This is a genomic window from Pseudomonas sp. UBA3153, assembly GCF_002364635.1.
Classification (GTDB): domain Bacteria; phylum Pseudomonadota; class Gammaproteobacteria; order Pseudomonadales; family Pseudomonadaceae; genus Pseudomonas_O; species Pseudomonas_O kuykendallii.
In genome coordinates, this window is the sequence record NZ_DEYR01000035.1 from 57,672 (window position 1) to 171,674 (window position 114,003).

Here is a 114,003-nt window from a genome sequence, read left to right on the forward strand (position 1 = left end):
TTTTACTGGGCGCGGACACGAAGGGTACCCCGATGACGAGTGAAGACGCCCGCGGATTCGGGGCTACCCGTTATCGGCCGATTTCAGCGTTCCTTGATGACCAGCGACAGCGCCTGTTCCGCCAGTTGATCCAGGCTCATCGGACCCTCGGGACGGAACCAGGTGTTCGTCCAGCTCAGCGCGCCGGTCAGGAAGCGCCGCAGGATGAAGCTGTCGCCGCTGAAATAGCCCGCCGCGCGGGCTTCATCGAGCACGTCGAGCCAGAGCTGCTCGTAGGTATCGCGCAGACCGAGGATGTAGCGCTGGCTGTCCTCGGACAGCGAACGCCATTCGTAGACGAGCACGGCCATCGCCTCCCCGGTTCCGCCCATGATCGACTGCAGCTCGCAGCGGATCAGCGCCAGCACGCGCCCGCGCAGATCCTCGGCCTGAGTCAGCGCGGCGTGCATCAGCGCGGTGTTATAGCGGATGGTTTCCTCCATCACCGAACGAAGGATCTCGTCCTTGCTCTTGAAGTGATGAAAGATGCTGCCTGACTGGATGCCCACCGCGCTGGCCAGGTCGCGCACGGTGGTGCGCTCGTAACCTTTGCTGCGGAACAGGTGCGCCGCCGTTTGCAGCAGCTTGCCGCGGGCGCTGTCAGGATCGGTGATCTGTCCACTGGCGAGCAATTCCGCCATCACTGCCTGGGCCTGCCGATCGTCCACGCTGAGTTCCCCGATGCTGTCTGATGCGCCCCGGAAAACGTCCGATGCACGCAAGTCGTTGTGTATGCGGGGGAATTTATGCTGCGCGAGGTTGCCAAGCAAGCGCTTGGGCAAGAAAGCGTTGATCTGGGCTTTTAAACCAAGCGCTTGCTTGGTAGGCTTCACTGCAATCGAATCGGGCTGCAGGAATACTCCATGACCAAGACCGTTCGCATCGGCTGCGCCTCGGCCTTCTGGGGCGACACGTCGACGGCCGCCGCACAGCTGGTCCAGGGGGCCGAGCTGGACTACCTGGTATTCGACTACCTCGCGGAAATCACCCTGTCGATCATGGCCGGCGCCCGCATGAAGAACCCCGAGGCCGGCTACGCGACAGATTTCGTCGAGGTGCTGGCGCCGCTGCTGGAGGATATTTCCAGCAAGCGCGTCCGCGTGATCAGCAACGCTGGCGGGGTCAACCCGAAGGCCTGCGCCCAGGCCCTCGCCAGCGCCTGCGCTGAGGCCGGCGTCGACCTGAAGATCGCCGTCCTGCACGGCGACGACCTGCAGCCGAGCTTCGCCGAGCTGCGCAAGGCCGGCATCCAGGAGATGTTCAGCGGCGACCCGCTGCCGCCGATGTGCGTGTCGATCAATGCCTACCTCGGCGCGCCAGGCATCGTCGCGGCGCTGCAACAGGGCGCGGACATCGTCATCACCGGCCGGGTGGTCGACAGCGCGGTGGTCAGCGCCGCACTGGTGCATGAGTTCGGCTGGGCCTGGGACGACTACGACCGGCTGGCCCAGGCCGCGCTGGCCGGCCACATCATCGAGTGCGGCGCGCAGTGCACCGGCGGCAATTTCACCGACTGGGAAAGCGTGCCGGACTACGAGCACATCGGTTTCCCTCTCGTCGAGGTCGCCGCCGACGGCCGCTTCGTGGTCGGCAAACCGCCGGGAACTGGCGGCCTGGTCAGCCCGTTCAGCGTCGGCGAGCAACTGCTCTACGAGATCGGCGACCCACGCGCCTACCTGCTGCCAGACGTGATCTGCGACTTCACCCAGGTGACGCTCGAGCAGGTCGGCGAAGACCGCGTCGCCGTGCAGGGCGCCCGTGGCCTGCCGCCCACCGAACGCTACAAGGTCAGCGCCACCTGGCCGGACGGCTTCCGCTGCGTCGCCAGTTTCCTGATCGCCGGGATCGATGCGGTGCGCAAGGCGGAACGGGTCAGCCGGGCAATAGTCGCGCGCTGCGAGGAAATGTTCGCCCAGCGCCGCTGGCCGCCTTTCGCCCAGGTCGACATCGAGCTGCTCGGCGCCGAAGCCACCTACGGCGCACGGGCCGAACGCCGCGACGCCCGCGAGGTGGTGGTGAAGATCGGCGTGCGCCATCCGAGGAAGGAAGCCCTGCTGCTGTTCTCCCGCGAGATTGCCCAGGCCGCGACCGGCATGGCGCCGGGGTTGACCGGCATCGTCGGCGGTCGGCCAACGGTGTACCCGGTGATCCGCCTGTTCTCCTTCCTGATCGACAAGGGCGCCTGCGCGCTGAGCGTCGAGCTGAACGGTGATCGCCTGCCCGTGGCCCTGCCGCCCCGCCCGGCGCTGGATACCCGGGAACTGCCCGAGGACCTGCAACCGCCGCGCCCCGAGGGCGAAGCGGACACCAGCGTGCCGCTGATCCGCCTCGCCGTGGCCCGTTCCGGCGACAAGGGCGACCACAGCAACATCGGGGTGATGGCGCGGCGCCCCGAGTACCTGCCGTGGATCGCCGAAGCGCTGACCTGCGATGCCGTGGTGGAGTGGATGCGCCACGTGCTCGACCCGGTCACCGGGCGCGTCGCCCGCTGGTACCTGCCCGGTACGCACAGCCTGAATTTCCTGTTGGAGAACGCCCTGGGCGGAGGCGGCGTGGCCAGCCTGCGCATCGATCCGCAAGGCAAGGCGTTCGCCCAGCAACTGCTGGAATTTCCGGTGCCGGTGCCTTGCGCGCTGGCGGAGACGCTGCCGGTGGACCACGAGGTGTAGCCGGGCGAATCAGCGGGGTGGACAACGCGACGCAGTTGTCCGCCCTACGCGACAGACAAGGCACCACCTTGACAGGGTGGTGCCCGAAACGAGCCGAAGGACAACAACAATGACATACGACTCGATCTTCAAACCCGGCCTGTTCAGCGGCCGGATCGTGCTGGTCACCGGCGGCGGCAGCGGCATCGGCCGTTGCACCGCGCACGAACTGGCGGCCCTGGGCGCCCACGTGGTGCTGGTCGGACGCAAGCAGGACAAGCTGGAAAGCACCGCCGGCGAGATAGTCGAGGACGGCGGCAGCGCCAGCTTTCAGGTCTGCGACATCCGCGAGGAAGACGCGGTGAAGGCCATGGTCTCGGCGGTGATCGCCGAGCACGGGCCGATCCATCACCTGGTCAACAACGCCGGCGGGCAGTACCCCGCCCCGCTCGCCTCGATCAACCAGAAAGGCTTCGAGACCGTGGTGCGCACCAACCTGGTGGGCGGCTTCCTGGTCGCCCGCGAAGTCTTCAACCAGAGCATGAGCCGGACCGGCGGCAGCATCGTCAACATGCTCGCGGACATGTGGGGCGGCATGCCCGGCATGGGCCACTCCGGCGCGGCACGGGCGGGCATGGAGAACTTCACCAAGACCGCCGCCGTCGAGTGGGGTCACGCCGGGGTGCGGGTGAACGCGGTGGCGCCGGGGTGGATCGCCTCCAGCGGCATGGACACCTACCCGGAGGCGATGAAGAAGATGATCCGCTCGCTCAAGGACCACGTGCCGGTGCAACGCATCGGCAGCGAGTCGGAAGTCTCCGCCGCCATCGTGTTCCTGCTGTCTCCGGCGGCGGCCTTCATCAGCGGCAACAGTATCCGCATCGACGGCGCGGCGAGCCTCGGCAGCCGGGCCTGGCCGCTTGGCGCCGCGAAGAACGCCGAGGGCTACAACGGCTTCCACCGGGCCTACCTGCCGGACGTGCTGAAGGGAGAATGACGCGATGCCGGTGATCCAGTCCGAAATCGACGTACACGGCGACACCTTCGCCGCCAACCGCGAAGCCATGCTGGCGGCCCTCGAGAGTTTTCGCAGCGTCGAACGGCAATGCCTGGAGAAGGCTGCCCAGGCCAGGGATAAGTTCGACCGCCGGGGCCAGCTGCTGCCGCGCGAACGGCTCGACCTGCTGCTGGATGCCGGCAGCCCGTTCCTCGAACTCTGCGCGCTGGCCGGCTACAAGCTGCACGACGACAAGGACGGCACCCAGGCCGGCGGCGGGATCATCTCCGGCATCGGCTACGTCGCCGGGGTGCGCTGCCTGATCAACGCCAGCAACAGCGCGATCAAGGGCGGCACCATCTCGCCCAGCGGACTGAAGAAGACCCTGCGCCTGCAGCAGATCGCCATGGAGAACAAGTTGCCGCTGGTGACCCTGGCCGAAAGCGGCGGCGCCAACCTCAACTACGCGGCGGAAATTTTCGTCGAGGGGGCGCGCGGCTTCGCCAACCAGGCACGGATTTCCGCCATGGGCCTGCCGCAGATCACCGTGGTGCACGGTTCGTCCACCGCTGGCGGCGCCTACCAGCCGGGGCTCTCGGATTACGTGGTGGTGGTGCGCGGCAAGGCCAAGATGTTCCTCGCCGGCCCGCCGCTGCTCAAGGCCGCCACCGGCGAGATCGCCACCGACGAGGAGCTGGGCGGCGCGCTGATGCACGCCCAGGTCGCAGGCACCGCCGAGTACCTGGCAGAGAACGACGCCGACGGCGTGCGCATCGCCCGCGAGATCATTGCCCAACTGCCGTGGAACGCGCAGTTGCCCCTGCGCGAGCACCCCCCGTATGCCGAGCCGCTGTACCCGGCCGAGGAACTGCTCGGCGTGGTTCCGGCCGACCCCAGGAAGCCCTACGACGTGCGCGAGATCATCGCGCGGATCGCCGACGGCTCGGAGTTTCTCGCCTTCAAGCAGGAATTCGACGCGCAGACCGTCTGCGGCCACCTGCGCATCGAGGGCCGGCCGTGCGGACTGATCGGCAACAACGGCCCGATCACCCCGCAGGGAGCGGCCAAGGCGGCGCAGTTCATCCAGCTCTGCGAACAGAGCAACACTCCGCTGCTGTTCCTGCACAACACCACCGGCTTCATGGTCGGCACCGAGTCCGAACGCCAGGGTGTGATCAAGCACGGCTCGAAGATGATTCAGGCGGTGGCCAACGCCACGGTACCCAAGCTGACGCTGGTCGTCGGCGGCTCTTACGGCGCCGGCAACTACGCGATGTGCGGCCGCGGCCTCGACCCGCGCTTCATCTTCGCCTGGCCGAACAGCCGTACCGCGGTGATGGGCGGCGCGCAGGCCGGCAAGGTGCTGCGTATCGTCACCGAGGAAAAGCACGCCAAGGACGGCAAGGTCGCCGACCCGAAGATGCTCGACATGCTGGAAAGCGTCACCGCGCAGAAACTCGACAGCCAGTCCACCGCGCTCTACGGCACCGCCAACCTGTGGGACGACGGACTGATCGACCCGCGCGACACGCGGACGCTGTTGGGCTATCTGCTGGACATCTGCGCCGAGGCGGAACGGCGGCCGTTGAAGAAGAGCAGCTTCGGCGTGGCGCGTTTCTGACCCCAATACGTGAATCGGTGCGCATAGCGCACCCTACGGAGAACTGCGCAGGAACCGACCGTAGGGTGCGCCGTGCGCACCAACCAAGTCTCGGTGCACACAGCCCAGGCGGCCCGCACCCCCTACTGGAGAACAACAACAATGATCTTCACCCAGGAACACGAGGAGCTGCGCCGCACGGTGCGCAATTTCGTCGACAAGGAAATCAACCCGCACGTCGACGCGTGGGAGAAGGACGGCCGCTTCCCGATCCACGACATCTTCAAGAAGGCCGGCGAACTGGGCCTGCTGGGCATCTCCAAGCCGGAGAAATTCGGCGGCATGGGCCTGGACTACAGCTACTCGATCGTCGCCGCCGAAGAGTTCGGCACCGTCCATTGCGGCGGCATCCCGATGTCCATCGGCGTGCAGACCGACATGTGTACCCCGGCCCTGGCGCGCTTCGGCTCCGACGAGCTGCGCGAAGAGTTCCTGCGCCCGGCCATCAGCGGCGAAATGGTCGGCTGCATCGGCGTATCCGAAGTCGGCGCCGGCTCCGACGTCGCGGGCCTGAAGACCACCGCGCGCAAGGACGGCGACGACTACCTGATCAACGGCAGCAAGATGTGGATCACCAACTCGCCGTCGGCCGATTTCATCTGCCTGCTGGCCAACACCAGCGACGACAAGCCGCACGTCAACAAGTCGCTGATCGTGGTGCCGATGAAGACGCCCGGCATCAGCGTCAGCCCGCACCTGGACAAGCTCGGCATGCGCAGCTCGGAGACCGCCCAGGTGTTCTTCGACAACGTGCGCGTGCCGCAGCGCAACCGCATCGGCCACGAAGGCGCGGGCTTCATGATGCAGATGCTGCAGTTCCAGGAAGAGCGGCTGTTCGGCGCCGCCAACATGATCAAGGGCCTCGAGCACTGCGTCGACGCCACCATCGATTACTGCAAGCAGCGCCACACCTTCGGCCTGCCGCTGATCGACAACCAGGTCATCCACTTCCGCATGGCCGAACTGCAGACCGAGATCGAGGCGCTGCGCGCGCTGGTCTACCAGGCTACCGAGATGTACGTGAAAGGCCGCGACGTGACCAAGCTGGCGTCGATGGCCAAGCTCAAGGCCGGCCGCCTCGGCCGCGAGGTATCCGACGCCTGCCTGCAGTACTGGGGCGGCATGGGCTTCATGTGGGACAACCCGGTAGCGCGCGCCTACCGCGACGTGCGGCTGGTCTCCATCGGCGGCGGCGCCGACGAAATCATGCTCGGCATCATCTGCAAGCTTATGGGCATCCTGCCGGGCAAGAAAAAATAGTCGGGAACGATTTTTAACGTCGCGCAGCGACGGCCCGAAGGGTGGCTGCCAGGGACGGCAGGCCATAAGAACGTTTGATCGTAGGGTGGATCACGCCTTATCGATCCACCATGACGGTGGACGTAAAAGGCGACGTCCACCCTACGCACTGATGGGCCTTCTGCCTGGGAAGAAAAAATAGCCGGGGACGATTTTTTAACGTCGCGTAGCGACGGCCCGAAGGTGGTCGCCCAGGGATGGCAGGCCATGAATGAAGACCGAGCGTCGGGTGGACGTCGCGTCTCACGCCCATCACCACGGTGGATCGATGAGACGTGATCCACCCTACGCGCTGTAGCGGCCTGCACCGCGAAACACTGGACTCGAAGGTATTCCCATGAGCGATCTGCCCGACTGCGAAACCCTGCTGCTGAAGCTCGACGCCGGCGCGTTGCACGTCACCCTCAACCGCCCGGACAGCCGCAACGCCATGAGCCTGGCAATGGTCGGGGAGCTACGTGCCGTAATCGCCAGCGCGAAACAGGACCGCAACGTCCGCGCACTGGTGCTGCGCGGCGCGGGCGGGCACTTCTGCGCAGGCGGCGACATCAAGGACATGGCCGGGGCGCGGGCCAGGGGCGGCGATGCCTACCGCGAACTGAACCGCGCGTTCGGCGCCCTGCTGGAAGAGGCGCAACAGGCCTCGCAGGTGCTGATCGCCGTTCTCGAAGGCGCGGTGCTCGGCGGCGGCTTCGGCCTGGCCTGCGTGTCCGACATCGCCATCGCCTCGACGACGGCCAGGTTCGGCCTGCCGGAGACCAGCTTGGGCATCATCCCTGCGCAGATCGCACCCTTCGTCGTGCGCCGCATCGGCCTGACCCAGGCCCGGCGCCTCGCGCTGACCGCCGCGCGCTTCGACGGTGCCGAGGCCTTGCGTCTGGGTCTGGTGCATTTCAGCGCGCCTGACGCGGAGCTGCAGCTGCAGCAGGTGCTCGAACAGGTGCGCCAATGCGCGCCGGGCGCCAATGCGGCGACCAAGGCGCTGCTGCTGGCCAGCGAAGACGAACCACTGGACGCCCTGCTCGACCACGCCGCCGGCCTGTTCGCCGACGCGGTGCTGGGCAGCGAGGGCGCGGAAGGCACGATGGCCTTCGTGCAAAAGCGCACGCCGAAGTGGGCCCGGTAGTGGCTCTCCCCTCTCCCGCTTGCGGGAGGGAGGTCGGCGGAGAGGGAACAAACAGACCCAGCATTTGTAGGGTGGATGTCGCTCTCTACATCCACCAGAAACACTGCAAGGTGGATCGATAACGCGCGATCCACCCTACACAAACCACAGTGGTTTTAACGGCAGATCGTAGGGTGGATGTCGCTCTTCACACCACCAGAACACGCACGGTGGATCGATAAGCGCGATCCACCCTACGCAAACCCGAGTCGGGTTCGAACGGCAGGAGTAGGACAACAACATGGCTGCATTCGACAAGATCCTCATCGCCAACCGTGGCGAGATCGCCTGCCGGGTAATGCGCACCGCGCACGCGCTGGGCTATCGCACGGTTGCCGTGTACTCCGAAGCCGATTCCGGCGCGCGCCATGTGCAACTGGCCGACGAGGCCGTGTGCATCGGCCCGGCGCAGGTCAACCAGTCGTACCTGGTGATCGAAAACATCATCGCGGCGGCACAGAAAACCGGCGCCGACGCCATCCATCCCGGCTACGGCTTCCTCTCCGAGAATGCCGACTTCGCCCGCGCCTGCGAAGCGGCGGGCATCGTCTTCATCGGCCCGGGCATCGAGGCGATCCACCTGATGGGCAGCAAGCGCCTGTCGAAGATCGCCATGCTAGAAGCCGGCGTGCCCTGCATTCCGGGTTACGAAGGCACCGATCAGGACGAGGCGAGCCTGGCCGAACAGGCCGGGCGCATCGGCTACCCGCTGATGATCAAGGCCAGCGCCGGCGGTGGCGGCCGGGGCATGCGCCTGGTGCAGGACAGCGGCGAGCTGATCGCCGGGTTGCGCACCGCACGATCGGAGGCGCAGAACGCGTTCGGCAACGGCGAACTGATCCTCGAGCGCGCGCTGGTCCAGCCGCGCCACGTGGAGATCCAGGTTTTCGGCGATCGACACGGTAACGTCGTGCATCTCGGCGAGCGCGACTGCTCGGTGCAGCGTCGCCACCAGAAGGTCGTCGAGGAATCGCCCTGCCCGGTGATGACACCCGCGCTGCGCCAGGCGATGGGCGATGCGGCGGTCAAGGCCGCGGCGTCGGTCAGCTACGTCGGCGCCGGCACCGTGGAATTTCTGCTGGACGCAAATGGCGAATTCTTCTTCCTGGAGATGAACACGCGGCTGCAGGTCGAGCACCCGGTCACCGAACTGGTCACCGGCCAGGACCTGGTGGCCTGGCAGATCAAGGTCGCCGAGGACCAGCCGCTGCCGCTGCGCCAGGAGCAGATCCAGCTCACCGGCCACGCCATGGAGGTGCGCCTGTATGCCGAGGACCCGGCGCACGGTTTCCTGCCGCAGACCGGCGAGGTGCTGCGCTGGGAGCCGGCCGAGCGGGAAGGCATCCGCATCGACCACGGCCTGCGCGAAGGCCAGCGCATCAGCCCGTTCTACGACCCGATGCTGGCCAAGGTGATCGCCTACGGCGCGACCCGCGACGAGGCGCGGCGCAAGCTGATCCGCGCGGTCGAGGACTGCGTGCTGCTGGGCGTGAACGGCAACCAGCGCTTCCTCGCCAATCTGCTCAGGCACCCGCAGTTCGCCGCCGGACGCGCCACCACCGCCTTCATCGCCGAGCATTTCGCCGACGATGCCAGCCTGTTTCCGCAACGCCCCACTGCCGGCGAGCTGGCCTGCGCCGCCGCCCTGCTCTACCAGTCCCACGCGCAGGCGAACCGCCAGCGCGCCGGCTGGCGCAATGCGGCGCAGGCGACGGCCTGCTTCCAGCTCGGGCAGGCCGAGCAGCGTCATCGGGTGGAGCTGCGGGTGATCGAGTCCGGCGCGCAGCCGCAGCTTCTCGCCCGGGTTGGCGACGCGCGTATCGCACTGCGTCTGCTCGATGGCGACGGCCGCTGGGCGACCCTGGAAATCGACGGAGTCCGCCGGCGCCAGGCCTACCACCTGGCCGGCGACAAACTCTGGCTGTACGGCGCATTCGGCAATCTGGAACTGGTCGACCTGACCCAGGCCGCGGCCGACCCTTCACAGGCGGAAGGCTCGACCACGCTCAAGGCGCCCATGGACGGCGCCATCGTCGAGGTACTGGTAAGCGAGGGTGAGCGCGTCGCCAAGGGGCAACTGCTCGTCGTGCTGGAAGCCATGAAGATGGAGCACTCGCTCAAGGCCGGCCTCGACGGCATCGTCGTCCGGGTCCAGGCGAACAAGGGCGAGCAGGTGAAGAATCGCCAGATGCTGGTGGAAATCGAGCCATCCGAAGCCTGACAAGGGTTTGCATAACAACAACGAGCGGAGAGCAACCATGTCCCTGTACGGCAAAACGCTATTCATCACTGGAGCCAGCCGCGGCATCGGCCGGGAGATCGCCCTGCGCGCGGCCCGTGACGGCGCCAACATCGTCGTCGCGGCGAAGAGCGCCGAGCCCCACGCCAAGCTGCCCGGCACCATCTTCAGCGTCGCCGAGGAAGTGGAGGAAGCCGGCGGCAGGGCCCTGCCGCTGCAACTCGACGTGCGTGACGAGAACGCGGTGTCAGCCGCCATGGCCCAGGCGGCCGAACACTTCGGCGGGCTGGATGCGCTGATCAACAATGCCGGCGCGATCAAGCTGCTCGGCGTCGAGAAGCTCGAGCCCAAACGCTTCGACCTGATGTTCCAGATAAACACCCGCGCGGTGATGGTCTGCAGCCAGGCGGCGCTGCCCTACCTGAAGCAAAGCGCCAACGGGCACATCCTCAGCCTCTGCCCCCCGCTGAACCTGGCGGGCAAGTGGTTCGCCCAGCACGGCCCCTACACGGTGACCAAGTACGGCATGAGCATGCTCAGCCTGGGGATGCACGAGGAGTTCGGCCGGTACGGCATCAGCGTCAACGCGCTCTGGCCGAAAACGATGATCGCCACCGCGGCGATCGAGTTCGAGCTGGGCAGCCGCGACGCCTTCCGGCGCGCCCGAACGCCGGCGATCATGGCCGACGCCGCCCACGCCATCCTCTGCACGGAAGGCCGGCAGCTCAGCGGGCGTTTGCTGATAGACGAGGAGATCCTGCGTGAACAGGGACAGAGCGAATTCGAGCAGTACCGCTTCGACCCCGAAGGCGGCAGCCTGATAAGCGATCTGTTTCTCGACTGATCGCAAGGCAGAACGGTCGGGGTGACGCGGCCGACTTACTGGCGGAAATGGAACTGCAGCTCGGCGCCTTCGATGCCGCTGTTGCGCTCCAGCTCATTGGAGATGACCCGCCCGCTGAGCTGGAACGGCTGCTGCACGTTCTCCTTCTCGGCGAACATCGGCGGCAGCAGGCCACTCTCCGACTTGGCGGTGGCCTTCTGCTTGGCTTCGGGCTCGAGGTTTTGCACCAGTTCGCGGGGCAGGCTCAGGTCCAGCTTGGGTTTGGCCAGCGTGACGTCCTCGACGGGCGTCTCCGCGGGCGTGCCCTTCGCCTTGCCTTTGGATTTGACCACCGGCGCGGCGGGAGCAGGTGCCTGCGGCGCTGGCTTGGCGGCGGAGCTGTCGGCCACCACGGGCTTGGTCGCCACCGGCGGCGGTAATTCCTTGCGCGGCGCGGCAGGTTCGACCTGGGTGACGGGCTTCGGCCTAGCGGGCTCGTTCGGCGGCCCGGCCGGCTTGTCGCCGCTGTCGCAGGCGGCGAGCAGAAGCGCCAGGCAAAGGGTGGTCATTCGCGAAATCATGGCATCTATTCTATAGCGCTGAGGCCAGCCCGGCGGTTGACCCGATGGGCGATTTCCTACAGCAGGCTCACGGCATCCTGGCACAGCTGAGTCGCTAGCAGGCCCAAGGTTATGAACGCCCGCTCGGCCTCGCGGTTCCACGGAATTCCGCAGTTCAGACGGACGCAATGGTTGAACTGCTCGGTGTTGCTGAAGATCAACCCGGGCGCGATGCTGATGCCCTGCTGCAACGCCCGGACCTGCAGCTCCTTGGTGTTCACCCGCGCCGGCAGACTGACCCAGAGGATGAAGCCGCCGTTGGGCCGGGTGATCTGCGTACCCTCCGGGAAATGCTGCTGCACGGCGAGTTGGAACGCACTGAGGTTTTTTCGGTATTCCTGGCGTATGTAACGCAGGTGCCGGTCATAGCCACCGTTTTCAAGGTAGGCGGCGACCGCCATCTGCGTGACGCTGCAGGCCGAATGGGTGGTGAACGTCTGCAGCCGCTGGATATCGTTCTGGTATTTGCCGGCGACGATCCAGCCGATCCGCACGCCCGGCGACAGCGTCTTGGAAAAGCTCGAACAGTAGATTACCCGCCCGTGCCGGTCATGGGCCTTGAGCGCCTTCACCCCGCCCTGCTCGAACATCAGCTCGCCGTAGATATCGTCTTCGATGATCTGAATATCGAACTCGTTGGCCAGCCGCAGCAGCTGCTTCTGACGGTCCTCCGGAATCGTTCCGCCCAGCGGATTGCTCAGCCGCGCGGTGAGCACCAGCGCCTTGATCGGCCACTGGTTGGCGGCCAGTTGCAGCGCCTCGAGACTGATCCCGGTGGTCGGATCGCTGGGGATCTCGATGACCTTGAGTCCGAGCAGGTCGGCCAGTTGCAGCAGGCCGTAATAGGTCGGCGACTCGGTGGCAATCAGGTCGCCCGGCTGGGTCAGCACGCGCAGCGACATCTGCAGGGCATCGACGCAGCCGTGGGTGATCACCACTTCCGACGGGTCGACCACCACGCCGGCATCGCGCATGCGAATCGCCACCTGCCGGCGCAGCGGCTCGAAGCCCGGGCTGAACATGTAGCTGAATGCCCGCGGACTCTGGAACCGGGTGACCTTGGCCAACTGCTGGTGCAACGCGCGCACGGGCAGGTAATCCACGTGCGGCACCGCCGCTCCGAATGGAAACACGCCTTCGCGACGCGACTCGGTGAGTACCTGGTTGATGATGCTCGCCCGCGTGACCAGCCCAGGCAACTCGACGCGGGCGATGTCCGGCGTCGGCGCGGTCAGCGCCGGTGTCTGGTGCACGTAGTACCCGGACTGTGGACGCGCGCGGATCAGTCCCTGGTCTTCCAGATTGGCATAGGCTTGCAGGACCGTCGCGTGGCTGACGCTGAGTTGCGAACTCATCTTGCGCACCGAGGGCACACGCTCGCCTGGCTGGTAGACACCACGACGGATGTCCTCGGCCAGTTGCTGGGCGATGCGCTGGTAAAGCAGGAGGTTGGTCATGGCGGCGGTCCGTAGCGTGCGTAACAGTGTCGTGATAGTTCGATGTGCACCGGCACAGTTACCTCATTCTGCTGTCCGTTTCACAATTGCGCCAGCCCGCTGGTTCGTTCGCGCATAAAAAACCCGGCGCTCGAGACGAACGCCGGGTTGGGTTCCGCGGTCCGTCAGCGTTCGTCGCTGAGGTGCCCCTGCTCGTCGGAAAAGACGATCTCCACACGGCGGTTCTGCGCGCGGCCGATGGAGGACGCATTCTCCGCGACCGGATACGCCTCGCCGAGCGCCTGCACCCGCATGCGCTTGGCGTCCACGCCGAGGTCTTCGAGCATGTCGGCCACCGACTGGGCCCGCGCGCGGGAAAGCTCCAGGTTCATCTTGGCGTCACCGCGGGCATCGCTGTAGCCCTCGATGCGCACGATCCGACGCGGGTTGAGTTGCAGGAACTGCGCGAGCTTGAGCACGGTGCGGTTGGCCGAAGCCTTCAGCTCGGAATGGCCGGTGTCGAACAGCACGTCGCCCAGCGTCATCACCAGCCCACGGTCGGTGTTGCTGGTCAGTACGCTGGCCATCTGCGCGTCGAGCAGTGCACCCTGCTGCTGCACGCTGAGCAACTTGGCCTCGCGCAGCGTCAGTTGCAGGCGTCGACGCTCGAGCTCCAGGGCGGCCAGGCGCTCGTTATTCTGGGTCAGCTTGCCGTGCTCGGTGGCGATCGCGCTGTAGCGCTGGCTCAGGTAGGCGAAGTGAACGACATCGTCGTCGCTCCCCGAATAGCTGGACAACCGGTCGGCACGCGCCAGCGACTCGCCTGCGCGAATCACATCCTTGGGCGCCGCGTGCAACACCTCGGCATTGTCCTTCACCGCATCGAACGCGGCATGCGCCTGCTCCAGGGCCTGCTGGGCTTGTGGCGAAGTGGCGCAACCGGCAAGGGCAAGAAGGCAGACGCCTCCCGCCGCGGCGAGAAAACGGCTCATTGCTGCTCTCCCAGTTGCTTGCGCAGGCGGTTCAATTTGCCGTGCAGGTCGGCCAACTGAGCCTCGCTCTTGCTGGTCAGTACCAGCGCCTCGGCGAGCCGTGCGTCCAGTTCGGCCTGCTCGGCCAGAACTCGCGCACGCTTGTAGTCCTGGTCGGCGATGGCGCCCTGGGCGGCGGCCAGCTTGGTCTCGGCAAGCATCAGCTCGTCCATCTGTTCGACGGCACCAACGGCCTTGGCCTGGGCCACGGCCTGTTCGGTCAGGCGAATCTGTTCGGCGGGGATGGGATCGGTGGCGCAACCGGCGAGAAACATGAACGCCACGCCGGCGGCGAATAAACGATTACTCAAAACGGATTCCTATGGAGTCGATTCACTGGCCGTCTGGGCGTTTTCCTGCTCCCAGCGCTCGAGATTGCTCTGCAGCAGAGTCTGCGGCAGACCGGCAGCGCTCAATTCTGTCATTTTCTTCGCCAGTTGTCCGCGCAACCAGGGCTCGTTGCAGGCCGAATCGTGGGACAGCGTGAGAAACAGCCCCTCGCTGGAAACCGGTGGAGAGAGCACTTCGAGCTGGTTGGCGATGTTCATCTTGCGCGCCAGCGCGAGCCCCGGGTACTGCTCGTAGATCACGTAATCGCTGCGCTCGAGCAGCAGCATCTGGAAGGCCTGGTTCAGGCTCGGCACCGTTTCCAGCTGCAGGTTTTCCTGGGCGAAGGTATCGAATGCCTGGCCGAAGCTGTTGTTCACCAGGGTTCGCCCGCTGTGGCCACGCAGGTCGTCCCAGGCGCTGTAGGGGAACGTCTCGCCCTGACGAATCCACACCACGCTGGGGGTCTCGTAAATGGCCGGATGGATGTAGTCCATGGTGTCCAGCCGCGCCGAAGTCAAGAAGGCCCCCGCGAGAAGATCGACGCGCCCGGTACGCACTTCATCCTGAGCACGTGACCAGGGGCCGGTGTAGATCACATCGATCGTGACCCCGAGTTCCTTGCCAAGGTGCTTGAGCAGATCGGCGTTGGCACCGACCAATTGTTTGGGGTTCTTCGGGTCGCGCCACAGGTAAGGCGGATATTCGGGGTTGCCGGTAGCGACCAGACGCTCGCATTTGCCGGCGGCCATGAGCCAATTTGGAACAAGAGCGAATCCCAACAGCAACGATGTAAACCAGGCGTATCTGCCCATGCTGGATCTCGGCCGATAGTCAAAAACGGTCTTTCGTAGCAGGACGCCCTACCGCCTGTCCGCCGCTACGCTATCCGTCCTTGTACAAAATCCACGGCCCCGTGAACAGGAAATAATGACAATTCGGTGATCTGGGCACATTCCGCGCCCACAAAAAAGCCCGCTCGAGAGCGGGCTTTTTCAGGTCGGGCGTCGGATCAGAGCTGCTTTTCCAGCTCCGGCACGGCCTCGAACAGATCCGCCACCAGGCCGTAATCGGCCACCTGGAAGATCGGTGCTTCTTCATCCTTATTGATCGCGACGATCACCTTGGAGTCCTTCATGCCGGCCAGGTGCTGGATCGCACCGGAGATACCGACGGCGATGTACAGCTGCGGCGCGACGATTTTGCCGGTCTGGCCGACCTGCATGTCGTTCGGCACGAAGCCGGCGTCGACCGCGGCGCGCGATGCACCCACGGCGGCGCCGAGCTTGTCGGCCAGCGAGTACAGGTGGCTGAAGTTGTCGCCGTTCTGCATGCCGCGACCGCCGGATACGACGATCTTCGCGGCCGTCAGCTCAGGACGGTCGGATTTGGCGAGTTCTTCGCCGACGAAGGACGAGACGCCCGCGTCATGCGCGGCGCCGACAGCCTCGACGCTGGCCGAACCGCCTTCTGCGGCGACAGCGTCGAAACCGGTGGCACGTACCGTGATGACCTTCACCGAGGCGCTCGATTGAACGGTGGCGATGGCGTTGCCGGCATAGATCGGGCGCTTGAAGGTGTCGGCCGACTCGACCGAGACGATCTCGGAGATCTGGTCGACATCCAGCTTGGCGGCGACGCGCGGCATGATGTTCTTGCCGTTGGCGGTGGCCGCGCTGAGCACATGGCTGTAGCCACTCGCCAGCTCGACGACCAGCGGGGCGACGTTTTCCGGCAGTTGATGCGCATAGGCCGCGTTGTCGGCAACCAGCACCTTGCTCACACCGGCGATCCTTGCGGCGGCAGCGGCCACATCGGCAACGGCCTGACCGGCGACCAGTACGTGGATATCGCCACCGATCTTGGCGGCGGCGGCAACGGTATTCAGGGTCGAGGGCGCAACGGCGGTGTTGGCCTGCCCGACGGTGACGTAGTCAGCGATTACCAGGATCGTCATTTAGATTACCTTCGCTTCGTTCTTCAGTTTTTCGACCAGTTCAGCCACCGACTTGACCTTGATACCGGCGCTGCGTACGGCCGGTGCTTCGACTTTCAGGGTCTTGTTGGTGGAAACCACGGATACACCCAGCGCATCGGGCGTCAGGGTTTCCAGTGGCTTCTTCTTGGCCTTCATGATGTTCGGCAACGAGGCGTAACGCGGCTCGTTGAGGCGAAGGTCGGTGGTGACGATCGCCGGCAGGTTCAGCGCGACGGTCTGCAGGCCGTCGTCGATCTCGCGGGTGACGTGGACCTTGTCGCCGGAAACTTCGACCTTGGAGGCGAAGGTGCCCTGACCGTAGCCGGTCAGCGCCGCCAGCATCTGGCCGGTCTGGTTGTTGTCGCTGTCGATCGCCTGCTTGCCGAGGATCACCAGTTGAGGCTGCTCCTTGTCGACCACGGCCTTGAGCAGCTTGGCTACGCCCAGCGAGGTCAGTTCTTCGCTCGACTCGACCAGCACGGCGCGGTCGGCACCCAGTGCCAGTGCGGTGCGCAACTGTTCCTGTGCGGCGCTCGGGCCGATGCTGACGACCACAATCTCGGTGGCCACGCCCTTCTCCTTCAGGCGAACCGCTTCTTCCACGGCAATTTCGCAGAAGGGGTTCATCGACATCTTCACGTTCGCAAGGTCAACGCCGGAGTTGTCCGCTTTGACGCGAACTTTGACGTTGTAGTCAACCACTCGTTTGACAGCTACAAGAACCTTCATGGATTCCTCGTTGTTCTCCGGTGAAAAAGAAACCCGTCAGACAGGCCTGATGGGCATTGCATGTCGGCCGGGACCGACCGTCGAACTGTACGTTAAGCGCAAAATGGCTCGTATCTTGACCGTATCGCCCAATCGGGTCAATACGAGGAAAAGATCCCAAAACAGCCGCCAAAGCCGATTCTATCAGGCTTTGCGCAGATTCAAACAAACGTTTGTATTGGACCCGCACGAGGGTGTGGATATAATGCACGCAGCTCTGGTCAGGGAAAGACCGGCACCATCATAAAACCGAAGAGCCTTGATTAGGAGATAGCTGTGGAACGCGAATACATGGAATTCGACGTCGTCATCGTAGGCGCCGGCCCTGCTGGTCTGTCCGCCGCCTGTCGATTGAAGCAAAAGGCCGCCGAAGCGGGCCAGGAAATCAGCGTCTGCGTGGTCGAGAAAGGTTCCGAGGTCGGCGCCCACATTCTATCTGGCGCCGTGTTCGAGCCGCGCGCCCTGAACGAACTCTTTCCCGACTGGAAAGCGCTCGGCGCCCCGCTCAACACGCCGGTGAAGCGCGACGACATCTATCTGCTGAATAGCGCAGACAAAGCCACCAAGGTCCCGAACTTCTTCGTGCCCAAGCCGATGCACAACGAAGGCAACTACATCATTTCCCTCGGCAACCTGTGCCGCTGGCTGGCCCAGCAGGCGGAGAACCTCGGCGTCGAAATCTATCCGGGCTTCGCCGCCCAGGAAGCGCTGATCGACGAGAGCGGCATCGTCCGCGGCATCGTCACCGGCGATCTCGGCGTCGATCGCGAAGGCCACCCGAAAGAAGGCGTGTTCACGCCCGGCATGGAGCTGCGCGGCAAGTACACGCTGTTCGCCGAGGGCTGCCGCGGTCATATCGGCAAACAGCTGGGCAAGCGCTACAACCTGGCCAAGGATGCCGACCCGCAGCACTACGGCATCGGCATCAAGGAACTCTGGGAAATCGACCCGGCCAAGCACGAGCAAGGCCTGGTGGTACACACCTCCGGCTGGCCGCTGAACAAGGAAAACCCGGGCGGTTCGTTCCTCTATCACCTGGAGAACAACCAGGTCGTCGTCGGGCTGATCGTCGACCTCGCCTACAGCAACCCGCACCTGTCGCCGTTCGACGAGTTCCAGCGCTACAAGCACCACCCGGTGATCAAGCAGTACCTGGAAGGCGGCAAGCGCATTTCCTACGGCGCACGCGCGCTGGTCAAGGGCGGCTACAACTCGCTGCCGAAGATGGTCTTCCCGGGCGGCGCGCTGATCGGCTGCGACCTCGGCACACTCAACGCGGCCAAGATCAAGGGCAGCCACACCGCGATGAAGTCCGGCATGCTCGCCGCCGAAGCCATCGCCGAGGCGCTGGCCGCCGGTCGCGAGGCCGATGAACTGAACAACTACGTGGACGGTTTCAAGGCCAGCTGGCTGCATGACGAGCTGTACCAGACCCGCAACTTCGGCCCGGCGATGCACAAGTTCGGCCCGCTGCTCGGCCCGGCGTTCAGCTTCGTCGAGTACAACCTGCTCGGTGGCAAGTTGCCGTTGACCCTGCACGACACGCGCATGGATCACACCTGCCTGAAGAAAGCCGCGGAAGCCGAGAAGATCAGCTACCCGAAACCGGACGGCAAGATCAGCTTCGACAAGCTCTCGTCGGTGTTCCTCTCCAGCACCAACCACGAAGAGGATCAGCCGATCCACCTGAAACTGACCGATCCGAGCATTCCGATCGGCCAGAACCTCCCGCTGTACGACGAACCGGCCCAGCGTTACTGCCCGGCAGGCGTCTATGAGGTGGTGACTCAGGAAGATGGCGAGAAGCGCTTCCAGATCAACGCGCAGAACTGCGTCCACTGCAAGACCTGCGATATCAAGGACCCGGCGCAGAACATCACCTGGGTCGCCCCGGAAGGCACCGGCGGGCCGAACTACCCCAACATGTGAGTAATGAAAAAGGCCCCTCGGGGCCTTTTTTTTGGTGGGGTGCGGAAAAGCGCGGGCATCAAGCCGGCAGCGGTCCGATGGGGAAGAAAACGCCGCTGCTCCAGACACCCAGCCAGCACTCGCCATCCTGATCGCGCGGCACCGCCAGCTCGACCATCTGGTAGAAGACATTGCGGTGAATCAGCGCATCGAGGTTGCCGCGCACCCGCAGATAAGGCGCAGGCTCCGCGGTGTCCTTGTCGAGCGTCACCCGGATCGGATGCTCTTCACCGGCTACGATTTCATCATCGACGTTGGTCATAAAGCGCAGCACCTGGCGCTCGCCCTCGCCTTCCACCTGCAACGTCAGCGCCACGAACGGCGCGTCGTCCACCGTGATGCCGACCTTTTCCACGGGCGTGATCAGAAAATAATCGTCGTCATCGCGCCGAATGATGGTTGAGAAGAGCTTGACCATCGGCTTTCGCCCGATCGGCGTTCCCAGGTAGTACCAGGTGCCGTCCCGGGCGATACGCATGTCGATGTCGCCGCAGAAGTCAGGGTTCCACAAGTGCACGGGCGGCAGGCCTTTCTTTTCCCCCTTGGGGATCTGCGCCAGAAGATCGTTGGCCTTACCTGATTCGCTCATGTTCACCTCGTGTTCAAGCCCAGCAGACGCTGGGCGTAGTCGCGCAGTGGCGGCGCCAGCAAATCCTCCGGGCGCTGATCGTAGAACGTCAGAAAACCGCCCCGGTTGCGGATGCGTGCAGTGTCCACCAGGAAATTGGTGCTGGTTTCTACCAGCATCAGCTGGATCACGCCGCGGTCGATGCCCAGGCGGTCCAGCGCTTCCTGGTCCTCCCACTCTTCCGCCGTGCCTATGCGGTCGTCGGCGCTGGCGAAGCGGGCGTACAGCAGGTAGTGCGCGCCGAAGCTGCGCGCCTCGGCCATCGCCTCGTCCAGCCCGAGCGGACCACGTGCGCGTCGAACCATCGGAAAATATTCGACGAAACCGTTGAAGGCTTCCTCCGCGACGACATTGGGTCGCGGGTAGGCGCTACCGGGCGGAATAAAATGCCCCTGGACGATGTAGATGAAGGAATCGGGCTGCAGGCGCCGGTTATTGGCTCGCTCGGTGGCACTGTGATCGAGAATGCCGGCGTCGGCCAACTGATAGCGGGTGCCTTCGGCCATGTCGCTGACCTTCATGCAGCCACTCAGGCAAAGCAGCACCAACCACGGAATCATGCGTCGCATCGAATCTTCTCCTGGCGCCGGCGACGGGAAACCGGCGGATGGACGGTCAATGCAGCTTCCGCGCCATCACTACAACGGACCGAACATGCGGGGAGAAATTCAGCGGGCGAGTGGCCGCGCCACCCGCAGGAACCGCCCGCAGCCCTCAGGCAGCGGGCGTATCGCCGTCGCGCTTGCGCTTGTTGCCCATGCGCACTCCGATGTCCATGAGGAACTGGAAGAAGCCTTCCTGATCCTCCAGCACATTGCTCCAGAACGGCGAGTGGTAGAGCGCGACGGCGCCGTGCACTAGCGCCCATGCGGCGCAATAGTGGAAGTACGGCGGCACGTTCTCCAGCTTTCCCTCGGCGATACGGCCTTCGATCAGGCGGGTCAGACGCTGGAAGTTCGAGGCTCGAATCTTGTGCAGCTCCTCAATCATTTCTGGCACCTGGTTGCCCTTGACGACCTTCTCCTCGAGCCGGTCGAACAGCCGGTAGCGCTGCGGATCGCGCATGCGGAACTCGAAGTAGGCGCGCGACAGCGCTTCCTTGTCGTTGTCGAGTTTGTCCGAGTGGAACAGCTCGTTGAGGTCGCGCTCATAGTCGAGCATCAGGCGCAGGTAAATCTCCGCCTTCGACTTGAAGTGCTTGTAGATCGTGCCTTTGCCGATACCGACTGCGTCGGCGATCATCTCGACAGTGACGCTGTCTTCACCTTGCTCGAGGAACAGCTTGAGCGCGGTGTCGAGGATCTCCTGCTCACGGCGGCGGAATTCTCGGACCTTACGGGGTTCTTTCTGCATAGGAAGACTAAGGTGAAAATCGAAGCGGGATATTATGCCCAACCGGCCGCAAATTGCACGGAACATCCATCATGTATGCCTTTCAAGACGAGTTCCCGCAGGCTTCCGGCCTGCGTTATCTGAATCACGCCGCCGTCGCCCCCTGGCCAAAACGCGCGAGCCTGGCGATAAGCGCCTTCGCCGAAGAGAACGCCACGCACGGTGCCCGTGACTACCCGCAATGGCTGGACGTGGAACACCGCCTGCGCGAACGCCTGCGACGCCTGCTCAACGCGCCCGGCATCGCGGATATCGCGCTGGTGAAGAACACTTCCGAGGCGCTGTCCTTCGTGGCCTTCGGCCTCGACTGGCGCAGCGGCGATCAGGTGATCATCAGCGACGAGGAATTCCCATCCAACCGTGTCGTCTGGGAAGCGCTCAAGCCGCAGGGTGTCGAGGTGATCCAGGTCAGACTGGCCGGCAAGGACCCCGAAGCCGCGCTGCTCGCCGCCTGCGGACCACGAACGCGACTGATGGCCATCAGCGCGGTGCAATACGCCAGCGGACTGCGCCTGGACCTGCCGCGTCTGGGCCAGGGCTGCCAGCAGAACGGCGTGCTCCTGTGCATCGACGCCATCCAGCAACTGGGCGCCCTGCCCTTCGATGTCCAGGCCAGCCACTGCGCCTTCGCCATGGCTGACGGACACAAGTGGATGCTCGGCCCGGAAGGCCTCGGCGTGTTCTATTGCCGCCGCGATCTGCGCGACCAGCTGAAGCTGCACGAATACGGCTGGCACATGCTGGAGCACGCCGGCGACTACGACCGCGCCGACTGGGAACCGGCACGCAGCGCTCGCCGCTTCGAATGCGGCAGCCCGAACATGCTCGGCGCCATGGGCCTGGAAGCCAGCCTGTCGCTGCTCGAAGAAATCGGCATGGAGGCGGTGGGCAAGGCGCTGGAAGAGCGGGTGCAATGGCTGCAGGAAGGGCTGCAGGCAATTCCCGGGGTCCGCCTGCACAGCCCGCTAAACCCGGCCCGCCGCGCCGGAATCCTGACCTTCAGCCTGAACGGCTGCGACAACGCCGCCCTGTTTGCGCATCTGAAGGCTCATCAGGTCGTCTGCGCCCAGCGAGGCGCCGGCATTCGCTTGTCGCCGCACTTCTACACCGAAACGCGGGTAATCGAGGAGACCCTGAACGTGCTGCGTCAGAAGGTAGAGGGGTGAGTGCTCAGCAAACGTAGCGGTATTCCAAATCTGTTTAAAAAACGACCAGCATTCGCTGGACGCCACGCCGGCCTGGTCAATAATCCAATCACCGGATGCAGCGTTTTCCCCCGAACGCCGCACGGGCAGGCGCCGTGGACCGCGCGTCCTGATGCAACTCCTAAATGGTCTTGACCCGGATTCACCCCCAGAACCCGGGTTTTTTTTGCCTGCTCAGAACCGCGCGAGCGGGAACAGCCGCTTAAAGTTGGCCGTGGTCTGCTCGGCCAGCGTGTCGAAGCCGACCCCGCGCAGCTCGGCGAGGAACTCCGCCACTTCACGTACGTATTGCGGCAGGTTGGGCTTGCCGCGATGGGGGATCGGTGCGAGGTAAGGCGAATCGGTTTCCACCAGCAGGCGATCTGCCGGCACCTGCCGCGCCACTTCGCGCAGTGCATCGGCGTTGCGGAAGGTGACGATGCCCGACAGCGAGATGTAGAACCCGATATCCAGCGCCGCCTTGGCCATTTCCCAGTCCTCGGTGAAGCAGTGCAGCACGCCGGCCTGGGGCAGCGCTGCCTCGCGCAGCAGCGCGAGGGTGTCAGCCCGCGCTTCGCGGGTATGCACGATGACCGGCTTGCCGGTGATCTGCGCCGCGTGCAGGTGCAGCCGGAATGCCTGCCGCTGCAGCTCGGCCGCCTCCGGCTCGTAGTGGTAGTCCAGGCCGGTCTCACCGATGGCAGCGACGCGCGGATGCTCGAGTTCGGCCAGCAGCCAGTCGAGAGCCGGCGCGGCGCCGGGCTGGATGTCCAGCGGATGCACACCGACCGAACAGTGCACATCGGCATAACGCTCGGCCAGCGCCTTCACGGCCGCGGCGTTGTCCGCGCTCACGCCGATGCAGAGGAAATGTCCGACGCCGCGCGCGCGCGCCGCCTCCAGCGCGGCATCGAGAGAGCCGCCGTGGGCAGCCAGATCGAGGCGGTCGAGGTGGCAATGGGAGTCGACGAGCATGGCAAATCTACGAGGATGAGGAAGGTATAGCGGGCGCCAGCGGGTTGGGTTACATCGTGTGGGTCGGGCGATCGGACTTCAACGCGCCGGCGAGGTAGGTCTCGATCTTGTTGCGGGCGGTGTTGTCACCCTCGTTGAACTGCACACCTACACCGGCGGCACGGTTGCCCTGGGCACCCTTCGGCGTGATCCAGACCACCTTGCCGGCCACCGGAATCTTCTCCGGCTCGTCCATCAGGTTCAGCAGCATGAACACTTCGTCACCGAGCTTGTAGCTCTTGTTGGTGGGGATGAACAGACCGCCGTTCCGGATGAAGGGCATGTAGGCGGCATACAGCACGGATTTGTCCTTGATGGTCAAGGACAGGATTCCGTTACGCGGACCCAGGTTCGGTGGCAGGCTCATGCGGTATTCCAATGCGGTAGTTGACGCGATTCTAGCCCGGCCCAGGCAGGCTTGCCCACTGCACGAGGAGAGCCTCGAGAAGCAGCACACGGTTCAGGTTGGCTTTGCCGAGAACCTTCTGCCGCTGCGCCAACAGCCAGTCCTGCATCGACAACAGTTTGGCCTGCGGAGTTTTGTCCGCCAGGTACTGGACGACCTTGCGCATGTCCGCCGGTCCGAGCCCGCCTTCATCACGGGTCAGTTGATAACGCAGCATCAGCTGCGCCCACTGGTGGAACCAGTCGAACAGCAGTTGCAGCGGTACGGCATTCCAACCCTCGGCCAACTGGCTGGCGCCCTGCTGCTGCTTGAGCAGCTTCTTCACCCCGTCGACGACCTGCGCGCGCAGCTCGAGCACACCCTGCCCATGCAGGCGCTTGGCCGCCAGCGGCGAGCCGCCGGCCAGCTCGAGCAGTTCGGTGAGCATCTCCGGCGTCGCCTCGGGGACGTTGGCGGAGAGCCAAGCCAGACTCTGCTCGGCACTCGGCAGCGGGCAGGCCTGCTGTACGCAGCGACTCCTGACCGTGGGCAGCAGGCGGCTGGGCTGATGGCTGATCAGCAGCAGCACGGTGTTTCCCGAGGGCTCCTCGAGGCTCTTGAGCAGCGCGTTGGCGGCGTTGAGGTTCATCGCCTCGACGGGCTCGACGAGGATCACCTTGCGCCCGCCGAGTTGCGCCGTCTGCACCACGAAGGACACCAGCTCGCGCACCTGGTCGACCTTGATCGGCTTGTCGGCCTCTTCGGGCTCCAGCACGAAATTGTCCGGGTGGGTGCCTGCCGCCAACAGATGGCAGGCCTTGCATTGACCACAGGCATCGGCGCCCTGCGGTTGCAGGCAGAGCAGCCGCGCCATCAGCCGTTCGGCGAAGGCACGCTTGCCGATTCCGGCCGGGCCATGCAGCAGATAGGCGTGCGCATGCTGGCTGCGCGTGGCCATCTGCTGCCACAACGCGGCCTGCCAGGGAAAGGCTTCAGCCACGGGCCAACTCCAGCAGCTCGGGCAGCAGCCCATCGAGCGCGCGCTGTACGGCGTCCAGCGGCTGCGCCGCGTCGACGATGCGGTAGCGCGCCGGCACGGCGGCGGCGCGGGTTAGATAGGCCTGGCGCACCGCCTCGAAGAAGCCACGGCCCTCCTGCTCGAAGCGATCGAGCCGGCCACGCGCGGCGGCACGCGAGAGGCCGATCTCCACCGGCAGGTCGAAGATCAGCGTCAGTTGCGGGCGCAACTCGCCCTGGACGAACGCCTCGAGCTCGGCAATACGCGCCGTGGACAAGCCGCGACCGCCGCCCTGGTAGGCGTAGGTGGCATCGGTGAATCGATCGCAGAGCACCACGCAACCGCGCGCCAGCGCCGGACGGATGGCCTCGGCCAGATGCTGCGCGCGAGCGGCGAACACCAGCAGCAGCTCGGTATCGGCCGCCATGGGCTCGTCGCTGGGTGCCAGCAACAGCTCGCGAATGCGCTCGGCCAGCGGTGTGCCGCCCGGCTCGCGGGTCAGCAGCACTTCGACGCCGTTCGCCCGCAGACGCTCGGCGAGGTACTCGCGATTGGTGCTCTTGCCGGCGCCTTCCGGCCCTTCCAGGGTGACGAACAGGCCGCTCACGGGGCTTCCTTCTGCTGGGATTGCGGGGGAACGGGAATCGGCGCCGGACTGGAACGGTAATCGGCGCGGCGCTTTAACTGATACTCGCGTACCGCACGGTTGTGCGACTCCAGGTCATCGGAGAACAGGTGGCTGCCATCGCCCCGCGCAACAAAGTACAGGCTGCTGCCGGGCTCCGGATGCAGGGCGGCGTGGATCGCCTCGCGGCCGACCAGAGAGATCGGCGTCGGCGGCAGCCCGGCGACCATGTAGGTGTTGTAGGGGTTGGCCTCGCGCAGATGGGCCCGCGTCAGCTTGCCGTTGTAGCGCTCGCCCAGGCCGTAGATCACGGTCGGATCGGTCTGCAGCAGCATGCCCAACCCCAGGCGGCGGATGAACACGCCGGCGATCTGCCCGCGTTCGGATGGCACGCCGGTTTCCTTCTCCACCAGCGAGGCCATGATCAGCGCCTGGTAGGCGTCGGCGTACGGCAAGCCTTCGGCGCGCTGCGCCCATTCCTCGTCGAGCACCTGTTGCAGGCGCTGCCTGGCCTGCTTCAGCAGGTCGATGTCCTTGGTGCCGCGCACGTAGCGATAGGTGTCCGGGAAGAAGCGCCCTTCAGGATGTGCGCCGGATTCGCCCAGGCGCGCCATCAGCTCGCGGTCGTCCACGCCGGCGAGGGTCTGCTCCAGCTTGGTCTGTTTTTCCAGCGCCTGGCGCACCTGATGGAAATTCCAGCCCTCCACCAACGTCAGGCTGTACTGAACGACCTCACCGTGCTGCCAAAGGCGAAGCAGATCCGCGGCGCTCATGCCCGGCGTGAGACGGTACTCGCCGCTGTGCAGGCTCTGTCCGGACAGATTGAAACGCCAGTAGAGGCGAAGCCAGAACGAATCGCGCAACACCGCTTCGCTCTCCAGCTCACCCAGCAGGCCACCTGGCGTGCTGCCGCTGGGCACCTCGAGCAGGTGCTCCTCGGCGAGGGCCAGCGGCTGCTGCAGCGCCTCGCGTTGCCGCCAGCCGCAGAAACCCAGCGCAAGACCGCCGAGCAATACGCCAACCTCGAGCAGAATCAACAATTTGCGTATCACGAATCAGAAATCCAGAAGCGTGCGGAGGATGCCCTGCAGTTTACGGGTGAGCGCTCCGGCGGGCCAGACATGTCCCTCCAGACGGCGCACGGGCCAGATCCCGTACAGGCTGTTGCAGAGAAACACTTCGTCGGCAGCGAGCAACTCGTCGTAATCGACATCCCGGATATCAACCACGATCTGCTGTTCCGCCGCCTGCTCCAGCAGCCAGGCGCGCATCACCCCGGCGACACCGCAGCGGCTCAGCTCGGCGGTAATCAATCGGCCCTCGCGGACCAGGAACAGGTTGCTGAAAACCCCCTCCACCACCCGTCCCGACATGTCCCGCATCAGCCCCTCGGCATAGCGCGGCTCCTGCCACTCGCCACGGGCGATGACCTGCTCGAGCCGGTTCAGGTGCTTCATACCGGCCAGCAACGGCTGCTCGGCGAGGCGCGTGCGACAGGGAAACAGCTCGACGCCCTGAGAGACGTTGGCTTGCGCATAGGATGGCCAGGGACTGCCGAACAACAACCGGCGCGGCGTGGGCGCGCCAGGCGGGGCATAACCGCGGGCACCATCGCCGCGGGTGACGACCAGTTTGGCGACGCCCTCGCCCAGCTGCGTGGCGAAAGCCAACAGCTCGGCGCGCAGCAGCGCCTGATCGAGGGGGATGGACAGCCGTCGGCAGCCGTCGGCCAGCCGCGCCAGATGATGCTCGAGCAGACGTGGGCGTGCGCTGCGCACGGCGATGGTCTCGAAGAGCCCATCACCGTAGGCGAGGCCGCGATCCAGGCTGGACAGCGTCTCGCTGGGTCGACCGTCGACCCAGCGGAGCATCAGTCGGCGAACCGGCTGAACACCAGCGAGCCGTTGGTGCCGCCAAAGCCGAAGGAGTTGGTCAGTACGACGTCGATCGGCCGTGCCTTGGCCTGGTTCGCCACGAAATCGAGGTCGCAGCCCTCGTCCGGTTCGTCCAGGTTGATGGTTGGCGGTGCGACCTGGTCGCGGATCGCCAGCACGCTGAAGATCGCCTCGACCGCGCCCGCCGCACCCAGCAGGTGACCGGTCATGGACTTGGTCGAACTGACCGACAGCGCGTAGGCGTGATCGCCGAAGACGCTCTTGATCGCCATCGCCTCGGCGAGATCACCAGCCGGCGTGGAAGTGCCGTGGGCATTGATGTACTGCACCTGCTCCGGATTCAGCGAAGCGTCGCGCAGCGCGTTGCGGATGCAGCGGGCCGCACCGGCGCCGTCGTCCGGAGGCGAAGTCATGTGGTAGGCGTCACCGCTCATGCCGAAGCCGACCAGCTCGGCATAGATGGTCGCGCCGCGCGCCTTGGCATGCTCGAGCTCTTCCAGCACCAGCGCGCCGGCACCGTCGGACAGCACGAAGCCGTCCCGGCCCTTGTCCCAGGGACGGCTGGCGCGCTGCGGATCGTCATTGCGCGTGGACAGCGCCCGCGCGGCGGCGAACCCGCCGATGCCCAGGCCACTGGCGGCCATTTCCGAGCCGCCGGCGATCATCACGTCGGCTTCGCCATAGGCGATGTTCCGCGCGGCCATGCCGATGCAATGGGTGCCGGTGGTACAAGCGGTGGCGATGGCGTAGTTCGGCCCCTGGATACCCAGATGGATGGACAGGAAGCCGGACACCATGTTGATGATCGACCCGGGCACGAAGAACGGCGAAATGCGCCGCGGCCCCTGTTCGATCAGCGATTTGCAATTGTTCTCGATGTTGGTCAGGCCGCCGATACCGGAGCCCATGGCCACGCCGATACGCTCACGATTGGCATCGGTGACCTCCAGCCCGGAATCGCGAACCGCCTGGAAGCTGGCGGCCAGTCCGTACTGGATGAACAGGTCGATCTTGCGAGCTTCCTTGGCCGAGAGGTATTCCTCGACATTGAAATTCCTCACCGAGCCCCCGAAACGGGTGCTGTAGGCGGAAAGGTCCATGTGCTCGATGGGAGCGATGCCACTGCGGCCGGCGAGAATTCCTTCCCAGCTGCTCGGCACATCGGTCCCCAGCGGTGACAACATGCCCACACCGGTGACCACGACGCGTCTGCGCGACACTGCTATATCCTCTTCTTATCGTGCGCCCTGGAATGGCGCTTAAAGAAAAGCCGCACGCCCCGAAAGGCAGTGCGGCTTTTCCCAGTCGGAAAGTCGACGATTACGAGATCACTGCGCGTGCGCGTTGATGTAATCGATGGCTTCCTGAACAGTGGTGATCTTCTCAGCTTGCTCGTCCGGGATCTCGGTCTCGAATTCCTCTTCCAGAGCCATCACCAGCTCGACGGTGTCAAGAGAGTCCGCGCCCAGGTCTTCGACGAAGGAAGCACTGTTGGTCACTTCCTCTTCTTTGACGCCGAGTTGCTCAGCGACGATTTTCTTGACGCGTTCTTCGATGGTGCTCATGTTTTGTTTTCACTCCTAGTGGACAAGTCCCGGCAGCTGGGCTGCGGGTAAGTGTATAGAAAGGGTTTTCCGCTTTTCAAGCTGAACGCCACCGACCTTCCCTGAGCCGCACGACGCCGCCTATTCTACCAGCGATAATTGGGAGCGGATTCTAGACCGTTCCTGTGACAGATTCCTTAAGGATTCCGTCACATTAGCTCATGTACATGCCGCCGTTGACCGGAATGGTCGCACCAGTGACATAGGACGCGCCATCCGACGCAAGGAAAGCCACGACCTTGGCGATTTCCTCGGCTTGCCCCAGACGGCCCAGCGGAATCTGCCCAAGCAACGCGTCACGTTGCGCTTCCGGCAGTTCACGGGTCATGTCGGTATCGATGAAACCCGGCGCTACCGCATTGACGGTAATCGCCCGCGAACCGACTTCACGCGCCAGCGCGCGACCAAATCCCTCGAGACCGGCTTTGGCTGCGGCATAGTTGGCCTGGCCACCGTTGCCCATGGCGCCGACGACCGAACCGATATTGATGATACGGCCCCAACGCGCCTTGGTCATACCGCGCAGAACGGCCTTGGAGAGACGGAACAGGCTGTTGAGGTTGGTATTGATGACCTCGAACCACTCATCGTCCTTCATGCGCAACATCAGATTATCACGCGTGATCCCTGCGTTATTGACGAGGATCGATGGCTGGCCGAGATGCTGCTGGATGTGTTCCAGGGTGCTCGAGACCGAGTCGCTGTCGGTTACGTCGAGGACCAGGCCAGCGCCTTCGATGCCGTTCTGCTTGAGCGTTTCGGCGATGCGTTCGGCGCCGGCGGGCGACGTCGCAGTGCCAATGACGATCGCACCCTGGCGACCCAACTCGAGGGCGATGGCCTGGCCGATACCGCGACTCGCGCCGGTAACCAGCGCGACCTTACCTTGCAAACTCATACTCTTCTCCATGCTCAGGCCAGCGCCGCGCGCGTCGCAGCGAAGGCTTCGGGGGTATCCAGGTTATGCGTGCGGAGGTCTTTCACGCAGCGCTTGTTCAGGCCGCTCAACACCTTGCCAGGACCACATTCGACAAGATCGGTCACGCCCTGTCCTCCCAATCGAACGATGGACTCGACCCAGCGGACCGGGCTGTACAGCTGCGCCAGCAAGTCCCGCTGAAGCGTTTCCAAATCGACAGGCACCGCCGCACTGACGTTCTGCACCAGCGGAATGCTCGGCGCCTGCCAGGCAATCGCCTGAACCGACTCGGCAAAGCGCTCGGCAGCCGGTCGCATCAGCTCGCAGTGCGACGGAACGCTCACCGGCAGCGGCAGCGCGCGCTTCGCGCCACGGGCCTTGCAGGCTTCCATGGCGCGCGCCACGGCAGCCGCACCGCCCGCGATCACGACCTGGCCGGGAGCATTGAAATTCACTGCGCTGACCACTTCGCCCTGTGCCGCTTCGGCACAGGCAGCCAGAACGTCGGCGTCGTCCAGACCGATGATCGCCGCCATCCCGCCCTGCCCGGCCGGCACTGCCTGCTGCATCAACTGTCCACGACGCTCGACCAGCTTCACCGCTGCGGCGAACGGCAGGCTACCGGCAGCCACCAGGGCGGAATACTCGCCGAGGCTGTGCCCGGCAACGAAGGCGGGCGTGGCGCCACCCTCGGCCAGCCAAAGGCGCCAGAGCGCGATCGATGCCGCGAGGATGGCCGGCTGGGTTTTGTCGGTTTCGTTGAGACGCTCCACAGGACCCTGCTGGATCAAGGCCCAGAGGTCATAGCCGAGGGCATCGGACGCTTCGGCGAAAGTCTGCAGAACGGTTCCCGGCTGTGCGCCGTGCTCAGCCAGCATGCCGAGCGACTGCGAGCCTTGACCGGGAAATACGAATGCGAGGGGTGCGGACATTGCAACGGGCCCTTTTGGAATCTCTTATCGGAAAAACGCCCGACATGCAGTCCGCTTGCCGGCGTCGCGAATCATCTTTGGATGTCAGAGGATCGGAAACGGTCACACATCCTACAGCAACAGATCTTCGAGGCGCCCATGCAGACGGCGAGGCAGGTTCTCCCGCACCTCCACGACCGCGCAGCGAATAGCGCTTTGGAAACCCTCCTGTGCGGCGGAGCCGTGACTTTTCACCACGATGCCCTGCAACCCGAGAAAGCTCGCGCCATTGTGCCGGGCGGGCGCCAGCTCGGCCTGCAGCCGGCGCAGGAGCGGCAAGGCGAGAACCCCCACCAGCCGTGAGGTGACGCCCGATCGAAACAGCGCTTCGAGCCGCGACGACACGAGCGAAACCAGGCCTTCGCTGGACTTGAGCAGGATATTGCCAACGAAACCGTCGCACACCACCACATCGGCTTCTCCACGATAGAGACCGTCACCCTCGACGTAACCGATGAAGTTGAGCCCTTCCTCTTTCTGTAACAGGCTGGCGGCCAGCTTGACCTGCTGGTTGCCCTTGATCTCTTCGGTACCGATGTTGAGCAGCGCAACACGCGGATGCGGAGTGCCCAGGGCCTCGGCGGCGACCACGCCCATCACGGCGAACTGATAGAGGTGCTCGGCCGAACAATCGACGTTCGCACCCAGGTCGAGCAGATGACAGCTTCCGGTGCGGGTAGGAATGGCGGTGACCATCGCCGGACGATCGATACCCGGAAGAGTCTTCAAGAGGTGACGCGACAGCGCCATCAGCGCACCGGTGTTGCCGGCGCTGACACAGGCCTGAGCGTATCCGTCGCGCACCAACTCCAGAGCGACGCGCATGGACGAATCAGGCTTGCCACGCAATGCCTGGGACGGGCGTTCGTTGGTACCGACAACTTCCCCGGCATGCTTTATGTGCAGACGCGAGCGATCGACACCCGGATGGCGTGCAATGATTTCTTCGAGGAGAGCGGTCTGGCCAACGAGGACCACGTGAAGCGAGGGGGATTCAACCAGGCAGGCGATGCTGGCTGGAACAATGAAGCGGGGACCGAAGTCCCCACCCATTGCATCAATTGCGATGATCGGAGCGGACAAGATTACTCGTCGGCGCCCTTGTCGATCACTTTGCGACCGCGGTATACACCTTCCGGGGAAACGTGGTGACGCAGGTGAACTTCACCGGTGGTCTTTTCCACGGACAGGGCGTTCGACTCGAGACCGTCGTGCGAACGACGCATGTCACGGGCGGAACGGGATTTTTTGTTCTGCTGAACAGCCATACTGATTTAACTCCTAAACGTTTGGGTCACGCTTCAACTGGGCCAGTACGCTGAACGGGTTGGACCGCGAAACCTCGTCCTCGCTCGGTTCAGGCTCATCGAGCCCCGCCGGCGGCTGGCAATCTTCATGGACCGGAACGATAGGCAAGGCGAGCAGCAACTCATCCTCAACCAGCGTCAGCAGATCCAGGGGCTCCTCCCCCACCTCCAGCGCGTCATAGCCTTTCGGCACTGACTGGTCGGAAGCCCCTTCCTTGACCACGGCGTAAATGTATTCGCCATGGATCGGCAGAGCGGAGATCTCCAGACAACGCTGGCAGATCATCTTTACCTCAGCGCTGAACTCGCTGCGAATGAACGCAGCGCGACGCTCGTTGCGATCAAACACCAGCTTGACATGCACCGTACCGGCGTTATCAGCGAGTTGAGCGCTCAGACGCGGCAAGCTTGCCTGCTGCAGATCACCCTCAAGGGTGGTACCGCGATCTGCAAGCTTGCGTGGATCAACCTGAGGTGGAATCGGCCCATTCAACATAGGCGCGAGATTCTAGGGATGTAGGTCGTCGCTGTCAAAGAAAATCCACCCTGTCCGCTCTCGGATGCGATCGTTAGAATCCCGGCGAACAACAGGAGAAACGCATGCTGCCCTTGGTTCTCGCATCCAGCTCCGCCTACCGCCGCGAATTGCTCGAACGTCTGCGCCTGCCATTCAGTTGGTCCGCGCCGGCGATCGACGAAACCCGGCGACCTAACGAGGAAGGCGAAGCCCTGGTACTGCGCCTTGCCGAGGAAAAAGCGCGCGCCCTCGCCCACCTGCACCCACAACACCTGATCATCGGCTCGGACCAAGTGGCCGTTTTGGACGGACAGATTCTTGGCAAACCGATGAGTTTCGCTCGCGCCCAGGCGCAACTGCGTGGCGCCAGCGGCAGCAGCGTGGTGTTTCTCACCGGGGTGGCCCTGCTCAACACCGCCACCGACGAATGCCAGGTGGATTGCGTGCCGTTCACCGTGCACTTTCGCGAACTCGACGACGAACGGATCGAGCGTTATCTGGAAGCCGAAAGGCCCCTTGACTGCGCCGGTAGCTTCAAATCGGAAGGATTGGGCGTCAGCCTGTTTCGGGCGACCGAAGGCAGCGACGCGACGAGCCTGGTCGGACTGCCACTGATTCGCCTGGTGGACATGCTGCTGACCGAAGGCGTTCGGATTCCGTGATCCGCACGCCCTAGCCATATAAAGAAGCAGCGATCAGCGCAGCGAAGGACCCTGGAAGCCCATCCACATCGCCAGATTGTCGGCGACGCTGGCACCGATCTTCTTGGCGAAACGGTCGAAAGGCGTTTCCTCGACGGTGTAATCCTTTATTTCCTTCTCGCCGATGACTTCGCGCGCAACGTAACTGGTGCTGCCAAGGCCATCGATCAGGCCCAGTTGCAGCGCCTGTTCTCCCGACCAGATCAGACCGGAAAACAGTTCCGGATGATCCTTGTCCTTCAAGCGGTCGCCACGCCCCTTCTTCACACTGTCGATGAACTGGCGATGGGTCGTCTGCAAAACGCCCTGCCAGAACTCGGTTTCATCCGCCTTGGGTGGCTGGAAGGGATCGAGAAACGCCTTGTGCTCGCCGGAGGTGTAGACGCGACGATCGACCCCCAGCTTCTCCATGGTTCCCACGAAACCGAAACCCGCGGCAGTGACACCGATGGAGCCTACCAGGCTGGATTTATCGGCGTAGATCTCGTCGGCCGCACTGGCGATGTAATAGGCACCGGAGGCGCCCAGGTCGGAAATTACCGCATAGACCTTGATCGCAGGCTTGTCGGCGCGCAGGCGACGGATTTCGTCATAGATATAGCCGGACTGCACCGGGCTGCCGCCTGGACTGTTGATGCGCAGGATCACACCCTTGGTGCTTTCGTCCTCGAAAGCGGCGCGCAGGCTGCCAATGATGTTGTCTGCGCTGGCGGCCTCCTTGTCGGCGATCATCCCGCGCACATCGACCACCGCGGTATAGCTGCCGCTGGACGATCCGGCCTTGCGCAAGTTGAGCATCGGCGAAAACAGCGCCAGCATGCCGAACAGGTAGACGAAGGTCAGCAGCTTGAAGAAGATGCCCCAGCGGCGCGAGCGGCGCTGCTCCTGGACACTGGCGAGCAGTGCCTTTTCCAGCAGCTTCCAGCTCTTTTCGTCGACCGTGGAAGCCGAAGCCTTCCAATCATCCGACATTCTCGTACTCCTTGATCAGTGAGCCATTGGCGACGCCGTCGAACCAGCGGCGCAGTTCGGAAAACTCGTTGATGGCGAGCTTGGGAGCAAATGCGAGCAGCTCGCTCAGCGATTGGGCACCGTAGCCGACCGCCACCGAATCGATGCCCGCGCGGCGCGCCATGTCCAGATCGAACGACGAATCGCCGACCATCAGCGCCTTTTCCGGCGGCACGCCGCAGTGGGCAAGGATCTCGTTTAGCATCAGCGGATCGGGCTTGCTGGCCGTTTCATCGGCGCAGCGGGTGATCTCGAAGTAATCCAGCCAGCCATGCCCCGCCAGCACCCGATCCAGCCCACGGCGGCTCTTGCCGGTGGCGACCGCCATGCGCAGGCCACGCCGGCGAAACGACTCCAGACACTCGACCACCCCAGAAAACAAAGGAGATGGACGCATGTCCAGCGCCATGTAGCGCTCGGCGTAACGCTGCCGGAACACTTCCACCCGGCCGACCTCGACCAGCTCCGGATAAAGCGTGGCAATAGCCTCCGGAAGACCGAGCCCGATTATGCCCTTGATCGCCTCGTCACTGCGTTCGCCCAACCCGTCAAGACTCGCCGCCGCGCGCATCGAATCGACGATACGACCGATGGAATCGCACAAGGTGCCGTCCCAGTCGAAGATCAGCAGTTCGTAATCAGGCACCCAGGAGCTCCAAGGTGCGCTCCCAGACTTCATCCACCTCGGCCTCGACCTTCAACTCGCCACCCTCGGGCAGCGGCACGGTCAGCGCATAGGCATGCAGGAACAGCCGCTTGCCGCCCATTTCGCGGATCTCGCGGGTGAACTCCTCATCGCCGTACTTGCTGTCGCCCGCGATCGAGTGCCCCGCGTGCTTGGCATGAACGCGAATCTGGTGAGTGCGACCGGTGATGGGGCTGGCCTCGACGAGGGTGGCGAACTCGCCGAAGCGACGCAGCACACGAAACACCGTGAGCGCTTCCTTCCCCTCGGGATTGACCTCGACCATGCGCTCGCCGGACCGCAGGTTGTTCTTCAGCAAGGGTGCGCTGATCTTCTTCTTCGCCGCCGGCCAGTTGCCGCGCACCAGCGCCATGTAGCGCTTGTCGACACCGTCGCCGCGCAACGCCTCGTGCAGGTGACGCAGCATGCTGCGCTTCTTGGCGATCATCAGAAGGCCGGAGGTATCGCGATCCAGCCGATGCACCAGCTCGATGTCCTTGGCGTCGGGACGCAACTGGCGGAATGCCTCGATCACGCCATAGCTCAATCCGCTGCCGCCGTGCACGGCGATGCCGGCCGGCTTGTTCAGCACGATCAGGGCCTTGTCTTCGTAGACGATGGCTTTTTCGAGACGCTCAAGCAAACCCAGCGCCAAAGGCGCGGGCTCGTCCCGCTCAGCCATGCGCAGGGGCGGCACGCGCACGACATCCCCGGCCTGCAGCTTGTATTCGGGCTTGATCCGCCCCTTGTTCACACGCACTTCGCCCTTGCGAAGAATGCGGTAAATCAGGGTCTTGGGAACGCCCTTGAGCTGAGTGCGAAGAAAGTTGTCTATACGTTGGCCGGCAAATTCCGGCGAGACCTCCAGCAGTTGAACGCCAGTGGTCGGTTGGGCGGGAGTCGTCATCGCGCAATGATAGCAATTTTTCATGGAATTGAAGCACTTAATGATTACTGCTATAGTCCCGAACGCCGCCAAAAGCGGCCACGGCCTGGTGGACACCCGCTGAATCGTTCGTCCACCGCCGCTAGCAACCCATGCCAGGACGTGAGGCCGTCCGACGAAGTTACCCGCCGTATTGTCGCGAGCAGCTCGAAACCCAGCCTTGAGCCCATACGCGCTGCCCCGTAGGAGCATCGCGATAAATGAAAACCCGCTGCGGATTCTGCGAGCGGCACCCGATTTTCAAGGGATACGTGTAGGGTGGAGATGCACAATCATCGGACTGCGTAGCTTCAGGCTTTATTCAAGACGCTTCATCTCGTCCGCTGTCGATGATTGATTCCTCCTCCTGACAAAGTGCTTTTGTTCCGACAGAAGCAGGAGACGTCGTCGCGAACCCGGCCCCATTGGCCTGGCATCGCTGGACACTACAGCGGTAAGCCGCTGTTGACGCGCACCTGACACCGACCGCGAGAGTCGTGTGTGCCGAACGCCGTTTCCGGCAGCCCGGAAACCGAACGGTATTACATGAAAAGAATGCTGATTAACGCGACTCAACCCGAAGAGTTGCGTGTCGCGCTGGTAGATGGCCAGAAACTCTACGACCTCGACATCGAATCGGGCGCCCGTGAGCAGAAGAAGGCGAACATCTACAAAGGCCGAATCACCCGCGTAGAACCCAGCCTGGAAGCCGCCTTCGTCGACTTCGGCGCCGATCGCCACGGCTTCCTGCCCCTCAAGGAAATTTCCCGCGAATACTTCAGCAAGGCCCCCGAAGGCCGCGTGAACATCAAGGAAGTCCTCAAGGAAGGCCAGGAAGTCATCGTCCAGGTCGAGAAAGAAGAACGCGGCAACAAGGGCGCTGCCCTGACCACCTTCATCAGCCTGGCCGGTCGTTATCTGGTGCTGATGCCGAACAACCCCCGTGCCGGCGGCATCTCCCGCCGCATCGAAGGCGAAGAGCGCAATGAACTGCGTGAAGCGCTGAACGGCCTCGACGCCCCCGCGGACATGGGCCTGATCGTACGCACCGCCGGCCTCGGCCGCTCCAGCGAAGAACTGCAATGGGACCTCGACTACCTGCTGCAACTCTGGACCGCGATCAAGGAAGCTTCTGTAGGCCGTAGCGCACCTTTCCTGATCTATCAGGAATCCAACGTCATCATCCGCGCCATTCGCGACTACCTGCGCCAGGACATCGGTGAAGTACTGGTCGACAGCGTCGAAGCCCAGAACGAAGCGCTGAGCTTCATCCAGCAGGTGATGCCGCAATACGCCAGCAAGATCAAGCTGTATGAAGACAGCGTTCCGCTGTTCAACCGCTTCCAGATCGAAAGCCAGATCGAAACCGCCTTCCAGCGCGAAGTGAAGCTGCCGTCCGGCGGTTCCATCGTCATCGACCCGACCGAAGCCCTGGTGTCCATCGACATCAACTCGGCGCGTGCGACCAAAGGCGGCGACATCGAAGAAACCGCCCTGCAGACCAACCTGGAAGCGGCCGAAGAGATTGCCCGCCAGTTGCGCCTGCGCGACATCGGCGGCCTGATCGTCATCGACTTCATCGACATGACCCCAGCGAAGAACCAGCGCGCCGTGGAAGAAAAAGTCCGCGAAGCCCTCGAAGCCGACCGCGCACGCATCCAGATCGGTCGCATCTCGCGTTTCGGCCTGCTGGAAATGTCGCGTCAGCGCCTGCGTCCGTCGCTGCGTGAAACCAGCGGCATCGTCTGCCCGCGCTGCAACGGCCAGGGCATCATTCGCGACGTCGAATCGCTGTCGCTGGCGATCCTGCGCCTGATCGAAGAAGAAGCCCTGAAGGACCGCACAGCTGAAGTCCGCGCCCGCGTTCCGTTCCAGGTAGCCGCTTTCCTGCTCAACGAGAAGCGCAACGCGATCACCAAGATCGAGCTGCGTACCCGTGCACGCATCTTCATTCTGCCGGACGACCACCTGGAAACCCCGCACTTCGAAGTGCAGCGCCTGCGCGACGACAGCCCCGAGCTGCTCGCCGGCCAGTCAAGCTACGAAATGGCCGCGGTTGAGGAAGAGGAAGTCCAGCCGGTCAGCGCCACGCGCACCCTGGTTCGCCAGGAAGCAGTGGTCAAGACCGTTTCCCCCGAGCGCCCTGCCCCGGCACCGAGCGCTCCGGTCGCTGCCGCACAACCGGTCGCCAGCGCGCCAGAACCGAGCCTGTTCAAGGGCCTGGTGAAGTCCCTGGTCAGCCTGTTCGCCGGCAAGGAAGAACCCGTCGCCCAGCCCACCGAGCAGAAGCCCGCTGCGCAGCGTCCGCAGCGCAGCGACGAACGCCGCAATGGTCGTCAGCAGAACCGTCGTCGCGACGGTGGCCGTGACAACCGCGAGCCGCGTGAAGCGCGCGCCAACAGCGAAGAGCGCAAACCGCGCGAAGAACGCCAGCCCCGCGAGGACCGCGCACCGCGCGAAGAGCGTGCCCCTCGTGAAGAACGCGCACCTCGTGAAGCCCGCGAGCCACGTGAGGGCCAGGAAACCCGCCGCGAGCGCACGCCGCGCGAGCCGCGTGAAGCCCGTGGTGGCGAAGAGCGTCCGACCCGCGAACTGCGTGAGCCACGCGAGCCGCGTGAAGCCCGCGAGCCGCGTGAACTGCGTGAGCCCCGCGAGCCGCGTGAAGCCCGTGAACCGCGTGAAGAGCGCCAGCCACGCGAGGCCGGCGAAGGCCGTCGTGAACGCACCGAGCGCGCCCCGCGTGAAGAGCGTCAACCGCGCGCCGAGCAGCCGGTGGTGGCCGACGAGGAGCTGCTGAACAGCGAAGAAGTGGTAGAGGAAAGCAACGAAGGCAGCGATGACGACCGTCCGCGTCGCCGTTCGCGTGGCCAGCGTCGCCGCAGCAACCGCCGTGAGCGTCAGCGTGACGCCAATGGCGAGATCATCGAGAACGCCGAGGAAGGTGAAAGCGCGGAAACGTCGAACAATGCGCCTGCCGCTGCCGACATTGCCGTCGCGGCTGCCGTGGCCAGCTCGCTGGCTGCAGCGCCTGCCGAAGGCGACGAGCCGGAAAGCACTCCGGCCCAGGTCGAGGCTGCGCCTGTCGCCGACGACGCACCGGTTGCCGAAACCACCTACGTCCAGCCCATCGCCGAAGTCAGCGAGCCTGTTGCCGTGGAAGCTGCCGAAGCATCGGCGCAGACCCAGGACAGCGAGCTGCCCGCTCCGGTCGAAGCAGAACCGCTGGCGAGCGAAGCACCCGCCGCCGTCGAGCAGATCGTCGAGCCGGTCAGCGAGCCCGTCGTCGAAGCCCAGGCGCAGAGCGAGGCGGCCACCGTCGAAGCGGTCGCGCCGGTCATCGAAGCCCCGCAGGCTGAAAGTATCGTGATCGAACAGGCGGCCGGCGGGCGCGCACCGAACGATCCGCGTGAAGTGCGTCGCCGTCGCCTGGAAGCCGAGCGTCTCGCGCGTGAAGCTGCCGAAGCCGCCACCGTCGGCGAAACCGCCTCGCAGGTCGAAGTGCCCTCGGTCGGCGAAGCACAGCCCGAGCCGGTCGCCGAGTACGCGTCCGAGCTGGGTCAGGCGCCGGTCGCTGCCGAGCCGATGATCGAGGCCGAAGAACCGGCCGCACCGGTCGAAGCCATCCAGCCGGTGGCCGAGACCGAGATCGAAGTCGCCCCGCAAACGTTGGAAGCGCAAGCCGAACAGGCCGCTACCCGTCCACCGGAGCCGACCGAGGTCGAAGCCCAGAACGAAGACGAGGACAAACCGAAGGTTTGATCGAGTCCGAGTAACGAAAAAGGGGATGCCATTGGCATCCCCTTTTTTATTTCTCCGGCGGACGGTGCGCCAGACGCCAGGAGGCATCGCGATGAACGGACGAAGTCAGAGCAGGTTCGGTTCCATTTCCAGCTCGACGCCGAAACGCTCGGCGATATCCGCCTGGATGCTTCGTGCCAGCGCCAGCAACTGATTGCCGCTGGCCGCGCCGTAGTTCACCAACACCAGGGCCTGCAGACGGTGCACACCGGCATCGCCCTCGCGGAAGCCTTTCCAGCCGGCGCGATCGATCAGCCAGCCGGCCGCCAACTTCACCTGGCCATCGGGCTGCGCGAACGCCACCAGATCGGCATGCTCGGCACGAAGGCGGGCGGCCTGCTCGGCGCTCACCAGCGGGTTCTTGAAGAAGCTGCCGGCGTTGCCAAGCACGGCGGGATCGGGCAGTTTCTCGCGGCGAATGGCGCAGACCGCGCGGCTGACGTCCGCCGGCGTCGGCGCACTGACGCCCTGCTCCGCCAGCTTCTGCCGCAACGGGCCGTAATCGAGGTGCAGGATTGCGGTACGACTCAGGGCGAAACGCACGCGCAGGATCAGCCAGCGCCCGCTTTCGCGCTTGAAGCGGCTGTCCCGGTAGCCGAAGGCGCACTCGTCCAGGCTGAATTCGCGCAGTTCGCCGGTCTGCCGATCCAGCGCGGTCAGGCCGGCGAACACGTCCTTGATCTCGACGCCGTAGGCGCCGATGTTCTGCATCGGCGCGGCGCCGACCGTGCCGGGAATCAGGCTGAGGTTTTCCACGCCGGCCAGGCCCATGTCCAGGGTGGCAAGGACGAAGTCGTGCCAGGGTTCGCCGGCCTCCGCCTCGACCAGCACGTGCTGGCCATCGTCGACCAGTACACGAATGCCCCGGCTGGCCAGGCGCAGCACCAGCGCATCGACATCGCCAGTCAGCAGCAGATTGCTGCCGCCTCCGATGGGCAGCAGAGGCAGCCCCTCGTGCGCGGCGATCCGCAACGCCTCGCGCACCTCGTCATCGTTTCGCGCGTCGGCGAACAGCCGCGCCCGCACGTCGACGCCAAAGGTATTGAAGGGTTTGAGCGAAACATCGTGCTGCAGCGACAGGCTCACAACTGTGCCCTCAGGTCGGCGAGCAAGGCGGCACCGGCGCACTCGATGGGGTCGAGCACATGGTCGAAACCCTCGGCGCCGCCGTAATAGGGATCGGGAACGTCCTGTTCGGCCTGGCCGCAACGGCGCAGGAAAAGATCGAGTTCCGCCCGCGACGTGGCGGGGCGCTGCGCCTGCAGGTCGCGCAGGTTGCTCCGGTCCATCGCCAGGATCAGGTCGAAACGCTGGAAGTCGGCGACCTCGAACTGGCGGGCGCGGAGATCGTCGAGCACATAGCCCCGCTGCCGGGCCGCACGCGCGGTACGGCTGTCGGGCGCCTTGCCGACGTGCCAGTCGCCGGTGCCGGCGGAGTCGACCACGATCTCGTCCTGCAGACCGGCAGCGCGCACCTGATGACGGAACACGCCCTCCGCGGTCGGGGAACGGCAGATGTTGCCGAGGCACACGAACAGCACCTTCACGGCTCAGCCTCCCAGCAGACGGCGAACCCGCTGCAGGTCTTCCGGCGTATCCACCCCGGTGGGCGGCGCCTCCAGCGCATCGCCGACATGGATACGCACCCCGTGCCAGAGCGCACGCAGCTGCTCCAGTGACTCGGCGCTTTCCAGCCAGCAAGGGCCCCAGGCGACGAAATCGAAGAGGAAACTGGCGCGATAGGCATAGATGCCGATGTGGCGGCGGTAGGGAATTCCTTCCGGCAGCTGTTCGCGGCTGGTGGCGAAGGCGTCTCGGGCCCACGGCAGCGGCGCGCGGCTGAAGGTCAGCGCGAGGCCGTCGAGGTCGCTGACGACCTTGACCACGTTGGCGTTAAACAGGGACGCGACGTCCAGAATAGGCTCGGCCAGGGTGGCGATTCCCGCCTCGGGATGCGCCGCGAGGTTGCTCGCGACCTGGTCGATGATCGCGGGCGGAATCAGCGGCTCGTCGCCCTGCACGTTGACCACGATGGCGTCGTCGGCCAGGCCGAGCTGCACCGCCACCTCGGCCAGGCGGTCGGTGCCGGAATTGTGGTCGGCGCGGGTCAGCAGCACCTCGGCGCCGAAGGCGCGACAGGCCGCGACGATGCGCTCGTCGTCGGTGGCGATCACCACTCGCCGGGCCGCGCTCTTGCGTGCCTGCTCCCAAACGTGACGGACCATCGGCTTGCCGGCGATCTCCTGCAGCGGCTTGCCAGGCAGGCGGCTGGAGGCATAGCGCGCCGGGATGACCACGGTGAAATCGGCAGTCATCTTACTTGTCCAGGCGCTCGTCGACGTTAAGGCTGCGCGCTTCGCTTTCCAGCATCACCGGGATGCCGTCGCGGATCGGATAGGCCAGGCCGGCGCCCTTGCTGATCAGCTCGGTCTTGTCCTCGCTGAGCTTCAGCGGGCCCTTGCAGACCGGGCAGGCCAGGATGTCGAGCAGTTTTAGGTCCATGGGAAGTTCCTCGGGAGTCAGAGACGTTCGGGTAGCAGGTGCGCCAGTCGGGAATCGAACCAGGCGATGAAGGCGCAGGAAGGCTGCGCCTCGACCGCCAGGTACCACCAGTCCTCGGCGGCGAAGTCACGGCATTTCACCGCGTCCTTCTCGGTCATCAGCAGTGGCAATGCGGGGCTGAACTGCAGTTGCTCCGCCGTGTAGCGGGCGTGGTCGGCGAAGGCGTGCTCGATGGGGCGCCAGTTTAGCGCCTCGAGGGTGGCGAAGAAACGCCGGGGGTTGCCGATGCCGGCCAGGGCATGCAGCGCCTGCCCCGGCGGAAAATGATCGAGCGGACGATGTTCGCCACTGCGCAGGTTGACCAACGCCGAAGGACGCAACTGCAGGGCGAAACCCTCGGCGGTGTCCTCGCCGGCACCGTTGAACAGCACCGCGTCGACCTCGGCGAGACGCTCGGCCGGCTCGCGCAGCGGACCGGCGGGCAGGCAGCGACGGTTGCCGAGACCACGCGCGGTGTCGATCAGCACCAGTTCGAGGTCGCGCGCCAGGCGGTAATGCTGCAGGCCATCGTCGCAGAGGATCAGGTCGGGCGCTTCGTCGTCCATCAGCGCGCGTACCGCGCGCGCGCGGTCGGGATCGATCACCAGTGCCACGCCGCTGCGCTGGACGATCATCAGCGGCTCGTCGCCGGCCTGCTCGGCGCTCTGCCCGGCACGCACGCGCCAGGGCAGATGCGGCGGACGGGCACCGTAACCGCGGCTGACCACGCCGACGCGCAGGCCGCGCGCGCGGCAGTGCTCGATCAGCCAGAGGATCATCGGCGTCTTGCCGGTGCCACCCACCGTGACGTTGCCGACCACGATCAAGGGTACCGGCGCCCGGTAGATCGAGCCCTCGCCGGCGAGAAAACGCGCGCGCTTACGCCGCACCACGCCCCGGTAGAGCGCCTCCAGCGGACGCAGCAGTGCCAGCGCCGGATGATCGCGATACCAGGCGTCGAGCAAAATATCGCGCAGGGCCATCAGGGTTTCGCCGTGGCCTCGACCGTGGTCAGGCGCAGATGGGAGAAGCCGAGCTTGCCGGCAGCATCCATCGCGGTGATGACTGCCTGGTGCGGTGTCTTGCCGTCGGCGCTGATGGTCAGCGGCAGGCTGTTGTCACCGGCGGATTCCTTCTGCAGCGCGGTCATCAGGCCGTCCAGGTCGTTCTTCAGCAACGCCTGGCCGTTCAGTGCATAGCTGCCTGAGGCGTCGATGAGGATTTCCATCTGCTTGAGCTCGGAGGGCGTGGTCTGCTCGCCACTGACCGCCTCGGGCAGATCGACCTTGAGGTTGGTCTCGCGGGTGAAGGTGGTGGTAACCACGAAGAACAGCAGTAGGATGAACACCACGTCGATCAGCGACGTCATGTTGATGTCGATGCTCTCCCGCCTGCGGAGTCTGCGAAACTTCACGCCTTGCCCTCGTTGAAGTCGACGTCGCGATCACCGTGCACCACCTCGACCAGCTTAATCGCCTCCTGCTCCATGCCGACTACCAGTTCGTCGACGCGACGCACCAGGAAGCGGTGGAAGAACAGCGCCGGGATGGCCACCATCAGGCCGGCCGCGGTGGTCACCAGCGCCTTGCCGATGCCGCCGGCGAGACCGGCGGCATTGGTCTGGCCGGCGGCATTGAAGGCGCTGAATATCTCGATCATGCCGAGCACGGTGCCCAGCAGGCCGAGCAACGGCGCCATGCCGGCGATGGTGCCGAGGGTGTTGAGGTAGCGTTCCAGCTCGTGGATCACCCGCGAGGCCGCCTCCTCGATGCTTTCCTTCATGATCTCGCGACCGTGCTTGGAATTGGCCAGGCCGGCGGCGAGCACTTCACCCAGCGGCGAAGAGGCGCGCAGCTCCTTGAGCCGCAGGCTGCCCAGTTGGCCTTCCTGGATCCAGCGCCAGACCTGACCGACCAGGTGAGGCGGCGAGACGCGGCTCGCCCGCAGGGTCCAGAGACGTTCGGCAGCGATGGCCAGCGCGACCACGGAGCTGAGGATGATGGGCAGCATAATCCAGCCGCCCGCTTTGACCAGTTCCCACACGGCAACGACCCCCTTCGCGAAAAATGGCGCCACTCTAGCATAGGGTTCCCAAGGCTTGAGCAACTGCGCAACGCGGCGTCTCAAGGCGCGTGTCCGGCGGGGCTTTGCGCGGCCTCGGGAGGAAGCGGGCCGCGCCAGAACCGACGCTGCGCGCGCAGCGGCCAGGCAGGCTCGAACGTACCCAGCTCAATGCGCAGAGCGCCCTCCTCGACGTTGTCGTGAAGCGCAATGGCGAGCGCCCGGTAACGCGCGACGACCGTTGGATGCGGATGGCCGAAGGCATTGTGCTGCCCGCGGGAGAACAGCACTGCGCGCGGCTGCACCGCCTGCAGGAAGGCCATTGACGAAGAACTGCGGCTACCGTGGTGCGGCGCCAGCAGCCACTCGGCACGCAGATCACGGCCGGCATCGATCAACGCGCGCTCGGCCTGGATATCGATGTCACCGGTGAGCAGCATGCGCTCGCCATTGGCCTCGACCTTCAACACGCAGGACGCCTGGTTGCCCGTCGTCGCCCCACTCCAGCGCCAGGTGCTGAAGCGCACGCCTTCCCACTGCCAACGGGCGCCGTCGACGCACGACCGGGCCTGGAGCGACGCGGGCAAGCGGTCCGGCTCGCCACTGATGACCTCCACCGGAGCCAGGTCACGCTGGATCGCCAGGGCGCCGCCGGCATGGTCAGAATCAGCATGGCTGAGCAGCAGCCGGTCGAGCCGGCGCACGCCCAGCTTGGCCAGCGATGGCAGCACCACCCGCTCGCCGAGGTCGAAATCGCCATAGCGCGGGCCGGCGTCGTAGAGCAAGGCGTGGCCACGCGTGCGGATCAGGACCGAAAGCCCCTGCCCCACGTCGAGCTGCCAGACCTCGGCCCGACCCTCAGGCGGCGCGCCGGACGGTGGAAACAGCATCGGCAACAGCAATGCCAGGCCGAATGCCCGCAACGGCACCCCGCTGGGCAGCAACAGCAGGAAGGCGCCGAACATGCCGAGCAGCCAGGCCCACAGCGGAACCGCCGTCGGCAGCCAGGCGGGCCACCAGTGCGCCATGGGCGCCAGGATCAGGAACAGCAACTCGAGCAGACCGCCCGCCAGTTGGAACAGCCCTTCGCCCAGCCAGGGAACCGGGAGCAGCAGCGTGCCCAGCAGCGCCGGCGGCAACACGACGAAGCTTACCCAGGGCACCGCGATCAGATTGGCCAGTGCGCCGCTGATGCTGATCGGCAGCCCGAGTGCCAGCAGGCCGGGCAGCAGGCCGATGGTCATCACCCACTGCGCCCGCCCCAGCGCGCGCCAAGCGCTCCAGGCACCGAGGCGGCCGGCGAAGGTCAGGGCGAGGATCGCCACCGCGCCGAAGGACAGCCAGAAACCGGCCTGCAGGCTGGCCAGCGGCTCGATCAGCAGCACCAGATCGAAAGCCAGCAGCAGCGCGGTCCACACGCCCAGGTGGCGAAAACGCAGGCGCCAGACCAGCACCACCGCGAGCATGATGCAGGCGCGGCGGATCGGCACCTCGAAGCCGGCCAGCAGCGAGTAGCCGAGCGCTGCGGCGAAACCCAGCGCGCAGGCCCAGGGTAGCCAGGGCAGACGCCGCGGCCACAGCCCGTGACGCGCCAGCTGGACGATCAGCCCGTAGACCAGCCCGGCCATCAGGCTGACGTGGCCGCCGGAGATCACCATCAGGTGAATCGTTCCGGTGTCCTGCAGCATTTGCCAGTCGGCGCTGGAAAGCCCGGAGTCGTCACCCAGCACCAGCGCCGTGAGCCCGCCCTGGCGACCGAACGCGGGCAACGCCAGCAGCCGTTGTCGCAGGCCATCGCGCCAGGCACCGATGCCTTGGGCCGGCGCCAGGCGCTCGCCGCTCTTCACCGTGCCGGTGGCGCCGATACGCTGGGCCAGCAGCCAGACCTCGTAATCGAAGGATTGCGGATTGACCAGACCGTGCGGTCGCTTCAGGTGTACCGCCAGGCGCCAGCGTTCACCCGCCCGCAGCGCCGGGCCGCCGTACCAGGCCAGGCGCATCCGCTGCGGCAGCCGCACGCGGCGCGATTCGGCTTCCGCCAGCTCGAAGCGCACCACCTCATCCGACACCGCCGGCAGGCCGACGACCTGTCCTTCCAGCCACATCGTACGGTCGTCCAGTTCCGGCGCGAGGCGATCATCCAGCGCCGATTGCGCGGACACGCAGGCCCAGGTCAGTCCGAGAAGCAGCATCGCCACCCGATAGCGGCGGCAGGCCAGCGACAGCAGGCCGACCAGGGCAAGGCCGCTCAGCCCTCGAGTGTCGGGCAAGGCGGGGAGAAAACGCAGGAGCAAAAGCCCCGCGGCGAGCGCAATCATCCCTGTGCGCATGCTGGATCGACTCCAAGATCCGGCCGTGGAATGCGGCCGGACGGGTGAAACGATCGGTGCAGACTAGCAGGCCTTTGAAAAATCTGACCGAGGCAGGCAAGACGAGACGAAAAGGGCCAAGAAAGCGGGGTTTACGTAGCTGTAAATGACTACTTCGAGGCCGTTTTCAACGCTGTATGCCAACGCAGGTAGTTTTTCAATCGCCTGCGGGCGGCGCCCCGGGGCCGGGGCGCTGCCTTGGGTCACTCGTAGCGCAGCGCTTCGGCAGGTTCCGTGCGCGAGGCGCGCCAGGCCGGATAGAGCGTGGCGAGGAAGCTGAGGATCAGCGCCACCGAGCAGATCAGCACCACGTCGGAGACTTCCAGCTTCGAGGGCAGCGAGCTGATGAAGTACAGGTCGGAGCTGAGGATGCGCATGCCGAGCGCACCTTCGACCCAGGCGATCAGGCTGCTGATGTTGATGGCCGCGAGCACGCCGAGCACGCCGCCGATCAGCGTGCCGATACAGCCGATCACGCTGCCCTGGACCATGAAGATCGCCATCACCTGGCGCGGCGTGGCACCGAGGGTGCGCAGGATGGCGATGTCGGCGCGCTTGTCGGCGACCACCATGATCAGCGTGGCGATGATGTTGAACGCCGCCACCGCGATGATCAGCATCAGCAGCAGGCCGATCATGGTCTTCTCCATCTTCATCGCGCTGAACAGGCTGCCCTGGGTGTGGGTCCAGTCGTCGGCGCGGTAGCCCTGGCCCAGGCCGCCGGCGATCGCCGCGGACACCTCGGGCGCGCGATAGAGGTCCTTCAGCGCCAGCCGCACGCTCTGCACCTGGCCCGGCTGCAAGCGCTGGATTTCTCCGGCATCGGCGATGTGCACCAGCGCCAGCGAGCCATCCAGCTCGGCGCCCACCTTGAACAGCCCGACCATGGTGAGCCGCTGCATGCGCGGGGTGATGCCGCCGGGCGCGCTGCTCAGCTCGGGGACGATCAGGGTGACCTTGTCGCCCAGGCGCAAGCCGAAACGCCGCGCGGTGATCTCCCCGAGCACCACGCCGAACTGCTCGGCCTTGAGGTCGTCGAGGCTGCCCTGGACCATGTGCTGGCCGATGATCGAGACCTTGGGTTCTTCCTGCGGATCGATGCCGTTGACCTGCAACGGCTGCATCGCCCCCTTGAAGGAAATCATCCCTTCGAGTTCGGCGAAGGGCACCGCGCCGGTGACTTCGGGGTTCTTCATCGCCGCGTCGGCAACGACCTTCCAGTCGTCCAGCGGCTTGTCGGCGGACAACGTGGCGTGGGACACCATGCCGAGAATCCGCGAGCTCATCTCCTGCTGGAAGCCATTCATCACCGAGAGCACCACGATCATCGCCAGCACGCCGAGCGCCAGGCCGATCATCGACGTCAAGGAGATGAACGAGATGAAGTGGTTGCGGCGCTTGGCCCGCGTGTAGCGGAGTCCGATGAAGATCGAGAGCGGGCGGAACATCAGGCGGCCACCAGCTTGCCGTCTTCCAGGCGCAGCACGCGGTCCATCTGCTGCGCCAGTTGCAGGTCGTGGGTAACGACCAGGAAGGCGGTCTGCGAGGAGCGGCTGAGCTCCAGCATCATGTCCTGGATGCCATGGGCGGTGTGGTTGTCGAGGTTGCCGGTGGGCTCGTCGAGCAGCACCAGCGCCGGATTGTTGACCAGCGCCCGGGCGATGGCCACGCGCTGGCGCTCGCCGCCGGACAGCTCGGCCGGCTTGTGCTCGAGTCGATGAGCGAGGCCGACGCGCTCAAGCAGCGCGGTGGAGCGCTGGCGCGCTTCGGCGATGGAGGTCTTGCCGATCAGCAGCGGCATGCAGACGTTCTCCAGCGCGGTGAACTCCGGCAGCAGGTGGTGGAATTGGTAGACGAAGCCCAGCGCGCGGTTGCGTAGCAGGCCGCGCGCTTTCTCGTTCAACGCGGACAGCTCCTCGCCAGCCAGCCAGACGCTGCCCTGGCTCGGCGTATCCAGCCCGCCGAGCAGGTTGAGCAGCGTGCTCTTGCCGGAACCAGAGGTGCCGACGATGGCGATGCGCTCGCCCGGATGCAGCTCCAGCTGCACGCCGGCCAGCACGTCGACCGCCACCGGGCCCTGTTCATAACGCTTGCCCAGGTTGCGGCAACTCAGGACTGCCTTATCACTCATAACGCAAAGCCTCCGCTGGTTGGGTGCGCGAGGCACGCCAGGCCGGATAAAGGGTGGCGAGAAAACTCAGGACCAGCGCGGCGGAACAGACCAGGACGACGTCCTCGGCCATCAGCCGCGAGGGCAGGTAATCGATGAAATACACCTCGGCGCTGAGGAATTTGTGCCCCAGCAGCCGCTCGAGGCCGGCGATCATCGCGCTGACGTTGAGCGCCGCGAGGATGCCGAGCGCCGCGCCGATCAACGTGCCGACAACGCCGATCACGGTGCCCTGGACCATGAAGATCGCCATGATCTGCCGCGGCGTGGCGCCCAGGGTGCGCAGGATGGCGATGTCCGACTTCTTGTCGGTCACCACCATCACCAGCGTGGAAATGATGTTGAACGCGGCGACCGCGACGATCAGCAGCAGCAACAGGCCGATCATCGCCTTCTCCATGCCGATGGCCTGGTAGAGGTTGCCGTGGGTGCGCGTCCAGTCGCGGGCGTAGTAATCCGGGCCGAGCCTGTTGGCGAGCTGATAGGCCACGCGCGGCGCCTGGAAAAGGTCGTGCAGCTTGAGGCGCACGCCCTGCACCTGGTCCGGTTTCCAGCGCTTGAGGCGCGCGGCATCGTCCAGGTGGGTCAGCGCCAGGTAGCCGTCCAGCTCGCCGGCGCCGACGTGGAAGATCCCGACCACGGTGAAGCGTTTCATCCGCGGGAACATCCCGGCCGGCGTCACCGCGACTTCCGGGGCGACGAAGGTCAGCTTGTCACCGATGTCGACACCGAGCTTCTGCGCCGCGCGATCACCGATGACGATGCCGAAGCCGCCCGACTGCAGGGCGTCGAGGTTGCCTTTTCCCGGCAGGAAGAACTGGTCGATGATCGAAACCCGATGCTCGAACTGCGGGTCGACCGCATCGATCAGCACCTTCTGCACCTGGCCGTTGTTGGTCAGCAGGCCCTGCATCTGGGTGAACGGCGCTACCGCGGCGACTTGCGGATTGGCCTCCGCGAGCGTCGCCAGCGCGTGCCAGTTGGGGATCGGTTGCGGCGATTCGAGCGTCGCGTGCGGCACCATGCCGAGCACGCGGGTGCGCATCTCGTAGTCGAAACCGTTCATGACCGAAAGCACCACGATCATCACCAGCACGCCAAGGGCGAGCCCGATCATCGAGGTCAGCGAAATGAAGGAAACGAAATGGTTGCGCCGCTTGGCCCGCGTGTAGCGCGCGCCGATGAAGATTGACAGGGGTCTGAACATGTCGGGGGCTTGTTCGCTGGAAAGGGAACGTCCATTCAGGTGACGAAACGAACGCGGACGAAGTGTGCAGGCAAACGACGCGGCGCAGAGGCCGGAGGTGTTACGTCATGTTGAATGCGTGCGCCGTGTGACAACGGCACTCCCCTGTCCGGTTCCCGTACGCCGCGAATGCAAGGTACGAAAAGCGGCTTTTGACAGCCGATGTAGCAGGGCACGATGCGCGGCCTTACACTCAGCCAATCACTGCTGCCATGGGACCGCCATGCCGCCCTCAGACACCGATGATCGCCGCGAATACTACCGTATCGACGACACGATCGCATTGGAATTTCACCTTCTGTCGGGCGCCGAAGCCCAGACCCAGGAGGCGCTGCACGACGCCTCGCCGCTGTTCAACCTGCTCAGCGACCTGCACCTGGCGGACTTCGAATCTCAACAATTGCTGCGCCACATCGGCGAGCGCGATCGCACCCTGGCCAACTACCTCAAGGTGATCAACAAGCGCATCGACCTGCTCGGCCAGGCGCTGGCGCAGAATCTCCTGCGTGACGTCGGCTCGCCGAAGCAGGTGAGCCTGTCCGAGGGCGGCATCGGCTTCGACAATCCGCGGGAAATCCCGGTGGGCAGGCAGCTGGCGATTAAGATGGTGTTGATGCCCCAAGCGCTTGGCCTGCTGCTGCGCGCCGAAGTGATCCATTGCCAGGAAAAGGCCGACGGGCAATTCGAGATCGGCACCGAGTTCGAAGGGCTCACCGAAGCCCAGCGCCAGTTGCTCGCCCGGCACATCCTGCAGAAGCAGGCACTCGACCGGCGCCAGGCGCTGCAACGCCCCAGTACCGACGCATGAAGCGCGCGCTTCTGCTGATCGCCTTGCTCTGTGCGGCCGGGCTGCGTGCCCAGACCATTGAAATCCCCCTCGGGGAACAGGGCCGGGCGGACCTCGCCCTGCCCGCCCGCGGCGATTCGCAACGCGTCGTGCTGGAACACTTCGGCCTGGCCGACGAGGAGCACCCGGCCGTCGGCCGACCGCCGATCACGCGCTGGGACTACCGCGAATTCTCCGTTTACTTCGAAAGCGGCCGGGTGATCGACAGCGTCCGTCACCACCAGCCCCACAACCTCAAGGAATGACCTCTTGACCCTGATCTACGGCCATCGCGGCGCCAAGGGCGAAGCCCCCGAGAACACCCTCGCCGGCTTCCAGAAATGCCTGGAGCACGGCGTGCGCCGCTGCGAACTGGACCTGCACCTGTCACGCGACGGCGAGCTGATGGTGATCCACGACCCGACCCTGAAACGCACCACCGGCCGCCGCGGCAAGGTGGTCGAACACGACGCCGACGAGCTGGTCGACTACGACGCGCGCCAGGGCGGTCCGGGCTGGCTGCAGCCGGCGCCGATTCCGCGACTGGCCGAGCTGTTCGAGAAATGCCCGTTCGAGCACTGGCAACTGGAGGTCAAGAGCGCCTCGCGGGTGCGCGCGGCGCGCACCGTGCTGGCGATCCAGGAACTCGCCACGCGCTACGGCCTGATCGACAAGGTCACCGTCACCTCCAGCTCGCGCGAGGTGTTGCGCGCGCTCAACCGCCTGACGCCGGAAATCTCCCGCGGCCTGGTGGCCGAGTACAACTGGCTCGATCCGCTGAAAGTCGCCAAGCAGCACGGCTGCAGCCTGCTCGCGCTGAACTGGACGCTGTGCACCCCCGAACGGTTGCAGAAGGCGCAGAAACAAGGGCTGCATGTGTCGGTGTGGACGGTGAACGAACCGGCCCTGATGCGCCGTCTCGCCGACTTCGGCGTCGACAGCATCATCACCGACTTCCCGGGCACGGCGGTTTCGACGCTGCAGCGTTGACCAGGCTGGTGGGCTGAAGCCCACCAGTCCCACCTAAGCCCCCATTCCCCAGCCATAAAAAAACCGACCCTCGCGGATCGGTTCTTCCGGCCTGTTCAGAAACTTTCCCGATTCGGCCATCGCCACGCGCGGGAGTCGCCGAAGAGATTCTCCCCGGCCGGCTCAGGCCACCGGCCGGAGTTGCTCAAAAAAGCCGGTTGAGCCCGTCGAACGCCGCGACCCGGTAAGCTTCGGCCATGGTCGGGTAGTTGAAGGTGGTGTTGACGAAGTACTTCAGGGTATTCGCCTCGCCCTGCTGGTTCATGATCGCCTGACCGATGTGGACGATTTCCGAGGCCTGATAACCGAAGCAGTGCACGCCGAGGATCGCCAGCGTCTCGCGGTGGAAGAGAATCTTCAGCATGCCCACCGGCTCCACGGCGATCTGCGCGCGCGCCATGCCCTTGAAGAAGGCCTTGCCGACCTCGTAGGGAATCTTCGCCTGGGTCAACTCACGCTCCGTCTTGCCCAGCGAGCTGATCTCCGGAATCGTGTAGATGCCGGTCGGCACGTCGTCGACATGCCGCCAGCTGTCGTTTTCGACGATGCTCCCCGACGCCGAGCGGCCCTGGTCGTAGGCGGCGCTGGCCAGCGCCGGCCAGCCGATCACGTCGCCCGCGGCATAGACGTTGGAAGCGCTGGTGCGGTAGTGCTCGTCGACGTCGATCTGCCCGCGGCTGTTGACCTTCACGCCGATGTTCTGCAGGCCGAGACGGTCGGTGTTGCCGGTCCGCCCGTTGCACCAGAGCAAGGCGTCGGCCTTGATCTTCTTGCCGGATTTCAGGTGCAGGATCACCCCGTTGTCCAGCCCCTCGATGCGCTCATACTCCTCGTTATGGCGAATCAGCACGTTGTTGTTGCGCAGGTGATAACTCAGCGCATCGGAGATTTCGTCGTCGAGGAAGCTGAGCAACTGGTCGCGGTTATCGATCAGGTCGACCAGCACGCCAAGGCCGCTGAAGATCGAGGCGTATTCGCTGCCGATCACCCCGGCGCCATAGATGATCAAGCGCCGCGGCGTGTGGTTCAGCTGCAGGATGGTGTCGCTGTCGTAGACCCGCGGGTGGCTGAAGTCGATGTCCACCGGGCGATAGGGTCGCGAGCCGGTGGCGATGACGATCTGCTTGGCCACCAGCCTCTCCACCACGCCGTTCAGGCAGACCACTTCGACGGTCTGCTCGTCGGCGAAGCTGGCGGTGCCGAAGAAGGTGTCGATGCGGTTGCGCGCATAGTAGCCGGTGCGCGAGGCGACCTGCTTGGCGATGACGCGCTCGGCATCCTTGAGCACGTCGGGGAAAGAGAACCAGCGCGGCTCGCCGATCTGGCGAAAGATCGGGTTGGTGTTGAACTGCATGATCTGCCGGACGGAGTGACGCAGCGCCTTGGAGGGTATGGTGCCGAGGTGAGTGCAGTTGCCGCCGACCAGGGGACGGTCGTCGATCACCGCGACCTTGCGCCCTGCCTTCGAAGCATTCATCGCCGCGCCTTCACCCGCGGGACCGGAACCCAGTACCACCACGTCGTAGCTGTAGACCGCCATATTTACTCCTTGAACGAGTCGGAACGCGTCACGCCTCCCGACAGGGTCGCGGCGCCAGGGGCTACCGCTTCTTTCGATGCCCGCTCCCCCGGCGACCACATCGCAATGCCCGCTGGCAGCAGGTTCACGAGCGTCAGGCTGGAACGTAGGCGAATCGATTCGCGCAGCACATTAGCGCTTGGTGGCGTCGTAGGCGAGCGTCGCGTCCACTACATCGTCGGCGCCGCGGTTGACCTCTTCGCAGATCTGCCGGTCACCGCCACAGATCGAGCACTCTTTCTCGATACCTAGCGCGGCGATGCCGCCGCAGGAACCGGCGAGCGGCTTGCGCCCGGCCATCACGCCGATCGCCATGCCGCCCACGGCCAGCAACATGACGGTGAATGCAGCGAGCCAGATCATGGTTCGTCCCCCTGCTCCACCAGCAAACGATCGAAGGCGGAGCTGCTATGGGTAACGAAGCCGTCACCCTGGTGAGTCACGAAGAACGCGGCGATCTGCTCGCGTTCAGCGAAAGCGGCGCCGGCTTCGGGACCGAGCACCATGAGCAGGGTAGACAAGCCGTCGGCACGCAATGCTGCACGGTCGATGACGGTCACCGCGGCCAGCGAATGGCGAATCGGTGCCGCGCTGCGGGGGTCCATGGTGTGCGAGTAGCGCTGGCCGTCCTGTTCGAAGTAGTTGCGGTAGTCCCCGGAGGTGGAAACGCCGTAACCATCCAGCGCAAGGATCTTCTGCGCGACCCGGGCATCGGTCTGCGGCGCCTCGATCGCGATGCGCCAGGGCGAGCCGTCGGGTTTGCGACCAACCGCCTTGAGCTCGCCGGTGGCCTCCACCAGGTAACTCTTCACACCCAGCTGCTGCAACCGCGCCGCGATGCGGTCCACGGCAAAACCGGCGGCGATACTGTTGAAGTCGACCTGGATCGGGCCGTCCTTGCATAACCGGTCATCCCGGATGTTCAGCCGCTGGTGGCCGAACTGCGCACGCACCGCCTGCAGCTCGTCTGCGCTCGGCACCCGGTCACCCTTCGCCCGCGGGCCGAACCCCCACAGGTTGAGCAAGGGCTCCACGGTCAGGTCGAAGGCACCGTCGCTGGCTTGGGACAGCGTCTCGCCAAAGCGCACCAGTTGAAGTACGTCGTCCGGCATCTTCTGGCAGGTGCCAGCCGGTGCATCGTTGAACCGCTCGATGTCCGAGTCGTCGCGGTAGGTCGACATTTGCCGATCGACGTCGGCGAGGACGCTCTCCACCAGCGGCTGCAATTCCTGCACCGAGGGCATGCCGCTGCCGCGCACGTACTTCACCGAATAGGTGCTGCCCATGGTCGGCCCGCCGAAACTCTCCAGCGAGTCGCCACAGCCGGCGAGCGCCGTGATCAGCACCAGCAGAACGGCCAGGCGCAACGGCGATCTAGCCACCGAAGTCGTCCAGCAGGATGTTCTCGCGCTCGACACCCAGCTCCGTCAGCATCTTGATCACCGCGGCGTTCATCATCGGCGGGCCGCACATATAGAACTCGCAGTCCTCGGGGGCCGGATGGTCCTTGAGGTACTGCTCGTACAGCACGTTGTGGATGAAGCCGGTGTAGCCACTCCAGTTATCCTCGGGCTGCGGATCGGAAAGCGCCAGGTGCCAGGTGAAGTTCTCGTTCTCCGCCTGCAGCCGGTCGTACTCCTCCACGTAGAACGCCTCGCGCAGCGAGCGCGCGCCGTACCAGAAGCTGATCTTGCGCTTGCTGCCCAGGCGCTTGAGCTGGTCGAAGATGTGCGAACGCATCGGCGCCATGCCGGCACCACCGCCGATGAAGACCATCTCGGCCTCGGTGTCCTTGGCGAAGAACTCGCCGAAGGGCCCGTAGACCGTGACCTTGTCGCCCGGCTTGAGGTTGAACACCCAGGACGACATCTGCCCCGGAGCAATGCCCTGCTTGCCTGGAGGCGGAGAAGCGATACGGATGTTGAACTTGACGATGCCCTTCTCGTCCGGGTAGTTGGCCATGGAATAGGCGCGGATCACCGGTTCTTCGACCTTAGACACGTGCTGCCACTGGTTGAAGCGATCCCAGTCGCCGCGATATTCCGGCTGAACGTCGAAGTCCGTGTAGGAAACCTCGTGCGGCGGACACTCCAGTTGCACGTAGCCGCCGGCGCGGAAGTCGACGCTCTCGCCCTCGGGCAGGCGCAAGGTCAGTTCCTTGATGAAGGTGGCGACGTTGGGATTGGACTCGACGGTGCACTCCCACTTCTTCACGCCGAAGACCTCTTCCGAGACCTCGATGCTCATGTCCTGCTTGACGGGCGTCTGGCACGACAGGCGCCAGCCTTCTCGGGCCTGGCGCTTGGAGAAATGCGACTCCTCGGTGGGCAGCATCTCGCCACCGCCGGACTCGACGATGCACTTGCACTGCGCACAGGTGCCGCCGCCGCCGCAGGCCGACGAGAGGAAGATGTTGTTCGCCGCCAGGGTCTGCAGCAGCTTGCCGCCGGCCGGCACGGTGATGGTGCGCTCGCCGTTGATCTGGATACTGACGTCGCCGCTCGATACCAGCTTGGCACGGGCCATCAGGATCACCGCCACCAGCGACAGGACGATGGCGGTGAACATGCCGATGGCGAGGAAAATCTCGTAATTCATCTGTGCGTCCCTTCCGTTACAGCTGCACGCCGGAGAACGACATGAAACCCAGCGACATCAGGCCGATGGTGATGAAGGTGATACCCAGCCCCTGCAACCCCTCCGGCACATCGCTGTACTTGAGCTTCTCGCGGATACCGGCGAGCAGCGCGATGGCGAGCGCCCATGACAACCCGGAGCCCACGCCGTAGACGGTGCTTTCGGCGAGGTTGTAGTCACGTTCGACCATGAACAGCGAGCCGGCCATGATCGCGCAGTTCACCGTGATCAGCGGCAGGAACACGCCGAGCGCGTTGTAAAGCGAGGGCACGTACTTGTCCAGGAGCATCTCGAGGATCTGCACGATGGCGGCGATCACCCCGATATAGCTGAGCAACCCGAGGAAGCTGAGGTCCACCTCCGGGAGCCCGGCCCAGGCAAGCGCGCCATCCTTGAGCAGATAGGTGTAGATCAGGTTGTTCGCCGGCACGGTGATGGTCTGCACCAGCACCACGGCGATACCCAGGCCAATGGCGGTTTCCACTTTCTTCGAGATGGCGATGAAGGTGCACATGCCCAGGAAGAAGGCCAGTGCCATGTTCTCGACGAAGATCGAGCGCACCAACAGGCTGACGTAATGTTCCATCAGTACGCCTCCTCGCGGGAAACCTGCGGCGCGATGCGGTAGCTCGGCGCCTCGCGCTGTTCCTTCTTCCAACTACGCAGCGCCCAGATGATCAGCCCGATCAGGAAGAACGCCGACGGCGGTAGCAGCAGCAGGCCGTTGGGCTGGTACCAGCCGCCGTCCTTGACCAGCGGGATGATCTCGATACCGAGCAGCTTGCCGGCGCCGAACAGCTCACGAACCACGCCCAGCACGATGAGCATCGCGCTGTAGCCCAGGCCGTTACCGATGCCGTCGAAGAACGACAGCAGCGGCGGGTTGGCCATGGCGAAGGCTTCGGCGCGACCCATCACGATGCAGTTGGTAATGATCAGCCCGACGAACACTGAGAGCTGCTTGGCCAGGCTGAAGGCATAGGCCTTGAGCACCTGGTCGACCACGATCACCAGCGAGGCGATGATCACCATCTGCACGATCATGCGAATCGAACTGGGAATCTGACGGCGGATCATCGAGATGAACAGGTTGGAAAAACCGGTCACAAGCGTCAATGCGACGGACATTACCAACGCCGTCTTCAGGTTCGAGGTGACCGCCAGAGCCGAGCAGATACCGAGGATCTGCAGGCCGATCGGGTTGTTGTTGAAGACGGGATTAAGCAGGACTTCTTTTATTGTCGGCTGCGCCACGATCAGGCCTCCCCGGCTTTAAGGTTGGTGATGAATGGGCCGAACCCGTTCTTGCCGAGCCAGAAATGTACGAGGTTGTTCACCCCGTTGCTGGTCAGGGTTGCGCCGGCAAGAGCGTCGACTTGGTGAGTGGCATTGGGACTCTGCGGGTCCACGCCGCCTTTGATGACCTGGATGGCCAGCTTGCCGTCCTCATCGTAGAGTGTCTTGCCCGTCCATTGGGCACGCCATTTCGGGTTGTCCACCTCCCCGCCGAGGCCCGGCGTTTCGCCATGCTGATAGAAACCCAGGCCCACCAGCGTATCGAGATCGCCCTTGACCGCCATGAAGCCATACAGCGTCGACCACAGGCCATAACCGCGCACCGGAAGCACCAGCGTGTTCAGCTTGCCCTCGTCTTCCACCAGGTACACGGTGCTGTAGCGCTCACGCCGCTTGATCGAAGCGATGTCCGCCGCACCTTCCAGAGCCTCGGATTCCTGCGGGTCCTTCGCTGCCTTCAGCGGATCGTAGGTGGCAGGGTCCTTCTCGTCGGTGAAGTGCCCGGTTTCCAGATCCACCACTCGCGGGCGGATACGCTCGACGAACAGCGCCTTGACCTCATTAGCCGACATGCCCGCCCGGCCAAGCCCGGCGATGGCAAGGATGCTGCGCTGCTTGTCTAGCTGGCGGTTTTCCACCTGGGTCGGGCGCAACGCCACCGCTGCGCCAGCGACGAACACCGAGCAGACGAGGCACACCAGCACCGCCACGAGCAGTGTCCGCAGCGTAGATTCCTTCTGACTAGACATTACGTGCCAGCCTCCGCTTGATGTTGGCCTGAACGACGAAGTGGTCGATCAGCGGCGCACACAGGTTGGCGAACAGGATCGCCAGCATCATGCCTTCGGGGAAGGCGGGGTTGACCACGCGGATCAGCACCACCATCAGTCCGATCACCGCGCCGAAGATCCACTTGCCGGTGTTGGTCATGGACGCCGAAACCGGGTCGGTCGCCATGAAGATCATGCCGAAGGCGAACCCGCCGATCACCAGGTGCCAGTACCAGGGCATGGCAAACATCGGGTTGGTCGCCGAACCAATGGCGTTGAACAGCAGACTGGTGGCAATCATCCCGATCATCACGCCCGCGACGATGCGCCAGGCGGCGATCCGCGTGACCAGCAGCACCGCGCCGCCGATGAGGATCGCCAGGGTGCTGGTTTCGCCGATCGAGCCCTGCATGAAGCCGAGGAAGGCATCGCTCCAGGACAGCTGGCCGGCGAACTGCTCGACACCGCCGCTGGCTGCCTGGCTCAGCGCCGTAGCCCCGGCGAAGCCGTCCACCGCGGTCCACACCGCATCGCCGGACATCTGCGCCGGATAGGCGAAGAACAGGAAGGCGCGACCGGTCAGCGCCGGGTTGAGGAAGTTCTTGCCGGTACCGCCGAACACCTCCTTGCCCAGCACCACGCCGAAGCTGATGCCCAGCGCCACCTGCCAGAGCGGAATGCTCGGCGGCAGGATCAGCGCGAAGAGGATCGAGGTGACGAAGAACCCTTCGTTGACCTCATGGCCGCGCATCGAGGCGAACAGTACTTCCCAGAATCCGCCGACGATGAAGGTCACGGCGTAGATCGGCAAGAAATACACCGCGCCCTGGACGAAGTTGTCCCACAGGCTGGCCGGGTCGAAGCCGGCCAGCGCGCCGATCAGGCCGAAGCGCCAGCCTTCCTGGGCAGCGAGCAGCTCGGGGCTGGCGGCGTAGATGCGGTTGGCCTGGTAGCCGAGGTTCCACATGCCGAACAGCATCGCCGGGAAGGTACAGGCCCAGACGATGATCATCATGCGCTTGAGGTCGATGCCGTCGCGCACGTGGGAGGTGCCGCGGGTAACGCTGGCCGGGCTGTAGAAGAAGGTGTCGACGGCTTCGTAGAGCGCGTACCACTTCTCGTACCTGCCGCCTTTTTCGAAGTTGTGCTCGATCTTGTCGAGGAATGCGCGGATACCCATGGGGTCAGCCCTCCTTCTCGATGCGTGTCAGATTATCCCGCAGAATCGGGCCGTACTCGTACTTGCCGGCGCAGACGTAGCTGCACAGGGCCAGGTCTTCTTCATCCAGCTCCAGACAGCCAAGCTTCTGTGCCATCTCGGTATCACCGACGATCAACGAACGCAGCAACTGGGTCGCGAGGATGTCCAGCGGCATCACCTGTTCGTAGTTGCCTACCGGCACCATCGCCCGCGCGCTACCGTTGGTCGAAGTGGTGAACGTGAATTTGCCACTCTTGAACAACCGCGAAACGAAGATATTCAGCACCGAATGGCGATCACGGCCCGGACGCAGGTAATGCAGCAGCTCGCGCTGATGCCCTTCGGCCAGGCAACTGATCTGCTGGTGATAGCGGCCGAGAAAGGCGAAGGCGCCGTGGGCCGTGCGCCCGCCAAACACCGAACCGGAGATCACCCGGCTGACACCAGGATGCAGCTCGCCAGCGGTCAGCTCGTCGAGGTTTGCGCCCAGGCGGGTCCGCAGCAACCGCGGCTGCTCCACGGCCGGGCCACCCAGCGCCACCACGCGCTCCGTCCACAGGCGGCCATCGACGAACAGCTTGCCGATGGCAATGACGTCCTGATAGCCCAGGCTCCAGACGCTCTTCGCGCTGCTCACCGGGTCGAGGAAGTGGATATGCGTGCCGGCCAGTCCAGCCGGGTGCGGACCGGCGAACGCCTCTCCACGCACGCCGGGCAGGCTCTCGCCGGGCAACTCGGCACCCGGACGTTTGCACAGATGGACGCCGGCCAGACGGGTCAGAACGACCAGACCATTGGCGAACGCCTCGGGCTGCTCGCCGATCACCAGCAGCGGGTCTGCCGCCAGCGGATGGGTGTCGATGGCCGTGACGAAGATCGAATGCGGCGTCGCGTCGACTGCCGGCACCTTGCTGTACGGGCGGGTTCGCAATGCCGTCCACAAACCGGACTGCTGCAGCAAGCGACGCACTTCCGCGGGCTCGAGCTGCCCGAGCCGCTCGGCCGGGTAGGCCTCGAAACGCACCGCATCGTCGCCCTCAACATCGATGACCACCGACTGCAGAACGCGCTTCTCACCACGATGAATGGCGCTGACCACACCAGCTGCCGGGGCGGTGAAACTCACGCCAGGCGATGCCTTGTCCGAAAACAGGACCTGGCCGAGTTGCACCTGGTCCCCAACCTGAACAGCCATGCTCGGCTTCAAGCCGTGATAGTCCGGACCTATCACAGCGACACTGCGTACCGGTCTAGCAGGCTCGATGCGCTGTACTGGCGCGCCACCGATGGGCAGCTCCAACCCTTTCTTTATCGTAATCATGGGAGGCCTGAATTCCATTTTTTTCAAAGCATTACACGCATCGCAGAACGTGCGTTAAAGCGCGGCTGACTCCCCATCGGCGATGGTGCCGGTGGGGTTCCAGCCATTAAAAAGCGCCCGATGATAGCTTCGCTCTAACAAAGATGCCGAGAAGAAATGCTACAAAAGCCGCCGAATGGTGTTTTCGATCCTGTCGGAGAGCACGAAAAATCGACGACGGACGCAATTCCGGCTGCAGAAATGCAAAACGGGAGCCAAGGCTCCCGTTTTGTATCAGGCAAGGTGCTGTATCAGCGCGGGAACGCCGGCGGATTGACCCCGGCAATGTCTTCCATCACGCGAACGACCTGGCAGCTGTAGCCGAACTCGTTGTCGTACCAGACGTACAGGACGACACGGTTATCGCTGCAGATGGTGGCTTCGGCATCGACCACGCCGGCGTAGCGCGAACCGACGAAGTCGGTGGAAACCACTTCCGGCGAATTGACGAAGTCGATCTGGTTGTGCAGATCCGAATACAGCGCCATGTAGCGCAGGTACTCGTTCATCTCTTCGCGGCTGGTGCCCTTCTCCAGGTTCAGGTTGAGGATCGCCATGGAGACGTTCGGCGTCGGCACGCGGATCGCGTTGCCGGTCAGCTTGCCGGCCAGTTCCGGCAGCGCCTTGGCCGCAGCGGTGGCGGCACCGGTCTCGGTGATCACCATGTTCAGCGCGGCGCTGCGACCACGGCGGTTGCCCTTGTGGAAGTTGTCGATCAGGTTCTGGTCGTTGGTGTACGAGTGAACCGTTTCGACGTGGCCGTTGACGATGCCGAACTTGTCGTTGACCGCCTTGAGCACGGGCACGATGGCGTTGGTGGTGCAGGACGCCGCGGAGACGATCTTGTCGTCGTCGGTGATCTGGCCATGGTTGATGCCATGGACGACGTTCTTCAGCTTGCCTTTGCCTGGCGCGGTGAGCACCACGCGGTCCACGCCCGGGCACTTGAGGTGCTGGGACAGGCCCTCGGCATCGCGCCATTTGCCGGTGTTGTCGACCAGCAGCGCGTCCTGGATGCCATAGGCGGTGTAGTCGACGGTCGAGGGATCGTTGGAGTAGATCACCTTGATCAGGTTGCCGTTGACGTTGAGCGTGTTGTTCTCTTCGTCGACGATGATGGTGCCGTAGAACGAGCCGTGCACGGAGTCGCGGCGCAGCAGGCTGGCGCGCTTGGCGAGGTCGTTTTCGGCGCCCTTGCGAACGACGATGGCGCGCAGGCGCAGGCCTTCGCCGCCACCAGTCTTCTCGACCAGGATGCGTGCCAGCAGGCGACCGATGCGGCCGAAGCCGTAGAGAACCACGTCCTTGCCCTTGTGCGGGGTTTCATTCTGCTTGCCGATGACATCGGCGAGTTCTTCGCGGACGAACTGCTCGACGCTGCGGTCGCCTTTGCCGTCCTTGAATTTCGCTGCCATCTTGCCCAGATCGACCGAAGCGGCGCCCAGCTTAAGCTCGCTCATGGTCTTCAGGATCGGGAAGGTGTCATGGACCGAAAGTTCGGTCTCGTCTGCCTGGCGGTGGCGCGTGAAGCGATGCGCCTTGAGGATCTCGATGACCGAACGGTTGATCAGGCTGCGGCCATAGATGGAGATCACCACATTGTTGTTGCGGTAGAGCTGGCCGATCAGCGGAATCATGGTTTCCGCAAGAGCCTCACGATCGATCCATTCACCAAGACACTGGTCGGGCTTCTGATTCACGGGCAGTACCTTCCATATGTAGGGGCTGTAAAAAGGGGCTACATTATGCCGACGCTCAGATCGGCCGGCAATCGCAGCGACCATGACACTGACAGCCGTCGCCCCGGATAGTTACAATCCCTGCGCTCAACTTTCTCTCCGGAGCCAAGACCCCACGTGCCTGTATTGCGCCTCCCGCTTCTCCCGTCCGCCGCCGGCAAGCAGTACTGGGGCAACCTGCCTGGTGCCGCGCTCTCCCTGGCCATCTCCGAGGCCGCCAGCGCCGCCAAACGTTTCACCCTGCTGCTGACGAACGACAGCCAGAGCGCCGAACGCCTGCAGGAGGAACTGCACTTCTTCGCCCCGCAACTGCCGGTGCTGCATTTTCCCGACTGGGAAACCCTGCCCTACGACCTGTTCTCGCCGCACCAGGACATCATTTCCCAGCGCATCGCCGCGCTCTATCGCCTGCCCGAGTTGCAGCACGGCGTCCTGGTAGTACCGATCACCACGGCCCTACATCGGCTGGCACCGACGCGCTTTCTGCTAGGCACCAGCCTGGTGATGGACGTCGGCCAGAAGCTCGACGTCGAGATGCTGCGCGCGCGCCTCGAAGCCGCCGGCTATCGCTACGTCGACACCGTCTACGAGCACGGCGAGTTCACCGTGCGCGGCGCGCTAATCGACCTGTTTCCGATGGGCAGCTCGCTGCCCTACCGCATCGATCTGTTCGACGACGAGATCGAGACGCTGCGCACCTTCGATCCGGAGACCCAGCGCTCGATCGACAAGGTCGAGTCGATCCGCCTGCTGCCGGCGCGCGAATTCCCGCTGGACAAGAAGGCCGTGACCGATTTCCGTGGTCGCTTCCGCGAGCGCTTCGACGTCGACTTCCGCCGCTGCCCGATCTATCAGGACCTGGCCAGCGGCATCACCCCGGCCGGCATCGAGTACTACATTCCGCTGTTCTTCGAGGAAACCGCGACACTGTTCGACTACCTGCCGCAGGACACCCAGGTGTTCTCGCTGCCGGGCATCGAGCAGGCCGCCGAGCAGTTCTGGAACGACGTGCGCAACCGCTACGAGGACCGCCGCGTCGACCCTGAGCGCCCGCTGCTGCCGCCGGCCGACGTGTTCCTGCCGGTGGAGGATTGCTTCGCCCGACTGAAGAACTGGCCGCGGGTGGTCGCCGGCCAGCAGGATCTGGAAACCGGTGTCGGCCGCGAGCGTTTCCCCGCCTCGGCGCTGCCCGATCTGGCCATCGAGGCCAAGGCCAGCGAGCCGCTGGGCGCGTTGCGGCGCTTCCTCGACGAATTCTCCGGCCGCGTGCTGTTCACTGCCGAGACCGCCGGGCGTCGCGAGGTGCTGCTGGAACTGCTCGCGCGGCTCAAGCTGAAACCACAGCAGGTCGAGGGCTGGGCCGATTTCGTCGCCGGCGAGGAGCGCCTGGCGATCGCCATCGCGCCGCTGGACGAAGGCCTTCTGCTGGAGACGCCGGCGCTCGCGCTGGTCGCCGAAAGCCCGCTGTTCGGCCAGCGGATCATGCAGCGCCGGCGCCGCGACAAGCGGCAGCACGATGGCGACAATGTCATCAAGAACCTCACCGAACTGCGCGAGGGTGCGCCGGTCGTGCACATCGACCACGGCGTCGGCCGCTACCTCGGCCTGATCACCCTGGAGATCGAGGGCCAGGCCGCGGAATTCCTCGCCCTGCAGTACGCCGAGGAAGCCAAGCTCTACGTGCCGGTCGCCAGCCTGCACCTGATCGCCCGCTACACCGGTAGCGACGATGCCCTGGCGCCGTTGCACCGGCTCGGTTCGGAAACCTGGCAGAAGGCCAAGCGCAAGGCCGCCGAGCAGGTCCGCGACGTCGCCGCCGAATTGCTCGACATCTATGCCCGCCGCGCCGCCCGCGAAGGTTACGCATTCGACGATCCGAAGATGGATTACGAAACCTTCAGCGCCGGCTTCCCCTTCGAGGAGACGCCCGACCAGCAGACCGCCATCGAGGCGGTGCGCGAGGACATGCTGGCGCCCAAGCCGATGGATCGCCTGGTCTGTGGCGACGTCGGCTTCGGCAAGACCGAAGTGGCCATGCGTGCCGCCTTCATCGCCGTGCACAGCGGTCGTCAGGTGGCGGTGCTGGTGCCGACCACCCTGCTCGCCCAGCAGCACTACAACAGCTTCCGCGACCGCTTCGCCGACTGGCCGGTGAAGGTCGAGGTGATGAGCCGCTTCAAGTCGGCCAAGGAGGTCGGAGAGGCCGTGCAGCAGTTGGGCGAAGGCCAGGTGGACATCGTCATCGGCACGCACAAGCTGCTGTCCGAGGACGTCAAGTTCAAGAACCTCGGCCTGGTGATCATCGACGAGGAACACCGTTTCGGCGTGCGCCAGAAGGAACAGCTCAAGGCGCTGCGCAGCGAGGTGGACATCCTCACCCTCACCGCCACGCCGATCCCGCGCACGCTGAACATGGCGGTGGCCGGAATGCGCGACCTGTCGATCATCGCGACCCCGCCGGCGCGCCGGCTCTCCGTGCGGACCTTCGTCATGGAGCAGAACAAGCCGACGATCAAGGAAGCGCTGCTGCGCGAGCTGCTGCGGGGCGGCCAGGTCTACTACCTGCACAACGACGTGAAGACCATCGAGAAGTGCGCCGCCGACCTGGCCGAACTGGTGCCCGAGGCGCGCATAGGCATCGGCCACGGGCAGATGCACGAGCGCGAGCTGGAACAGGTGATGGGCGACTTCTATCACAAGCGCTTCAACGTGCTGGTGGCCTCGACCATCATCGAGACCGGCATCGACGTGCCCAATGCCAACACCATCATCATCGAGCGCGCCGACAAGTTCGGCCTGGCCCAGCTGCACCAGTTGCGCGGGCGCGTCGGGCGCAGCCACCACCAGGCCTACGCCTACCTGCTCACGCCGCCGCGCAAGCAGATGACCGACGATGCGCAGAAACGCCTGGAAGCCATCGCCAACGCCCAGGACCTCGGCGCGGGCTTCGTCCTGGCGACCCACGACCTGGAAATCCGCGGCGCCGGCGAACTGCTCGGCGACGGTCAGAGCGGGCAGATCCAGGCGGTCGGTTTCACCCTCTACATGGAAATGCTCGAGCGCGCGGTGAAAGCCATCCGCAAGGGTGAGCAGCCGAACCTCGACCAGCCGCTGGGCGGCGGCCCGGAAATCAATTTGCGTCTGCCGGCGCTGATCCCCGAGGATTATCTGCCCGACGTGCATGCGCGGCTGATCCTCTACAAGCGCATCGCCAACGCCGCCGACGAGGATGGTCTGAAGGAGTTGCAGGTGGAGATGATCGACCGTTTCGGCCTGCTTCCGGAACCGACCAAGAACCTGGTGCGTCTGACGCTGCTGAAGCTGCAGGCCGAGAAGCTCGGAATCAAGAAGGTCGACGCCGGTCCGCAAGGCGGGCGCATCGAGTTCGCGGCAGACACCGCGGTCGATCCGCTGGTGTTGATCAAGCTGATCCAGAGCCAGCCCAAACGCTACAAGTTCGAAGGGGCCACCCTGTTCAGGTTCCAGGTACCGATGGAGCGACCGGAAGAGCGCTTCAACACCCTGGAGGCGCTGTTCGAGCGCCTCGCCCCGAACGCCTGAAGACCCGGCCCGCCGCGTGCGGGCCTCTCGCCATGAAGGATTTCGCAATGCCGCTGCTTCGCCTGCTCCCGCTGCTGCTCGCCCTCCTCGCCCCGGCGGCCTTCGCCGACGGCACCTATCAGGTCGAGGTGATCTTGTTCCGCCAGGCGTCGGCGGTGGATGCCAGCCAACCGGCCCCGGACGACTGGGCGGCCGGAGCCACGCCACTGAGCAGCGAGGCCGCGCGTGCGCTGGATAGCCAGGCGGCCAAGCTGACCGCCGGCAAGGGCTACCAGGTGCTGATGCACAAGGCCTGGCAGCAGAACATCGGCGCGACCCCGAGCAAGGTGGCCGTGAGCGCCGGCAGCGAACAGCTTGGGCATTTCCCGGTCGAGGGCACCCTGAGCCTGTCGCAGGTGCGCTTCGTCGATGTCGAGGCGGATTTCTGGGTCAATCAGTTCGATGGGCAGAACCTGATCGCCGCCAGTGAACACCTCAAGCAGACCAGCCGGCTGAAGATCGGCGAACTGACCTACCTGGACCACTCCAGCCTGGGCCTGCTGGTGCGCGTCAGCCCGCTCTGATCGCCCTGCCGAGTGGCGCAACGAAAAAGGCCGATGCAGTGCATCGGCCTTTTCATTGCGGCGCCGGCTCAGGCATCGCTCGCCAGCACCCGGCCGATCACCTCGCGCACGCGGTCGATGCTCTCGGCCAGCGCCGCCTCGATGTCGGCCATGGTGATGATCTCGACACTCTTTCCCGCCGCCGGATTCACCACCAGCGCCAGGCACGCGTAGGGCAGCGCGAGTTCGCGCGCGAGGGCGGCTTCAGGCATTCCGGTCATGCCGACCAGGTCGCAACCGTCGCGCTCCATGCGCAGTATTTCGCCCGCGGTTTCCAGGCGTGGCCCCTGGGTGCAGCCGTAGACGCCAAGGTTGCTGTACGCGTATCCGCTGGCCTGCAGCGCCTCCAGTAGCCGCATGCGCAGCAGCTCATCGTAGGGATTGCTGAAATCGATGTGGGTCACCGGTTGCGGTTCGCCATCGAAGAAGGTGTGCTCGCGGCCCCAGGTGTAGTCGATCAGCTGATGCGGCACGCACAGGTGCCCGGTACCCATGCCGGGGTTGATGCCCCCCACCGCGTTGACCGCGATGATCGCCTCGGCGCCGGCCTGCTTGAGCGCCCACAGGTTGGCCCGGTAGTTCACCTTGTGCGGCGGCAGCCGGTGCGGATGCCCGTGGCGGGCGAGGAACAGCACCTCCCGACCGCCATACTCGCCGCGCAGGACCGGCGCCGAGGCCGCGCCGTAGGGCGTCTGTTCATCCAGCGACACGCTCAGGTCGAGGCCCTCGAGCTGGGTCAGGCCAGTTCCACCGATGATGGCGTAAACGGTCATGCGTGCTCCTTAGTCGATCAATTGGGCGCTGCGCAACGCGGCGGTGGCCTGCAACCAGCGCGGGTGCTGGCGATAGCTGGTATCGGGCCAGCTGCGCGCGCGCGTCCGCGAAAGGTTGCCCGGCCGGCCGACGCGCAGACGTTGCAGACGGCTCAGCGCCAGCTCGGCAGCCGCGCGGTCATTGCATACGAGCCCCATGTCGCAACCGGCGTTCAATGCCGCCTCGATGCGCTCGCCGGCATCGCCGACCACATGCGCACCGGCCATCGACAGGTCGTCGCTGAAAATTACTCCGGAGAACCCCAGTTCGCCGCGCAGGATGTCCTGCAACCAGCGCCGGGAGAAGCCGGCCGGCTGCGCATCGACCTGGGGGTAGATGACGTGTGCCGGCATCATCCCGTCCAGCTCACCGGCCAACCGCGCGAACGGCTGCAGATCGCAGGCGCGGATCTGTTCGAGGCTGCGTTCGTCGATCGGGATCGCCACATGGGAATCCGCTTCGGCCCAACCGTGCCCGGGGAAATGCTTGCCGGTGGCGGCCATCCCGGCTGCGCGCAGGCCGCGAATGAACGCGCCGGCGAGGTCCGCGGCGCGCAGCGGATCGCTCTCGAACGCGCGTGCACCGATCACCTGGCTGCGCTGGTGATCCAGATCGAGCACCGGAGCGAAACTGATATCCAGCCCCACCGCCAGCACTTCGGTCGCCATCAACCAGCCACAGTGCTCGGCAAGCGCTTCGGCATCCGCCTGCGCAGCCAGCGCACGCATCGCCGGCAGCCGTACGAAACCCTCACGCAGGCGCTGGACGCGGCCACCTTCCTGGTCGACGGCGAGGATCAGATCGGGACGAAGGGCGCGAATCGAGCGACTCAGCTCGAGCACCTGACGCGGGTGCTCGATGTTGCGGGCGAAGATGATCAGGCCGCCGACCTCCGGCTGACGCAGCAACTGGCGGTCCTCGGCAGTCAGCCAGTAGCCGCCGACATCGAGCATCAGCGAACCTTGCAGGGTAATGGTCACGGGAAAATCCTTAATCGAGTTCGGCTGACATCCACTCGGGACGGGCAGCCTCTTCGATACGAACGGGGCAATGCAGCGGCACACGCGGATACAGCGCCAGCAGGTCGCTGTTGCGCAGCCTTATGCAGCCATGGGAACCGGGCACACCGAGGACGACGCTGTCCGGTGTGCCGTGCAGATAGATGTAGCGGCGGAAGGTATCGACCGGCCCCAGGCGGTTGAAGCCCGGCTCGCAGCCGGACAACCAGAGAATCCGCGTGAGAATCCAGTCACGCCCGGGGAACTGCTCATGCAGCTCCGCCGACCAGATCTCGCCGGTCCAGCGTCGGCCCCGCAATACCGCACCGAGGGGCAGACCGTCCCCAATCCTGGCGCGAACCTGGTGCAGGCCGCGCGGCGTGCAATTGGAGCCGTTGCGCTCGCCGGCGCCATTGGCGGCGGTGGAAACCGGCAGACGCAGCACGAGGCGCCCTTCGGCAAACCCGAAGAGCGTCTGATCGTCGATGGAGATGTGCAGCAGATCGAGGTTTGGCATGCGCGCTAGCTTAGCCGATCGGCCCTCGCCCGCCCACCGCGGTCAGGCCTGGGCGGAGAGCGCCGCGGTCTTGGTACGCGGGCGCATCTGCGCGGCAGCCAGGGCTTCGTCGGAGATACCGGTTTCCGCGCGCATGCCCGCGGCTAGGAACGGCACCATCATGCGCATGACCTGCTCGATCGAGGTATTCACCGCGAAATCGGCTTCGGCCATCGCCCGCAAGGCCTTGATCCCCGACATGCTGAACGCGGCGGCGCCCAGCATGAAGTGCACGCGCCAGAACAGTTCCAGCGGCGGAATCCGCGGCGCGGTCTCGTTGACCAGCTGCATGTAACGGCGGAAGACCTTGCCGTATACCTCTTCCAGATACTTGCGCAGGTGGCCCTGGCTCTGGCTGAACGCAAGACCGAGCAGACGCATGAATATGGAGAGGTCGTTGCCGCTGCGGGGCTTGACCGCAAGCGCCTGATCTACCAGCAGTTCGAGAAGCTCCTCGAGGCTGGCCTTCTCTTCAGGCTTGGCCTGGCGTCGCTCCAGCTCGCGCTCGAGGCTGCTGCAGAAGGGACCGAGGAAACGCGAGAAGACCGCCTGGATCAGCGCCTTCTTAGAGCCGAAGTGATAGTTCACCGCGGCTAGGTTGACGCCCGCTTTACTGGTGATGAGCCGTAGGGACGTTTCGGCGAAGCCCTTTTCTGCAAAAAGCTGTTCCGCGGCATCGAGGATGCGTTCAACGGTTTCGGACTGGGCCATGATTCAAATCGCCTGACAAACACTTGTTTGAAACATACGTTTTCAGCCCGTCCACTGTCAAGCCGCATCGCGCCTGGCCTGACGCGCCGGTCACATTTGGCCGTGCCCGTCGCGCTTTTGCAATATCCAGGCATCGCCAGGCGGGCTCGACGGGGATGCAAATGAAAGATTGCCACAGGGGATTCACTGTATATAATTCCAGTCACTGTACAAAAACCCAGAGCGCTGACCATGCTGAAACTGACGCCACGCCAAGCCGAGATCCTCGCTTTCATCAAGCAGTGCCTGGAAGACAATGGCTACCCGCCGACTCGCGCGGAAATCGCCCAGGCCCTGGGCTTCAAGTCGCCAAACGCCGCCGAGGAACATCTCAAGGCGCTGGCCCGCAAGGGCGCGATCGAAATGACGCCGGGAGCCTCGCGCGGCATCCGCATTCCCGGCAGCGAAGCCGTGGCGGACGAAGACTCGCTGCCGATCATCGGTCGCGTTGCCGCCGGGGCTCCGATACTCGCCGAACAGAACGTCGAGGAGTCCTGCAAGATCAACCCGGCCTTCTTCCACCCGCGCGCCGACTACCTGCTGCGCGTGCATGGAATGAGCATGAAGGACATCGGCATCCTCGACGGCGACCTGCTGGCCGTGCACACGGTTCGCGAAGCGCGCAATGGCCAGGTGGTCGTTGCGCGGCTGGATGACGAGGTCACCGTCAAACGTTTCAAGCGCCAGGGCAACAAGGTCTGGTTGATCGCGGAAAACCCCGACTTCGCGCCCATCGAAGTGGATCTCGAACAACAGAGCCTGGTGATCGAAGGCTTGAGTGTCGGCGTCATTCGCCGCTAAAGGAGACGTTCCATGCAGTTCCCGCAGACGCTTGACCTCCCGCAACTGCCGCTGTTCGAGGCGTTTCTCGCACAGCCGGCCATCCCCCTGCTGACCCAGGCGCTGGATTCCCCTTGGTTGGACGAAGCGGAAGCCTTCAGCGAGATATCGCTGCGCGGAGCTGCCAATCACTGCCTCAACCTGCTGGCGCCGATGCTGCGCGAACTCAGCGAGGAAACCGACGCACGCTGGCTCACGCTGATCGCGCCGCCTGGCAGCCTCACGCAAGCCTGGCTGCGCGATGCGGGGCTCAACCGCGAACGGATTCTGCTGCTCCAGCCACGCGGCGAGCAGAGCGCGCTGGAGTTGACCTGCGAGGCTCTGCGTCTGGGGCGCAGTCATACCGTGGTCAGTTGGCTCCAGCTGGACCGTTCGGCGCGCGCGAGCCTTGCTGCTGCGGCTCGCCAAGGTGGCGCGCAGAGCCTGAACATTCGTCTGGGTTGAGGTTTCGCCGACACAGGGACGTGTCGTGATCCGACGTACTCGCTTAACTGCCGGCGCCCGCTTAGGCAGCTTCTACCAAAACCGCACAGCTCTCGCCCTTCTCAATGAAGAACGCGGGGCTCTTGGTCTCGCTCGAAATCCCCTTCGGCCATCTTCCCGGCCATTTGCACGCCAACATTCAGCATCGCCTTGGCCACTTCCACGTGGTGGCCCTGCAGGAACGCTTTGGCATCCTCGGAGAAATCCAGAACCACCAGCGCCTCCTCATCCTCGGCGCGGCGCAGCGCAATGCGCCCATCGGGCAGTTCGACGATTTCCAGGAAGGAGGTAGGCATGAAAGGGGTCTCGATGGAAGGCGCGTCATTGTAGCAGTGGAAACCATGGCTCCCTAGTGCTAAGGCGACGTTCATCACGCCCGTACCTGCAGTTGTGGCTTGTAGATGACCGCCGCTCATTGCGCTCAAGCGGGGCTCCGATCGCCGTCGCCTACAGGAACCGTTAAGTACCGCAAGCCTCGACTCCGGTGCTGAGCCCACGACAACAGACCTGACCGCTTGCCAGCAGCAGAGCGGTGCGCACCCGCTTCCGGAACCCCGTCTGCTCGACGGCGCAGATGCCCTACCGGCTTACCTCAGCTTTCGGTGAGGCTGGCACGAAAGCGCAAGGCGAGTAGTTTGAGTTGCTGGCGCCAGGCTTCCAATTCCTCGCGAGGCAGCGCCGGCTCGGGTTCTTCCTCATCCAGCGTGACCGCCTGGATCAGGGGAGTCGACGGATCGACCTTGGCTTTGCGAGGCGCCTCCGGTGGCCGGAACAGTTGCGCGTAGGCCGCCAATAACTGGCCAAGCCAGGTCTCCGGGTACTGCGCCATTTCCACCAGCTCGGCCATTTCCGGGCTCGGCGCAGCCTCAAGAAGCGCGCGATCGAGCAGCGTCTCCGCACGCGGAGCCTGGGCGTTCGGCAGGCGATAGAACCCTGCAATCTCGTGGCATAGGCCGAGCAAGGCGCCATACAGATGGAACAGCGCCGCTTCACGCTCGGCCTGGATCAGCGCCAGCGCGTTCATCACGCCGCCTTCTTCGGCCTTGTGCCATCCGTCCAGCGCCAGTCCGGCGAAGTAGATTTTCTGGTTGGTGCGGGTATAGAGCTCATGGGACATGCTGCTGCTCCACGCTGGCGCCGGCGAACGAGCCGGCGAATGGGACCACGCTAGCGCTGCGCAGGCGCATGGGCAATCGCCCGCGCGCCCAACGGCAAGGGCATCAGCGTTTGTCTTCGACCTTCCACTTGCCGCCGTCGTAGAACGCGCGCCAGCCGGTCGGCTTGCCGTCGACTTCCGACTGCACGTACTGCTCCTTGGTCTTGCGGCTGAAACGGATCACCGCCGGACGGCCTTCGGGGTCCTTCGTCGGTGCATCGAGAATGAAGTGATACTTCTCGTCCAGTTCATCCTTGTGCGGGATCAGCTCCAGCACCAGAGGCGCGCGGGTTTCGCGGTTCTTCGGGAACTGGCTGGCGGCGAGGAACAGGCCCGAAGCGCCATCACGCAGCACGTAGGTGTCGTTCACCTTCTCGCACTTGAGCTCCGGCATCTTGATCGGATCGATCTTGGGCGGCGCGGCCTCACCGCTCTTGAGCAGCTTGCGGGTATTCTTGCAGGTCGGATTGGTGCAACCGAAGAACTTGCCGAAACGGCCGGTCTTCAACTGCATCTCGCTGCCGCACTTGTCGCATTCCAGGCTCGGGCCTTCGTAGCCCTTGATCCGATAGGTGCCCTGCTCGATCTCGTAACCGGTGCAATCCGGATTGTTGCCGCAGATGTGCAGCTTGCGGTGCTCGTCCAGCAGGTACGCGTCCATCGCCGTGCTGCAGATCGGGCAGCGGTGCTTGCCTCGCAACACGCGGGACTCGGACTCACCCTCGTCATCCTCGGCGATCTCGTCGCCGGGAATCAGGTTCAAGGTCGCCTTGCAGCGTTCCTTCGGCGGCAGGCTGTAACCGGAGCAACCGAGGAACACCCCGGTGGACGCGGTGCGGATCATCATCGGACGGCCACACAGCTGGCAGGGAATGTCGGTCGGCGTCGGCTGGTTGGCACGCATGCCGCCGGCCTCGCTCTTGCCACCGGTCTCGGCCGCTTCGAGCTTGTGCTTGAAGTCGCCGTAGAACTCGTCGAGCACGTTCTTCCAGTCGCGTTCGCCCTGCGCCACGTCATCGAGGTTCTCCTCCATGCCGGCGGTGAAGCCGTAGTCCATCAGGTTGGAGAAACTCTCGGACAGCCGGTCGGTGACGATGTCGCCCATCTTCTCGGAATAGAAACGGCGGTTGTGCACGGTGACGTAACCGCGGTCCTGGATGGTCGAGATGATCGCGGCATAGGTGGATGGACGGCCGATCCCGCGTTTTTCCAACTCCTTGACCAGGCTGGCTTCGGAGAAGCGCGCCGGCGGCTTGGTGAAGTGCTGACTGGGGTCGAGCCTGACCAGTTTCAGCGCCTCGCCTTCCTTCATGTCCGGCAACACGGCGTCTTCGCCGGGCTTGCTCTGCTGCGGTTGCACGCGGGTGTAACCGTCGAACTTGAGGATGCGACCCTTGGCGCGCAGCTCGAAGTCACCGGCCTTGACGCTAACGGTGGTCGACAGGTATTCCGCGGGCGGCATCTGGCAGGCCACGAACTGGCGCCAAATGAGGTCGTACAGGCGCTCGGCGTCGCGTTCCATGCCGGAGAGCTGTGTCGGGCGCATGTTCACGTCGGAAGGACGAATCGCTTCGTGCGCCTCCTGGGCGCCCTCCTTGCTCGAATAGGAATTCGGCTTGGCGGGCAGGTACTTGGCGCCGAACTCGCCGTCGATGAAACCACGCACCATCTCGATGGCGTCGTTCGACAGGTTGGTGGAGTCGGTACGCATGTAGGTGATGTAGCCCGCCTCGTAGAGACGCTGGGCCATCATCATGGTTTTCTTCACGCCGAAGCCGAGGCGGTTGCTGGCCGCCTGCTGCAGGGTCGAGGTGATGAACGGGGCCGTCGGCTTGCTGCTCGTCGGCTTGTCCTCGCGCTTGATCACGCTATAGCTGGAAGACTTGAGCTTGGCCACGGCGGCCATCGCCTGCGCCTCGTTGACCGGCTTGAAGGCTTCGCCCTTCTCGCGAGCGACCTCGAAGCGGACCTTGGCATCCTTGGCGGTACCGAGGTCGGCATGGATTTCCCAGTATTCCTCGGGAACGAAGGCGCGGATTTCACGCTCGCGCTCCACCACCAGCTTCACCGCCACCGACTGCACGCGCCCGGCGGACAGGCCACGGGCGATCTTCGCCCAGAGCAGCGGCGAGACCATGTAGCCCACCACGCGATCGAGGAAGCGCCGCGCCTGCTGGGCATTGACGCGGTCGATGTCCAGTTCTCCAGGCTTGGAGAAGGCTTCCTGGATCGCCTTCTTGGTGATTTCGTTGAACACCACGCGCTTGTAGCGGCTGTCGTCGCCGCCGATGGCTTCGCGCAGGTGCCAGGCGATGGCTTCCCCCTCGCGGTCCAAGTCGGTTGCGAGATAGATGGTGTCGGCATCCTTGGCGAGACGGCGCAGCTCTTCGATCACCTTCTCCTTGCCGGGAAGGATTTCGTACTTGGCTTTCCAGCCGTGCTCCGGGTCGACGCCCATGCGGGTGAACAACTGGCGCTTGGCTTTTTCCTTGGGCGACAGCGCGGGCGCTTCGGCCGCGGCGGCCTTGCCGCGCTTGGCCGGCTCCTTGACGGCATTCCCCGAACCACTGGTGGGCAGGTCACGGATGTGGCCGATGCTCGACTTCACCACGTACTGGTTGCCCAGGTACTTGTTGATGGTCTTGGCCTTGGCCGGGGATTCCACGATGACCAGCGATTTGCCCATGGATCGGAAAATTCCTGAATTGGATGAGTAAAAAACGAGGGGGCCGCCGTTGCGGCACCGCTATATATAGTGGCGAGAGAGCCAAGGTCAAGCGCCGGTCTTGCTCGGCGCTTCGCTTGCTAAAGCTCGAAAGAGGCTGCTTCGGCGCGAATCAGAGCAAAGCGCGGAACCTGTTCGCCGTCCACGTCGACCGTCTCGCAAAACAGGCTCAGGGGACGCACCCAGAAGCCGAACTCGCCGTACAGCGCCTGGTACACGACCATCTCCTCCTCCGTCTCGGAATGCCGAGCGACACCGATCACGCGGTACTCGGGCCCCTTGTAATGACGGTAAAGGCCGGGTTGTAGAGTCATGTCGCCTCGCTGCTCGATCAGCGCGGAAAAACCGCAGCCGAGAAAATAAAAAGCCGGGGCACCTGGCCCCGGCTTCACGTGCCGAGCGAGTTAGACGCGTTCGAACACGGTGGTGATGCCCTGACCAAGGCCGATGCACATGGTAGACACACCGAAGGTACCGCCGTTCTGTTTCATTACGTTCAACAGGGTGCCGGAAATCCGCGCACCGGAACAGCCGAACGGGTGACCGAGGGCGATGGCACCGCCATGCAGGTTGACCTTCTGCTCCATCTTGTCGAGGAGTTTCAGGTCCTTGAGCACCGGCAGCGCCTGGGCCGCGAAGGCCTCGTTGAGTTCGACGAAATCGATGTCGTCCATACTCAGGCCAGCACGCGCCAGCGCCTTCTTGGTCGCCGGAACCGGGCCGTAGCCCATGATCGCCGGATCCACGCCCGCCACCGCCATCGCACGCACCACGGCCAGCGGCTGGATGCCGAGGTCCTGGGCGCGCTGTGCCGACATGACGATCATGCAGGATGCGCCGTCGGTGATCTGCGAAGACGTCCCCGCGGTCACGGTACCGCCTTTCGGGTTGAACGCCGGCTTCAGCGCCGCCAGGCTTTCCAGGGTGGTCTCCGGACGAATGGTTTCGTCGTAATCGAAGACTTTCAGGAAGCCGTTCTCGTCGTAGCCCTGCATCGGGATGATCTCATCCTTGAACTTGCCTTCGACGGTAGCCTTGTGCGCCAGTTGGTGCGAACGCACACCGAACTGGTCCTGGGCTTCGCGGCTGATGCCGTGCATCTTGCCGAGCATTTCGGCAGTCAGGCCCATCATCCCCGAGGCCTTCGCGGCATACAGAGACAGGTGCGGGTTCGGGTCTACGCCGTGCATCATGCCGACGTGGCCCATGTGTTCCACGCCGCCGACGACGAAGACGTCGCCGTTGCCGGTCTGGATCGCCTGGACGGCGGTGTGCAGCGCGCTCATCGACGAACCGCACAGGCGGCTGACGGTTTGCCCGGCGCTGGTGTGCGGGATCTGGGTCATCAGCGAGGCCATGCGCGCGATGTTCCAGCCCTGCTCCAGGGTCTGGTTGACGCAGCCCCAGATCACGTCCTCGACTTCGGCCGGATCGACCTTGCCGTTACGCTCCAGCAACTTGCTGATCAGGTGCGCGGACATGTCTTCGGCGCGGGTGTTGCGGTGCATGCCACCCTTGGATCGGCCCATCGGCGTGCGGCCGAAGTCGACAATGACGGCGTCTCTCGGATTCAGGCTCATAAATAGTCTCTCGCTCTCTTAACCAAAGAACTTCTGGCCGCTCTTGGCCATTTCGCGAAGCTTTTCAGTCGGGTGATACAGCGGGCCCAGGTCGGCGTACTTGTCGGCCAGCGCGACGAATTCGGCGACACCGATGGAATCGACATAGCGCAGCGCGCCTCCACGGAAGGGCGGGAAGCCGATGCCGTAGATCAGGCCCATGTCGGCCTCGGCGGCGGTTTCGACGATGCCGTCTTCCAGGCAGCGCACGGTCTCCAGGCACAGCGGGATCATCATGAAGTTGACGATGTCCTCGTCGGTCACTTCACGCTGCTCGGTGACGATCGGCTTGAGGATCTCGTAGGCCTGCGGATCGACGACCTTCTTCGGCTTGCCCTTCTTGTCGGTCTCGTAGGCGTAGAAGCCCTTGCCGTTCTTCTGGCCGAGACGGTTGGCCTCGTACATGACGTCGACGGCGGTCTTGCCTTCCACCGCCATGCGGTCCGGGAAGCCCTCGGCCATGACGTCGCGGCCGTGGTGGCCGGTGTCGATGCCGACCACGTCGGAGAGGTACGCCGGGCCCATCGGCCAGCCGAATTTCTCCATCACCTTGTCGATGCGGACGAAATCGACGCCGAAGCTGAGCAGCTTGGCGAAACCGCCGAAGTACGGGAACAGCACGCGGTTGACCAGGAAGCCCGGGCAGTCGTTGACCACGATCGGGCTCTTGCCCATCTTCTTGGCGTAGGCGACGGTGGTGGCGATGGCCGTTTCACCGGTCTTCTCGCCACGGATCACTTCCACCAGCGGCATCATGTGCACCGGGTTGAAGAAGTGCATGCCGCAGAAGTTCTCGGGGCGCTTGAGCGCCTGGGCCAGCAGGCTGATGGAGATGGTCGAGGTGTTCGACGCGATGATCGCGTCTTCCTTGACCTGGCCTTCCACTTCGGCAAGTACGGACTGCTTGATCTTCGGGTTCTCGACCACGGCCTCGACGACGATGTCGACGTTGCCGAAGTCGCCGTAGGACAGGGTCGGACGGATGGCGTTCAGCGCGGTAGCCATCTTCGCCGGCGTCAGACGGCCCTTCTCGACCTGTTTGCCGAGCAGCTTCGAGGCCTCACCCAGACCGAGCTGAATGGCTTCCTCGCGGATGTCCTTCATCAGGATCGGCGTGCCTTTGGACGCCGACTGGTAGGCGATGCCGCCGCCCATGATGCCGGCGCCGAGTACGGCGGCCAGTTTCACGTCCTTGGCGACTTCGTCGTACTGCTTGGCTTTCTTCTTCAGTTCCTGATCGTTCAGGAACAGGCCGATGAGGCTCGCGGCAACCGGCGTCTTGGCCAGTTTGACGAAGCCGGCGGCCTCGACTTCCAGCGCCTTTTCGCGACCGAAGTTCGCGGCCTTCTGGATGGTCTTGATCGCCTCGACCGGCGCCGGGTAGTTCGGGCCGGCCTGGCCGGCGACGAAACCCTTGGCGGTTTCGAAGGCCATCATCTGCTCGATGGCGTTGAGCTTGATCTTCTCGAGCTTGGGTTGACGCTTGGCCTTGAAGTCCAGCTCGCCGGAGATGGCTCGCTTGACCAGGTCCAGAGCTGCTTCCTTGAGCTTGTCGGCCTTGACCACGGCGTCGACGGCGCCGACCTTCAGCGCGTCTTCGGCACGGTTTTCCTTGCCCGAGGCGATCCACTCGATGGCGTTGTCGGTACCGACGATGCGCGGCAGGCGCACGGTGCCGCCGAAGCCTGGGTAGATGCCCAGCTTGACTTCCGGCAGGCCGATCTTCGCGGTCTCGGAGGCGACGCGGTAGTCGGCGGCCAGGCACATTTCCAGGCCGCCGCCGAGGGCGATGCCGTTGATGGCGACGACGGTCGGCACCGCGAGGTCTTCGAAATCGCTGAAGATCTTGTTGGCTTCGAGGTTGCCGGCAATCAGCTCCTCGTCGGACAACTTGAAGTTGTCGACGAACTCGGTGATGTCGGCGCCGACGATGAACACGTCCTTGCCGCTGGTGACGACGACGCCCTTGATCGAGCTGTCTGCCTTGATGGCGTCCACGGACTGGCGCAATTCGCTCAGCGTGACGCGGTTGAATTTGTTGACGGACTCACCCTTGAGGTCGAAATTCAATTCGACGATGCCACCCTCAAGAGCCTTAACCGTGATGGCTTTACCTTCGTAAATCATCAACTGATCTCCACGAAATGGAAGCTGAACAGTACACATCGGACACCGACACTGGATTTCCCGCGGCTTGGCCGTCGAGTGAAATCCGACGCTGCTGGCACACCCTCCGACGCGATCTTCGGGTTGTTGTTCTAGAGCGCCGCAAGGCAAACGCTCAATTCATACGCCCGTTTGATTTGGGTAGCACACCTTCTCGGAAAAGCGTGTGCTTGTCAATTGGCTATCGGTTTGACCGCCGCCGCCAGACTTTTGCTGGGCGATAGCTCGCCGCGCGTCCTCCGGTACGGTGGAACGCAGAGCGTAGAAGATCGGGGAGGAAGCCGCGCTCAGCTCGGCAGGAAGAAGAAATCGGCCGTCAGGCCAGGGCGTCCAGTACCGCCGCAAGCCTGTCCAGATCATCGGCACCGCCGCGCTCACCCCAGCAGATACCGATCATCTGCGTGCCCGCCTCGATCCGGTAGGCATCCACAGGCAGGCTGGCGAACTGCGCGAGCAGTCGCTCGTCTTTGCAGGGCTCACGCCACTGGTTCAGCCATTCACCAGATGGGTGCTGCCAGTACGACCAGGTATCGCTGCGCCCGGGACGGCGGGCACGGTGATACTGTGCGCACGGATTCGGCGGCGTGCGTTCAAGCCAGTGCGGCCAGTCCTGCCGCGACAGGTTCATGGCGAGCCCGCGGCGCCGGGCAGCCAGGCGAACGTCCATCTGCCCGCGCTGACGGTGCGAAGGCAGCAGCCATACCAGCGGGCTGAGCAGCACGGCGAGCAGCAATATGATCCACAGCGTCACAAGCGACATCCTGATAAAAAAAGCATGGCAAGGCGCCCGACAGCGGCATCTAATAAGAGACAAACATCCAAGGAGGAAACACCTCATGACGTACCAGCACATCCTGGTGGCCATCGATCTGGCCGACGAGTGTCATCCGGTCATGCGCCGCGCCCAGGCACTGGCGGCGAGCAGTGGAGCGCAGCTTTCCCTGGTGCACATCGTCGAACCCATGGCCATGGCGTTCGGCGGTGACGTACCGATGGACCTGTCGATGCTCCAGCAGCAGCAGTTCGATCAGGCCCGCGAACGCCTCGACGGCTTCGCCAGCCGCTATCCGGAGCTCACCCCGGAGCATCGCCACCTCGCCTACGGCCAGCCACGTCAGGAGATCCATCGCCTCGCCGCCGAGCAGAAGTGCGACCTCATCGTGGTCGGCAGCCATGGCCGCCATGGTCTTGCGCTGCTGCTGGGCTCCACCGCCAACGATGTCCTGCATGGCGCGCCCTGCGACGTGCTGGCGGTCCGCCTGACCAAGGACCAGTGAGTTCCGCGCGGGCGAGCCTGCCTCGCCCGCCACCCTCTCAGTCGCCGCGCCGCGAGGTGAACGGCAACGCCTCGATTCCGTCTCCGGCACTCATCACCTGTGGACGGATCTTCTGCAACTGGGTCTCCAGCGAGTAGGTCATGCTCGACGCCATGGAGAAGAACGTCAGGAACGCCTTGAGGTTGGAGTCGCCCTCGCAGGTGTCATGGATGCGCTGCCAGAACGCCTGGTTGACCAGCTGCAGCTGCTGGAACACCCGCACCAGTCCCTTGAGTTCCCAGTCCGCGTGGCGCCCTTCGCGCAGGTTGAAGTACTGCCGCGTCAGATACAGCGAAACGGCGCGCAGGGCGAATTCCTGGTTGCTGGCGAAGGGCAGGTGCTGCTGGGCCATCGGCTTGAGGCTGGCGAGGATCGGGCAGGCGCTGGTCGCCATGATCACTCCGAGCAGCGCACGCAGGCCCTCCTCCAGACCGACCAGCTTGCTGTACTCGCGCTCCGGCGTGCGTACCCAGACGTGCGCCTTGGTGAACGCCGGCAGGCCGTGGAAATCCTCGATCACCCGATGGATGTCGACCGCCGCCGGGCAATGGCTGAAGCGCTCGGGCTCCAGCGGGCAGTTGCTGCAACGTTCGTGAGCGAGGCGCGTCCACTTCGGCGCGGCGGCGGCACGCTCGTCGTCGTAATCGCGATCGAGCTGAATCAGGTAACTGAACGAATGCTCATCATCCAGGCTGACGCGATATTCGATGGCCATGCTGACTGCTTACTCCCGGCTCATTCTTCCAGTTCGGCCCAGCGCTCGAGCAAGGCATCGAGTTCTGCCTGCAGGCTGTCGACCTGCGCCAGCACGTCGCGGGTTTCCTCCGCCGGGCGCTGGTAGAACGCCGGATCGGCGATCTGTGCCTGCACCGCGGCAATGCGCTGCTCCACGGCGTCGATCTGGCCCGGCAGCGCCTCCAGCTCGCGCTGCAATTTATAGCTGAGCTTCTTCTTCGCCGGCGCGGGTGCGGCAGTTTCGACCGGTGCAGCGGCTTTCACCGGCTCGGCCTTCTCCGGGCGGCTGTCGCCGACCCCCAGCAGGCGCGGCGAACCGCCCTGGCGCAGCCAGTCCAGGTAGCCGCCGACGTACTCGCGCACCACGCCGTTGCCCTGGAACACCAGCGTGCTGGTGACCACGTTGTCGAGGAAGGCCCGGTCGTGGCTGACCATCAGCACCGTGCCCTTGAAGCTCAGCAGCACCTCCTCGAGCAGCTCGAGGGTTTCCACGTCGAGGTCGTTGGTCGGTTCGTCGAGCACCAGCAGGTTGGCCGGCTTGCTGAACAGCTTGGCCAGCAGCAACCGCGCGCGCTCGCCGCCGGACAGCGCCTTGACCGGCGTGCGGGCCCGCTGCGGGCTGAACAGGAAGTCGCCGAGGTAACTCAGCACGTGGCGGTTCTGCCCGTCGATCTCGATGAAATCGCGCCCCTCGGCGAGGTTGTCGATCACCGTCTTTTCCAGCTCCAGCGCATGGCGCAGCTGGTCGAAATAGGCGACTTCCAGCTTGGTGCCGACGGTCACCTTGCCGCTGGTGGGTTGCAGGTCGCCCAGCAGCAGCTTGAGCAGCGTGGTCTTGCCGGTGCCGTTGGCGCCAAGCAGGCCGATGCGGTCGCCGCGTTGCAGGACCATGGAGAAATCGTCGATCAGTTTCGGCCCGCCCGGATGGGCGAAGCTGACGTGCTCGACGACGATCACCTGTTTGCCGGACTTGTCCGCGGTTTCCACCTGGAAACTCGCCTTGCCCTGGCGTTCGCGGCGCTCGCGGCGCTCGTTGCGCATTTCCTTGAGGGCGCGCACGCGGCCTTCATTACGTGTGCGGCGGGCCTTGATGCCCTGGCGAATCCAGACTTCCTCCTGGGCAAGCTTCTTGTCGAACAGCGCGTTGGCGGTCTCTTCGGCCGCCAGTTGCTGCTCCTTGTGCACCAGGAAGGAGGCGTAGTCGCCGTTCCAGTCGATCAGGTGGCCGCGGTCCAGTTCGAGGATGCGCGTGGCCAGGTTCTGCAGGAAGGAGCGGTCGTGGGTGATGAACAGCACCGCGCCCGGGAAGCCCATCAACGCCTCTTCCAGCCAGGCGATGGCGCCGATGTCGAGGTGGTTGGTGGGCTCGTCGAGCAGCAGCAGGTCCGGCTCGGCGACCAGCGCCTGGGCCAGCAGCACGCGCCGGCGCCAGCCACCGGAAAGCTCGGCGAGGGTCTTGTCGGCCGGCAGTTGCAGGCGGCTGAGGGTGCTGTCGACCAGTTGCTGCAGGCGCCAGCCGTCGCGGGCTTCGAGGTCCTGCTGGACATGCATGAGCTTGTCCAGGTCGTCCTGGTCGTTGATGTTCTGGCTCAGGTGGTGGTACTGCGCGAGCAACTCGCCGACGCCGGCCAGCCCCTCGGCGACCACGTCGAACACGGTCCGCTCGTCGGCGCGCGGCAGTTCCTGCGGCAGCTCGCCGATCTTAAGGCCCGGCGCGCGCCAGACATCGCCATCATCGACCGACTGCTCGCCCTTGATCACCCGCAGCATGCTCGACTTGCCGGTGCCGTTGCGGCCGATGATGCAGACCCGCTCACCGCGCGCGATCTGCCAGGAAACCTGGTCCAGCAGCGGCGTGGTGCCATAGGCGAGAGAGACATCGGAGAGCTTGAGCAGGGTCATGACGATCTTCTTCAAAAACGGGCCGCGCATGATATCAGCAGCGCACCCTGCCAGGCGCTCCCACCGGCGAAGTTATTCCCTTCATCGGCTGTTACAGCCCCGCGTTTAACTGCCTGGCGCATCAGGCTAAGCTTAGCGCCTGCTCCCTAATCCCTTGGTTTCTGCCCGGAAGTGTCATGCGCGGTCGTCTGTTCAGTCTTTTGTCCTGTTTGCTCCTCACTGCCACCACGCTCGACGTCGCACAGGCCGCCTCGCTCCCCGAGCAACGGCAGATGTACGACCAGGCGAAGGCTGCCCTGGCGAAGGGCGACAGCGGCCCCTACCAGCGCTACGCCAGCGCGCTGAAGGATTACCCGCTGGAGCCCTATCTGGCCTACGACGAACTCACCGCGCGGTTGAAATGGGCCAGCAACGAGGAAATCGAGCGGTTCCTCGACCAGCACGGCGACCTGCCCCAGGCCAACTGGATGAAGCTGCGCTGGTTGCGCTGGCTGGCCGAGCGTGGCGACTGGAAGACCTTCGTCGCCCATTACGACAAGTCGATGAACTTCACCGAGCTGGACTGCCTGAACGGCCAGTACCAGCTCGCCCACGGCCTGACCGCCGAAGGCTATGCGACCGCCGAGAAGCTCTGGCTGGTGGGCAAATCCCAGCCGGCCGCCTGCGATGTGCTGTTCGACCAATGGGCCGCCGCCGGCCAGCTCACCGAGGCCAAACGCTGGCAGCGCACCAAGCTGGCGGCCGAGGCGCGCAACTACGGGCTCGCCAGCCATCTGGCGAAAACCCTACCGACCCTGCAGAACCAGGCGCAGTTGCTGATCGATGTGTCGCAGAAGCCGCAGATGCTCACACAGACCGGTCGCTTCGTCCCGGCCGACGAGGCCATGGGCGATGTCGTCGGCCTCGGCTTGCGCCGGCTGGCGCGCCAGGACCCGGAAAAGGCCCTCGCCCTGCTCGACGGCTACGCCCGGCAGATGGCCTTCTCCAAGGAAGAGAAGGTTTCCATCGCCCGCGAGATCGGCCTGACCCTGGCGAAGAGCTTCGACCCCCGCGCCCTCGGCGTGATGACCCAGTACGACCCTGACCTGCGCGACCCGACCGTCGCCGAGTGGCGCCTGCGCCTGCTGCTGCGCCTGGGCCGTTGGGACGAGGCCTACCAGCTGACCCGCCGGCTGCCCAAGGAACTCGCCGAGACCAACCGCTGGCGCTACTGGCAGGCGCGCAGCCTGCAACTGGCGCAGCCACAGAGCGCGCTGCTGCAGGCGTTGTACAAACCGGTGGCGGCCGAACGTGACTTCTACGGCTTCCTCGCCGCCGACCGTATCCAGGCGCCGTACAAGCTGAACAACAAGCCGCTGCTGCTGGATCCGAAGCTGGTGAAGAAAGTGCAGAACACTCCCGGCATCCGCCGTGCGCTGGAGTTCTACGCGCGCGGCCAGGTGGTGGATGCGCGGCGCGAGTGGTACCACGTCAGCCGCCACTTCAATCAGGCGGAAATGGTCGCCCAGGCGAAACTCGCCTACGACATGCAGTGGTATTTCCCGGCGATCCGCACCATCAGCCAGGCGCAGTACTGGGACGACCTGGACATCCGCTTCCCGATGGCCTATCGCGCCGACCTGGTGCAACAGGCCAGGGTCCGCGGCCTGCATTCGAGCTGGGTATTCGCCATCACCCGTCAGGAAAGCGCCTTCATGGCCGACGCCCGCTCGGGCGTCGGCGCCATGGGCCTGATGCAGCTGATGCCGGCCACCGCCAAGGAAACCGCGCGCAAGTTCGGCATTCCGCTGGCCAACCCTAACAACGTACTGACCCCGACCACCAACATCCAGCTCGGCGCCGCCTACCTGAGCCAGGTGCATGCGCAGTTCAACGGCAACCGGGTACTGGCATCGGCGGCCTACAATGCCGGCGCCGGCCGCGTGCGCCAATGGCTACGCGGTGCCAATCACCTGGCGTTCGATGTCTGGGTGGAAAGCATTCCGTTCGACGAGACCCGCCAGTACGTGCAGAACGTGCTGACCTACGCGGTGATCTACGGGCAGAAGCTCAACGCGCCGCAGCCCCTGGTGGACTGGCACGAACGCTTCTTCGACGACCAGTGATGCCGGTCTGAAGAGCGCGGCGGACCGGCTCCGCCGCGCGCAGTGGCCTTACTCCAGCAGTTCCAGCGGCATGCCGACTTCCAGCACGCCGCTGCCGTCGCAGATCAGGTTCTGCCCGAAGTACACCTCGCCATCGCGCTCGCGATAGGTTTTCAGCGTGGCCAACGGTTCCCGGTCGGCGCTGCGTTCGCCGCTGCGCGGATCGAGGGTGGTCATGATGCAACGGGAGCAGCCCTTGGCCACGCGGAAATCCAGGCCGCCGATACGGATGCGCTTCCAGCCATCCTCGGCGTAGGCCGCACTGCCGTCGACCACCAGGTTGGGTCGGAACCGCAGCATTTCCAGCGGCCGGCCAACACGCGTGGAAAGGTCTTCCAGCGATGCCTGCCCAATCAGCAGCAGGGGAAATCCGTCGGCGAACGCCACCCTGTCCTGCGTCGCGCCGGAGCCGGCGTTCACCTGGCGGGCACGCTCGACCGGCAGGTAGACCAGGCGGCAGGCACGCCCGAGCAACTGGCTGAGCCAGGCCGCGGCCTCGTCGCCGGCATCCGGCACGCGCAGGCTGTCGCTCCAGACGGTGACGCCGCGCAGCTCGGCATCGGCGGCCGGCACCGCCACCTGAATCTCGCCGAGGCCCGGCGCGCTCAAGGTCAACGCGTCGTCCGCGGCATAGCGCGCCAGCAACTGGGTCATCTGCGGCAACAGGCGCTGGGTGAGGAAGCGCCCGTTGCTCGCGTCCACCACCAGCCAGCGGCGGTCGCCGTGCAGCCCGAGGCTGTCAACGGGCGACACCGACAAGGCTTCGCCGATGGCAGATTTCAGCGGGAAACGATAGAGCGCGGAGAGGTGCATGGGCGGCATCCTGGGCGACGTGAAAAAGGCCGTCGAGGATAACCCGTGAAGCGCCGCCGCGGCAGCTGCATCGCGTCAGGCGCGGGCGGCTTCCGGCCCACGCGAAAAGGCGATGCGAACGCCCGTGGTCAGGCCGGGCCGTCCAGCAGCAGGCGTTCGCGGATCACGTCGACCAGCTTGTCGGGCTGGAACTTGGAGAGGAAGTTGTCGCAGCCGACCTTCTTCACCATGGCTTCGTTGAAGCTGCCGGACAGCGAGGTGTGCAGCACCACGTAGAGATCCTTCAGACGCGGATCGGTGCGGATTTCCGTGGTCAGGCGGTAGCCATCCATCTCCGGCATTTCCGCATCGGTAAAGACCATCAGCAGCTTGTCGGTCATCACATGGCCTTCATCGGCCCACTTCTTCAGCGCCTGCAGGCCCTTGAGGCCGTCGCTCGCGGTGTGCAGCTTGAGGCCGAGCTGCGACAGGGTTTCCTTGAGCTGCGAGAGCGCCACGTTGGAGTCGTCCACCAGCAGCACCTCGCGACCGCGGGCACGCTCGAAGATCGGATCGGCCAGGCGGTCGCCGGAGACCTTGGCGCTGTACGGGACGATCTCGGCGAGGACCTTTTCCACATCGATGATCTCGACCAACTGATCGTCGGCCTTGGTGATCGCCGTCAGGTAGTGCTGGCGCCCCGCTCCGCCGGGCGGCGGCAGGATCGACTCCCAGTTGAGGTTGAGGATGCGTTCGACGCCGCCGACCAGGAAGGCCTGCACCGAGCGGTTGTACTCGGTGACGATGATGGTGCTCTTCTCGTTCGGCACCAGCGGACGCATGCCAATCGCCTGGGACAGGTCGATCACCGGCAGGGTCTGCCCGCGCAGGTTGATCACCCCGCAGACGCAGCGGTGGCGCTGCGGCATCAGCGTCAGGCGTGGCAGTTGCAGCACTTCCTGCACCTTGAACACGTTGATCGCGAAGAGCTGCCGCCCCGCCAGGCGGAACATGAGAATTTCCAGGCGGTTCTCGCCCACCAACTGCGTGCGTTGATCCACTGAATCGAGGATGCCGGCCATGATGCGCTCCTGAAAGGGTTGCCTGGTAGTGCTAGCCCGTGGGCCTTGGTTCACCGGTTATCGGCCGGGCTGGCGGGTTCTGAACGTAGCGGTTTGCCATCATGCCTGCGGTGCCCTGTCGAAGCCACAGCGGATCACCCTTAGGCGACATAGGGGATTCCCTGATTTCGCTGGCTGCGATGGCTGTCTATCGTTTGAGCCTGACAACGCCAACCGGGAATCGCCCTCTTGCTCGCCTATCTCACCCTCTGGATCGGACTCGCCATCAGCCTCGCCGGCCTGCTGCTCTCACCGTGGATCAGCGTAGCCGGTAGCGTACTGGTGGCAATAGCCGCCTGGCCGATGCGCCCGCGCCAGCCGAAGGTACAGGAGCAGTTCGCCACACCGGTCGTCGAGCCCGAGCGCGTCAATGTGGAGCCCCTGCTGAATGCCGTGCTGCCCGCCTGGGAACAGAACCTCAGCCAGGTGCGCAGCCTGCTGCAGACCAACATCAACCAGTTGTTCGGACGCTTCTCCGGCCTCACCCAGCGCCTCGACCAGACCCTGTCCAGCTCCGACGAGGTGATCGGCGGTGGTGGTGTCACCAACAGCCTGCGCCAGGCACACGCCCGTCTCGACCAGGTGGTGGAAGCGTTTCACGGGGCCAACGGGCGCAAGCGCGAGCTGCTCGGCACCATCGGCCACCTGAACGCCTACGCCAGCGAATTGCAGGCGATGTCCAAGCGCGTCCAGGACATCGCCAGCCAGACCAACCTGCTGGCGCTCAACGCCGCCATCGAGGCCGCCCGCGCCGGCGAATACGGCCGCGGCTTCTCGGTGGTCGCCGACGAAGTGCGCAAGCTCTCCACCCTCTCCGCCGAAACCGGCCAGCGCATGGTCGAGAAAGTCGGCGAGATCAACCAGGCGATCCGCTCCACGGTGACCGCCGCCGACGAGCTCTCGAGCAGCGAAGAGGCGAACCTGCACTACCTCGACGAGGTGGCCGGCGAGGTCATGCAGGGCCTGAGCGCCAACCTGCATGAACTCACCCTCACCTCGGACCAGCTGCAGCAGGACGCGCGCATGGTCCAGGGCGACATCCGCGAAATCATCGTCGGCCTGCAGTTCCAGGACCGCTCGGACCAGATGCTCGATCACCTGCAGCTCGACCTGCAGCGCCTGCAGCAGGCGCTGCGCGACCAGGATGGCAGCCTCGCCCAGCCGCAGCGTTGGCTCGACGAGCTGCGTCAGCAGTTCACCACCGACGAAGAGCGCCACGGCGCAAAGAGCCGCGCGACGCAAAACGACGTCACCTTTTTCTGACCGCTTCCGCCAGGTAACCACCTAATGGCCAAGACCATCCTCATCGTCGACGACTCTCTCTCCATGCGCCAACTGGTGAAGATGACCCTGTCCGGGGCCGGGCACACCGTGATCGAGGCCGTGGATGGACGCGATGCGCTGACCAAGCTCGACGGGCGCAAGATCAACCTGATCATCAGCGACGTGAACATGCCCAACCTCGACGGTATCGGCCTGGTGAAGGCCGTCAAGGCGCTCGGCGACTACCGCTTCACCCCGATCGTGATGCTCACCACCGAGAGCGAGCAGAACAAGAAAGCCGAAGGCCAGGCCGCCGGAGCCAAGGCCTGGATCGTCAAACCCTTCCAGCCGCAGCAACTGCTCGCGGCCGTCGACAAGCTGGTCGGCTGAGATGTTCCAGCTCACGGCGGACCTCGACAGCCAACCTGCGTGCCTGCACATGAGCGGCGCGCTGACCATCTACGAAGTGCGCGACGCCCACGCCGCGCTGCTCGACGTGCTGCTCCGGCAACCGCCACGCGACTGGCAGCTGGACCTCGCCGGGCTGGAGGAAGTCGACAGCGCCGGCGTGCAACTGCTGATCGCGGTGCAACGCCATCAACAGCGCGCCAGCGTCGGCCTGAGCCTGTGCAACCCGGCCGAAAGCGTCATCGAGCTGTTCCAGCTGCTGCGCCTGCAGTCGCTCTACCCCGCCGCCGTGGCGAGCTGATCCGGAGACGACGATGCTCAACGAGAACCAGTGGAGCCAACTGCTGCAGGGATTCATCGAAGAGGGCCGCGACCTGATCAAGCAGGCCGAGGAATACCTGCTGCTGCTCGACGACACGCCCCACGACGAAGAGGCGATCAACGGCCTGTTCCGCGCCATGCACACGCTCAAGGGCTCGGCCGGGCTGTTCTCGCTGACGCCGATCACGCATTTCACCCATCACCTGGAAAGCCTGCTGATGGAGGTCCGCGACGGCCTGCGCACGCTCAGCCCGGCGGCGATTTCGGTGATGTTGCGTTGCCTCGACGAAATCGCCTCGATGGTCGAGCTGATCGACGTTTCCAACGGCACCCTCGACGTGGACGACGCGCACCAGGCGCAACTGCTGGCGGCACTCGCCGAGCACGGCGGCCAGGCGCCGGCGGTCGGCGCCAGCGCCGAACCGGCTGCCGAGTCGGGCGCCCCGCGCGAAGGCAACTGGCACATTTCCCTGCGTTTCCATGCCGACCTGCTGCGCAACGGTTTCGACCTCGCCTCCTTCGTTCGCTACCTCTCGCGGCTGGGCGAAATCCGCTTTCTCGAGGTCATCGACGATGCCCTGCCGGAACTCGCCGAGCTGGACCCGGAGAGCTGCCACCTCGGCCTGGAAATCGACCTGCAGACCCAGGCGAGCAAGGCCGAGATCGAGGAGGTCTTCGAGTTCATCCTGGACTTCTGCACCCTGCGCATCCTCCCGCCGGACAGCGCGCTGAGCGATTACCTCGCACTGATCCAGGCGCTTCCGGAAACCGACGAGCGTGTCGGCCAGATCCTCGTCGCCAGCGGCCTGCTCACCGAGCACGAGCTGGCCGAGAGCCTCTCCGCCCAGGCGCACGTCGCCGAGGGCGCGCCCAAGCAGGCACTCGGTGAACTGCTCGTGGAAAGCGGCCGCGTGGCGCCGCAGGTGGTGGATGCCGCGCTGGCCAAGCAGCACTCGTCGCGCGAGCGCAAGGCCAGCGAAAGCAGCCAGATTCGCGTCGCCGCCAACAAGCTCGACGAGCTGATCAACCTGGTCGGCGAACTGGTGATCAGCGCCGCCGGTGCTCAACTGCACGCCCAGGCCCAGGGCAATGCGATCTGCATCGAGAGCACCCAGGTGGTCAACCAGCACGTCGAGCAGATCCGCGAAGCGGCGCTGAAGCTGCGCATGATCGAGATCGGCGACACCTTCAACCGCTTCCACCGGGTGGTCCGCGACGTCAGCCAGAAGTTGGGCAAGGACATCCACCTGGACATCCACGGCGCCGACACCGAACTGGACAAGTCGGTGATCGACAAGCTCGCCGACCCGCTCACCCACTTGGTGCGCAACGCTATCGATCACGGCATCGAACCCGCCGAGGAACGCGCCGCCGCCGGCAAGCCGGCGCAGGGCAACCTGCGCCTGAACGCCTACCACGAGTCGGGGATGATCGTCATCGAGATCTCCGACGACGGCCACGGCCTGAACACCGAGCGCATCCGCGAGAAGGCCATCGCCCGCGGGCTGATCGAGGAACAGAGCAACCTCGACGAACACGCCATCCACATGCTGATCTTCGCCGCCGGCTTCTCCACCGCCGACGCCGTTTCCGACCTTTCCGGGCGTGGCGTCGGGATGGACGTGGTGCGCAGCGCCATCGATGCCCTGCGCGGCAGCGTCGAGATCGACTCCACGCGCGGCGTCGGCTGCACCTTCCGCATCCGCCTGCCGCTGACCCTGGCTATCATCGACGGCTTCCTGGTCAACCTCGGCGAAGAGTTCTTCGTGGTGCCGCTGGACATGGTCACCGAATGCCTGGAACTCGACGACGTCCAGTTGGCCGGCTGCAAATACGGTTACCTGAACCTGCGCGGCAAGCCGCTGCCGTGCATCGACCTGGGCGCGCATTTCGAGCTTCCGGCCAGCAACAGCAAGCGGCGCAACATCGTCGTCGTCAACTTCGGCCGGCAACAGGCTGGCCTGGTGGTCGACAACCTGCACGGTGAGCTGCAGACCGTGATCAAGCCTCTCGGGCTGCTGTTCCAGCACCTGCAAGGCATCAGCGGCTCGACGATCCTGGGCTCCGGGCAGATCGCCCTGATCCTCGACATCGCCAGCCTGTTTCGCCAGCTGCAGCAGAACGTCGACAGCAATCCGGGCGAACTCCGCTCGGCCAAGCCTCACCAAGACTCCCTCGGCTCCTAGGAGAACCACCATGAATTTCATCCGCAACATGAAGATCGGCGTACGCCTGATCGCCGGCTTTACCCTGGTGGTGATCCTGACCGCTCTGGTCGGCGCCCTGGGCATCGTCAACCTGGGCAAGGTCAACGACCTGTCGGACCGCATGTACGAGCGCGAGCTGTTCGCCCTCGAAGCCATGCAGAACGCCAACTTGCAACTGATCTATGCCGGTCGCCATATGCGCAGCAGCCTGCTGGCCACCTCTGTCGAAGAGCGCGAGGCGACCATGGCTCAGGTACAGGAAGCCTTCAAGGCGCTTCACGAGAACCTCGAGAAAGCCCGCAGCAGCTTCGAAAGCGACGAGAGCAAGGCCAAGCTGCAGAAGCTGGCTACTCAATTGGAGACCTACGAGAAGACCGCTCAGCAGATGCTGCTGATGAACAAGAACTCCGGGCGCCTGGCCGAAGCCACCGAGTTCAGCGCGCTGATGCCGCAACTGCGCAGCGAGGGTAATGCTGCCGACAATACTATTAGCGATCTGGTAGCGATGAAGAAGACCCGCGCCGGCGAAGCTAACGAGGCAATCAGCAGCATCTATCTGGATTCGCGTACGCAGATGATTGCCCTGGTGATCATCGCCTCGCTGATCGGCTTCGGCATCGGCATCCTCGTCACCCGCAGCATCACACGCCCGCTGAACCGCGCCGTCAGCGCCTCCAACTCGCTGGCCGAGGGCGATCTGAACATCGACATCCAGGTCGACAGCAAGGACGAGACCGGAGCCCTGCTCGCCTCCATGCAGAACATGGCGGAACGCCTGCGCGCGGTGATGAGCGACGTGCGCAGCGCCGCCGACTCGCTGTCCTCGGCTTCCGAGGAGGTCAGCGCCACCTCGCAGTCGTTGAGCCAGGCCGCCACCGAACAGGCCGCCAGCGTCGAGGAAACCGGCGCCTCGGTGGAGCAGATGTCCGCCTCCATCGCGCAGAACACGGAGAGCGCGAAGATCACCGACGGCATCGCCGGCAAGGCCGCGAACGATGCGGTCGAGGGCGGCCGCGCCGTGCGCGACATGGTCCTGGCAATGAAGCAGATCGCCGACAAGATCGGCATCATCGACGACATCGCCTACCAGACCAACCTGCTGGCGCTGAACGCCGCCATCGAGGCCGCGCGTGCCGGCGACCATGGCAAGGGCTTCGCCGTGGTGGCCGCCGAAGTGCGCAAGCTGGCCGAACGCAGCCAGGTCGCCGCGCAGGAAATCGGTGGCGTGGCGAGCAACAGCGTGAGCCTGGCCGAGCAGGCCGGCGTGCTGCTCGACCAGATCGTGCCGAACATTCAGAAGACTTCCGACCTGGTCCAGGAAATCACCGCGGCGTCGCAGGAGCAGAGCAGCGGCGCGGCGCAGATCAACATCGCCATGAGCCAGATGAACCAGATCACCCAGCAGAACGCCTCGGCCTCCGAGGAACTGGCGGCCACCTCCGAGGAAATGAACGCCCAGGCCAGCCAGTTGCTGGAGCTGATAGGCTACTTCCGCCTGGAAGAAAAGCCGACCGCGCCCGCCCGCCGCAACGAGCCGCCGAAGAACGTGCGCGAACTGCGTCGTCCGCAGCGTGTCGAGCACAAGGTCGCCCGCTTGCAGAATGATGACGGCCATTTCGTCAGCTTCAACTGACAGGAGCCCCGCATGAATCCGTCGATCCTCGCCCACGAGAGCCCGCAAGGCGCCGTGCAGCACCTCTCGTTCCGCGTGCGCCAGGCGCGCTACGCGCTGCCCATCGAGCTGGTCAGGGAGATCATCGAGTACGGCCAGATCACCACCGTACCGATGATGCCCGGCTTCATTCACGGCGTGATCAACCTGCGCGGCAATGTGGTGCCGGTGCTCGACCTGGCCGCGCGCTTCGGCTTCGAGCGCACCGAAGCGGGCAACCGCACCTGCATCGTGATCATCGAGCTGAACCTGGACGACGCCCAGCAGAACATCGGCCTGGTCGTCGATGCGGTGGACGCCGTGCTCGACATCGAACCCGGCGACGTCGAGCAGGCGCCGGCGTTCGGCGCCGGCATCCGCACCGACTTCATCGCCGGCATGGCGCGCGACGAGCGTGGCTTCACCATCGTCCTCGACGTGCGCCGGGTGCTGTCGCTGGACGACATCCTGCAACTTGCGCTGGCGCAGCAGGCCGGCTGATGCCTACCCGTAACCTGCCCAAGCTCAGCGACCAGGATTTCCGCCACCTCCAGCAGATGATGCTGGAGGCGTCGGGCATCCGCATGGCCGAGCAGAAGCGCACGCTGATGGCCGGGCGGCTGATGTGCCGCCTGCGCGCGCGCAGCCTGAGCAGTTACGGCGACTACCTGAAAGTCCTGGAAAACCCAGTGGAAAAAGACGAGCGGCGGATGGTCGTCGATCTGCTGACCACCAACGAAACCTACTTCTTCCGCGAGCCGCAGCACTTCGACGTGCTCGGCGAGTGGGTCGGCCGCCAGCGCCGCCCGCTGCACCTGTGGTCGGCCGCCAGTTCCTCGGGCGAGGAAGCCTTCAGCATGGCGATGTGCGTCGCCGAGAATGCCCGCACGCAGGACTGGTCGATCTTCGCCAGCGACCTCAGCCGCCGCGTGCTGGAACGGGCGCGCTCGGCCACCTATTCCATGGAACAGGCGCAGCAGTTTCCCGCCGGCTGGCTCAAGCGCCATTGCCTGCGCGGCATCGAAGAAAGCGACGGGCTGTTTCGCATCGGCCAGCCGCTGCGTCACCGGGTGACGTTCGCCGAGGTCAACCTGTCGCGCCCGCTGCCACAGGGCGTCGGGCCGTTCGACGTGATCTTCCTGCGCAATGTGCTCATCTACTTCACCGCCAACGAGAAGCTCGCCATGGTCGCGCGCCTTCTGGAGCGCCTGCGCCCCGGCGGCCTTTTGTTCATCGGCCACGCTGAAAGCCTGCACGGTTTCGACTTGCCCGTGCGCAATGTGAGGCCTTCGGTCTTCGAGCGCCTTTGACACCTTTCAAGGAATGCACCGATGATGGTCGCGAAGGTCGATACTGGTAAAAAAATAAAGGTCTTTCTGATCGACGACTCGGCGCTGGTTCGCCAGGTGCTCACCGCCTGCCTTGAAAGCCACCCCAACATCCAGGTGATCGGCCAGGCGTCCGACCCGCTGTTCGCCCTGGAAAAGATGCAGAAGGACTGGCCCGACGTGCTGGTGCTCGACGTCGAGATGCCGCGCATGGACGGCATCACCTTCCTGCGCAAGATCATGGCCGAGCGGCCGACGCCGTCGATCATCTGCTCGACGCTCACCGAGGATGGCGCCGCGATCACGCTCGACGCCCTCGCCGCGGGCGCGGTGGGCGTATTCACCAAGGCCAAGCTGGGCCTGAAGGTGAGCCTGCAGCAGATTTCCGGCGAGCTGATCAGGCAGATCGAACTGGCGGCGCGCAGCCATCCCCACGCCATGCCACGCAAGCCAGCGCCCCGGGAGTCCGCGCCGGAAACTTCGCCCGACGCCGGGCATCCGGCCGCCAAGGCATTGCTCACCACCACCGACCGCGTGGTCGCGCTGGGCACCTCGACCGGGGGAACCCAGGCGCTGGAAGTGCTGCTGCGGCAATTGCCGGTGGATTGCCCGGGCATCGTCATCGTCCAGCACATGCCGGAGAAATTCACCGCCGCCTTCGCCCAGCGCCTCGATAGCGTCTGCAAGATCGAGGTGCGCGAGGCCAAGCACATGGACCGCGTGCGCCCCGGCCTGGCGCTGGTGGCGCCAGGCGGGCTGCACATGCAGATCAAGCGCAGTGGCGCGCAGTACTTCGTCGAGGTCTTCGACGGCCCGCCGGTCAACCGACACAAGCCTTCGGTGGACGTGCTGTTCCGCTCGGTTGCCCGCCACGCCGGGCAGAACGCCATCGGCGTGATCATGACCGGCATGGGTGACGATGGCGCCCGCGGGCTGCTGGCCATGCGCGAGGCCGGCTCGCGCACCGTGGCCCAGGACGAAGCCAGTTGCGTGGTCTTCGGCATGCCCAAGGAAGCGCTGCGCCTGGGCGCGGCGCAGAGCAGCGAATCGCTGGCCAACCTGCCACGGGTGATCGTCCAGTACGGCCGCAGCGCCAGCGCGACCGCCGAAGCCTGACGCCCCGCATCGGCGCAGCGCGCACCACAAATCGTCACGACCGGCCAGCGACGGCCTGCGCGCGTGGCCGCCGCCCGACCGCATGACGCGGCCGTATCGCCCGGCCATCGTCACGGGCATTTGGCACAGAATCCGCTATGAATTCAGGGTTCCGCTCCGTGAACAGACACAGTCACGGGCTTTTTTCTGACTTTGAAGTCAATTTTTATTGACCTGCAAGTCAAGCGACCCTAGATTCCACGCGTGCAAAACATGCCTGAAAAGAACCTTGCCGGAGGTCGATTTGATCCAGTTTCTGCTCAACCGTGAGCTGCGTAGCGAGCATGACCTCGACCCCAACCTCACCGTGCTGCGCTACCTGCGCGAACGCGTTGGCAAACCCGGCACCAAGGAAGGCTGCGCCTCCGGCGACTGCGGCGCCTGTACCGTGGTGGTCGGCGAGCTGACCCGCACCGATGGCGTCGAGCGCATCCGCTATCGCACCCTGAATTCCTGCCTGACCTTCGTCTCCGCGCTGCACGGCAAGCAACTGATCGCCGTCGAGGACTTGAAGCACCAGGGCCGGTTGCACAGCGTGCAGCAGGCGATGGTCGACCACCACGGCTCGCAGTGCGGGTTCTGCACGCCGGGCTTCGTGATGAGCCTGTTCGCCCTGCAGAAGAACCAGTCCGGCAAAGGCCACGATGCGCACCAGGTGCACGAGGCGCTGGCTGGCAACCTGTGCCGCTGCACCGGCTACCGGCCGATCCTCGACGCCGCCGAGCAGAGCTGCTGCCAGGCGCAACCCGATCAGTTCGACGCCGCCGAGGCCGAGACCATCGCCCGCCTCAAGGCGATCGCCCCGCAGGGTACCGCCGAGCTGAGCGACGGCAGCAAGCGCTGCCTGCTGCCGCTGACCGTCGCCGACCTCGCCGATTTGTACCTCGCCAATCCGCAGGCGCGCCTGCTCGCCGGCGGCACCGACCTGGCGCTGGAAGTCACCCAGTTCCACCGCGAACTGCCGGTGATGATCTACGTCGGCCATGTCGAGGAAATGAAGCGCGTCGAGGTGTTCGACGAGCGTATCGAGATCGGGGCCGCCACCTCGCTCACCGATTGCTTCGAGGTGCTGAACCGCGAGTACGCCGATTTCGGCGAGTTGCTGCAGCGCTTCGCCTCACTGCAGATCCGCAACCAGGGCACCCTGGGCGGCAACATCGGCAACGCCTCGCCGATCGGCGACGCCCCGCCGCTCTTGATCGCCCTCGGCGCGCGCATCGTCCTGCGCAAGGGCGCGGCGAGCCGCGAGCTGGCGCTGGAGGATTACTTCATCGACTACAAGATCACCGCCCGCGAGGACGGCGAGTTCATCGAGAAGATCATCGTCCCGCGCGCGACGGCCGGGCAGCAGTTCCGTGCCTACAAGGTGTCGAAACGACTGGACGATGACATTTCCGCGGTCTGCGCCGCCTTCGCCCTAAGCCTCGACGGCGGTTTGGTGCGCGAGGCGCGCATCGCCTTCGGTGGCATGGCGGCGATTCCCAGGCGCGCCGCCGCCTGCGAGCGGGTGCTGACCGACGCCGCCTGGGACGCCGACACGGTCGAGCGCGCCTGCGCCGCGCTGGCCGAGGACTTCACCCCGCTCAGCGACTTCCGCGCCAGCCGCGAGTATCGCCTGCTGGTCGCCCAGAACCTGCTGCGCAAATGCTTCGCCGAGCAGCAGCGCCCCGCCACCGAAACGCGAGTCACCGCTTATGCATAAGCCGACCAAAAGCCAGGAGGAACTGGCCGAACTGTTCCGCGCCGAGCTGACCACCGGTGTCGGTCGCAGCCTCAAGCACGAGAGTGCCGACAAGCACGTTTCCGGCGAGGCGGTGTACATCGACGACCGCCTGGAGTTTCCCAACCAGCTGCACGTCTACGCGCGGCTTTCCGACCGCGCCCACGCGCGCATCCTGAAGATCGATACCGCGCCCTGCTACGCGATTCCCGGCGTGGCTATCGCCATCACCAGCAAGGACGTGCCCGGCCAGTTGGACATCGGTCCGGTACTGCCGGGCGATCCGCTGCTGGCCGAGGACATCGTCCAGTACGTCGGGCAGATCGTCGTCGCAGTGGCGGCCGACAGCCTGGAAACCGCACGCAAGGCGGCGATGGCGGCGATCATCGAGTACGAAGACCTGGAGCCGGTGCTCGATGTGGTCGAGGCGCTGCGCAACAAGCACTTCGTCCTCGACAGCCACCAGCACAAGCGCGGCGACTCCGCCGCCGCGTTGGCCAGCGCACCGCGCCGACTGCAGGGCAGCCTGCACATCGGCGGCCAGGAGCACTTCTACCTGGAGACGCAGATTTCCTCGGTGATGCCCGCCGAAGATGGCGGGATGATCGTCTACACCTCGACGCAGAACCCCACCGAAGTGCAGAAGCTGGTGGCCGAGGTGCTCGGCGTGCCGATGCACAAGATCGTCATCGACATGCGCCGCATGGGCGGCGGTTTCGGCGGCAAGGAAACCCAGGCGGCGGCGCCGGCGTGCCTCTGCGCGGTGATCGCGCGGCTCACCGGGCGGCCGACCAAGATGCGCCTGCCGCGTGTGGACGACATGCAGATCACCGGCAAGCGCCACCCGTTCTACGTCGAGTACGACGTCGGTTTCGACGACGATGGCCTGCTGCACGGCATTCGCATCGAGCTGGCCGGCAACTGCGGCTATTCGCCAGACCTCTCCGGGGCGATCGTCGACCGCGCCATGTTCCATGCCGACAACGCCTATTACCTGGGCGATGCCGAGATCAACGGCCACCGCTGCAAGACTAACCTGGCCTCGAACACCGCCTACCGCGGCTTCGGTGGCCCGCAGGGAATGGTCGCCATCGAGGAAATCATGGACGCCGTCGCGCGCCAGCTGGGCAAGGACCCGCTGGCCGTGCGCAAGCTCAACTACTACGGCAAGGACGAGCGCAACGTCACCCATTACTACCAGACGGTCGAACACAACCTGATGGCGGAAATGACCGCCGAGCTGGAAGCCAGCGCCGACTACGCCGAACGCCGCGAGGCGATCCGCGCCTTCAACGCGCAGAGCCCGTACCTGAAGAAGGGCCTGGCGCTGACCCCGGTGAAGTTCGGCATCAGCTTCACCTCCAGCTTTCTCAACCAGGGCGGCGCGCTGGTGCATGTCTACACCGACGGCAGCATCCACCTGAACCACGGCGGCACCGAGATGGGCCAGGGCCTGAACACCAAGGTCGCGCAGGTGGTGGCCGAAGTCTTTCAGGTCGACATCTCGCGCATCCAGATCACCGCCACCAACACCGACAAGGTGCCGAACACCTCGCCGACGGCCGCGTCCAGCGGCGCCGACCTGAACGGCAAGGCCGCGCAGAATGCCGCCGAGACGATCAAGCAACGCCTGGTGGAGTTCGCCTCCCGGCACTTCGGCATCGGTCCGGAGGAAGTCGAGTTCCGCAACGGCCAGGTGCGTGCCCGCGAGCGCTACCTGTCGTTCGAGGAGCTGATCCAGCTCGCCTATTTCGGCCAGGTGTCGCTGTCGTCCACCGGTTTCTATCGCACGCCGAAGATCTATTACGACCGCAGCCTGGCGCGCGGCCGGCCGTTCTACTACTTCGCCTACGGCGCCGCCTGCACCGAAGTGATCGTCGATACCCTGACCGGGGAATACAAGATGCTCCGCGCCGACATCCTCCACGACGTCGGCGACTCGCTGAACCCGGCCATCGACATCGGCCAGGTGGAAGGCGCCTTCGTCCAGGGCATGGGCTGGCTGACCACCGAGGAGCTGGTGTGGAACGCACAGGGCAAGCTGATGACCAGCGGTCCGGCGAGCTACAAGATTCCCGCCGTGGCCGACATGCCGCTGGACATGCGCGTGAAGCTGGTGGAGAACCGCAAGAACCCCGAGCAGACGGTGTTCCATTCCAAGGCCGTCGGCGAGCCGCCGTTCATGCTCGGCATTTCCGCCTGGTGTGCGATCAAGGATGCCGTGGCGAGCCTCGGCGACTACCGCGTGCAGCCCCGGATCGACGCCCCTGCCACCCCGGAGCGCGTGCTCTGGGGCGTGGAACAGATGCGCACGCTCAAGCAGCAGGCGGCCTCCGAGCCGCAGGCGACGGTCGAGGCGTGATGCAACGCACGGTGGGCTGAAGCCCACCCTACCAGCGGATACGGCGCCCCAGGTCAACGTAGGGTGGGCTTCAGCCCACCGAAGCCCCGCCAACAAGCGGCAGCCGACGAGGTTAACGACATGAGCAACACCGGCTGGATCAATGCCCTTGCCGACCTGCAGCAGCAGGGCGAGCCGTGCGTGCTGGTGACCATCATCGAGGAGCGTGGCTCGACGCCGCGCAACGCCGGCTCGAAGATGGTCGTCACCCGCGAGCGGACCTTCGAGACCATCGGCGGCGGGCACCTGGAATTCAAGGCCATGGAAATGGCCCGCGAGATGCTCGCGGCGCGCACTCAGGACACCCGCCTGGAGCGCTTCTCCCTCGGCGCCAGCCTCGGCCAGTGCTGCGGCGGCGCCACCGTGCTGCTGTTCGAGCCGATGGGCCAGCCGCAGGCGCAGATCGCCGTGTTCGGCGCCGGCCACGTCGGTCGCGCGCTGGTCCCGCTGCTCGCCGGGCTGCCGTGCAAGGTGCGCTGGATCGACTCGCGCGAGGCCGAGTTTCCGCCCGCGATTCCCGCCGGCGTGGTCCGGGTTCTCGACGACGACGTGGTCGACCAAGTCGCGGCGATGCCCGCCGGCAGCTATTTCATCGTCATGACCCATAACCACCAACTCGACCTTGAGCTGACCGCGGCCATCCTCAAACGTGGTGATTTTGCCTACTTCGGCTTGATTGGCTCGAAGACCAAGCGCGCCAGGTTCGAGCATCGCCTGCGCGAGCGCGGCCTGAGCAGCGAGCTGCTGCAACGCATGCGCTGCCCGATGGGTATCGCCGAGGTGAAAGGCAAACTGCCGGTGGAGATCGCCATTTCCATCGCCGGTGAAGTGATCGCTACCTACAACGCAGGTTTTGGCCAGAGTGTGAAAAAAGGCGAGTCCGGCGTGGCGAAGCTACTGCCTGCCTCACGCCGCTCCTGAGTCAATGCCCGTGTAGGGTGCGCTGCGCGCCCACTGCCCCACCCCATTTTTCGGTGCGCACAGCGCACCCTACGCATGAGACCTCGCATCATGAGCCACACCACCCAGGCCTACCGCGCCGCCATCCTCCACAGCCTGGCCGATCCCTCGAAGGTCGGCGTCGAGCAGTCCTACGCCTATTTCGAGGATGGCCTGCTGGTCGTCGAAAATGGTCGCGTGCTGGCGGTCGGCCCGGCCGAAGAATTACTGGAGCGCTTCAGCGGCGTCACGGTCACCGAGTACCCGGACGCGCTGATCACGCCGGGCTTCATCGACACCCACATCCACTTCCCGCAGGTCGGCGTGATCGGCTCCTACGGCACGCAGTTGCTGGAGTGGCTGAATACCTACACCTTTCCCGCCGAAGGCCGTTTCGCCGATGCCGAGGTGGCCGCCGAGAATGCCGAGGTGTTCCTCGGTGAGCTGCTGCGCAACGGCACCACCACCGCGCTGGTGTTCGGCAGCGTGCACAAGCAGTCGGTGGACGCGTTCTTCGAGGCCGCCCTGGCGCGCAACCTGCGGATGATCGCCGGAAAGGTGCTGATGGACCGCAACGCGCCGGACTTCCTGCAGGACACCCCGGAATCCGGCTACGCCGACAGCAAGGCGCTGATCGAGCGCTGGCACGGCAAGGGCCGCCTGAGCTACGCGGTAACGCCGCGCTTCGCGCCCACCAGCACCTCCGAGCAACTGGCGCTGGCCGGCAAGCTGTTTGGCGAGTACCCGGACCTGTACATGCACACCCACCTCTCCGAGAACCTCAAGGAGATCGACTGGGTGAAGGCGCTGTTCCCCGAGCACAAGAACTACCTGGACGTCTACGACCACCACGGGCTGATCGGCCCGCGGGCGGTGTTCGCCCACGGCGTGCACCTGTGCGACGAGGAATGCGCCCGGCTCGGCGAAACCGGCTCGGCGGTGGCCTTCTGCCCGACCTCCAACCTGTTCATCGGCAGCGGACTGTTCGACCTGCCGCGAGTGGAAGGCCATGGCGTGCGCGTCGGCCTAGGCACCGATGTCGGCGGCGGCACCAGCTTCTCCCAGCTGACCACCCTGAGCGAGGCGTACAAGGTGCTGCAGTTGCGCGGCGAATCGCTGAACCCCTTCAAGTCGCTGTACCTGGCGACCCTCGGCGGCGCCCGCTCGCTGTACCTCGACGACAAGATCGGCAACTTCGCCGCCGGCAAGGAGGCCGACTTCGTGGTCCTCGACTACAAGGCCACGCCGCTGCTGGAGTTCCGCCTGAAGCAGGCGAAGACCTTCGCTGAGAAACTCTTCGCGCTGATCACCCTGGGCGACGACCGCGCGGTGAAGGAAACCTTCGCCGCCGGCCGCTCGCTGCACCGCCGCGACTGAGGCGAGCGCCGCGCGCCGCGCGCCGGGTGTTTGCCCGGCGGCGCGACGCTGTTAGAGTCGCCGCCCATGAAGATCGCCCGCCAAGACCGCTCACTGATTGCCTGGATGCTGCTCGCCTGCGTCCTGCTCAATCTGTTCGCCTGCGGTCTGCATCACGGGCAGATGAGCGCCCTCAGCCTCAGCGGCCTGGAAGGCGGGTTCTGCTCGGCGGAGAGCGCCGACCACGGCAGCCATGCGCCCTCCTCCGATGGCAAGTCCACGCTGCCGTCGATGAATGCGTGCCCGCTGTGCTCCTCGGCTTCCGTGGCCGTGGCGATCAACAGCAACGGCTGGCTCGTGCAGGCGCTCGCCGCTCCGGGCATCGCCCCGCTGCTGGCGCTGACCTTCGCCCAACCGCCACCGCGCCACCTCTGGCCTTCGATAAACCCCCGCGCTTCGCCCTGACGCTTCCATCGCCCTGAACTCTCCACGCCCTTCCCGGCCGGCGCCTGCGCGCACGGTCCACGGGAGAGCGACCGTCCTCGCATGGAAGTCATCAACGATGAAAGATTTCAGCCTCCCGCTGGCGCTGCTCGCCGGCTTCTGCACCCCCGCGTTCGCCGACCATCCGCCCCTCACCCTGCCCGGCGCCAGCGTCAGCGCCGAGCAGGAAGAAAACAGCGGCCTGCACCTCGACGACACGGCGGACACCGGCTCGCGCCTGGGCCTGACCCTGCGCGAGAACCCGGCCTCGGTCAGCGTTGCCGATCGCGCACGCATCGAACGCCTCGGCGCGCGCGATTTCCAGGAGGTCGCCAACGCGCTGCCCGGCGTGAACGCCTCGGCGCCGCCCGGCTGGGGCGGCTACGTCGCCTACCGCGGCTTCAACGGTGCCCAGGTCAACCAGCTGTTCAACGGCATCAGCCTGCAATACGGCTCGGCCAATCGCCCGGTGAACGCCTGGATCTATGACCGCGTCGAGCTGATCGGCGGGCCTTCTTCGTTCGCCCATGGCAGCGGCTCGGTGGGTGGCACGCTGAACTACGTGACCAAGCTGGCCAGCCGCGAGGAAAGTGCCGGCGAGGCGCGCATCAGCTACGCCCGTTTCGACACCCGGCAGACCGCCATCGGCTACAACCAGGCGCTCAACGAAGGCCCCGGCCCGCGCCATTACGCACGGGTGGATTTCAGCCGCGACAGCAGCAACGGCTACATCGATCGCCAGGAGCGCGTCGCGAACAACCTGGCGTTCTCGCTGCTCAGCGACCTCACGCCCGATCTCTCGCACACCCTGGCCATCGAATATCTGGAAGAGCAGGAGGACAGCCCGTACTGGGGCACGCCGACGCTCAACCCGAAAGCCGGCGAGCTGAAGATCGACCGGCACGAACGCTTCGCCAACTACAACGTCGAGGACGGCCGCTACGAGCAGCGCACCCGCTGGCTGCGCTCGATCACCGACTACCGCCTCGACGAGCAGACCTCGCTGCGCAACACCTTCTACCACTACGAAGGCCAGCGTGATTACCGCAACCTCGAGGTGTATGCCTACAACGCCGACAACTCGGCGATCAACCGCTCCGGCGGCTACCGGCAGCGCCACGACCAGGAGCTCAACGGCAACCGCTTCGAGTTGCTGCGCCAGGCGCATCTGTTCGGTCTCGCCAGCGACTGGGCGCTGGGGGCGGACTACAGCGTCAACCAGCAATCGGTGTATCCGCGCTCGGGCGGCGCCTTCGACAGCGTCGCACCGGGCGACTTCGACCCCGGCCATTTCGATGACATCCCCGGCATGAGCGCGGCCGCGCGCAAATCCCGCAGCAACGAGATCGAGACCCGTTCGGCCTTCGTAGAGAACCGCCAGGAACTCGGCGAACGCCTGTCGCTGGTCACCGCGCTGCGTTACGACCACATCGACTTCAGCGTCACCGACCACCTCAATGCCGTGCAGGTGGATCGCCGCTGGGACGCCATCACCGGGCGCGCCGGACTGGTCTTCGACCTCAGCGACGACGCCAGTTTCTACGTGCAATACAGCACCTCGGCCGAGCCGCCGGGCGGTACGCTGACCGGCGCCAGCGCCACCCAGGTGCGCGACTTCGATCTCAGCACCGGGCGCCAGGTCGAGGTCGGCAGCAAGCTGGACTTCCTCGACGGTCGTGCCTCTGCCACGGTCGCCGCCTACCGCATCGTGCGCAAGGATTTCCCGGTCACCGACCCGAACAACGCCAACGCGACCATTCAGGCCGGCCAGCAGACCTCCGACGGCGTCGAGCTGGCCGGCTCGTTCAAGGTCACCGAGCGCCTGCTGGCCGAGGCGAACTTCGCCTGGGTCGATGCGCGCTACGACGACTTCAACGAGGTCGCCGGCGGCGTTCCGGTGTCGCGCAAAGGCAAGACGCCGGTGAACATCCCCGGGCGCGTCGGCAACCTCTGGCTGACCTACGACTTCGACCCGAGCTGGCAGGGCGGCGTCGATGCGCGCTACGTGGCCTCGGTCTACGCGAACAACGCCAACACCATGTGGGTGCCCTCCTACACGCTGCTCGGCGCCTTCGTGAAGTACCGCGTCGACGAGCGCACCGACCTCACCGCGCGACTGCGCAACCTCACCGACGAGGTCTACGCGCGCTTCATCCACCAGAGCAACAGCCAGTACTACGTGGGCGAACCACGCAGCCTGGAGCTGTCGCTGAACACGCGCTTCTGAGGCCGCCGATGAAGCGCTACTTCTATCTGTGGCACCGCTGGCTGGGTATCGGCCTGTGTCTGCTGATGGCGCTGTGGTTCGTCTCCGGCATGGTGATGCTCTACGTCGGCTACCCCAAGCTGACGCCGGGCGAACACCTGGCGCACCTGCCGGAGCTGCCCGCGCGCGATTGCTGCATCGACCTGGCGCAGGTGCTCGCCGCCAGCGGCCGCGACGAGGCCCCGCAAAGCCTGCGCCTGAGCAGCAGCGAGGGGCGCCCGCGCTACCTGCTCGGCTATGCCGATGGCAGCGGCGTGACGCTGGACGCCCTCGACGGCAGGCGAATCGCGCCGGTCGACGAAGCCGGCGCGCTGGCCAGCGCGCGGCAGTTCGATCCACGCGCCACGGCGCATTACCTGGGCCTGGTCGAAGAGGACGCCTGGACCCACAGCCGCGCGCTGGACGGCGATCGTCCGCTGCACCGGGTGCAACTGGACGATGCCGAGGGTCGCCAGCTGTACATCTCCAGCCACAGCGGCGCGGTGGTGCGCGATGCGACCCGCACCGAACGGGCCTGGAACTGGATCGGTGCCTGGCTGCACTGGCTGTATCCGCTGCGCGGCCCCTGGTGGTCGAACCTGGTGATCTACTCGGCGCTCGCCGCCACCGCGATGGCGCTGCTCGGGCAGGTGGTCGGCGTGCTGCGCTGGCGTTTCTCCCGCCCTTATCGCAGCGGCTCGCGCTCGCCCTATCGCGGCGGCTTCGCGCGCTGGCACCACATCGGCGGGTTGCTGTTTGGCGGCGTGGTGATCGCCTGGACCTTCAGCGGGCTGATGTCGTTGCGCCCCTGGCAACTGCTGGACAGCCAATCCAGGCTGACGGCATCGGCCTACCAGGGCGGCGCCCTGCGTGCCGAGGCGTTCCCGCTGCCGGTGCGCGAGGCACTGGCACGCTTTCGCCAGGCGGGCCTGCAGCCGCGCGAGCTGGAGTGGCGGATGGTCGGCGGCGAAGGCGTCCTGCAGGCGCTGGAGGGCGACGGCAACAGCCGCGTGCTTGCGATGGACGACGCGAACGAGCCGCTGCGGCGCCTGCCGGAAAGCACCCTGCGCCGCGCCGTTCAGGCGATGGCGCCAGGTACGGCGATGGATTTCGACGAGCTGCCGGCCTACGACTTCTACTACTTCGCCCGCGCCGAACAGAGCATGAACGGCGGCCTGCAACGCCCCCTTCCGGTGCTGCGCGTGCGCGTCGACGATGCCGCCGGCACCTGGCTGCACATCGATCCACGCAGCGGCGCGCTGCTGGAGCAGCTGGACGAACGCCGTCGCCTGGCGCGCTGGCTGTTCAACCTGCTGCACAGCTGGGACTGGCAGCCGCTGCTGCAACGCCCGCTGCTGCGCGACGTGCTGATGCTCGCCTTCAGCCTGGGCGGGCTGGTGATCAGCCTGAGCGGTGTGGTGCTCGGTTGGCGACGGCTGCGCAAGCGCCGCAGGACCTAGTAGATACCGGCGAAGCGGCGCCGCCGCGAGGCATGCTGGAAGCCGTCGATCAGCGTGGTGAAGTCGAAGACCAGGCGCCCGGTGACCGCCTGAACCGCCGCCGCGTAAGGCGGCAGGTTCGAGCATTCGAGGAGGATCGCCCCCACCTCCGGGTGCGTCGTCACCATCTCCCGCGCCACCGCCACCACTTCCGCCTCGATGGCCTCCTGGTCGAGCGTGCCGGTCTCGTCGAGGATCGGGCCGCGGAACTGCGGCTGGTCTTCCTGGCCGCGAATCACCGCGCGCGAGGGATCGGAAAGCCCGGCGATCGCCAGCAGCTCCGGGGTCAGCCGCCGCGCGTTGGCGCAGATGATGCCGACCTTGCGCTGCGGCCCGAGGGTGCGCTCGATCATCGGGAGTTGCAGCAGGCTGGAGAGGATCACCGGGGTATCCAGCGCCGCCGCGACCTTGTGCTGGTAACGCACCATGTAGCCGCAATCGCTGGTGATCGCGCGCACGCCCATGCGTTGCAGCTCGAGCGCGGTGTCGATGACGTTCTGCACCAGGCTCTCGTCGCCCTGCTCGATGAGCCGCTCGAGGGTCACGTCCGGCACGGTGCGGTAGAGCACCGGGTAATCATAGGTGGAGGCATTGCCGACATCGCCGGGGACGAACGGTGTCGAGCAATCGATCAGCAGGATGCCGATGGCGTGACCATAGCTCTCCACGCCGGGGCGAACCTGATACTTCATGGTGTTTCTCCAGGGTTGGACGGCTCATCGAAGGTGAGCCGGAAATCGTTGCGCGCACCGCTCACCGAAACCTCGAGAGTCTGCGTCTCGTCTTTCAGCGAGACCCCCGACAGCTGCCGGCGCAGCGCCTCTCGCACCAGGTAGAGGGCGCGCTGCGCCGCCTCCTGCGGGACTTGCCCGGCGGGGCGGATGTTCGAGATGCAATTGCGCTCGGCGTCGTTGCGGCCGCTGCGCGGTGCGTAGGTCAGGTACAAGCCCAGGCTGTCCGGCGAACTGAGGCCGGGGCGTTCGCCGATCAGCACCAGTACCAGCCGCGCACCGAGGCGCTCGCCGATCGGATCGCCAATTGCCACCCGGCCCTGCGAGACCAGGCAGACCGGTCCGACGGAAAGCCCCGCGCGCTGGACGGCGGGAAGCAGGGCATCGATGAAAGGCAACGCATTCTGCTGCAGCGCCTTCGCCGAGAGACCGTCGGCCAACACGAAAGCCAGGTCGCAGGACGCCCCCGCCCGGGCCTCCAGCGCCCGCGTTGAGGCTTCCTCGAGGCGGCGCCCGAGGTCGGGCCGACGCAAATAGGTCTGGCGGTCCGCCGCGGCGCTGTGCAGGGTCAGCACCTCGTCGAAGCGCTGCGCCAGCTCGGCCCGCAGTGCCTCAGTGTCCAGCGGCAGATGCACGGCGTCGCGCGCCTGGGCATGGGCCAGCTGGAAATCCAGCCAGGGCCGTGTCGGCAGGCTCGAACCACTGCGCCCGAGCGCGATGCGCGCATCGGTGAACTGACGCAGGGACTCCCAGGGATTGCCGGTAACGCCGCGATGCCCGCTCATCGCAACGCTTCCAGAGCCCGCGCGAAGGGCGCCGGCAACTGCTCGGCGACGGCAATACGTCCGGCCGCATCGAAGATGCCCATGCGCTCCAGCCAGGCCTCGAACTCAGGCGCGGGACGCAGTCCAAGCACCTGGCGAGCGTAAAGCGCGTCGTGGAAGGACGTGGTCTGGTAGTTCAGCATCACGTCGTCCGAGCCCGGAATTCCCATGATGAAGTTGATCCCGGCGTTGCCCAGCAGCGTCAGCAGCATGTCCATGTCGTCCTGATCGGCTTCGGCGTGATTGGTGTAGCAGATGTCGCAGCCCATCGGCACGCCAAGCAGCTTGGCGCAGAAGTGATCCTCCAGGCCGGCGCGGATGATCTGTTTGCCGTCGTACAGGTATTCGGGGCCGATGAAGCCGACCACCGTATTCACCAGCAACGGCCTGAACTCGCGGGCCACCGCATAGGCGCGCGCCTCGCAGGTCTGCTGGTCGACGCCGTGATGGGCATCGGCAGACAGTGCGCTGCCCTGCCCGGTCTCGAAATACATCAGATCGTCGCCGACGCTTCCGCGACGCAGCGAAAGGCCCGCCTCATGCGCCTCGCGTAGCAGCGATAGGGAGATGCCGAAACTCTCGTTGGCCTTCTGGGTGCCGGCGATCGATTGGAAGACCAGATCGACGGGCGCGCCCTGCTCGATCACCTGCAGCGTGTTGGTGACATGGGTGAGCACGCACGACTGGGTGGGAATCTCGTAACTGCGGATCACCTCGTCGAGCATGTGCAGCAGGCGGGCCACGGCCGGCACGTTGTCGGTGGCCGGGTTGATGCCGATTACCGCATCGCCGTTACCGTAGAGAAGGCCATCGACCAGCGACGCGGCGATCCCCGAAGGGTCGTCGGTGGGGTGGTTTGGCTGCAGCCGGGTGGATAGCCGCCCGCCCAGCCCGAGGGTGTTGCGGAAGCGGCTGACGACCCGGCATTTGCGTGCCACCAGGATCAGGTCCTGAACCCGCATCAGCTTGCTCACCGCCGCGGTCATTTCCGGCGTCAGCCCCTGGCGCAAGGCCGCGAGGGCCGTCTCGTCGGCAGCGTCGGAAAGGAGCCAGTCGCGAAACTCGCCGACGCAGAGGTCGGCGACCGGTTCAAACGCCTGGGGGTCGTGGCGGTCGGCAATCAGCCGCGTCACCTCGTCGCTCTCGTACGGGATCAGCCACTCCTCGAGAAAGCGCTTCAACGGCACTTCTGCCAGCGCGCGCATCGCGGCGACACGCTCCTCGGCACTGCTTGCCGCGATACCTGCCAGCACGTCGCCGGAGCGCAACGGGGTAGCGCGCGCCATCAACTGGGCCAGGCCTTCGAAACGATACTCGCGGATTCCGACCCGATGTCGATAGATCATCTCGGCCCCTTAATAACCCATCAGACGCGGCAGCGTCAGCGACAGCGCCGGGACGTAGGTGGTGAGCAGCACCACTGGCATGTAGGCGAACAGCAGGAACACCATGGTCGGCGACAGCATCCTGACCAGCGGCACCTTGCCCACCAGTGAGCCAAGATAGAGCAGCGGTGCGGTGGGCGGCGTGATCAGGCCCATGCCCAGGTTGGTGGCGATGATCGCGGCGAAATGCACCGGATCGATGTTCAGGTTGTGCATGATCGGCATCAGCATCGGCGTCGCCAGCAGGATCGCGCTGGCGTCGTCCATCAACATGCCCACCACGATCAGGAACAGGTTGACCATCAGCAGCAACACCAGCGGGTTCTCGCTGACGTGGGTGAAGCCTTCGAGCATCAGTTGCGGCACGTTCTGCATGGTCAGCATGCGCGACAGCATCGAGGCGAAGAACACCAGCACCAGCAGCACGCCGGTCATCTGCCCGGACTTCCAAAGCGTGGTGTAGAGATCCTTCCAGCCCATATCGCGATAGATCAGCACGCTGAGCGGGACGGCGTAGATGACCGCGATCGCCGCCGCCTCGGTCGGCGTGGTGACGCCGCCGTAGATGCAGCCCAGGATGATCAACGGCATGACCAGGCCCAGGCTCGCGCGGCGACCCCGACGGGCGATTTCCTGCCCCCACTCGCGGGCCGGCAGCGCCGGTTCGCGGCGCAACGGCATCTTGCGCGTGAGCACCCAGTTCAATAACCCGAACAGCAGAATGAGGATGAACGCCGGCAGGATCGGCGCCAGGAAGGCTGCGGTGATCGAGGTACCGGATACCCAGCCGTAGAGAATCATCGAGGCGCTCGGCGGCAGCAGCAGCGCGAGTACCGAGGAACAGGCCACCAGGCTGGCAGCGTAACCACGGTCGTAACCGTTCTCGACCATCCGCGGAATCATCGTCGTGCCGATCGCCGCCACCGCCGACGAGGCCATGCCGGAAATAGCCCCGAATACCGCCGTGGCGAGGATCACGACGATGCCCAGGCCGCCGCGAAAACGCCCGACGATGGACTCCGCCAGGTCGATCAGCCGGGCGGCGATGCCTCCCTGGCTCATGATGGTGCCGGCGATGATGTAAAGGGGAATCGCCAGCAGGACCACCGAGGAGACCTGACTGAATCCAGCGCTCACCAGGAACGAGGGATTGCCGAAGTTGCCCACGCTGAACAGGAACAGCACCGCGGCCGCGAAACACAGCGGAACCGGCAAGCCGATTACCAGCAGCACGCAGAGAATCGCGGCGTCGATGAGGATGTACTCAATCATGTGAAATCGCTTCCCGCTTCCAGTGAACGATCAGTTCGATCAGCTCGAACAGGAAATACAGCGTCATCAAACCAAGGCCCACCGGCATCGCCAACTGCGCATACCCCACCGGCAGGTTGATTTCGGTGGACATCATGCCGAGCTTCAGCGACCAGCGCGCCAGGCCCCAGGCCCATATCGTCATCCAGCCGCAGAGCGTCACCGAAAGCACGCAGACCAGCAACCGGACCAACCGCTGCGCGGTTTCACCGCGCAGCAGCAGTTCGACCAGCGACGCGGACATATGCCCGCGCTGCTCCGCGCCGACCGAAGCACCGAGGAAGTACATCCATACCGCGACGTAGCAGGCGATCTCCTCGACCCCGAATATGGCCGTCTCGAAGAAATAGCGGGAGACCACCTGGGTGAAGATCAGCGCGGTCAGGCTCACCCCTGCAAGCACCACCAGGATGCGCTGCAGGTAAATCTTGGCGTACCAGACCGCACGCAGTCCGCGAAGGACGTTCGACATGGGTTACCTCTCTCGGTGTTCGATCGCAAACACTCAGTTCTGCTTGATGCCGGCGCGCAGCTTGGCCATCACGTCGTCGCCCAGTTCTTCGCCGATCACCGGCCAGACTTTTTCGCGGGTGAAGCTCGCCATCTGCTGCAGCTGCTCGGGCGTTAGGCGAACGACTTTGGTGCCGCCGGCTTCCAATGCTTTCAGCTGGCGCTCGTCGGCCGCTTCGACGCTGTCGAAACGCTTGGAGGAGATATCCTGAGCGACATCGACCAGCAGTTTCTGGTCGGCTTCAGGAAGCGAACCCAGACGCTCGCTGTTCATCACGAACCAGGCCAGCTCCAGGTGATCGTTGTATTGCACCCAGGTCTTGGTGATGTCCTTGAAGTTGCTGTAGGTCATCTCCGGCGAACCGCCAATCTGGCCATCCACCACGCCGGTTTGCATGCCGGTGTAAAGCTCTGCCCAAGGGATGGTCGCCACCTGGAAGCCCATCTTCTCCATCAGCACGCGGTGGGTAGTGCCACCCGGCCAAACGCGGATACGCAAGTGCTTATCCTCGCCCGGCGTCGCAGGGTTGCTGACGTCCTTGGCGAAACCCGCGCCGCCCATGCCATCGCCAAACACGCCGAGCAGTCGCAGGCCCTGCTTCTGGATCAGTTCGTCGACGATGTCGTAGGCGAAGCCACCACGGCTGTAAGCGGTCTTGGCTTCGGCGTAGGTCGGTGCGATATAGGGGAACCAGGCAATGGCCAGGCGTCGGTCGAAGTTGGTGGAAAGCGCCTGCAGACCGATGTCGATGGCGCCCTGCATCAGCAGCGAGTGGGTTTCGGTCCAGTCGCCGAGCTGGCTGGCCGGGTATACGGTGACCTCTATGCGGCCATCGCTGCGCTGCTTCACTTCGTCGGCGAAGGCTTGCGCGGCCCTGCCGGCGTCCGAGTCGGCACGGAACAGGTGCGTCATGCGCAGCGATACGTCCGCAGCGAATGCGCTGGAAAATGAACCTAAACCGAGCGTAAGCGCGGTTGCGCCAACGGCGAATATCTTGCGTAGGGATTGCATAGTTGCCCTCCTTGGGCCTGGTGGAAGCGATATTGCGCATGACATCAGCAATACAACCAGCAAAACACAAGCGATACAACCATTACAACACCTCCAGCAAAAACGAATTACTGGCGGACCATGCTGGTATAACGCCTCAATAGCGGTAGAATCACCATTACAAGCGATACAATTCGTTCCGGAACACTCTCCATGCTCGAAGCACTGCTCTCTGCCACCGAAAAAGAACTGCACTCCTCCCGCAGTCGCTCGGAACCGTTGTACGAACAACTGGCCAATGCGCTGGCGGAAAGCATCCGCTCGGGGCAGATCGCTCCGGGTGACAAGCTCCCACCGCACCGCGAGCTCGCCAGCCGCCTCAACGTCAACATCGCCACGGTCACCCGTGCCATGGCGATGCTGCAGGACGCCGAACTCATCGATACCCGTCCGGGGCGCGGTACTCGGGTGTCTGCCCACCGTGCGCGGGAAACCCAGTTCCAGTCGGCGCCACGCAACGAACCGGGAACCATCGACCTCAGCGTCAACCGCCCCGCGACGGACGCCTACAACCATGTGCTGGCGGCGTTACTGCCGGAGCTGTCGAAAGACCCGCGCTTCGACTCGATGAAGGACTATCACCCATCCGAAGGCCCGAGCTGGGCGCGCGAAGCCGCCGCCCACTGGCTACGCCAACAGGGCCTGGGCGCCAACGCCTCGCAGGTGGTGATGTGCGATGGTGCGCAGCATGGCCTGGCGCTGGCCTTGCGCGCCCTCGCCGAGGCGGGCGAAACGGTGCTCGCCGACGATGTCACCTATCAGGGCATCACCGCCCTGTGCCGCACGCTGGACCTGAATCTGGTCGGCGTGCGCACCGACGCACGCGGCATGCTCCCCGAGGCGCTGCGCGAGGCTTGTGTCGAACACTCGCCGCGCGTGGTGTTTCTGGTGACCTCGATCCAGAACCCGACCGCCATCACCCTCGACGAGGAGCGCCGCAACGCGCTGTTGAAGGTCATCGAGGAGGCCGGCGTTCTGCTCATCGAAGATGATGTGTACAGACCGCTTCTCGACGACTCGCCGCCCCCGCTGGCCCGTCAGTTGCCCGAACAGACGCTGTACCTGACGTCGTTGTCGAAATGCGTCGCACCGGGGCTGCGCATCGGCTTCGTGCTCGCGCCCCCCAGCCTGGTAGCTGACATGAGCGCCAGCCTGCGAGTGGATTGCTGGAGCATCGCTCCGCTGTCGGCGCTGGTCGCCACCCGACTGATCGAGAGCGGCAAGGCGCGTGACCTGGTCGTCGTCCAGCGCGAGGAACTGCGCGCGCGCCAGGCATTGCTGCAGCAGGCCATGGAAGGGCTCGACGTGAGCAGCGGCGCCACCGCGCCCCATGCCTGGCTGACCCTGCCCGAGGCTTGGCGTGACGCAGACTTCACCCAGGCCTGCCTGGAGAACGGCGTAGCCGTGCTGCCCGGCTCGGCTTTTAGCCTCGACCCCGAGCACGTGCCCAACGCCGTGCGCATCAACCTTTCGGCGGCGCCGACGCGCGAGCAGCTCACCCGCGCACTGGATGTCATCGCACGTCTGGCCAGAAGCGCCCCGCCCCGCCACTCCAGGGATAATTCATGAACGCTACACGCAACGAAATCGTCGTCATCGGTGGCGGCGCAATCGGTGTCGCCTGCGCACTCTGGCTCCGCCGCGACGGCCATCAGGTCATCCTGCTGGAGCCGGAAGAGCTGGCGGGCCAGTGCTCCTACGGCAATGCCAGCACCCTGGCCGAATACGCCTGCACGCCCATCGCCAACCCGTCGGTGTGGTCCAATCTGCCCAATCTGCTGTTCTCCCAGGACTCCCCCTTCGTGGTGCGCTGGTCGCGCCTGCCCGAGCTGATGCCCTGGCTGCTGCGCTTCATGGGCCAATGCACGACAAGCCGCGCACAACTCAACGCCGAGCGACTCGCCCGCCTGCTCCGCGACACCTACAGCGGCTACGAGCCCTTGCTCGAGGCCGCCCCGGAAGCACGCGCGCTGATCCGCAACAACGGTTGCCTGTATGCCTACACCACCGAACGCGGCCTGCAAGGCGCCCAGGCCGACATCGCCCTGCGCCGCTCCCTGGGCATCGAGCAGGAAGTGCTGGATAGCGCAGGCATCGAGGCACTGGAACCGGCGATGACCGGACTGAGCGTGGGCGGCGTGCTGTTCCCCCGCTCCTGCCATCTGCGCGACACACAGGGTTTCATCCAGGCACTGGCGGCGCCGCTGCGCGCCGACGGGGCCATCCTGCGCGGCAAAGCGCGGCGCCTGACCTCGCGCAACGATGGTGTGGAGATCCAATGCGAAGACGGAACGACGTTGAAAGCCGACCGCGTGGTGCTCGCCGCCGGCGCCTGGTCGGCCAAACTCGCCGCCACGCTGGGTGAGCGCATTCCATTGGAAACCGAGCGCGGCTACCACGTCGAGTTCGAGCTTGGCCGCGAACTGCTGACCCGCCCTACCTGCCCGGTGGAAAGTGCTTTCTACATGACTCCGCTGGCCAACGGGCGCCTGCGCGCGGCGGGCACCGTGGAGCTGGGTTCGCTACGCGACCCGC

Annotated in this window: 107 protein-coding genes (2 of these 107 running past the window's edge); 37 read left to right on the top strand and 70 right to left on the bottom strand. The window is 65.1% G+C overall.

Translation table 11 applies throughout. The features are described 5' to 3' along the window. On the bottom strand, positions 1–19 hold the beginning of the coding sequence (locus B2X67_RS08530) for a substrate-binding periplasmic protein (RefSeq protein ID WP_286785225.1). It extends 770 nt beyond the left edge of the window; 19 of the gene's 789 nt are visible here — the first part of the coding sequence; the start codon lies at positions 17–19; the stop codon falls past the left edge of the window. Positions 20–83: 64 nt separating this feature from the next. After that, positions 84–707 carry a TetR/AcrR family transcriptional regulator gene (locus B2X67_RS08535; RefSeq protein ID WP_286785311.1) on the bottom strand — a complete coding sequence of 208 codons (624 nt, stop codon included), beginning with the start codon at positions 705–707 and terminating at the stop codon, positions 84–86. A 195-nt stretch (positions 708–902) separates the two neighbouring features. Here B2X67_RS08535 and B2X67_RS08540 point away from each other — a divergent pair, with 195 nt between their 5' ends. The 7 genes from B2X67_RS08540 (at position 903) to B2X67_RS08570 (ending at position 10,891) form a co-directional block, all read left to right on the top strand. Continuing rightward, positions 903–2,708: an acyclic terpene utilization AtuA family protein gene (locus B2X67_RS08540; protein ID WP_286785226.1), complete on the top strand. Its 1,806-nt coding sequence runs from the start codon at positions 903–905 to the stop codon at positions 2,706–2,708. Positions 2,709–2,817: 109 nt separating this feature from the next. After that, positions 2,818–3,684: an SDR family oxidoreductase gene (locus B2X67_RS08545; RefSeq protein ID WP_286785227.1), complete on the top strand. Its 867-nt coding sequence runs from the start codon at positions 2,818–2,820 to the stop codon at positions 3,682–3,684. A 4-nt stretch (positions 3,685–3,688) separates the two neighbouring features. Beyond that, positions 3,689–5,305, top strand: coding sequence for a geranyl-CoA carboxylase subunit beta (gene atuC / locus B2X67_RS08550; RefSeq protein ID WP_286785228.1), 1,617 nt, complete (start codon positions 3,689–3,691; stop codon positions 5,303–5,305). Positions 5,306–5,446: 141 nt separating this feature from the next. Then, positions 5,447–6,604, top strand: coding sequence for a citronellyl-CoA dehydrogenase (atuD, locus tag B2X67_RS08555; protein WP_286785229.1), 1,158 nt, complete (start codon positions 5,447–5,449; stop codon positions 6,602–6,604). A 376-nt stretch (positions 6,605–6,980) separates the two neighbouring features. Continuing rightward, positions 6,981–7,769 carry an enoyl-CoA hydratase/isomerase family protein gene (locus B2X67_RS08560; protein WP_286785230.1) on the top strand — a complete coding sequence of 263 codons (789 nt, stop codon included), beginning with the start codon at positions 6,981–6,983 and terminating at the stop codon, positions 7,767–7,769. A gap of 280 nt (positions 7,770–8,049) precedes the next feature. Beyond that, a complete protein-coding gene (locus B2X67_RS08565) occupies positions 8,050–10,029 on the top strand; it encodes an acetyl/propionyl/methylcrotonyl-CoA carboxylase subunit alpha (protein WP_286785231.1) in 1,980 nt (659 codons plus the stop codon). A 37-nt stretch (positions 10,030–10,066) separates the two neighbouring features. Continuing rightward, positions 10,067–10,891 carry an SDR family oxidoreductase gene (locus B2X67_RS08570; protein ID WP_286785232.1) on the top strand — a complete coding sequence of 275 codons (825 nt, stop codon included), beginning with the start codon at positions 10,067–10,069 and terminating at the stop codon, positions 10,889–10,891. A gap of 35 nt (positions 10,892–10,926) precedes the next feature. Here the strand turns inward: B2X67_RS08570 and B2X67_RS08575 are convergent, their stop codons facing one another. From B2X67_RS08575 to B2X67_RS08605, 7 genes are all read right to left on the bottom strand, one after another. Next, entirely contained in the window at positions 10,927–11,439 is a 513-nt protein-coding gene (locus tag B2X67_RS08575; protein ID WP_286785233.1) for a hypothetical protein, read from the bottom strand. A gap of 68 nt (positions 11,440–11,507) precedes the next feature. Next, positions 11,508–12,947 carry a PLP-dependent aminotransferase family protein gene (locus tag B2X67_RS08580; RefSeq protein WP_090231243.1) on the bottom strand — a complete coding sequence of 480 codons (1,440 nt, stop codon included), beginning with the start codon at positions 12,945–12,947 and terminating at the stop codon, positions 11,508–11,510. Between the two features lie 164 nt (positions 12,948–13,111). Beyond that, positions 13,112–13,918: an OmpA family protein gene (locus B2X67_RS08585; RefSeq protein ID WP_282341571.1), complete on the bottom strand. Its 807-nt coding sequence runs from the start codon at positions 13,916–13,918 to the stop codon at positions 13,112–13,114. Then, positions 13,915–14,268 carry a DUF4398 domain-containing protein gene (locus tag B2X67_RS08590; protein ID WP_286785234.1) on the bottom strand — a complete coding sequence of 118 codons (354 nt, stop codon included), beginning with the start codon at positions 14,266–14,268 and terminating at the stop codon, positions 13,915–13,917. The genes B2X67_RS08585 and B2X67_RS08590 overlap by 4 nt, the downstream gene beginning before the upstream one ends. Positions 14,269–14,277: 9 nt before the next feature. After that, the gene (locus tag B2X67_RS08595) at positions 14,278–15,036 is read right to left on the bottom strand and encodes a substrate-binding periplasmic protein (RefSeq protein ID WP_286785235.1); all 759 of its coding nucleotides are present in this window, start codon (positions 15,034–15,036) and stop codon (positions 14,278–14,280) included. 260 nt (positions 15,037–15,296) lie between these two features. After that, positions 15,297–16,241: an electron transfer flavoprotein subunit alpha/FixB family protein gene (locus B2X67_RS08600; protein WP_286785236.1), complete on the bottom strand. Its 945-nt coding sequence runs from the start codon at positions 16,239–16,241 to the stop codon at positions 15,297–15,299. After that, positions 16,242–16,991: an electron transfer flavoprotein subunit beta/FixA family protein gene (locus B2X67_RS08605; protein ID WP_282341579.1), complete on the bottom strand. Its 750-nt coding sequence runs from the start codon at positions 16,989–16,991 to the stop codon at positions 16,242–16,244. A 315-nt stretch (positions 16,992–17,306) separates the two neighbouring features. On the opposite strand from B2X67_RS08605, the gene B2X67_RS08610 reads away from it, so the two are divergent. Further along, positions 17,307–18,959, top strand: coding sequence for an electron transfer flavoprotein-ubiquinone oxidoreductase (locus B2X67_RS08610; RefSeq protein ID WP_090231248.1), 1,653 nt, complete (start codon positions 17,307–17,309; stop codon positions 18,957–18,959). A 58-nt stretch (positions 18,960–19,017) separates the two neighbouring features. On the opposite strand, the gene B2X67_RS08615 is transcribed toward B2X67_RS08610, so the two are convergent. The 3 genes from B2X67_RS08615 to B2X67_RS08625 all read right to left on the bottom strand — a co-directional run bounded on the left by B2X67_RS08615 (position 19,018) and on the right by B2X67_RS08625 (position 20,979). After that, a complete protein-coding gene (locus tag B2X67_RS08615) occupies positions 19,018–19,587 on the bottom strand; it encodes a DUF1285 domain-containing protein (protein ID WP_286785237.1) in 570 nt (189 codons plus the stop codon). Between the two features lie 2 nt (positions 19,588–19,589). Further along, positions 19,590–20,195: a DUF4823 domain-containing protein gene (locus tag B2X67_RS08620; RefSeq protein WP_286785238.1), complete on the bottom strand. Its 606-nt coding sequence runs from the start codon at positions 20,193–20,195 to the stop codon at positions 19,590–19,592. Between the two features lie 145 nt (positions 20,196–20,340). Next, positions 20,341–20,979 (bottom strand): TetR/AcrR family transcriptional regulator, encoded by a 639-nt coding sequence (locus B2X67_RS08625; RefSeq protein ID WP_090231251.1) that lies wholly within the window; start codon positions 20,977–20,979, stop codon positions 20,341–20,343. Between the two features lie 71 nt (positions 20,980–21,050). Here B2X67_RS08625 and B2X67_RS08630 point away from each other — a divergent pair, with 71 nt between their 5' ends. Further along, positions 21,051–22,184 (top strand): aminotransferase class V-fold PLP-dependent enzyme, encoded by a 1,134-nt coding sequence (locus tag B2X67_RS08630; protein WP_286785239.1) that lies wholly within the window; start codon positions 21,051–21,053, stop codon positions 22,182–22,184. Positions 22,185–22,397: 213 nt separating this feature from the next. Here B2X67_RS08630 and B2X67_RS08635 read toward each other — a convergent pair whose 3' ends face one another. The 13 genes from B2X67_RS08635 to B2X67_RS08695 form a co-directional block, all read right to left on the bottom strand. Continuing rightward, positions 22,398–23,177, bottom strand: coding sequence for a TatD family hydrolase (locus B2X67_RS08635; protein ID WP_286785240.1), 780 nt, complete (start codon positions 23,175–23,177; stop codon positions 22,398–22,400). A gap of 49 nt (positions 23,178–23,226) precedes the next feature. After that, the gene (locus B2X67_RS08640; protein WP_090231254.1) at positions 23,227–23,583 is read right to left on the bottom strand and encodes a PilZ domain-containing protein; all 357 of its coding nucleotides are present in this window, start codon (positions 23,581–23,583) and stop codon (positions 23,227–23,229) included. Positions 23,584–23,614: 31 nt separating this feature from the next. Next, complete coding sequence (locus tag B2X67_RS08645) at positions 23,615–24,601, bottom strand: DNA polymerase III subunit delta' (protein WP_286785241.1); 987 nt, start codon at positions 24,599–24,601, stop codon at positions 23,615–23,617. After that, positions 24,594–25,226 (bottom strand): dTMP kinase, encoded by a 633-nt coding sequence (gene tmk, locus B2X67_RS08650; protein ID WP_286785242.1) that lies wholly within the window; start codon positions 25,224–25,226, stop codon positions 24,594–24,596. Before tmk ends, B2X67_RS08645 begins: the two co-directional genes overlap by 8 nt. After that, the gene (gene mltG / locus B2X67_RS08655) at positions 25,223–26,293 is read right to left on the bottom strand and encodes an endolytic transglycosylase MltG (protein ID WP_376747743.1); all 1,071 of its coding nucleotides are present in this window, start codon (positions 26,291–26,293) and stop codon (positions 25,223–25,225) included. Before mltG ends, tmk begins: the two co-directional genes overlap by 4 nt. A gap of 6 nt (positions 26,294–26,299) precedes the next feature. Beyond that, positions 26,300–27,115: an aminodeoxychorismate lyase gene (gene pabC / locus B2X67_RS08660; RefSeq protein ID WP_286785244.1), complete on the bottom strand. Its 816-nt coding sequence runs from the start codon at positions 27,113–27,115 to the stop codon at positions 26,300–26,302. Then, entirely contained in the window at positions 27,115–28,359 is a 1,245-nt protein-coding gene (gene fabF, locus B2X67_RS08665; protein ID WP_273233097.1) for a beta-ketoacyl-ACP synthase II, read from the bottom strand. The genes pabC and fabF overlap by 1 nt, the downstream gene beginning before the upstream one ends. A gap of 108 nt (positions 28,360–28,467) precedes the next feature. Continuing rightward, positions 28,468–28,704, bottom strand: a complete 237-nt coding sequence (gene acpP / locus B2X67_RS08670; RefSeq protein ID WP_003283670.1) for an acyl carrier protein — start codon at positions 28,702–28,704, stop codon at positions 28,468–28,470. A gap of 193 nt (positions 28,705–28,897) precedes the next feature. Next, positions 28,898–29,641 carry a 3-oxoacyl-ACP reductase FabG gene (gene fabG / locus B2X67_RS08675; RefSeq protein WP_282341598.1) on the bottom strand — a complete coding sequence of 248 codons (744 nt, stop codon included), beginning with the start codon at positions 29,639–29,641 and terminating at the stop codon, positions 28,898–28,900. Positions 29,642–29,655: 14 nt separating this feature from the next. Next, complete coding sequence (fabD, locus tag B2X67_RS08680) at positions 29,656–30,594, bottom strand: ACP S-malonyltransferase (RefSeq protein WP_286785245.1); 939 nt, start codon at positions 30,592–30,594, stop codon at positions 29,656–29,658. A gap of 111 nt (positions 30,595–30,705) precedes the next feature. Next, positions 30,706–31,716, bottom strand: coding sequence for a phosphate acyltransferase PlsX (plsX, locus tag B2X67_RS08685; protein ID WP_286785246.1), 1,011 nt, complete (start codon positions 31,714–31,716; stop codon positions 30,706–30,708). Between the two features lie 2 nt (positions 31,717–31,718). Next, the gene (gene rpmF / locus B2X67_RS08690) at positions 31,719–31,901 is read right to left on the bottom strand and encodes a 50S ribosomal protein L32 (protein WP_090231262.1); all 183 of its coding nucleotides are present in this window, start codon (positions 31,899–31,901) and stop codon (positions 31,719–31,721) included. Between the two features lie 13 nt (positions 31,902–31,914). After that, the gene (locus B2X67_RS08695) at positions 31,915–32,436 is read right to left on the bottom strand and encodes a YceD family protein (RefSeq protein WP_282341603.1); all 522 of its coding nucleotides are present in this window, start codon (positions 32,434–32,436) and stop codon (positions 31,915–31,917) included. Positions 32,437–32,540: 104 nt separating this feature from the next. On the opposite strand from B2X67_RS08695, the gene B2X67_RS08700 reads away from it, so the two are divergent. Continuing rightward, positions 32,541–33,119 (top strand): Maf family protein, encoded by a 579-nt coding sequence (locus B2X67_RS08700; RefSeq protein WP_286785247.1) that lies wholly within the window; start codon positions 32,541–32,543, stop codon positions 33,117–33,119. 33 nt (positions 33,120–33,152) lie between these two features. Here B2X67_RS08700 and sppA read toward each other — a convergent pair whose 3' ends face one another. The 3 genes from sppA to rluC are packed head-to-tail and all read right to left on the bottom strand — an operon-like array spanning position 33,153 to position 35,761. Further along, complete coding sequence (sppA, locus tag B2X67_RS08705; RefSeq protein ID WP_286785248.1) at positions 33,153–34,130, bottom strand: signal peptide peptidase SppA; 978 nt, start codon at positions 34,128–34,130, stop codon at positions 33,153–33,155. Beyond that, on the bottom strand, positions 34,120–34,815 hold the full coding sequence (locus B2X67_RS08710; RefSeq protein WP_282341607.1) for an HAD-IA family hydrolase: 696 nt from the start codon (positions 34,813–34,815) through the stop codon (positions 34,120–34,122). The genes sppA and B2X67_RS08710 overlap by 11 nt, the downstream gene beginning before the upstream one ends. Further along, a complete protein-coding gene (rluC, locus tag B2X67_RS08715) occupies positions 34,808–35,761 on the bottom strand; it encodes a 23S rRNA pseudouridine(955/2504/2580) synthase RluC (protein WP_286785312.1) in 954 nt (317 codons plus the stop codon). The genes B2X67_RS08710 and rluC overlap by 8 nt, the downstream gene beginning before the upstream one ends. 564 nt (positions 35,762–36,325) lie before the next feature. On the opposite strand from rluC, the gene rne reads away from it, so the two are divergent. Next, a complete protein-coding gene (gene rne / locus B2X67_RS08720; protein ID WP_286785249.1) occupies positions 36,326–39,538 on the top strand; it encodes a ribonuclease E in 3,213 nt (1,070 codons plus the stop codon). Positions 39,539–39,643: 105 nt separating this feature from the next. Here the strand turns inward: rne and murB are convergent, their stop codons facing one another. The 11 genes from murB to B2X67_RS08775 form a co-directional block, all read right to left on the bottom strand. Then, positions 39,644–40,663, bottom strand: coding sequence for a UDP-N-acetylmuramate dehydrogenase (gene murB / locus B2X67_RS08725; RefSeq protein ID WP_282341612.1), 1,020 nt, complete (start codon positions 40,661–40,663; stop codon positions 39,644–39,646). Next, entirely contained in the window at positions 40,660–41,124 is a 465-nt protein-coding gene (locus B2X67_RS08730; RefSeq protein ID WP_286785250.1) for a low molecular weight protein-tyrosine-phosphatase, read from the bottom strand. Before B2X67_RS08730 ends, murB begins: the two co-directional genes overlap by 4 nt. Positions 41,125–41,127: 3 nt before the next feature. Next, entirely contained in the window at positions 41,128–41,892 is a 765-nt protein-coding gene (gene kdsB, locus B2X67_RS08735) for a 3-deoxy-manno-octulosonate cytidylyltransferase (protein ID WP_282341616.1), read from the bottom strand. A gap of 1 nt (position 41,893) precedes the next feature. Next, complete coding sequence (locus tag B2X67_RS08740; RefSeq protein WP_090231271.1) at positions 41,894–42,079, bottom strand: Trm112 family protein; 186 nt, start codon at positions 42,077–42,079, stop codon at positions 41,894–41,896. 17 nt (positions 42,080–42,096) lie between these two features. Beyond that, the gene (gene lpxK / locus B2X67_RS08745; protein WP_282341620.1) at positions 42,097–43,101 is read right to left on the bottom strand and encodes a tetraacyldisaccharide 4'-kinase; all 1,005 of its coding nucleotides are present in this window, start codon (positions 43,099–43,101) and stop codon (positions 42,097–42,099) included. After that, positions 43,101–43,532: an ExbD/TolR family protein gene (locus B2X67_RS08750; protein ID WP_282341621.1), complete on the bottom strand. Its 432-nt coding sequence runs from the start codon at positions 43,530–43,532 to the stop codon at positions 43,101–43,103. The genes lpxK and B2X67_RS08750 overlap by 1 nt, the downstream gene beginning before the upstream one ends. Beyond that, the gene (locus tag B2X67_RS08755) at positions 43,529–44,161 is read right to left on the bottom strand and encodes a MotA/TolQ/ExbB proton channel family protein (protein WP_282341622.1); all 633 of its coding nucleotides are present in this window, start codon (positions 44,159–44,161) and stop codon (positions 43,529–43,531) included. Before B2X67_RS08755 ends, B2X67_RS08750 begins: the two co-directional genes overlap by 4 nt. Positions 44,162–44,241: 80 nt before the next feature. Beyond that, positions 44,242–46,509, bottom strand: coding sequence for a DNA internalization-related competence protein ComEC/Rec2 (locus tag B2X67_RS08760; protein WP_286785251.1), 2,268 nt, complete (start codon positions 46,507–46,509; stop codon positions 44,242–44,244). 242 nt (positions 46,510–46,751) lie between these two features. Beyond that, positions 46,752–47,996 carry a lipoprotein-releasing ABC transporter permease subunit gene (locus B2X67_RS08765; protein ID WP_286785252.1) on the bottom strand — a complete coding sequence of 415 codons (1,245 nt, stop codon included), beginning with the start codon at positions 47,994–47,996 and terminating at the stop codon, positions 46,752–46,754. Further along, entirely contained in the window at positions 47,996–48,679 is a 684-nt protein-coding gene (lolD, locus tag B2X67_RS08770; protein WP_090231277.1) for a lipoprotein-releasing ABC transporter ATP-binding protein LolD, read from the bottom strand. Before lolD ends, B2X67_RS08765 begins: the two co-directional genes overlap by 1 nt. Then, positions 48,672–49,925 carry a lipoprotein-releasing ABC transporter permease subunit gene (locus B2X67_RS08775; protein WP_286785253.1) on the bottom strand — a complete coding sequence of 418 codons (1,254 nt, stop codon included), beginning with the start codon at positions 49,923–49,925 and terminating at the stop codon, positions 48,672–48,674. The genes lolD and B2X67_RS08775 overlap by 8 nt, the downstream gene beginning before the upstream one ends. A 262-nt stretch (positions 49,926–50,187) precedes the next feature. Here B2X67_RS08775 and B2X67_RS08780 point away from each other — a divergent pair, with 262 nt between their 5' ends. The 3 genes from B2X67_RS08780 to B2X67_RS08790 are packed head-to-tail and all read left to right on the top strand — an operon-like array spanning position 50,188 to position 51,780. Next, positions 50,188–50,772 (top strand): PilZ domain-containing protein, encoded by a 585-nt coding sequence (locus B2X67_RS08780; RefSeq protein WP_090231279.1) that lies wholly within the window; start codon positions 50,188–50,190, stop codon positions 50,770–50,772. Further along, on the top strand, positions 50,769–51,056 hold the full coding sequence (locus B2X67_RS08785) for a phosphodiesterase (protein WP_286785254.1): 288 nt from the start codon (positions 50,769–50,771) through the stop codon (positions 51,054–51,056). Before B2X67_RS08780 ends, B2X67_RS08785 begins: the two co-directional genes overlap by 4 nt. A 4-nt stretch (positions 51,057–51,060) precedes the next feature. Further along, positions 51,061–51,780 (top strand): glycerophosphodiester phosphodiesterase, encoded by a 720-nt coding sequence (locus tag B2X67_RS08790; protein WP_282341630.1) that lies wholly within the window; start codon positions 51,061–51,063, stop codon positions 51,778–51,780. A 184-nt stretch (positions 51,781–51,964) separates the two neighbouring features. Here B2X67_RS08790 and sthA read toward each other — a convergent pair whose 3' ends face one another. The 10 genes from sthA to B2X67_RS08840 all read right to left on the bottom strand — a co-directional run bounded on the left by sthA (position 51,965) and on the right by B2X67_RS08840 (position 62,362). Further along, positions 51,965–53,359 (bottom strand): Si-specific NAD(P)(+) transhydrogenase, encoded by a 1,395-nt coding sequence (gene sthA, locus B2X67_RS08795; RefSeq protein WP_273233040.1) that lies wholly within the window; start codon positions 53,357–53,359, stop codon positions 51,965–51,967. 171 nt (positions 53,360–53,530) lie between these two features. Continuing rightward, the gene (gene nqrM / locus B2X67_RS08800; protein ID WP_286785255.1) at positions 53,531–53,761 is read right to left on the bottom strand and encodes a (Na+)-NQR maturation NqrM; all 231 of its coding nucleotides are present in this window, start codon (positions 53,759–53,761) and stop codon (positions 53,531–53,533) included. Then, complete coding sequence (locus tag B2X67_RS08805) at positions 53,758–54,780, bottom strand: FAD:protein FMN transferase (protein ID WP_376747741.1); 1,023 nt, start codon at positions 54,778–54,780, stop codon at positions 53,758–53,760. Before B2X67_RS08805 ends, nqrM begins: the two co-directional genes overlap by 4 nt. Beyond that, entirely contained in the window at positions 54,773–55,996 is a 1,224-nt protein-coding gene (gene nqrF, locus B2X67_RS08810) for an NADH:ubiquinone reductase (Na(+)-transporting) subunit F (RefSeq protein WP_282342260.1), read from the bottom strand. Before nqrF ends, B2X67_RS08805 begins: the two co-directional genes overlap by 8 nt. Before the next feature lie 16 nt (positions 55,997–56,012). Next, entirely contained in the window at positions 56,013–56,621 is a 609-nt protein-coding gene (gene nqrE, locus B2X67_RS08815; RefSeq protein ID WP_273233035.1) for an NADH:ubiquinone reductase (Na(+)-transporting) subunit E, read from the bottom strand. Further along, on the bottom strand, positions 56,621–57,295 hold the full coding sequence (locus tag B2X67_RS08820; protein WP_273233138.1) for an NADH:ubiquinone reductase (Na(+)-transporting) subunit D: 675 nt from the start codon (positions 57,293–57,295) through the stop codon (positions 56,621–56,623). Before B2X67_RS08820 ends, nqrE begins: the two co-directional genes overlap by 1 nt. Next, positions 57,292–58,080 carry a Na(+)-translocating NADH-quinone reductase subunit C gene (locus tag B2X67_RS08825; RefSeq protein ID WP_286785256.1) on the bottom strand — a complete coding sequence of 263 codons (789 nt, stop codon included), beginning with the start codon at positions 58,078–58,080 and terminating at the stop codon, positions 57,292–57,294. The genes B2X67_RS08820 and B2X67_RS08825 overlap by 4 nt, the downstream gene beginning before the upstream one ends. Beyond that, entirely contained in the window at positions 58,073–59,281 is a 1,209-nt protein-coding gene (locus B2X67_RS08830; protein ID WP_286785257.1) for an NADH:ubiquinone reductase (Na(+)-transporting) subunit B, read from the bottom strand. Before B2X67_RS08830 ends, B2X67_RS08825 begins: the two co-directional genes overlap by 8 nt. A gap of 4 nt (positions 59,282–59,285) precedes the next feature. After that, positions 59,286–60,623, bottom strand: a complete 1,338-nt coding sequence (locus B2X67_RS08835) for a Na(+)-translocating NADH-quinone reductase subunit A (RefSeq protein ID WP_286785258.1) — start codon at positions 60,621–60,623, stop codon at positions 59,286–59,288. 290 nt (positions 60,624–60,913) lie between these two features. Then, positions 60,914–62,362, bottom strand: a complete 1,449-nt coding sequence (locus tag B2X67_RS08840; RefSeq protein ID WP_282342250.1) for a glyceraldehyde-3-phosphate dehydrogenase — start codon at positions 62,360–62,362, stop codon at positions 60,914–60,916. A 156-nt stretch (positions 62,363–62,518) separates the two neighbouring features. Between B2X67_RS08840 and mfd the strand changes: the two genes are divergently transcribed. Together mfd and B2X67_RS08850 are read left to right on the top strand one after the other, a co-directional pair. Beyond that, positions 62,519–65,962, top strand: coding sequence for a transcription-repair coupling factor (gene mfd, locus B2X67_RS08845; RefSeq protein ID WP_286785259.1), 3,444 nt, complete (start codon positions 62,519–62,521; stop codon positions 65,960–65,962). A gap of 47 nt (positions 65,963–66,009) precedes the next feature. Then, positions 66,010–66,525, top strand: a complete 516-nt coding sequence (locus B2X67_RS08850) for a CsiV family protein (protein ID WP_286785260.1) — start codon at positions 66,010–66,012, stop codon at positions 66,523–66,525. A gap of 68 nt (positions 66,526–66,593) precedes the next feature. On the opposite strand, the gene B2X67_RS08855 is transcribed toward B2X67_RS08850, so the two are convergent. From B2X67_RS08855 to B2X67_RS08870, 4 genes are read right to left on the bottom strand one after another with little or no spacing between them, the layout of a single operon-like run. Continuing rightward, positions 66,594–67,337, bottom strand: coding sequence for an S-methyl-5'-thioinosine phosphorylase (locus B2X67_RS08855; RefSeq protein WP_286785261.1), 744 nt, complete (start codon positions 67,335–67,337; stop codon positions 66,594–66,596). A 9-nt stretch (positions 67,338–67,346) separates the two neighbouring features. Beyond that, complete coding sequence (gene nagZ / locus B2X67_RS08860; protein WP_282342268.1) at positions 67,347–68,345, bottom strand: beta-N-acetylhexosaminidase; 999 nt, start codon at positions 68,343–68,345, stop codon at positions 67,347–67,349. Positions 68,346–68,367: 22 nt separating this feature from the next. Then, positions 68,368–68,892, bottom strand: coding sequence for a L,D-transpeptidase (locus B2X67_RS08865; RefSeq protein WP_282342243.1), 525 nt, complete (start codon positions 68,890–68,892; stop codon positions 68,368–68,370). Between the two features lie 42 nt (positions 68,893–68,934). Continuing rightward, a complete protein-coding gene (locus B2X67_RS08870; RefSeq protein WP_286785262.1) occupies positions 68,935–69,642 on the bottom strand; it encodes a TetR/AcrR family transcriptional regulator in 708 nt (235 codons plus the stop codon). A 231-nt stretch (positions 69,643–69,873) separates the two neighbouring features. Between B2X67_RS08870 and lexA the strand changes: the two genes are divergently transcribed. Together lexA and sulA are read left to right on the top strand one after the other, a co-directional pair. After that, positions 69,874–70,482, top strand: coding sequence for a transcriptional repressor LexA (gene lexA / locus B2X67_RS08875; RefSeq protein ID WP_282342239.1), 609 nt, complete (start codon positions 69,874–69,876; stop codon positions 70,480–70,482). 12 nt (positions 70,483–70,494) lie between these two features. Next, positions 70,495–70,965, top strand: a complete 471-nt coding sequence (sulA, locus tag B2X67_RS08880) for an SOS-induced cell division inhibitor SulA (protein WP_282342238.1) — start codon at positions 70,495–70,497, stop codon at positions 70,963–70,965. Between the two features lie 101 nt (positions 70,966–71,066). On the opposite strand, the gene B2X67_RS08885 is transcribed toward sulA, so the two are convergent. From B2X67_RS08885 to B2X67_RS08915, 7 genes are all read right to left on the bottom strand, one after another. Then, complete coding sequence (locus B2X67_RS08885; protein ID WP_090231356.1) at positions 71,067–71,300, bottom strand: hypothetical protein; 234 nt, start codon at positions 71,298–71,300, stop codon at positions 71,067–71,069. A gap of 296 nt (positions 71,301–71,596) precedes the next feature. After that, on the bottom strand, positions 71,597–72,121 hold the full coding sequence (locus tag B2X67_RS08890; RefSeq protein WP_286785263.1) for a DUF6586 family protein: 525 nt from the start codon (positions 72,119–72,121) through the stop codon (positions 71,597–71,599). A 103-nt stretch (positions 72,122–72,224) separates the two neighbouring features. Further along, a complete protein-coding gene (gene topA, locus B2X67_RS08895; protein ID WP_286785264.1) occupies positions 72,225–74,846 on the bottom strand; it encodes a type I DNA topoisomerase in 2,622 nt (873 codons plus the stop codon). Between the two features lie 119 nt (positions 74,847–74,965). Then, a complete protein-coding gene (locus tag B2X67_RS08900; protein WP_273233012.1) occupies positions 74,966–75,199 on the bottom strand; it encodes a DUF1653 domain-containing protein in 234 nt (77 codons plus the stop codon). A gap of 90 nt (positions 75,200–75,289) precedes the next feature. Further along, on the bottom strand, positions 75,290–76,465 hold the full coding sequence (gene fadA / locus B2X67_RS08905; RefSeq protein WP_273233011.1) for an acetyl-CoA C-acyltransferase FadA: 1,176 nt from the start codon (positions 76,463–76,465) through the stop codon (positions 75,290–75,292). Positions 76,466–76,483: 18 nt separating this feature from the next. Continuing rightward, on the bottom strand, positions 76,484–78,631 hold the full coding sequence (gene fadB, locus B2X67_RS08910; RefSeq protein ID WP_286785265.1) for a fatty acid oxidation complex subunit alpha FadB: 2,148 nt from the start codon (positions 78,629–78,631) through the stop codon (positions 76,484–76,486). Positions 78,632–78,986: 355 nt separating this feature from the next. Further along, complete coding sequence (locus tag B2X67_RS08915; protein ID WP_286785266.1) at positions 78,987–79,421, bottom strand: hypothetical protein; 435 nt, start codon at positions 79,419–79,421, stop codon at positions 78,987–78,989. Between the two features lie 85 nt (positions 79,422–79,506). On the opposite strand from B2X67_RS08915, the gene B2X67_RS08920 reads away from it, so the two are divergent. Further along, on the top strand, positions 79,507–79,947 hold the full coding sequence (locus B2X67_RS08920) for a universal stress protein (RefSeq protein ID WP_090231296.1): 441 nt from the start codon (positions 79,507–79,509) through the stop codon (positions 79,945–79,947). A 37-nt stretch (positions 79,948–79,984) separates the two neighbouring features. Here B2X67_RS08920 and B2X67_RS08925 read toward each other — a convergent pair whose 3' ends face one another. Then, a complete protein-coding gene (locus tag B2X67_RS08925; protein WP_090231297.1) occupies positions 79,985–80,701 on the bottom strand; it encodes a DUF6901 family protein in 717 nt (238 codons plus the stop codon). Positions 80,702–80,721: 20 nt separating this feature from the next. Next, complete coding sequence (locus tag B2X67_RS08930; protein ID WP_286785267.1) at positions 80,722–82,623, bottom strand: ATP-binding cassette domain-containing protein; 1,902 nt, start codon at positions 82,621–82,623, stop codon at positions 80,722–80,724. A gap of 176 nt (positions 82,624–82,799) precedes the next feature. Between B2X67_RS08930 and B2X67_RS08935 the strand changes: the two genes are divergently transcribed. Beyond that, positions 82,800–84,728 (top strand): transglycosylase SLT domain-containing protein, encoded by a 1,929-nt coding sequence (locus tag B2X67_RS08935; protein ID WP_286785268.1) that lies wholly within the window; start codon positions 82,800–82,802, stop codon positions 84,726–84,728. Between the two features lie 48 nt (positions 84,729–84,776). Here the strand turns inward: B2X67_RS08935 and B2X67_RS08940 are convergent, their stop codons facing one another. Both B2X67_RS08940 and B2X67_RS08945 read right to left on the bottom strand, forming a co-directional pair. After that, positions 84,777–85,580, bottom strand: coding sequence for an MOSC domain-containing protein (locus tag B2X67_RS08940; RefSeq protein ID WP_286785269.1), 804 nt, complete (start codon positions 85,578–85,580; stop codon positions 84,777–84,779). Positions 85,581–85,708: 128 nt separating this feature from the next. Next, the gene (locus B2X67_RS08945; protein WP_273233004.1) at positions 85,709–86,641 is read right to left on the bottom strand and encodes a chemotaxis protein CheV; all 933 of its coding nucleotides are present in this window, start codon (positions 86,639–86,641) and stop codon (positions 85,709–85,711) included. A gap of 342 nt (positions 86,642–86,983) precedes the next feature. Between B2X67_RS08945 and B2X67_RS08950 the strand changes: the two genes are divergently transcribed. The 15 genes from B2X67_RS08950 (at position 86,984) to B2X67_RS09020 (ending at position 105,617) form a co-directional block, all read left to right on the top strand. Beyond that, positions 86,984–87,943 carry a methyl-accepting chemotaxis protein gene (locus tag B2X67_RS08950; protein ID WP_376747744.1) on the top strand — a complete coding sequence of 320 codons (960 nt, stop codon included), beginning with the start codon at positions 86,984–86,986 and terminating at the stop codon, positions 87,941–87,943. 24 nt (positions 87,944–87,967) lie between these two features. Further along, complete coding sequence (locus tag B2X67_RS08955; RefSeq protein WP_090231302.1) at positions 87,968–88,333, top strand: response regulator; 366 nt, start codon at positions 87,968–87,970, stop codon at positions 88,331–88,333. 1 nt (position 88,334) lies between these two features. After that, positions 88,335–88,652, top strand: coding sequence for an STAS domain-containing protein (locus B2X67_RS08960; protein WP_286785271.1), 318 nt, complete (start codon positions 88,335–88,337; stop codon positions 88,650–88,652). Between the two features lie 13 nt (positions 88,653–88,665). Continuing rightward, positions 88,666–90,858, top strand: a complete 2,193-nt coding sequence (locus B2X67_RS08965; RefSeq protein WP_282342212.1) for a chemotaxis protein CheA — start codon at positions 88,666–88,668, stop codon at positions 90,856–90,858. Between the two features lie 10 nt (positions 90,859–90,868). Next, entirely contained in the window at positions 90,869–92,512 is a 1,644-nt protein-coding gene (locus tag B2X67_RS08970; RefSeq protein WP_282342210.1) for a methyl-accepting chemotaxis protein, read from the top strand. 12 nt (positions 92,513–92,524) lie between these two features. Next, positions 92,525–93,031 carry a chemotaxis protein CheW gene (locus tag B2X67_RS08975; protein WP_090231306.1) on the top strand — a complete coding sequence of 169 codons (507 nt, stop codon included), beginning with the start codon at positions 92,525–92,527 and terminating at the stop codon, positions 93,029–93,031. Beyond that, entirely contained in the window at positions 93,031–93,840 is an 810-nt protein-coding gene (locus tag B2X67_RS08980) for a CheR family methyltransferase (RefSeq protein WP_273232994.1), read from the top strand. The genes B2X67_RS08975 and B2X67_RS08980 overlap by 1 nt, the downstream gene beginning before the upstream one ends. A 21-nt stretch (positions 93,841–93,861) precedes the next feature. Next, positions 93,862–94,974: a protein-glutamate methylesterase/protein-glutamine glutaminase gene (locus B2X67_RS08985; protein ID WP_286785272.1), complete on the top strand. Its 1,113-nt coding sequence runs from the start codon at positions 93,862–93,864 to the stop codon at positions 94,972–94,974. 283 nt (positions 94,975–95,257) lie between these two features. Next, positions 95,258–96,715: a xanthine dehydrogenase small subunit gene (gene xdhA / locus B2X67_RS08990; protein WP_286785273.1), complete on the top strand. Its 1,458-nt coding sequence runs from the start codon at positions 95,258–95,260 to the stop codon at positions 96,713–96,715. Further along, a complete protein-coding gene (gene xdhB / locus B2X67_RS08995) occupies positions 96,708–99,095 on the top strand; it encodes a xanthine dehydrogenase molybdopterin binding subunit (protein ID WP_286785274.1) in 2,388 nt (795 codons plus the stop codon). The genes xdhA and xdhB overlap by 8 nt, the downstream gene beginning before the upstream one ends. Before the next feature lie 120 nt (positions 99,096–99,215). Next, a complete protein-coding gene (xdhC, locus tag B2X67_RS09000; RefSeq protein ID WP_286785275.1) occupies positions 99,216–100,055 on the top strand; it encodes a xanthine dehydrogenase accessory protein XdhC in 840 nt (279 codons plus the stop codon). Positions 100,056–100,145: 90 nt separating this feature from the next. Then, a complete protein-coding gene (gene guaD / locus B2X67_RS09005; protein WP_286785276.1) occupies positions 100,146–101,450 on the top strand; it encodes a guanine deaminase in 1,305 nt (434 codons plus the stop codon). A 66-nt stretch (positions 101,451–101,516) separates the two neighbouring features. Further along, positions 101,517–101,894, top strand: coding sequence for a DUF2946 domain-containing protein (locus B2X67_RS09010; RefSeq protein WP_286785277.1), 378 nt, complete (start codon positions 101,517–101,519; stop codon positions 101,892–101,894). Between the two features lie 97 nt (positions 101,895–101,991). Further along, positions 101,992–104,139 carry a TonB-dependent receptor gene (locus B2X67_RS09015; protein WP_286785278.1) on the top strand — a complete coding sequence of 716 codons (2,148 nt, stop codon included), beginning with the start codon at positions 101,992–101,994 and terminating at the stop codon, positions 104,137–104,139. 8 nt (positions 104,140–104,147) lie between these two features. Next, the gene (locus tag B2X67_RS09020; protein WP_286785279.1) at positions 104,148–105,617 is read left to right on the top strand and encodes a PepSY domain-containing protein; all 1,470 of its coding nucleotides are present in this window, start codon (positions 104,148–104,150) and stop codon (positions 105,615–105,617) included. Here the strand turns inward: B2X67_RS09020 and B2X67_RS09025 are convergent. Genes B2X67_RS09025 through dctP form a run of 6 tightly spaced genes read right to left on the bottom strand, consistent with a single transcriptional unit; the run spans position 105,614 to position 111,330 of the window. Further along, on the bottom strand, positions 105,614–106,348 hold the full coding sequence (locus tag B2X67_RS09025; RefSeq protein ID WP_286785280.1) for an aspartate/glutamate racemase family protein: 735 nt from the start codon (positions 106,346–106,348) through the stop codon (positions 105,614–105,616). The genes B2X67_RS09020 and B2X67_RS09025 overlap by 4 nt on opposite strands. Further along, entirely contained in the window at positions 106,345–107,172 is an 828-nt protein-coding gene (gene eutC, locus B2X67_RS09030) for an ethanolamine ammonia-lyase subunit EutC (RefSeq protein WP_286785281.1), read from the bottom strand. The genes B2X67_RS09025 and eutC overlap by 4 nt, the downstream gene beginning before the upstream one ends. Then, the gene (locus B2X67_RS09035; protein WP_286785282.1) at positions 107,169–108,557 is read right to left on the bottom strand and encodes an ethanolamine ammonia-lyase subunit EutB; all 1,389 of its coding nucleotides are present in this window, start codon (positions 108,555–108,557) and stop codon (positions 107,169–107,171) included. Before B2X67_RS09035 ends, eutC begins: the two co-directional genes overlap by 4 nt. Positions 108,558–108,566: 9 nt before the next feature. Then, a complete protein-coding gene (locus B2X67_RS09040; protein WP_282341238.1) occupies positions 108,567–109,868 on the bottom strand; it encodes a TRAP transporter large permease in 1,302 nt (433 codons plus the stop codon). Next, a complete protein-coding gene (locus B2X67_RS09045) occupies positions 109,861–110,379 on the bottom strand; it encodes a TRAP transporter small permease (RefSeq protein ID WP_282341237.1) in 519 nt (172 codons plus the stop codon). Before B2X67_RS09045 ends, B2X67_RS09040 begins: the two co-directional genes overlap by 8 nt. Positions 110,380–110,412: 33 nt before the next feature. Next, a complete protein-coding gene (dctP, locus tag B2X67_RS09050) occupies positions 110,413–111,330 on the bottom strand; it encodes a TRAP transporter substrate-binding protein DctP (RefSeq protein WP_282341235.1) in 918 nt (305 codons plus the stop codon). Positions 111,331–111,621: 291 nt separating this feature from the next. Between dctP and B2X67_RS09055 the strand changes: the two genes are divergently transcribed. Together B2X67_RS09055 and B2X67_RS09060 are read left to right on the top strand one after the other, a co-directional pair. After that, positions 111,622–113,037, top strand: coding sequence for a PLP-dependent aminotransferase family protein (locus B2X67_RS09055; RefSeq protein WP_282341234.1), 1,416 nt, complete (start codon positions 111,622–111,624; stop codon positions 113,035–113,037). Continuing rightward, positions 113,034–114,003, top strand: partial view of an NAD(P)/FAD-dependent oxidoreductase gene (locus B2X67_RS09060; RefSeq protein ID WP_282341233.1) — the 5' portion only. Its footprint extends 278 nt past the window's final position; the window shows 970 of its 1,248 coding nt (coding positions 1–970); its start codon is at positions 113,034–113,036; its stop codon lies off the right edge, out of view. Before B2X67_RS09055 ends, B2X67_RS09060 begins: the two co-directional genes overlap by 4 nt.

Bases quoted from the DNA above. Each gene is read 5' to 3' on its own strand.
- sulA (WP_282342238.1), top strand. From the start codon at position 70,495: ATGCAGTTCCCGCAGACGCTTGACCTCCCGCAACTGCCGCTGTTCGAG.
- B2X67_RS08865 (WP_282342243.1), bottom strand. From the start codon at position 68,892: ATGCCAAACCTCGATCTGCTGCACATCTCCATCGACGATCAGACGCTC.
- B2X67_RS08560 (WP_286785230.1), top strand. From the start codon at position 6,981: ATGAGCGATCTGCCCGACTGCGAAACCCTGCTGCTGAAGCTCGACGCC.
- pabC (WP_286785244.1), bottom strand. From the start codon at position 27,115: ATGCTCCGCTGGGTCGACGGTCGACCCAGCGAGACGCTGTCCAGCCTG.
- B2X67_RS08885 (WP_090231356.1), bottom strand. From the start codon at position 71,300: ATGCCTACCTCCTTCCTGGAAATCGTCGAACTGCCCGATGGGCGCATT.
- B2X67_RS08830 (WP_286785257.1), bottom strand. From the start codon at position 59,281: ATGGGTATCCGCGCATTCCTCGACAAGATCGAGCACAACTTCGAAAAA.
- B2X67_RS08565 (WP_286785231.1), top strand. From the start codon at position 8,050: ATGGCTGCATTCGACAAGATCCTCATCGCCAACCGTGGCGAGATCGCC.
- lexA (WP_282342239.1), top strand. From the start codon at position 69,874: ATGCTGAAACTGACGCCACGCCAAGCCGAGATCCTCGCTTTCATCAAG.
- B2X67_RS08570 (WP_286785232.1), top strand. From the start codon at position 10,067: ATGTCCCTGTACGGCAAAACGCTATTCATCACTGGAGCCAGCCGCGGC.
- dctP (WP_282341235.1), bottom strand. From the start codon at position 111,330: ATGACGCACCTGTTCCGTGCCGACTCGGACGCCGGCAGGGCCGCGCAA.
- B2X67_RS08605 (WP_282341579.1), bottom strand. From the start codon at position 16,991: ATGAAGGTTCTTGTAGCTGTCAAACGAGTGGTTGACTACAACGTCAAA.
- eutC (WP_286785281.1), bottom strand. From the start codon at position 107,172: ATGAGCGGGCATCGCGGCGTTACCGGCAATCCCTGGGAGTCCCTGCGT.
- B2X67_RS08775 (WP_286785253.1), bottom strand. From the start codon at position 49,925: ATGTTCAGACCCCTGTCAATCTTCATCGGCGCGCGCTACACGCGGGCC.
- B2X67_RS08545 (WP_286785227.1), top strand. From the start codon at position 2,818: ATGACATACGACTCGATCTTCAAACCCGGCCTGTTCAGCGGCCGGATC.
- nqrE (WP_273233035.1), bottom strand. From the start codon at position 56,621: ATGGAACATTACGTCAGCCTGTTGGTGCGCTCGATCTTCGTCGAGAAC.
- B2X67_RS08980 (WP_273232994.1), top strand. From the start codon at position 93,031: ATGCCTACCCGTAACCTGCCCAAGCTCAGCGACCAGGATTTCCGCCAC.
- B2X67_RS08930 (WP_286785267.1), bottom strand. From the start codon at position 82,623: ATGACCCTGCTCAAGCTCTCCGATGTCTCTCTCGCCTATGGCACCACG.
- B2X67_RS08965 (WP_282342212.1), top strand. From the start codon at position 88,666: ATGCTCAACGAGAACCAGTGGAGCCAACTGCTGCAGGGATTCATCGAA.
- B2X67_RS09015 (WP_286785278.1), top strand. From the start codon at position 101,992: ATGAAAGATTTCAGCCTCCCGCTGGCGCTGCTCGCCGGCTTCTGCACC.
- kdsB (WP_282341616.1), bottom strand. From the start codon at position 41,892: ATGACTGCCGATTTCACCGTGGTCATCCCGGCGCGCTATGCCTCCAGC.
- acpP (WP_003283670.1), bottom strand. From the start codon at position 28,704: ATGAGCACCATCGAAGAACGCGTCAAGAAAATCGTCGCTGAGCAACTC.
- B2X67_RS08575 (WP_286785233.1), bottom strand. From the start codon at position 11,439: ATGACCACCCTTTGCCTGGCGCTTCTGCTCGCCGCCTGCGACAGCGGC.
- B2X67_RS08785 (WP_286785254.1), top strand. From the start codon at position 50,769: ATGAAGCGCGCGCTTCTGCTGATCGCCTTGCTCTGTGCGGCCGGGCTG.
- lolD (WP_090231277.1), bottom strand. From the start codon at position 48,679: ATGAGTGATAAGGCAGTCCTGAGTTGCCGCAACCTGGGCAAGCGTTAT.
- B2X67_RS08780 (WP_090231279.1), top strand. From the start codon at position 50,188: ATGCCGCCCTCAGACACCGATGATCGCCGCGAATACTACCGTATCGAC.
- guaD (WP_286785276.1), top strand. From the start codon at position 100,146: ATGAGCCACACCACCCAGGCCTACCGCGCCGCCATCCTCCACAGCCTG.
- B2X67_RS09055 (WP_282341234.1), top strand. From the start codon at position 111,622: ATGCTCGAAGCACTGCTCTCTGCCACCGAAAAAGAACTGCACTCCTCC.
- B2X67_RS08635 (WP_286785240.1), bottom strand. From the start codon at position 23,177: ATGCTCGTCGACTCCCATTGCCACCTCGACCGCCTCGATCTGGCTGCC.
- B2X67_RS08960 (WP_286785271.1), top strand. From the start codon at position 88,335: ATGTTCCAGCTCACGGCGGACCTCGACAGCCAACCTGCGTGCCTGCAC.
- B2X67_RS08630 (WP_286785239.1), top strand. From the start codon at position 21,051: ATGTATGCCTTTCAAGACGAGTTCCCGCAGGCTTCCGGCCTGCGTTAT.
- B2X67_RS08920 (WP_090231296.1), top strand. From the start codon at position 79,507: ATGACGTACCAGCACATCCTGGTGGCCATCGATCTGGCCGACGAGTGT.
- B2X67_RS08620 (WP_286785238.1), bottom strand. From the start codon at position 20,195: ATGCGACGCATGATTCCGTGGTTGGTGCTGCTTTGCCTGAGTGGCTGC.
- B2X67_RS08975 (WP_090231306.1), top strand. From the start codon at position 92,525: ATGAATCCGTCGATCCTCGCCCACGAGAGCCCGCAAGGCGCCGTGCAG.
- B2X67_RS08970 (WP_282342210.1), top strand. From the start codon at position 90,869: ATGAATTTCATCCGCAACATGAAGATCGGCGTACGCCTGATCGCCGGC.
- B2X67_RS08540 (WP_286785226.1), top strand. From the start codon at position 903: ATGACCAAGACCGTTCGCATCGGCTGCGCCTCGGCCTTCTGGGGCGAC.
- B2X67_RS08700 (WP_286785247.1), top strand. From the start codon at position 32,541: ATGCTGCCCTTGGTTCTCGCATCCAGCTCCGCCTACCGCCGCGAATTG.
- B2X67_RS09025 (WP_286785280.1), bottom strand. From the start codon at position 106,348: ATGAAGTATCAGGTTCGCCCCGGCGTGGAGAGCTATGGTCACGCCATC.
- B2X67_RS08740 (WP_090231271.1), bottom strand. From the start codon at position 42,079: ATGGACCTAAAACTGCTCGACATCCTGGCCTGCCCGGTCTGCAAGGGC.
- B2X67_RS08625 (WP_090231251.1), bottom strand. From the start codon at position 20,979: ATGCAGAAAGAACCCCGTAAGGTCCGAGAATTCCGCCGCCGTGAGCAG.
- B2X67_RS08695 (WP_282341603.1), bottom strand. From the start codon at position 32,436: ATGTTGAATGGGCCGATTCCACCTCAGGTTGATCCACGCAAGCTTGCA.
- B2X67_RS08580 (WP_090231243.1), bottom strand. From the start codon at position 12,947: ATGACCAACCTCCTGCTTTACCAGCGCATCGCCCAGCAACTGGCCGAG.
- nqrF (WP_282342260.1), bottom strand. From the start codon at position 55,996: ATGAATTACGAGATTTTCCTCGCCATCGGCATGTTCACCGCCATCGTC.
- B2X67_RS08615 (WP_286785237.1), bottom strand. From the start codon at position 19,587: ATGAGCGAATCAGGTAAGGCCAACGATCTTCTGGCGCAGATCCCCAAG.
- B2X67_RS08925 (WP_090231297.1), bottom strand. From the start codon at position 80,701: ATGGCCATCGAATATCGCGTCAGCCTGGATGATGAGCATTCGTTCAGT.
- B2X67_RS09020 (WP_286785279.1), top strand. From the start codon at position 104,148: ATGAAGCGCTACTTCTATCTGTGGCACCGCTGGCTGGGTATCGGCCTG.
- B2X67_RS08985 (WP_286785272.1), top strand. From the start codon at position 93,862: ATGATGGTCGCGAAGGTCGATACTGGTAAAAAAATAAAGGTCTTTCTG.
- B2X67_RS08600 (WP_286785236.1), bottom strand. From the start codon at position 16,241: ATGACGATCCTGGTAATCGCTGACTACGTCACCGTCGGGCAGGCCAAC.
- B2X67_RS08870 (WP_286785262.1), bottom strand. From the start codon at position 69,642: ATGGCCCAGTCCGAAACCGTTGAACGCATCCTCGATGCCGCGGAACAG.
- atuC (WP_286785228.1), top strand. From the start codon at position 3,689: ATGCCGGTGATCCAGTCCGAAATCGACGTACACGGCGACACCTTCGCC.
- B2X67_RS09035 (WP_286785282.1), bottom strand. From the start codon at position 108,557: ATGATCTATCGACATCGGGTCGGAATCCGCGAGTATCGTTTCGAAGGC.
- sthA (WP_273233040.1), bottom strand. From the start codon at position 53,359: ATGGCGGTCTACAGCTACGACGTGGTGGTACTGGGTTCCGGTCCCGCG.
- nqrM (WP_286785255.1), bottom strand. From the start codon at position 53,761: ATGATCTGGCTCGCTGCATTCACCGTCATGTTGCTGGCCGTGGGCGGC.
- B2X67_RS08760 (WP_286785251.1), bottom strand. From the start codon at position 46,509: ATGCGCACAGGGATGATTGCGCTCGCCGCGGGGCTTTTGCTCCTGCGT.
- B2X67_RS08595 (WP_286785235.1), bottom strand. From the start codon at position 15,036: ATGGCCGCCGGCAAATGCGAGCGTCTGGTCGCTACCGGCAACCCCGAA.
- B2X67_RS08935 (WP_286785268.1), top strand. From the start codon at position 82,800: ATGCGCGGTCGTCTGTTCAGTCTTTTGTCCTGTTTGCTCCTCACTGCC.
- rne (WP_286785249.1), top strand. From the start codon at position 36,326: ATGAAAAGAATGCTGATTAACGCGACTCAACCCGAAGAGTTGCGTGTC.
- B2X67_RS08640 (WP_090231254.1), bottom strand. From the start codon at position 23,583: ATGAGCCTGCCACCGAACCTGGGTCCGCGTAACGGAATCCTGTCCTTG.
- rpmF (WP_090231262.1), bottom strand. From the start codon at position 31,901: ATGGCTGTTCAGCAGAACAAAAAATCCCGTTCCGCCCGTGACATGCGT.
- B2X67_RS08890 (WP_286785263.1), bottom strand. From the start codon at position 72,121: ATGTCCCATGAGCTCTATACCCGCACCAACCAGAAAATCTACTTCGCC.
- B2X67_RS08585 (WP_282341571.1), bottom strand. From the start codon at position 13,918: ATGAGCCGTTTTCTCGCCGCGGCGGGAGGCGTCTGCCTTCTTGCCCTT.
- B2X67_RS08825 (WP_286785256.1), bottom strand. From the start codon at position 58,080: ATGTCTAGTCAGAAGGAATCTACGCTGCGGACACTGCTCGTGGCGGTG.
- rluC (WP_286785312.1), bottom strand. From the start codon at position 35,761: ATGACGACTCCCGCCCAACCGACCACTGGCGTTCAACTGCTGGAGGTC.
- lpxK (WP_282341620.1), bottom strand. From the start codon at position 43,101: ATGGCCCTGCGCGATATTTTGCTCGACGCCTGGTATCGCGATCATCCG.
- topA (WP_286785264.1), bottom strand. From the start codon at position 74,846: ATGGGCAAATCGCTGGTCATCGTGGAATCCCCGGCCAAGGCCAAGACC.
- B2X67_RS08835 (WP_286785258.1), bottom strand. From the start codon at position 60,623: ATGATTACGATAAAGAAAGGGTTGGAGCTGCCCATCGGTGGCGCGCCA.
- B2X67_RS08940 (WP_286785269.1), bottom strand. From the start codon at position 85,580: ATGCACCTCTCCGCGCTCTATCGTTTCCCGCTGAAATCTGCCATCGGC.
- fabD (WP_286785245.1), bottom strand. From the start codon at position 30,594: ATGTCCGCACCCCTCGCATTCGTATTTCCCGGTCAAGGCTCGCAGTCG.
- B2X67_RS09010 (WP_286785277.1), top strand. From the start codon at position 101,517: ATGAAGATCGCCCGCCAAGACCGCTCACTGATTGCCTGGATGCTGCTC.
- fabG (WP_282341598.1), bottom strand. From the start codon at position 29,641: ATGAGTTTGCAAGGTAAGGTCGCGCTGGTTACCGGCGCGAGTCGCGGT.
- B2X67_RS08855 (WP_286785261.1), bottom strand. From the start codon at position 67,337: ATGACCGTTTACGCCATCATCGGTGGAACTGGCCTGACCCAGCTCGAG.
- B2X67_RS08955 (WP_090231302.1), top strand. From the start codon at position 87,968: ATGGCCAAGACCATCCTCATCGTCGACGACTCTCTCTCCATGCGCCAA.
- B2X67_RS09040 (WP_282341238.1), bottom strand. From the start codon at position 109,868: ATGATTGAGTACATCCTCATCGACGCCGCGATTCTCTGCGTGCTGCTG.
- sppA (WP_286785248.1), bottom strand. From the start codon at position 34,130: ATGTCGGATGATTGGAAGGCTTCGGCTTCCACGGTCGACGAAAAGAGC.
- fadA (WP_273233011.1), bottom strand. From the start codon at position 76,465: ATGAGCCTGAATCCGAGAGACGCCGTCATTGTCGACTTCGGCCGCACG.
- B2X67_RS08765 (WP_286785252.1), bottom strand. From the start codon at position 47,996: ATGTTCCGCCCGCTCTCGATCTTCATCGGACTCCGCTACACGCGGGCC.
- B2X67_RS08900 (WP_273233012.1), bottom strand. From the start codon at position 75,199: ATGACTCTACAACCCGGCCTTTACCGTCATTACAAGGGGCCCGAGTAC.
- fadB (WP_286785265.1), bottom strand. From the start codon at position 78,631: ATGATTTACGAAGGTAAAGCCATCACGGTTAAGGCTCTTGAGGGTGGC.
- B2X67_RS09045 (WP_282341237.1), bottom strand. From the start codon at position 110,379: ATGTCGAACGTCCTTCGCGGACTGCGTGCGGTCTGGTACGCCAAGATT.
- xdhC (WP_286785275.1), top strand. From the start codon at position 99,216: ATGAGCAACACCGGCTGGATCAATGCCCTTGCCGACCTGCAGCAGCAG.
- atuD (WP_286785229.1), top strand. From the start codon at position 5,447: ATGATCTTCACCCAGGAACACGAGGAGCTGCGCCGCACGGTGCGCAAT.
- xdhB (WP_286785274.1), top strand. From the start codon at position 96,708: ATGCATAAGCCGACCAAAAGCCAGGAGGAACTGGCCGAACTGTTCCGC.
- B2X67_RS08945 (WP_273233004.1), bottom strand. From the start codon at position 86,641: ATGGCCGGCATCCTCGATTCAGTGGATCAACGCACGCAGTTGGTGGGC.
- B2X67_RS08850 (WP_286785260.1), top strand. From the start codon at position 66,010: ATGCCGCTGCTTCGCCTGCTCCCGCTGCTGCTCGCCCTCCTCGCCCCG.
- B2X67_RS08950 (WP_376747744.1), top strand. From the start codon at position 86,984: ATGCGCCCGCGCCAGCCGAAGGTACAGGAGCAGTTCGCCACACCGGTC.